Consider the following 115,343-nt stretch of genomic DNA (forward strand, 5'->3'; position numbering starts at 1 on the left):
AATCTTCCTTCCATATCATGCAGTAATGCGTTCATTAAAGATAAACGATGTGTATCTTTAACAAGCTCCATCCCTGTAAAGGCTTGCTTTTTCTGGAACTCTGCTTCATCTGGGGAAAGGTCAAAGTAATTATCTGTTTTTTCTTTTAAATAACGGTCAGCCGCAATCATAAAGCCAAATGTCCCTGCAGCTGGGTCATTACAACGCTCGCCTACTTTAGGGTCAAGCAGTTGAACCATTGCATCAATTAGTACACGTGGAGTAAAGTATTGTCCTGCTCCTGATTTTTTTTCACTTGCATTTTTCTCGAGCAATCCTTCATACAGATTGCCTAACCCTTCTTCTTTCGCACTGTACCAATCCAAACCATCAATTGATTTTATAATTTTTTCGAGATTTTTCGGCTCATCGATACTTGTAGTTGCACCATTATATATCATACGCAGGCTCTCATTTTCAATATCCTCACTACCCAAATCAAGTAGCAATTGTCTATAGAATCGATTTAATTCGAGACCCTCTTTACTCACTAGATCAGCCCAACGCTTCCCCTCTGGAATAATAGACTCTGTATCTTGTTCTTGCATCATTTTCAAGAAAAGCAGATATGTTAATTCGGTTACATATTCATGATAAGTTATACCGTCATCTCTTAATACTGACGCTAAGCTCCAAAGCTTTGAAACAATTTCTGTGTTATTCATTATGTTCCTCCTAATTTCTGTTCATCTAAATCATTATACTTGAGTTTCATCATATTCTCGATAGTAAAAGGGAATCTACCGAAGTAAACTCCCTTTTTGTTTACTCATAGTCGTTAATCTGTCATATTCGCGTAAATATATGAAGCACTCGTAAATGTTAAATGGATACCGTATTACTGAGTGGCATGAAAGATAACGCTTTTTCAAATTCTGATTTTGCAACAAGTTGGTTTGTAGTCATCAATTCAATCGACGTTCCAACAACACTATAAGTAAACTGTTTCCCACGAATTTGTGTGAATACATTTACTTCATTTTCAACAATACGCTGCCATACTCGTTCAATCAACTGCTCACCCCATCAACTTATATACAAATTATCATTAATCGCATATACGATCTTATCAATCTCATCACCAAATTCACGTTTCAGTACGTTATAACCCCCACTACTTTTAAATGGCTCTTCTGAAAATGCTTCTTCTGGTGTTGGTGCTAAAACAGGAACTTGAAACAACTGCTTTTCAATACGGTCAAGCCATTTACGTTGCCTAGGCGTCCAATCGTGTAATGCATATACTTTTTGCATCGCGTTTTTCACACGTGTTTCATGGTCTACCAAAGCTTCCCCTATTGCAGCTTGACGAATAAAACTAATAATATCCGCAGCAATATCTACATTCTTCGCTTGCTTCCAAGCTGATTGTAAATGTGATTGTTTGAATCCTTTAGTATCTAGAAGGGTTACAAGTTCTCGCAAATCTTTACGTGTTAAGTCTTTTGGTCTATTGCATATTAATAGAAGTGCTGGGATTTCATTCATGTTTTCTCGAATGTATTGGACAAAACCGTTTATATAGTCTGCTGGCTTTTCGTTTCCTTCCCCATATCCACGGGTTACATTCTTTATTTCATCTTCATGTTTTGAAATAACTTGAAGCTCTTTAGGCGTCTGATACGTTGCGACATATTCAAACAAAATACTATTAGCTTGGGCTTGTTCTGGTCGGTAGTGTTGAATTTCCTGCGCCCATTCATCAAGTGATACACCGTTTGCTAATTCTTCAAAGCGACGTTTCCCTCTATCATCAATCTTTTGTTTTTTACGCTGAATTTTCGCAACGAGCTGATTACGGAAATGATCTACTTCATCTTCTGTCTCAGCTTGCGTAAATGAATCATGTATATCAGTTATCGTGAAATTTTGCTGCTTCACAACAGGCTTCATATCTGTATATTTTTGCAGTTGATTGTAAATACCAACCGCATCATAAACTCGGAAATGGGTTTTCCCGATGTCAGGGCATAAACGTGTTGCACGACCTAGCATTTGGTCATATAATATACGCGACTTTATACGACGTAAAAAAACTAAGTTTGTAATGGTTGGCACATCTATTCCTGTAGTAAGTAAATCAACTGTTACAACGACATTTGGTAAACGCTCATTTTTAAAGCGTTTAATCATTTCATTTGGGTTGTAAATAGAACCTGTAATTTTTACAATCGCATCATCTGATACTACATCTCCGCGATTTGCATATGCTTCTTTTAGTAAACGGACAACCAAATCCGCATGTTGATTTGTTGCAGCAAAGATAAGCGTTTTTTCTCGACTCTCTGGATCAATATAGTCTGTTAATTTATTTAAGACTGCACGATTAAATGATTCAGTAATGACTTGTTTATTGAAGTGTTCTACATCAAACTTTAATTCGTCTTTTAAGCGTTCGAGGATAACTTCACCTTGCTCAGGGTCGTATAATTCAACTTCCTCGCCTTTTTCGAATGAAATCCCGCTTTTTGCTAACTCTGATTCAAATAAGTATGGCGGCTCATGGTCTACTAAGTAGCCATCTAATACCGCTTCTGTATACGAGTATTTGTAAATGGGTAATCCAAAAATATCTGTTGTATGGAGCGCTGGTGTTGCGGTTAAACCAAGCACTGCTGCATCGAAATAATCGATTACACGACGATATTGACTTACATAGTCATTTTGATTTTGAAATAACAGCTCATCATCCGACATTTCGCGGTCACTTGTATAGCCCCTATGTGCTTCATCGACAATAATAAAATCATATTGCCCAACTGAAGGCGACTTTTCTCCATCATTATAAAATAAGCGTCTGACCATTCCCTGTACTGTCGTAATCTGAACTTTGGTTTCAACATCTGGAGTCAGATCGTCAAGTTCCTTTACATCATAAATACTAGCAAATGACAAGCCTTCAATTTTGGTATCCTTTAATGCGTCAATTGCTTGCTGTCCCAGTGAATTACGATCAACTAAAAATAAGATACGGCGACACTTTTTCGCTTTTATCAGTCGATACATAAGTGAAATCGCTGTACGTGTTTTTCCTGTACCTGTCGCCATTGCAAGCAGCATTTTACGCTGTCCTTCGATTAATGCTTTTTCGACAGCTAAAACTGCAGTTTGTTGATAAGAACGTAGACCAAACTTTGTAATATCTTCTGCTGCGAGTTTTGCATTTGCTTCTGTATCATCTACATCTAAGAGTAAACGTAGATCCTCTGGAGAGTGCCATCCTTCCAATGCATGTGCATGTTTATGAGGTGTACGTGAATCCCAGAACCAGATACCTGATTGATCTTGTAATTGTTTTAAGTATGGTCGTCCATTTGACGCGTATAAGAATGGTGCTTTATATTCACCATTTACAGGAAGCAATTTGATACCTTCCTTTTCGTCTATTAAACGTGCATACGTTTTCGTTTGGCTTTCAAGGGCTGCTGGAATATCTCGGTGCTTCGCTTTTGCTTCAACAATGCCCACCAATTCTAAGCCAATGAATAACGCGTAGTCGGCATACTTGCTACCAACTTTCCATTCAGCAATTGCCATATTTTTATTCTTCACTGGCATTGTTTTATTCTTTTTGAAGCTGAGTTTTTCTGTATCAACAATCCAGCCAACAGAGCGTAACTTCTCGTCAATAATAGTGCGTGTCTGCGCTTCCGAAAGACGATGTTTCTTTACATGAAGCTGTGATTTTTCCTTACGCTTTACACGTACATCTTTCGAAATCGTATCATCTGTTATTACATGTAATTGTTCAACAAGTTGTTTCTCTTTAACTACAATTTCTTTTTCAAGTTGTTCAATTTTTTGTTGAAGTTCTTTAGTTGTATCAACTTGTTTCAACAATTCTATATATTTAGGAGCGGAAAATTTCCAATCAACATAGACTTCCACAAACCAAATGGATAGTTGATATGCAAGTTCTAATAAGCTTTTCGCTTCTTCCGTTGTGCCATAGTTTGCTTCATGTGAAGCGGTGTTGCCTTTACGACGCAATATATCAAAAATATCCAATAGTTCAGGCTCTGCTAGCCCTTCTTTTCTCATTGTATTTATGCGGTCTACTTGTGATGTATTGTAAGCCATACGAATATTATCAGAAGCTAATACCGCCTTCGCAATTGTTTCACTAAATAATCGAAGTTTCATAATCGATGTATGGGGGTCTTGATATACATTACGTTCAGCACTTTCCCCTAACTTTCCCAGCACTTCCCATTGACCTTCAAAAAAAGAAAAGTTACTCTTCAATGATTTCACCGCTCTTCAATGTAGTATGTTTCTTCAATTGTACTATATTGGAAATATTAAACACACTATGTAGAGCTTATTTTCGATATTTCACTGTAATATATATTGCTATATCTCCACTTTTCTGTCTACTCAAGCTAGTTTCTTTGTTTCTATTTCATCGTCAGTTGGAGTGGTAAATAGTTTAGCTATAACCTTGAGTCGCCTTCACACACCTACACCCTTTCCACTCAAACCCATCATGCACAAATATACGAAACCATCTTCCTTGGAGATCTGCAAATAACAAATACTACATTTATCTCTACTTCTATCGGCGGGGGAGGATAGGTGGGGGGGTGATTACCAGATTTCACTAACCCTTTCCTAGCAAAAAGGGTTAGTGGGTGTATCTACACAACTATCGATATCTGTAGAACTTAAAAAAAGATGACTCCTATTCAATATAGGAATCATCTTCTAGTTGCTTAATCTCTTTTTTCATTGTGTCCTTGACTTAGGTGCCAATTTAATTAATACTCCCTTTTCGACATTTTACATATAGCCCTTTTCCTTAAGTGATATAAACTGATGGTCACCGATAATTACATGATCCAATAGCTCCACTCCCATCACACTGCCAGCTTCAGCCAGTCTCTTCGTAACTTCGATGTCCTCTGGTGAAGGATTACACGTGCCGCTCGGGTGGTTGTGAAGACAAATTATCGACGCTGCACTTTGTTTCATAGCTTCCTTGTACACCTCTCTCGGATGTACTATCGAGGAATTTAGCGAACCGATGAAAATGGTCTTTTTATGAAGCACCTCATTTTTCACATTTAGGTACAAAACCACGAAATGTTCTTGCGTTAGTGACGTCATCTCCGCCATAAGATAAGACGCTGCATCCTCTGGAGATCTGATTGTATAACGTTTTTCATTCATTCCAGCATTCCGTACTTTTTTAGCAAGAAGCATTCCCGAATGAACTTTCAAAGCTTCATTATGCGTCATGCCTTCCTTCTCCAATTCAGACACAGTCATCTCGACTAAAGATCTTATCCCCCGACCCGCTAAACGACCTGTAAATTCTGGCGTTGAAGAAGGTCCGATTAAGACGGCAAGAATATCCTGTAATTCTATGACAGCTTCAGAACCGATTGCATTGTATGTTGCGACTGCTTCACGAGCAGATGTAATATATTTTGTTGTCATTTTTATAATCCTCTCTCACACAAAGCTAGCACCGAGTGGCACTAGCGTTCATGTGCCACTCATTCCCTGCCCGGTGGAAGGCTTTTTATGGTATAATGAATCTACAATATTTTAAGGAATCACTTTTTACGAGATGCGAATCGACGCGTCTCCTTTTTTTCGCCCATTTTTGCGATTACTGCATCATCCCAGCCCATCTTTTTCAGATTGGAAGCTGTGATGTTCAGCATTTTCCATGGATTGACACCTTCGAGCACCATGTTTTGCGCTACTTCCTTCATTCCCTTTTCATCAAATTGCCACGATGCAGAAACAGTGTAATCCCAAATGACTTCTCCTGTATCAACTGGACCATTGTTGTCGACGAAGGCCTTTAGTTCAGCCTTCATAGCTTTTAATGCTGATTCAACACGTTCAATTTCTTTTCCTAATTTAATTGCATTATCCATACTTTCAATAACCTCTGTTTTTGCAAGTACCATTTTAAAACTCCTCCTTTAGATTCCTATATTTCCGCTGCCAATTACCTTCACATCACCGTTTTCAATAGACAAGAAAATATCTTGAATATCGGTAAGCAAATTTAGCTTTTTAACTTCTCCTTTACCATCCAGTTGGTAGATACCCCCAAACTTAAAGACAAGGAATTTCCTCTCACTCATTTCGTCCACATAGCAGATGTATGACTTGTTCGCACTTCCCTTTTTGTTGTTAGAAACTAGACGTTCTAATTGTTTACCAACCATTTGAATCGCTCCTCTTCCTTTTATTTTTGAAAACAAAAAAGCCGATCGTATCCCGAAGGATTCAATCGACTTTTAATATATATCACGCAAAAATGCGTAAATACCCTGTGTGATTATGCCCGAAAGCAATTTTGTGACGTGCAATTACATCTGCCTAGCTTTTCCCGAAACGAGAATTCATAGGCTACTACCTTCATGTCGTATCTCCTTTTGTATAATGAAAAGGTATAACGACTTTCATCAAAATACGATGACTTGGAAACTAATAGAATATAGATTAAGTTTATCAAATCAATGTAACAGTCGCAACACTTTGGGAATTGTGTATCTAGTAATAAGACTTCATGATAAGTACCTGTGCGAGAAAACTTCTCGCACAGGTACTTTTTTGTTGGTCATATAGTTCACTTAAGATTGCATGTTCTGTTAATCGGAATATATAAGTCAGTGAGACAATAGCAAAAGTTAGGTATACTCAATAGATATACAACCAAACACTATACATGTAAAGATAGGTGATCATGATGAGTGAAGGTAAAAGCATTTTAATTATTGAAGACGATCAAGAAATCAGTAAGCTGCTAAGCGTCATGTTAACAACAACAGGTAGAGATATTGTGTTAGCTTATTCGGGAACAGAAGGTCTGCTTCAGTTGAAAAATACTAGTTTCGACTTAATTGTATTGGACTTAATGCTGCCGGGAAAAAGTGGCGAAGAATTGATAGAAGAGATTCGAAAAGAAAGCTCAATTCCGATCATTGTCATTTCAGCCAAAGTGGATATCGAGAATAAAGTCAACGTATTGAAGTTGGGCGCGGATGATTATATAACCAAGCCGTTTAATCAACAAGAGGTCGTAGCGAGAGTGGAAGTCCAATTACGAAAGTCGAGTCTTCATCCGTTGCAGACAACGAAGATGGTGTGGCGAAAGCTGACTCTTAATACAGAAAAACTGTCTGTGTCTTTAAATCAACAAGAACTGATGTTGACCAATGCAGAATTTGATATTCTGTCTTTATTCATGCGTAATCCGGAGCGAGCGTTTTCTAAAAAGGAAATTTATGAAAGCATTTGGAAAGGAACGTACTTTGGGGATGACAACACTATAAGTGTTCATATTTCGAATCTCCGCAAGAAGATTGCCGAACTTACTTCTGACGAATATATCAAGACTATTTGGGGGATCGGATTCATGCTTGTTTAATTCCTTATGATTTCTTTATGGTTAGCTTACAGTATGTTAAAGAGATCTACGCTAAAGTATAGATATCAAGAAGTTTAGCAAAGGAGTCACTAACATGGAGACTATTATTCAAACGTATCAACTAACGAAAACGTTTAAAAATGCGACCATCATCGAACCTCTTAATTTCTCATTACGTAAAGGAGAAATTTGTGCTCTCATCGGTCAGAATGGATCAGGGAAATCGACGCTCTTTAAAATGCTTGCAGGCCAATTACATTCAACTGCAGGAGACATTCACTTGTTCGGAAAAACTGGAAGAGACGTAGCACAAGCAAGGAGAAGGATGGGCTTCTTGGTAGAAACGCCTGTCTTCTTTCCGGATTTTACTGCCTCTCAAAATCTGGAGTATTTCCGAATTCAGCGCGGCGTCGTTGAAAAGAAGCGTGTAGATGAAGTCTTGAAGATTGTTAGCCTCGCAAAAGAAAAGAGGAAACGGTTTAAAGACTATTCTATGGGAATGAAACAGCGATTAGGTATAGCTCTTTGCCTGTTGAGCAGTCCTGATTGTTTAGTTCTGGATGAGCCGATCAATGGGTTGGATGCAGAAGGGATTCGGGAAATTCGTAATTTATTGGTAAAACTGAATCAAGAAAAACAGATAACAATCTTTATTTCTAGTCATATTTTAACCGAGTTACATTTGCTGGCGACACGTTTTGTTTTTATTAAGAATGGTGTCATTGTTGAAGATGTCAGTAAAGAATCACTGCAAGAAAAAAGCCGGAAACAACTTCAACTTACGGTCGATGATCCAGCCAAAACAGCGCAACTATTGGAACAGGCATATGCAGATATCGAATTCAAAGTGCTTCCCAATCAAGTGATCATCATCCACAATTATGTCGAGAGCAGCGGAGACATCAATCGTTTATTACTGCAAAATGGTGTATCCGTGGGAGAGTTCCGAATAGAAGCCCGAAATTTAGAAGAATACTTCTTGGAACTCGTTGGGGGGAATGTTCATGATTAATTATTTGAAGAGTGAGCAATACCGCTTATTGCGTAAAAAATCACTGCATATTTCCAGTCTCGTTTGCTTATTGCTGATCGCAGCCGCAGCAGCTGTGTTGTACTATTCTCAAAAAGCGGATCCGAATTTCCCATATGCTACGAATCGATTTTTCTATTCAAATGTAGTCGGAAGCGGTGGGCTTATTATCATTGTAAGTTTTCTCTTTAATTTCAGTCTCACAGGCAAGGATACGGGTGTGCTGAAAAACGGAGTTTCATTTGGGATATCCAAGAACACCATCTTCTGGTCCAAACTGATCCTGACTTTAAGTTATTTCCTGCTAATTAGTGTCATCGGCATTTGTTTAATGATTGGGCTGGGCGAGTGGCTGATGTCTGGTGATCGTGAGTCGGTCAAAGACTTTTTGACAGCACTCGGCAATATGGTCCCGATTTTACTCAGTGCATTCTTCATAATCCATTCGCTGAAAATGTTGAAGGTCGGTGAAGTCTATATCTTTATTCTCATGCTGTTCATCTTTGTATTTTCGGGTGACTTGCTGCGTATCTTATTTCGGCCGTTTACAAGTTTACAAGACGTATATAAGTATGCACCAGATGCCTTATTACATGATAACTTACTAAATTTCATGAATCATACTGTACAATTCGGTTACCAATACTGGAGTATAGGTGTGCTACTTTCTGTGATAGCTTTACTGATGGGTGTCACAAAGTTTGCGAAACAAACGATTGATTGAGAAAGGATGAATGAACGTGAGCAGCTGGTTGATGATGATCCTACTGATTTCACTGCTGGTCGTTATGACTGGAATATCTCTTTTACTTCATTGGGATATTAAAAAGATGACGAAGCAATTAGAGGGAATCATTGAGAACTTCGGAACAAATGAAGTCGTTCGCACCCATACCCATAATAAGAACCTGGCCCGATTTGCTGCAAAAATCAACCAGCTCATTCATTTATTTAAGCAGGATCAACAGCGCAAGCACGCTAAAGAAATGAATCTGAAACGGGAAATCACGAATATCTCACATGATTTACGAACACCTTTAACGTCTATCAAAGGGTTTTCGGAATTGTTATCTAATCCATCGTTAACTGTAGCGGAAAAGAACGAGTATCTGGCTGTTGTTCAAAAGAAAATCGATAATCTGACCAATGTTGTGGATTTGTTCTATGAACTCTCGCAACTGGATTCCTTGGACAAAAAAATGGTCATGGAGAAGAATTTCCTGGATCAAATAGTGGTAGAAGCGATGCTGACGTTTTATGGTGAGTTTGAGAAGAATCAATTGCAAGTGCAGATAGATGAACATGCAGTTTCTCCTATTCTGGCAGATAAGAAAGCTACAGATCGGATTGTAACCAATATCATTCAAAATGCGCTAGTCTACAGTAAAAGTACTGTAAAGATGGATCTGATAGAAGACATTGAGTATATTCGATTACGTGTTACAAATGACGTGGAGACGTTTAATGTTACAGAACTTCAACGAATTTTTGATAGGACATTTAGGATGGACTCTAGTCGCACCGGCAAGCAACTTGGTTTAGGCTTGCATATTGTTCAGCGGCTTATCGAGAAACAAGGAGGTAACGCCGTCGCTAATGTTACTGGAGATAAATTTATACTAGAAGTTTCGTTTAAGAAGTGGGAGTAGGTTCGGTTATTCAAGTTGGATTAGAGCGCGGTATAGATTTCACACTATCGGGCACGATTCCACTACAAAGTATTGTGCTTGATCTACATAGGGGCAGATTGTTTTACTTTAGGTGGGAATTCAAATTAAATAGTTTTATGTAGAAACAAGCTTTAAGAACATAGATTAAGTTCGCCATGTAAATATACGCTTAGTAGATAAGGGATTTATTCAAGCATATGATTGAAAAAACGAACGAACTTCAACGATTGTGTTGTCACCCTAAAGATTGATATATAGGCAAAAATGAAGAGTCCAATTCATATGCGAATTTGGACTCTATTTCTTCTTATTTTGTATTTTGCACCAGTGAACTGAACGGGTTGGAATATTCCAATTCGGTGCTGAACTTATTATATTTTCTTCTTTTAATAACTACTGAACTTTCGATAGCATTCAATGACAAACGGGCAATGCCTACAATGGCTAGAAGGCGTTGATGAGAATAAATTTTCTGCTTCTTCTGGCAGCATGTCTAAGATCTCCCGTTTAGAATTGATTTCGTTTGCTACACCCAAAGCCCACTGTCTGGAACTTTCCATATCAGCCTGATTGAAAACATGTTTACTCGCTCTTCTGAATCGAAGAAAATACAAGTTACCTTCAACCTTTGTTCTGTTCTTTAATTGTCCTACAGCCCACGCATACAATCCTACTTGATGATTGTCTCGAACATCATATCTGACGCGATTCGTTTTCCAATCAACTATTTTATCTCCATCTGGTGATATAAGATCTATATAGCCTTGTAACACCGGGGCTGAATCTGCATCAGAAAGAGATAGTTGAAAATGAATCTCCGTTTCACCCATGTTTTCTTTAATCGGTGCATGACTAACCAACTTTGACATTTCATCCATTGTCACTTCTGGATGAAACTCAGCTTCAATCATCCCGTTTAAAACGGCCTCTGAATGAGAAACCCCATTAATTTTATCCTCGACTGCTTTATGAACTCCCTTGCCTAAAGCTAGAGGATATGTGGTGGGTTCTTCGTATCCCTCGATGTATTTCTTGAAGAATCTATACGGACAGGTTTTGTAAAGGTTTAAACGTGAAAAAGAGTAAATCAATTTGATTTCTCCTTTCTTTTTTCTATTTTTAAAAATAGAAAAAAGAGACTGGATAACCAATCTCCTTCTATTAAATACCCATCAGAACGGCAGGTCATTATCGCCAATAGGACCTCCGCCCGTTTCGAATTGATTCCCATTTTGACTTTGAGCTTTACTGTTACCAGCGTAAGGATTAGCCTGTTTCTGATAGTTCTCCTGTCCTTGCTGTTGTTGGTTGCCTTGACCTTGTGGTTTCGGATCAAGAAACTGTACAAAGTCAGCTACAACCTCAGTAACGTATACACGGTCTCCTTTGTCGTTCTCGTAGTTACGAGTATTAATACGACCATTCACCGCAGCTTGACTGCCTTTTTTAAGGAAGTTAGCTGCATTTTCGGCAGGTTTCCTCCAAACTTGAACCATGATGAAATCAGCTTCGTTTTCACCATTGGCATTTTTAAACGGACGATTCACTGCCAGCGTAAAGTTGCAAACAGCTGCACCGTTTTGTGTGTATTTTAGTTCCGGCTCTTTAGTTAAGCGACCGACTAGACTTACGTTATTCATATGTTCTCCTTTTCTCATGACTAATTTTCAGCCATGTCCCTGATTTCTCTCCGTATAGGGTAACGGATATTTTAATTAGCCAATGACACTTTATTGTTTGTTTTTAAATTTTGTTTGCGCATGTCAATCCTTCGTTTTTGATTTTTTGACATCTTCCACATGTGATATATAAAGGCCACGTTCAGTACGACTTTATTCATTTCAAAGTCATAGGTTGACAGTGAGACTTTCCATGCAGCCCTTCCAATCTCTGCACCTTCTATCGCCCATCCGGCTCGTTCATCTTCATCTTTCACGTATTCAGCCAGCAGTCGATTGAACATCAAATGAATTTGCGTATTGTGACAGGATTGCATGATAAAGTAAAGAAGCTCATTCTGACGTTCTTCTTGATTTTCTATATGAGCTACCACTATGAACATGGCAAAGTGCTTTGCAAGCTCTTCGTATTCATAGTTCTCCCAGTCATTTAAGACTATTTCTCTATTCTCCTTGAATGCAGCTCGGTTCTCCCGTTTGTATTCAGCCCAACCAATGGATCGAAGTTGACGAACATTCAAACATTCAGCCGGATGTACGGGTTTCTTCCTTTTCCCGAAATACTTTTCACGTATTTCAGAGTAAGGAAGTCCCGATAACTTGGTCTCAAAGTCTAATACGCCACCGGAAACACCACAAAACCAACATTTAAAGATTTGATCATGCGTGTTAAGCGACAAATAATATTTATGTCCTTTTCCCGGTTTGGAATCCTCTTCGCAAAAGATACATTTGCAAAGAGTCTCCTTTTTACCGTGTGTACGGGGATTGAACGCAATACCATATTCCTCTGCAACTTTCAGGATTTCAGGAAGCATAATTAAGCTACCCCCATATCCGCATCTCCCAACTTCTCAAAGAACGTAAATCCGTTTTCTGTGCGGGTCTGCATCGTAAACTTTTCACCTTCAATAAGGTGTTGTGTTTTTTGAACCGCAACTTCCCCTTGTGCAAACACCATTGATTGAGTATTACTGGCAACACTCTTCACATACATTTTTGCGAAAGAAACGCCGCCTGGAGTTGTTCCCTGTTCATACTTTTCCATGATGAACGCATCTAGGGGTTCAGAAGCCGTTTCCTTTTCCTGTTGAACAGGCTCTTGAATGGATTCATTTTGAATCGATTCAGATTGTACTGGCTGCTCATTCACTTGAAGATAACTGAACTCTTCAAGGAAATTGAAGCCACTCTCTTTCTTAATGACCAAAGCCAACTCCTGACCCATTTGAATGTGGCTAAGAGAATCGATTACGTCCTGTTTTCCTTTTACTAGAACAAGACTCACTTCATCGGTTGCCTTATCCATAACATTCAGTTTTGCGAATGGAACTTTTTGTGGACTTACCCCTTTTTCAAAACTTTGTAGGATGTATACCCCTTCAATAATGTTGTTGCTTGATTGCTGAACGGGTGTCTCAGAAGATTGTTGATTTCCTGAAACCTCGTTTTGTTTGTTGGGGGCTGGATTAGACTGCTTCGGTGCATCCGCATTTCCACTGTTACTATTAAAGTCTTCATCAATCGACATTTCCTCACGAGTGTATAAGCCACCTAGAGGGAACTGACGACGAAGTACAAAAACCTCGGCTATTTTTTGGATCATAGCGGAAGGCATCTTATCCCAAGTGTTTTTATTTCCATACTTCGAATTAAGTTCACCTGAATTTGCCTGAAAGTATTCCTGGAAATCTACGAATACAGCAACCGGTCTAAAGCGTTTATGGTGCATGACAGCATAAGCACCAAGTATTGGACCACGCTTCTGACCGAACTCATGACGAACACTTCCCTCCGAAGGGATGAACTCAAATGTGTCACCTTCTCTAACCACGTTAGCGTTTGGAGGTCCTACGTAGCCGTCTTGCGTAGTAGCTACACGAAGCAACCCATCGCGAGTAGTAATGAAAGATGTATTCGGTCCGTTCTTCGTTTCATAACGTTGGAAAACGATATCACCGAGCAATGGATTCAATCCGAAGGTCTCACAGACTTCTATGAAATGATTCGCCTCTTCTTGAGTCCCTTTTGCTGGCTGAACAAACCTATTCCAAATTAACGACTTTTGTTCGTTTGTGAACGTTAGTACTTTTTCCACTTAAACCATCTCCTTTTGTATTTTTAATAAATAAAAAAGCTGACTTCACCCATAGTTGGATTAATCGGCTTTTAGGTAACCCACTGCAACCGAAAACGAAAGTTGTTTTCATATCATTTCATTGCAGCACTCCTTTCAGTTTTTTAAAACAAAAAAGCCGATGTCACCCTTAGTGGGATCAATCAGCTTTTAAAATATATATCACGCAAATAATGCGTAAGTATCTAGTGTGCGAAGAGCAGTTTTGTGCCGTAATTCGTCTGCCTAACTTTTCCCAAAGAGAATGAAAATACAAAGGCTGAACATTTGTGTCGAATCTCCTTTAGAAATAAATCAAAGGTTTTACGACTTTCACCTGTAGGAATGGTGACTTGGAAAATGATGAAATATGTATATATTATATCTAATGAAAAAGTGGATAGCAACCAGATGTGAAATAGAGTTTCCTATAATTAACTAAAGTGAAATCTTATCAAATATATGTAGAACTCTACTTCTCTAATCTTTTAGAAACAAAAGAAGTAGAATTCCAAAACACTTTGTAGGAAAGAATACGTTTCATCAACTTAAATATAAACAAAGCAATTTTAAAGTATCAACATTATTTAAGTCACTCATACTTACATTCAACACTTTAATAATTAACAGAATTAAAGAGGTTTTTATTCTCCATTTCCTTAATCAGGAGTTTTAAAAGAGTCAGGAGGCTTTATTTCATTATTGAAAAAGTAAGCTTCCGCGGATTTACCTATACCCCAGGTACTTGCAGCAGCAATTGATCCTGAAACTGCAAAACCTCCTACCGGAATTAGCTTGGCTGCTTGTCGTGCAACTTCTCTTAAACCAAAACCTGCACCGACATTAATACCGGCAGCAGCTAGATATTCCACTGCTGTTTCTTTAGTTGCTGTTCTTCCGGATAATGCTCCGATAACACTAATCATTAACATTTGAATCGGCACTAACAGCGCTATATCAGCAATTGGAATCGGGGTAGAACCCACACCCCCAGCTATAGTAGAGAACCGTTTAATTAGATTTGAGGATAATTTCTTTAAAGGTATTGCTCTTTTTTGCGCTTGAAAAAAATCTAATTGGGCCGATTCAGGTAAATTTTTCCCTATAAAGTCTAATAAAGTGGCAATATTCCAAAGATCATCTTTTATTGATGCTACGGGAATAATTCCTAAGTAATCACTTCCACTAAGTTCATAACCGTAATATGGAATATTAGCATTAAGTGGCGATTTATTTGCATGCAGCATATTGCTTATCACATATTCCATTTGCTCATCTAAATCAGCCGCCTTAATTGCATTTTCTTCTGGTGGCCACTGTCTTGGATTCTTAAAGGTATCTGCTTTATTTAGTATCATGACCAAAGGAATATCATACTTTAGATTCTCTTTAATAAATTTCTTTAGCTCAGCTCTAAATTCCATATCTTTTTCAGCTGCACTTACTTGTGGCATTGACATAACATGTAATATTACATCTGGCTTATGCTTCAAGATACTATTCTTCAGTGCGGATATTGCATCGTCCTCAACTGATTCATCAGGTTTTGAGGATTCAAAGATTCCTCTAGTATCAACAACCTTCCATGTAGAATACTCTTCAGCAAATGTAATCAAATACGGTTCATCCTGAGGCTCTTGCGCTTGGAAGTCATTAGTTTCCGCTACATCTTTTCCAGCCAATGCATTAATCAGTGATGATTTACCGTGGCCACGTTGTCCCATTAACATTAATACTGGGGGTCTACTTTCATCAATCAACTTTCTAATATCATCAAGAGCTGGCCCCAAAACCATTTTTTTAATTTGAGATTTTATAGCTTCGTTTTTAACAGGTATTGCATCGAATAGTTCATCAATTGTCTCTAATAACTCTTTAGTTTTTACTTTATCGATAGCCATATGATCTTCTCCTTCAAAATATATTTCTTGTCAAGATTCTTATAACATAAACAGCTTTGTTACATGTTTTTATGTATTCAATAAACTCGTCCTGTGCCGTACACCCTAAAATTATCCCATAGACTTCTAGAAGAATCAATCTTCTGAACACTTCATACACAGTTTAATACGTTGCATTTACCTGTCACTAAACCGCAAGACTTTACTAGTTCCATATAATTAATATTAAAAGTCATGCCTGTAGATTTGCTACCCATAATCAACAGGCAATATTAATTATACAGTTTTTCAAAAAGCACTACCTTTTACAAAATGCCAGCAGCTTTCAACCTAGTTCTGATTCAAATCTTATCATGGTCTAGATTATAGGTTATTCTAGCTAGTTAACTATTTTACGACTTCTGCGTCTTTTTCAAATTCCCCTTTGCTATTAAGGTAATAAAATTGGCCCTGAATATCGTCTATGCCTCCACGCATATCCATGTCAATTATCACCCGAACTTTCATCTTTACTATATTCACTATGATTGACTGTAAATGTTGAAGTGATTCTGCAACTATAATGAGACGCTCGTTAAAATGTTGGCCCCTCCACTTCAAATACATAAGTAAATCACTCACATGACCGCGCACAACGTACACATAAATAGGCTTGCCCTGAAACTGAATTGTCCCACTAAAAGGCTCTTGCGTCGGCAATACTTTTGATTCAGCAAAGTGTTGAAACAATTGAAAGAAAAGAAGGCGTTTCAAAACATCTTCTGTTTTGTATTCAACCCAATAATTACTTTCGTAACACTCATTCAGCCCAACAACGGCTGCTCCGTTTATTCCAAGTGTGAAAATAGGTATGGTCTGCTTGTTTCGATGGATCTCATGGCGAACGATTTTCTTCTCTGATACCATACGTTTTAATCGTTTCTTATCCAAATAAAAAAAACGGGAAAGTTGTGCTCCCCCGATTAACCCCACTGCTGCTAGTGCCTCTAATGCTTTTCGTTCTTTCGGTGATTCTCCGTTGACAAAATCTGAACGTTTTATGTTTGATGGTATTCGTGTCCAGTGCAAACTCCATTCATGTGATAAAGAAAATGGGCTAAGTGACATTGCTGCTGCCTCCTATAATTAGAATTAGTAAAGGGTCACGTCGATTTGGCGCGACCCATGAATATATTCAAAGCACCCGAGTAATACGAGTTCGAATCTGTTCTTTCTGTGTATCTGTTTCCAATACACGGACAAGCACACGATCACCTCTTTTAACGTTTTGGAACTTCAAATGACGGGCCAGCGAATCGACACCAGCTTCCAGATTAATGAACACCCCGTATTCACGGACACCTGAGACTGTACCGACATATTCGTTACCAGAAGTATAGCGACCGATAGAACGGAGCCACGGGTTCTCTTGAGTTGCCTTCGCGCTGACCGTCACCTTCTTCTCTCCCTTATCAATTTCCAAGACTTTAACTTTCAGGTGATCGCCTTGGTTGACCTCTTCCGTTAAGTCATCAATCCAACCATATCTGATTTCTTCAAGTGGAATCTTCACTTCAATGCCCCCAATATCAGCACGGACAAGTGACGGGCTGACACTTCGAACAACAGCAATGATTTCGTCGTCCACATCAATTTTCTTTAGTGTAATGGCTGCCATGTGATCCAGAGCCGCAAGACGTGAGCCAGTGAACACATCCGCTTCCCTGTCATAATTCAATACCTTGAACGCAACGGATTGTCCTGTCATAGCACGAAGCTGCCGAAGGTTAGCTGCTCCCGTAAACTCCAAAGGGATGAATCCCCGAATGTTGCCGATACCTACGACTGCACATGGCTTATCAAGTAACTTTTCAATTCCTATGATTGGAGCCTGGATGATTGAGTTATTTTGATGCGCACCGTAGACCTGTTTCCAATCCTTATCAAAGTTATTTACCACTTCCACTTTCGATGGGTCAAAACCTTCGATTAGAACTTGCATATTGTTTTCAGCCATTTTAAAATCTCTCCATTTCATTAGTTTATTTTTTGTGAGACATTGAAACACGTTTCATTTTGCTAATCCCAAAATCCGTCATTAGACTTCACTACATTGTTCGTTTCCTGTTGTTTTGTTTTCGTAACCGGTGACTGTGCATCCTTTGCTTTTGAATCTTGCACGATGGACTTCCTCGGCTCCTTCAATTCCTTTTTTTGTTCAGGAACACGTTTCACTTCGGTTTCCTGTTTTGTTTCATTTGAATGAGAAGCATTTGATTGTTTATTATCAGAAGTTACTTCAAAAGAATGTAGCGCTTCAAGTTCGGGCTGGATCATTGTTTCAGTTACTGATTCAGCCCCCTCATTATTCGTCTGTTCAAGCTCAGCCATCTGTTCTTTTTTCATCTTCATTCGACGGTGAAAATGTTTAAGTAGCCTGTTCCCCTTTAACTTTTTAAAAGACGATCCATCTTCCCATTCCCTCAGCTCCTTCCAATTACGTGGAACAAATTGACCTTTAGCTAACGCTGGCTTTTGCGGTGTACCGTCCTGTAGGAGTTTATGGACGTAGTTAAATTTCGGGATGCCGTCCATTAAATCAGTTGGATCAAAACGGTATTCTTCATCTTCTGTATCTCGATACGAGTCAGGAAACAGCCGTGGCAACAATATTCGATTCTTATATGTGCTTTGCCGCATGATGACTTTATCTTTGCCAAATTCGTCCGCAAAGTCTTGAGCATCCTGTGCGGATATACCGCCAAAACAGATTTTGTTTCGGCATGAAGTGAGAATGGCCTGTTTCATTGCCTTTGGGCCAAGATTTCCCGATTCTATTTCGAGTTGACCAAGAGATTGGGTAGCAAAAATACCCGCTACCTTATATTCGGCAGCGAGTGATAAGAAAATCTCTACATCTGGATTAATATAGCGACTATATTCATCTACAATCAAAAAGTGGGGAATGCGTGTATCCTCTGTTCCCGGTCTCCTAAACGTTCCATTTTGCAAGTGCATAATCATGAATTGGCCGAAGGCATCACCCGCTTTACGTAACTTACCAAGTGCTGTATTGACCGCAAGGACACCGCCCGTCTCCAAATGTTCATCGATATTCACATCACTTTTACCCGTCATGATTGTTCGGAGCGCTTCGTTACTGACGATATTTTCAAGTTGGGCTCTTAATCCAATTACGAATTGCTGATACTTCTCACGCATGCTCCCGAGTAATTCTGATTCAAAGAAATGCACCAAGTCCGTCATGCCGTCACGATGCTTCAGTTCCGATACCTTTTGCTGCAAAACATTCTGATCGCGTAACGTGTTCATTACATCGACGATATCCATGTCGTTGCCATGCAGTTCTTTAAGCAGTTTCGTAACATTACGTGCCGATAGTTCCTGAACGGTTGCGAAGAACGCATCCTGTTTTCCGAACAAACCTTTTAATACAACGACTGTTGCTTCCGCTACTGTATCCGTGTCACCTTCCATTGGATTAAAGCTCGCAGAATTGGGTTTGTCAGGGTCAACATGAATACATGGAATATCCATTTCTAAACACATTTCATTTACCATTGCCGCCACATCACCTTTTGGCTCTACTACAGATATACCTAAGGGGATACCTCGTTTCTTCTGTAACAGTAATTGATAAATCATCGGTTTTAATATCGTTGCTGTCTTGCCGCAACGGGTAGGGCCTACGGCAAGCATATGGGTAAAACAATCACTTCCCTGCCATACGATGGGCATTCCCATCTGCTTCACCTCCTTTCAATGTCATTTTTTTATCCAATCCCACTTGCCGAAGTACTCATGTATCTGGTCCAATTTGATAGGAACACGGCTATTTTCTACAAAACTGAACAACGTCTGAATGATTCTTGATATTTTATATTTGAGTAATTCCAGATGCTCTTTGTTCTGTTTTCTTATCATTAGTTGATTTGACTGTTCACCTTCCTCCCATAATAATTTGGGAAGCGAATTAGCATTGTGGGATATACGTTTCACCCAAAACCGCATATCCTTTTTGAAGTTTGGGGTATTCATCATCCTCAACAACTGGAGGGATGTTTCAAGGACGACAAAACCCAACTCGATTAATTCGGTTGGGCTTTGTTTTGATACATGGGCTTCGACTTCAGGATAGCTGTACAGCTTATTTCTACAGATTTTAGTCTTAAAAAACACTTTGCGGTTTCCCCCTTCCTTATTTTCTCCCTTTCCACAAACTGCATTTTTGCTTTTACTTGAATGTGTGTTCGGGGATATATAATAGTTGTAAAATAAACTAGTTGCGAGTTATATACTTATATATGCACTAGCGAGGTTTATTGTAATTCTAGTATATACATCGTTTGCAGTTGTAATTAAAATTAAAAAAATCGGCATTTGGTTACAATGATCATGAAATTATCCGCTCACTTGCGGTACAAGGCTGATCAGAATGTTTTTTCTTTATCCAGAAATAATCATGTATCTGATCCAATTTGAATGGAACACGACTATCTTCTTCAAAACTGAACAACGCCTGAATGGTTCTAGAAATTTTGTATCTGGGTAATTATAGGTGTTCTTTGTTCTTAACATCAGTTGATTTGACTGTTCACCTTCCTCCCATAATAGTTCAGGTAACGCATTTGCATTGTGAGATATGCGTTTCATCCAAAATCGCATATCCTTTTTTGTAGTTTTGAGTATCAAAAATCCTTAACAATAGAAGAGACGTGTCAAGGACGGCAAAACCCAACTCGTATAATTCGGTTGGGCTTTATTTTGCTACATGGACTTCGACTTCAGGGTAGATGTGCAGCTTATTTCTACAGATTTTAGTTTTGAAAAACACGTTGCGACTTCCTCCTTCCGTAAAAATGGAAATAAAAATAACACGTTCCATTCAATGGCTGAATGGAACGTGTTTTGTGTGGTTTAACAACATTATTTGATATAACATCTAAAAGCCAATTGAGTTAGTTATTATTTTTTAAGTCTCGCAAGAAATTTATCACTTACTTTCATATTCACAATAATCGGATCGACATTTGTATCGTCATCCGTATCTTGACTGATTTCCAAACCATTCAAAAAATCCATAAAGGTGTGAGAGACAAGAGATATATTATCCCAATACAAGTCAATGTCCTCTGTGGGTGTATCTATACCCACCATCAATTTTGCCATAAGCTCATTTTCGTGGTCCCAAAAACGTTTTCCCCCACACCTATGCAAATTAAATCTCCACCTAGACCGTCACCGATAGGGATTAATGAATTCGGTATTCGACCCGCATAATCTTCGGTTGCTTCAATCACACCATTCAAATCGAGAAAGCCATCAAAAACATCAAAATACGCCGTACCGTCATTCATTGTTAGTGCCGAATTATTAACTCGTTTAATATCTAGAATATTATCAAAAAACACCCCATTACAAATCAATAAAAATTCCCTATACGCCGCCGGGAATGATAGTTCATACTCACTCTCAAAATCGGCAATATCTTTATCGCTTATCTTACCCGAAACACCATTAAATTGATTGACCTCTAATTTTGTTAAAACTTCTTTTATGGTTTCTCTGTGATTATCCCCCAAATTAATATCCCCCGTCTGTATTCGTTTATTAGATTTTGCTATCTCTTTCTTCTATGAATCCTAAAAACCAATCTTGCATTTCACTCTCCGTATCAACAGAATCCAGCAATAATTTTGGTTCGAACGAACAATCATTGAGGGTTGAACTCCCATCAATTATTCCTAGCGTATGTGAAACAGAATCAATCATGGTTTGTTTGATTATCGACATTAAAACGCCTTTGTTTTCATCAGATAAACCATCGTACAAACTAATAGCGCCTTTCCAATAACTATTTGTTTTAGGAGTAATCTTCGTTGTTTCATACAAATTTTTGTATAGTTCAAGATTCTCTTTAACTATAGATTCATAAAGTGCTTTAGCAAAAATCTCATTCATGTTCGTATCCTCATTTCTGTATTGAAGGAACCTGCTGCGTTAGTTTAAGTGTAACATTTCACAATGGTTCGCCGAAATCTACTTGATGTTTTGGACGTAAAAATAGACCATCGGAAATGACGGTCTTGTTTAACTAAAGCAACCCGTTAGCTTAATAAGAGGTTATCTATTTTTATTCCATTCATCTGCTAACAATCCATAAACGATGTGGTCAACAAAATGGTCATATAACCATTCTGCTTGCCTGATACTTCCTTCATTTACAAAACCTAATCTTTCGGGAATGCTTCTACTTTTTATATTCTCTAAAGCAGCCCTAATTTCTATCTTATTTAAGTTTAGCTGGCTAAACGCATAATCAGTTAATGCCTTAGAAACTTTGGTCATAATTCCTTTTCCTTGATATTCTTCACTAAGCCAATAGCCTATATATGCTGTTTTGTTTGACCAGTTAATACTGTTGAAGCCTGCCACACCAACGATTTCCCCTTTGAATAAAATAACGGTATTTATACTTTTATTCTCAGCATAACTTTTTAAACTATTTTGGATAAAGACTTTTGAATCCTCGACTTTTGTAGTGAAGTCAAGCCAAGGTAGCCACTCTCTTAAATAGTCTCTTGATTTATCGGTAAGCTCAAAAATCCTTTCAGCATCATTCAATTCAATTAATTTTAAAGATACATCTTCATCAATTTTATGTATAAACATTATTTTTCCCCCTTTATGTTTAGTATGTATTTTAACACACCTTATTTTATTTGAATTATTACTTTCCCTCTTCAACTAACCTCCCTCTATAAACATTGATGTATCAACGGCTTACCCTGCCCCTTTAGTTCAATAAGAAAAAAGGCTTTACTCCTTCTTGAAGTAAAGCACCCGTTAGTTTAACAATCACTATCGTAGATCTATTCAGTCTATCTTCCTTAAAGGAACTATTAAAAGGTTTGCAATTTTTTTGATTGTTAACAAATGGTCTTCTTGTAGTAAGAGTTGCTTCGGGTCAACAATCTCGTACAATAATATGTTAGATTTTTTCTGTACCTTTAGTTCAACCCGACCTTCTTCTTTTCTGCCAGAAATTCAATTACATCTTCTAGATTTGTAGTATACAGGAGTGTATTTGTAAAATCATACATCGTATTATGTTCCACTACAAGGTATTCATCAGGATGAATGGTACCGAATAATTTTTTCCATTTGAATTTCTTTTCCATCTTTTTTGTCTCTTCATTGACTCTATCCGTATCTATTTTTAAAACAGCAAAACTTGGAGCTTTAATTCTAGTATTTGAAAACTTACTCTCTAAGGAAACAATGGATTCTGAAGTTAGTTCCATCTCTGTTGTGACCGCAACGTTTCCTGATTCGTCCATTCTATCAGCCAAATGTACAGATTCATCTTCATCCAGGTCTTCTTCAACAAAAATTGCAATACAATATAAATCCTTTTCTACTTTCTTCTTAAAAAACATATAGCTTCACCTTCCTTTAGGTCCATGGGAACAGCCACCGCGTTTCGAACTATTTCAGAAATCTCAAGTATCTGACTACTACGCTATGAAATGTATCATCTTTGTATAGCTTTTACCACTTTGTACCATGCTTCAAAGCCTGTTGATGCTACGGTGATTTCTATCTTTGCATCTGGAAGTGTTTTTGGTGTTTTATAAATCCACTTTTTCAATATTTTGGCCCGATTGTTGAACACAAATTAAACATCGTTTTTCAACTAAACTGCCCGTTAGTAAAAATGCGCCTCTACTTGTTGTAGAAACGCACCTCTTAGATAAAAACTTAGATTTGAATCGCTTATTCAAAAAACACACTTGGATATTCAACAACCCCTGAAACATTATTGAGTGCATTTTCACTTAGATCTATTGCCATAAATGCTTCGTCTGGTACTTCAAATGGTGCTTTTATCCCCCAAAAGGATGCTTTTTTGAAGCCAAACCTCGGATAATATTCGGGATGCCCCAATACAACAACTGACTTGTATCCAAGCTCTTTCGCTTCTTTCAATGCTTCGGTAATTAAAAGCCCCCCTACCCCCTTATTTTGATACCCTGGCAAGACAGAAACAGGTGCAAGGGCAAGTGATTCTTCAAATTGATTGTCATTAATAATTTTTATTTTAGATAAGAGAATATGACCAACAATTTCTTTATTAACAGCCACTAAAGATAACTTTGGTATAAATGCATCGGATTTTCTGATACGTGACACCAATGCATGTTCTTTTTTATCACTAAAATCCATATTAGCAAATGCACTTTCTACAACTATTTCAGTAATTTTATAATCCTCGGATAATTCCTGCCTAATTGTTATGTCCATTTTAATATCTCCTAACTCATATAACTAATATTTTTTTAGTTATCCGTTTTTTATCATATTTTTTCATTAACAATCCTACCAGTTAGCTGAAGTTGTTGTTATTACTTTATTGTATCATTATCAGTGGACGCACCTAGCACGATTCTGACGTCTCCTCGTTTTATTCTCTCCCTTTCCTCTTTCCGTTTTTCAAAATAGCTTTTGTTCGGTTGTTCCTCGATTCGTTGGTTACCACGCTTTTTCTTGTAGGAGATTTCTGCTCGGACGATGACAACGTTCAAATAAACAGCAACTATGACGAGCAACACCAAAGTCATCTTCATCATCGTTAACCGAGAAAGGAACTTTTCCATATCCCACACTGAATGAATAAGGCTTGATAGAAACATCGAAGCGGATAGCGACATTGTAAATGACATTATCCTGTCCAGCTTCTTATATTTCCGTTGTTGAATTCGCTTGATGATGAAATAGATGACCGTGATTGTAAGCCCCAAAACGAGGATCAACTTTGCTGATGGGATATAGACAGCATTGTACATGGCTGTGACGCCCAATGCTGCCGATAGAAAACTAATCGACACTATGAAAACTTGCAATGGAATCAAACCTTTCTGCTGCGGGCACTGGACACTTCCAAATTCAACACGAAGACAAGTTCATCGGCCAAGAGTTCACGCATAGTCCGATGCATTCTACGTTGCTCCTTTTCACCAAGATGTGCGGCGATTTCTTTATTTAGCCCCTTTGCATGCGCTGTTAGCTTTGTCATCTCCAGTAGTTCAGGAATTACTTGATTATTGGATCGCATGTTATTTTTCCCCTTTCATATTTTAGATAATGTGGATTCAAAATGTCTTTTAAAGGACAGTTCCTTCTATTAAATAGTATTTTGAATTCCGGTCAGATAATTCACGAGATCCCCCGAGTCAATTTCAAGGTAATCTACATGATGTATCTCATCCAATAGCTGCTCATGCATACTCCTCGTATTTGGAGTAGTTACCACTAGCACTTTCCGTCCGTCTAATTCGTACATTTCTTTGCGGTATTGCTTGATGTTATAAACCTTGACCAAATCCGTGTCGAGCAGATTCACTAGATACTTTTCTTCCCCATTGTGTCTGACCATACGCTCCAAACCATCGTATTTTTTCTTGCTTCCATTTACAGAAGACGTTTTAAAGGACAAGTCATAGATTTCGTAGTCTTCGAGAAACTTCATGACGTTATTTTCATTTTCAAATAAGCGTAAGTAGTATTTTGCAAATGTATAAGGGAAGATTTTTAGACTTTGACATTTTACGATTACGGAATTATCAGTTGACAGTTGCTGAATGATTGTATTGTAGCTCGAAGCACTTTTAGCAAATAGTATATAGTTGGGATTCCCGAAATCTCGTATTTCCTTTGATATCTTCATCAGATTCTTCATTCCCACACCATGCATGAACATGTAGAACAAATATTCCACGCCGCCTGAACTTGTCAACATGCCTTGTACGTTGGCACCGCGGTTTAACTCGAATTTCTCCTTTACTTCCCTGCTGTCCTTCATATTCCAACCGTACTGTTCTAAATCAATCATCACATCATTGGTGGACAGTAGGAACGGAAGACGACGAATATTGACTCGTAATTCATCGGCCCTTCGTTCAACAGATACCCCCTGCTCTCTCAAGCAGGAGATACCTATTTCACTAATTCGGTGATAGGAACCTTGTCTATTTTGATTCGCAAGATATCCACTTATCGGATGCGTGCTGATTAGTCTTGAATTACGCAAGACTCTTAATTTCTTGTATGTGTACCAACGTGACATTTCGTAGCGGCGCATGATCTGCTCCGTACTCAACACACGATGTTCGTACAGTCCCCGAAGTATCTCAATATCACGAGCTTGCAGAACCTTTACCACCTGTTTATTGTCCGTCTTCGACATGCGTTCTCCTCCTTTTTGATTGTTCGCGCCGGCTGTTTATTTTCGGTCACTTCTACACTGCGCTACGAATTGATTCAACTAAACCTCCCCGTTTTGTCCAATTCGCCTAAAATCCCATAAAACCATGAGCCACTTACGTTTAACCTTTATATACCGGGTACAATTTTGGGTCCATGTTAGGTACAATATAGGGGTTCCGAAAATCCCTTTATATTGCACCTGAAATACGGGTATTTTACTTGGATACAATATTCCAATACTTTTTTAATAATTAACCCCAAAAGTCTTCTGGTTTAGTTTTTGCCGAACGCTTCAACCGCTCATTGTTCTCGCTCACTTTTGCTTTCTTTTTCCTTTTCATTTCTTCTCTATATTCTTCAATTATTTCTTCTTGCAACGATGATTCAGGGATTTTTGCTAAATGAAAATACTCTTCTTTCAGATAGGTTATAAAATCCTCGAAATTTTCCTGAGATACTATAAAGACTTGCACATGATTTCCTCTAGGATCAATAAATCCTACATCAAAGTTCCACACCCTCCACCAGCTGTCATCTCCGATTAGTCCTGTATGCCGTATTGCATCCTGAATCAGCTTCCTATTGCGATTGTCCAAGTCACGAATCATTTTATTTTCGTAATGCTGTGCGATGATGATTACAGACTTATCGAACTGAAAATCGATTTTCGTGAAGTCATAAGCATCAAGGGTCGCTCTGAAATAGTAGTGCCTAATCATTGCAAGATAGTCCCGGTCTGCTTCTTTATATAGCGGTAACGCCCCATCATACGAGAATTGAAAGACGGGATAATTATCTATGACCATCGGCTTTATCTTTGCCATTGGATAAACTGTAGTCCGGTTTATTGTTTCGTCATTTCCCCCTAAGCTATTGATGCGGGACATCAGATAAACTTTCATTTCCTCAATATTTTTTAACTGCTCAAACAGCATCTTCTTTTCAGATTCCACCAAATCATTCCTTTCTTGTTTGGAGACGTTATTTCCCCAGCCAAACCCCTGATACATCCACATTCTTTAACCCAAACGTCGGACGTTAATGAAACTATTCCAACACGAATAGCCCAACGTCAGACGTTAGGTAAAACAAACCTTATAACACCAACAATTAAATGGTGCTTTAACGTCGGACGTTCATTTTGCACAACGTCCGACGTTGGCAAATATAAACACTGTTCTATCAACGTTTACACGCAACATTAACGTCGGACAAATCTTTTTCGTTTACTTACTTATCTTCAACAGCCGTATATTCCGTTAAATATGGCATCGGATCTTCTTTTCCGCCCGCACGAATTATCTCAAAGTGTAGGTGGTTTCCGGTTGATGTTCCCGTAGAACCACATGTACCGAGTATGTCCCCTTGAGAAATCACGTCATTTATTTTTACATTCGTGGAATTTAGATGGGCGTACAATGTGGTGATTTCGCCATGATTGACAATTACATGTAACCCATATCCATTTGACCAACCAGATCCAGAGGCAAAAATAACATTCCCGCTTTGGGATGAAAGAATAGGGTCACCGTTTGCACAAGCAAGGTCTACTCCCGTATGAAGTCTTACATCTCCGTAAACGGGATGTGTCCGATATCCAAATGGACTTGTAATCCGTAAGCCATTTAAAACAGGAAGCATCCAGTCACCAACTACATGAACTTCGCAGTTCATCGTTAGGCCACCAAATTGAGCTACCAACGCGGTAACATTTGGAGCCCAATGATTGTTTAATCCGGTTGGGTCATTGTCAGCTCCTATTGGGGCATAGACACTTCCTAAATCAGATATCGTAATCAAGCCATCTTTGATGATGCGATTGTGTAGCGTCTTCCCCATGGCCTTTATCCCTTCTTCAATTGTTGCAAATGAAAATAAATATTTACTTCCAGTTGAAGGGTCCATCAACCCACCCGGATTGTTTTTCAACATAACGGCAGCAGATGATCCAAATCCTGTTTCATGAAAAGCAATACTGGCCATCAGGATTGGATCAATTCCGTACTCTTCGGCAACTTCTATAAACACTTGCCCTTTGCCAGTAAATTTACCTGCGTCATTAAATTGAGAAAAGTACACTGTTTCACTTATTTCCCCATCAGGACGGCAGACCGCGCCACCAGCAAAGTTCATTCTTTCATCATCCTCTTCAGTAAAGACTACGAATATAGCGAAGAAGAGAAAAAGAGCGAGAATAGAAAGCAGAAGAAGTAAACCTGGGCTGGTTATAACAGGAACAATCCATAGCAACTTTTTCATAATAGCTCAACGAACGATTCACTCTTAAAAGAGGTTTTGTTCGCCATTCCCCCCCTATCTTTTTTGGTTATAATTCAAATAGTAATCAGTGATTTGAAAATGACCTTGACCGTCTTTTTCAAACATCATGCTGTAAATATCTGTGTCTTTTCTAATCGCTCCTTTGCCATCTACTACTTCACTTATAACAACTGCATCCCATGAGATAGCTATCAACGTAGGGGCTATAGGATCTTTAATTTCGACCGATAGCACTTTTCTCGTATCGATGCCTATTACGTTTTTTAACCCTTCAATTTCTTCCTCTTTGCTACCTTTCAGTAAGTTGATATTTCCTTGTACCAACAATCCCTCGACAGAATCCAAATGACTAATTGGAGTTCCCTTATCAAATGCATGTATCTTCTGGGCAAACTCTTTAGCCATAGCTTTTGTTTGTTCCAAATCTTTTTCTGGAAACATGTCGCTTTGAGTAGGGTTTTTCGAAACTTCATCAGGCACTTTCAAATAACTTTCTTCAGGGTTTTCATCGTAATCTGCATTGGTCTCTACTTTATTTGCCTTTTCAACTATAGCTTTTTCTGTTTCTGATTCACCTTTGGGGGTATACTGCCAAATGCCATTATTTTCATTACCGATTGGCTTTTCAATCATTTGGTCTAACGCCTTCTTCTTTTTCTCTTTATCAACAAATCCAACAATAAAACCCAATAATAAAAGCGTGATGGAAAGCCCCATCACGCAGATCATCATTATTTTTTTTGATCGTTCATTCACCGCATTAGTCAGCTCCTCTTTATAACAATCCTAATTACGCTTTTTAAAAAGAAAGTGTCAGTCGGATGTCTCATCAAAAGATCTTAGACTTTCTCCTTCAATAGGGGTACTCCTATCTTGTTCTAATTCAGTAGTTCTCCTTTCATTTTCAATGCTGCTAGTAAACGTATCAGCAAAACTATTCTTCCATTCTCCATGTTTTGCTCCATCAACAACCAAATCAAAATGCCTGTTCATTTCGCTTTGACTAATATTGTCAATACCTTGAGTTTTCATAGTGTCCAACGTCTGGTTAATCATTTCAGTTGGCAAACCTTTATTCGCGAGTGCATTCGTAATCATCGATTTATTCAGATGGAGTTCATATTCAACTTCTCCATAAACATCTTTCCTTTCCTTCTGCAATTGCTGAGACTTCTCGCCGCCTGAAGTAGCTTTTGCGAATGTGTCCACGTTACCTTCAGCTGGATTGCCTTGATCAATCAATTTGTGATATCGAGTTTTCAATTCTCTATTACTCACATCATGTAGTCCTTGCTTATTCAATGCTTGCATCGTTGTATCCACCGTGTCCGTCGGCATTCCTGTGTCAGACAGAACAGCTTTTGTCTGTTCTTGTTTCTTCTCTCTACCAGGGAACAATACGTCTTTTTCCATTTCGGTGGCATTGCTTTTTCTTTTATCTGAGATACCATTTACAGATGAGTTAGAGAAATTATCATCTAAATCTCCTGAGCTCCTAATTTCATTGAATTGCTCATCAAGTTCATCGTCCGTTAGATTATTAATTCCAGCCTCTTCAGAAGCCTCCATGGTATTCGTTTTCATTTCTGGAGTCAGATTATTCTTGTCAAAGAAATTATCTAGTTTGCTCTTATCTAAACCTGTTAGTTTCGTTGTGTCTTGTGATTGCGCCATTTTATTCAAATGTGCTAAATGTTGGGCTTTCATTGCAGAGCCAGCAACATCGCTTACGCGACCTTCCCCAGTAACTACCTTACCGACAGAACCACCAATTGCAGCACCTGTCATTGCGCCTGCCGGACCGCCACCTACGACTGCACCAGCAACAGCACCACCAACGGTAGCGACATTCTGTACACCTTTTTTGAATGGTGCGGCGAACGTACCTGAGCTTTCTCGAAGCTCGCGAATTGTATTCGAACCAGATGAGAAAATATCTTTGATTCTGTTCCGTAAAATAAATACTGTTCCAAACAACAATAAATTGAAAGTCCCTGCTCCTACATAACTATAAAAAGGATTGGAAGCTCCGGTTATCGATTTGAAATCTCCAGCGTAAATAATATCTGAAATCACAAATACAATTAACGCTATGAATGATACAAATATCTTTAAAGCTAGTGGAATACCAAGTTCAATGAAGTATCGTTTTAAGACACTAAATTGTCCTGGTATTGCACCGATAAGCAATGCGAATGGCGCAAGTGCTGCAATTACCATAAACCAGAACTGAAATAGAATTAAACAAAGAGATAATAGATAGATAGGCAGAGACACGAGCCCATTAATCATCATGTAGAAATACGAGAATGCTAGACGGCTATTTACCGCTGAGTATTTCATCATGTTATTGCCATAACCATCTTTTGAAGCTTCTTGTTGCACCACTTTAGTCTGCCTTTCTTCACCAACCGGTTCTTTTAATATATTTTTCACCCGAGTAAGTCCAGCATCTCTATTCCCTTCACCAAGTACTTCTACATCATGTGTCCCGTATTGCATATACAGGTAGGGTCTATCAACAAACATACCCCATATGCTGTCCTTCATTTTCGTTCTGGGATCAACCATATTAGATTCTGAATCCCCTGATTGACTAGGTAAGCTGACAACAAAGCCGCTTAAATCTGTCGTTATTTTATTTGCTCCAGTAAGTAATGTCGTATAGTTCGCAAACATCAGGACTGCGATTGTTAAGGCAATAATTGTTTGAAAGATTGAAGAAAATGATTCAAAAAAAGCACGTTTAATAATGAACACATACAACGCATACATACCAGTCAATACAGCAATAAGCTTTACAAGATTTCCAAACAGACCATTTCCAATACTAAAAGTTACACCGGAAATACCGGTCATATTCGACATTAATAACTCCAATTCCACAATGATTTTCTCGGTAAAATCAGCTGTATAGGCTAAGTCATACATGACTAACATCGTATAGGTCAAAAACATATTTATATCAAAGACAATATTGTTGATCAGGTTGACCATTTCACTTAACTTATTGCCTACGTTTTCTTTAACATCAGCCCAACCGAAAAGTTTATCATAAGTATCAGCCCAAAATTTACTCCCTTCCTCAAACGATTCTACATCTTTGTCGGAGACTGCATCGAGATGATAATAAGACTTTCCATCATCTTTGAATTCACCATATTGATCTGTGATAATATCCATAATGTCAGTTTTTTCATTCGCTGTTTCCCCATCAACTGCGAGCCCTGAATGGGTTACACCCGTACCAAAGAACAGAAAAACCATCAATAATAAAAATAATATTCTCTTATAGTTAGGTCGCATATAATTTAAGCCATAAAAAATAACCCTATGCATTTAGCAAGGGTTATCAATAGCCTGTTACCTCCTTTCGTATTCAGTTTATTCATTTTCTGGTAATTCATGAAGTAAGGTACCTGTTTCAGCGTTATTGTCATCTATCATTTCTGGTCTGGAATCAAAATACGACCGAACTTTCCACGCTTTATCTTCATCCTTTATCAATACAATCCAGCTGTTAACTAATGAACCTTTATTATCAGGAGTGCGATATCTGTAATAAACCTCTCCACTTTCTTCTTCATAAAAATTATCGTACCTTCTTAACTCATACATTCCATCAAGTTTTTCAAATTCTTCTGGTAATCTATGTTTCTTTAATAAATATTCTCTGTCCTCCTTCAATTCCTCAATTCCATTTAACGACAAATAGTTCAATATCTCAGGATAGTTCTGTTCTATCTTCACGACCATAAAATCATGGGCAATTGCATCTGTTTCTTCGAATACCTCAGCATATTTCTTCGTCTTATCATCAGCTTTTACAGATGTTTCTCCATCAGATTCAGAGCTACACGCTGCCATTAAAACAGTCATGGCTAACAGCATAAAGAATCCCCAAATGCCTTTTTTAAACAATTCACCACTCCCTTTCAATGGCTTTTATGTTATCACACTACTCTAACTTTTTCACGTTCACGTTCTGCCTCAGATGAGGTAGAAGAGTCGAACGCATCCAATAATTCTACGAACACTGGATTGATTTTAACGACTGCAGATCGACCATAAATATCTTGGAACAGGGCTTCTCCTCGATCCAATGACTTCAAAATCTCAATATTTGCGCTCGTCTTAGGAAGGTTCAAATAATCTAACATTTCTTCGGCTTCACTTGTTTTGCGCAATCCGAAACTGAATTTCATCCCCATATTCGCAACATCATTTCCATGGTCAGAGGCATTTTGTGATCCCTTCATGAGTGTCGTGTTATAGAAACGACCCATACGGACAATGAAATCCATCAGTTCAGAACCGATTGCACTTCTCTCAATGGCACTCGCTTCATCTTGCAGGATGAATTTGTGAGTTCCCCTATCTCCTTTGAACATGTATTGCTTTGTCCATGCGGTGATTGAAATCATAATCGCCTCAGAAATCTTATGGATTGTTCGAGCATTCTTCTTTTCGCTGGATGAAGGCAAATTCAAGTTTTGAATCATCAAGACCTGAATTGGTTTATCGTGCTCCAACACTTTGAAATTCTGACCGACCTCACCAAATAGCAACATGGACAGCTGGTTACGTTTCAAGGTTTCCAACGTACCTCTTAACCTTTCTAATGACTCATAGCGGTTATTCGACATACTCTCGGGACGATTCTCGTACAAGTCATGGAGAAAGGTCAGGACGCGGCCAATGCAAGGGTCTTCCTCATTTGACACTTCTTCCACAGCTTCACTCAAAATGTTATAGGCATCTTCGTTCAGGTTGATATTCGCGAGATACGAGAGGATATCCATCGTAATGTCTTTGGCTTCCTCAATGCTCGTACTAGTTCTAAATGGATCCAATGAACCTGCATCGTCAGGGTCAGAGCCAAGTGTCCATACTTCAATAAACTCTTTAGGAATGAACGGTAGCCCCTTATCCCACCCTGTTCGGTCACCTTTTGGATCGATAATCAATCCCTTTGAACCGGTTAGGGTCGCTAGATAAATGAACAAATTCATGAAGAAGGATTTGCCCCTTCCAGTCATTCCGGCTACAAGGACAGAAATTGAATCAACAACGTTACCTAGTCCATCAAACGCTTTAGCTGCTAAATCGGGCTGGATAAAAACGGGCTTTGAAAACTGCGAAGTATGTCCGATATAAAACCCACGATTATCCCCAATATTCGTTGTAGCACCAAACATCATACCTGCTAGTACCCCTGGGGCGACTTCCATCTTGTAATCATCATGGTACTTCTTCGAACCTGGAATCGACTCCAATAAGAAGTGAAGCTGTTCACCGTAAGGGGCAACAATCTTCAAGCCGAACTTTGATAATTCATTTCGCAATAAACCGACTCGTGACTTTAATTGTTCTTCTGATTCAGCTGTTACCTTGAAAATAAATGAACAAGCAAACCCAGGGAATCCTGTTTGTTTGAAGTAGTTTTCCATCTGGATTGTTCCGCTTTGTGAAGCATCGACACTCATATCGACATCTTGACCACCCTTCTCGGCCTCTTTCCGCTGGTCCCTGAATTCCAATTTGGCGTTGCTCAATTTCTTTTTGATGATTTCATTCGGCTGATTTTCTGCTCGAATGGAAACAGTTAATGGGAACGGCATACGAAGTTGAATCCGATAGAGCCATTCACTTCCTGGATGATATTGAACGTCATCCATATATTCAATGGTCAAATATTGACAGTAAAGATTTTCTATTTCATTAGCATTGGTGATACGACTTAACAGTAATGTCTTCGGTCCTATTTCTTTGATGTTCGTATTCTGTAAATCGAAGAATTCTTTTTTACTATTACGTACCGCTTTATGTTTATTGCCCTGCTTATCAATTCCTTCAACATTGGTCCCAATTTCATAGGAAGTGCGGGGCTGAACATCTGTATTGTTGTTTCGCGTACTGAAACTTTTTTCAATGATAAATACTAACTCTTCCGTTGTCACTTTATGAATACGCGAACCAAAAGAATTAGCTATTGTAGATTCGATGGAAACAGCTTGGCTTTGGAAAGCTTTAATCTGACTTTCCAGTATGTCGTCAGGATACAATCCAACTGCTTGATATAATGGAGAGCTGAAACCCTCAAAGAACTTCTTGAGAGAAGTTAAAGCATTAATTCCAGCGTTACCATATAGGTATCTATTCTTCTCGGGGTCTAATTGAATGCCGATGTAATGATGATATTCACTGGACTCATTCAATTCTCTTTCATTCTCCAAAGCCTTTTTGACTTGCTCAATAAATTTAACCCCATTTTCTTTTAGGGGATATTCCTTCAATTCCATTTCTTCAATTGTTGAATTTAAAATACCTTTTATATTCGTGGGGTTAGGAATCACTAGATAATGCAGATCAAGACCAACGTTCGTTAAAAAAGACATCTGTTGTTGAAAAGGCATTATCTTTTCATCATCTTCTAAGAAATCATAATTGAATCCGTCTATTTTGTAATAAGCCCATACGGTACCGTCATGTGAAAAAACTAAATTGTTTTCAATATGCTTGACTGGAAATTCGATTTTCACGTTTACCACTTCCTTTCTATTTAATGAAAAATAGAAGCCGTGCATATTACACGAGCTCCTATTCGGGTTAATTCATTGATCTTCTTCAACTGTAATAGTATCCGCAGGATTAATATTCTCTTCAGGCCTTGTAGTCTCTGTTGGCTCTTCCGTACTTGGCAATTCAGGTTCAATCTGTACTTCAGGCTCCCCAGGTTCGGCAGGTGTTGCAGGACCAGATGGAACTTCGGGTTCAAGCGGTTCGGTCGGAACTTCTTGAACTTCTGGAATTGTAGGCTCTTCCAGTTCTGTTGGGATCACCGGAACAGTTGGATTCTCTGGTTCCACGGGTTCATCCGGAATTTCTGGAAGAGTAGGTTCGACAGGTGCGGTTGGATCAAATGATTCAATTGGTTCTTCTGGATTTGTTGGTTCAACTGGTTCTACTGGTTCTACTGGTTCTTCCGGAATTGTTGGGTCAGTTAAATTCTCGGGATCTATGGGTTCATCTGGTGTTTTCGGATCTTCAGAATCTGTAGGTTCTACAGGTTCTAATATATCGGCCGGCTCCTCTGGTATGATAGGTTCTTCCGTCTCGTAAGGCTTTTCAGGCTTAAGTGGTTCTTCGGGTTCCGCAGGATTTTCTGTAATATCCGGTTCGTCTGGTTCTACTATTTCTGTGGCTCCGGGTTCATCTGGAATCATAGGCTCAATAGGAACAGTCGGCTCTTTCGGAATTTCGGGCTCAACAAGTTCAACTATTACTGGTGGAATCGTAGGTTCAGGCTCAATTAACTCTGGAATAACTGGTTTAGATTGTTGTTCAGGTTGAGATGGTTTACTAGGTAACACCGGCTCACTTGCCGTTACCTTGTCCACTGGCTTTTCAGCAAGTATGGGTTCAGTCGGTTCATCAAATTGTTCAGGCTCATCTACTCCCCCGACTAATTCAACTGGTTCAACAATGACTGGTTCTAAGATTGCTACGTCATTCTCCGTTTCCTCATTTCGTTCTTCAACTGCGACTGCAACAAGAGTGTCGTTCAAGTCTTGAAACTCATCTTCATCATCTTCAAAAAACGCCAGGTCTTTCACATGATGTTTATCAGCATTTGCGATTGAGTTGTCTAAATCCGAATAGTCATCTTGGTCATCAAATAGGGACAAATCTGGTTCTTCATTCTTGATGGCCGTTGCGACAATATCATCAATGTCTTCCTCTTCTTTCATCGTAATTACTTCAAGTTTATTGGCGATGACTTTGTCGTTTTCATCTTTTTGTTTTACAACTTCCTCACCGTTTTCTTCGACATTGTTTTTATCATTCAATAAATTGTAGCTAGTGTATCCCACACCACTTGCTAAAACGGCAGACAGGGCAATTGCCCCGACCACCGTAACTTTCTTTTTCATGTCTTTGTCTTTATTTTCGTTAGACAAGTTAATTCCTCCCCTTCCATATTTTTATGACTATCCGACGGATTTACCATTTTCTTTCTCTTTCTTTTATTTTCGGGATCTCTCACTTCCACTTTCTTCTGGATATAGGAATGTAAAGCTGCATCATCGATTCGTTCGGCAAAATCATAAGCTTCATCAATTTGATTCAAAGATAAATAAGCATCAGCAATGATATGTGTTCGCCTTTCATCCATTTCCATTCTAGGAGCACTTTGATATTCAATTACTTTTTCATGGTCTCCGTCTAATGATGCAACTTCAAAGGCAATCAGTTTGGAATCTGTTTGTAACTTTCTCAATTGGTTGATTTCCTTCTTCGCAATAAAAAAATTGACGATTGATTTATCGAATTCAGGAACATGATCTAACGCCTTTTGTGCATTGCTCGACATTAAATATGTGAACAACACGGCGTTCCGGTCATCCTTTTCAAGTGTGTCAAAATCTAGTTTGTCGAAATGTTCAACAGCCTCGGAATACTTTTGAATGGAGGCAGACCGCAACCCAGCAATAAGATTTTCTTCAAGGGAAACAACAGAAACCTTGTTTTGATCTATTTTTTCTTCCTGGGAAGAAACAGCGTCATTCGTATCGACATTTGCTTTGCCAAAATCAAAGTCCGTGACGATATGAAGAAATCCCAAAACCAGAATGATACTAAGAAAACTGGTAAAGAGAACAATCAGTCCAATTGCGGCGACCGGCTTTTGCTTCAATCGTTCATCAGACTTTTTCATTGAACGTTTTTGCAAAGATATTTCTTTATCCTCAGTTTCTGTCACTGGAACATTTTCATCATCCATTTCTATGACCACCTCACTTTCATTTCTTTTATGGTCGTACAATCTTCCACTAGCCATCTTTTCTTCACCTGAAATCCTAGCCAGATAATCCAAAACTTTGTCATGCTCTTCATTAAGTTTTGCTACCACAAGGGATCCATCATCTTTTTGTTGGAACGATTTTTTGTAGGTATAGTAATTATGAAACTGATAGTCTTTTTCTTTGTCCACCTCACGTCCTCTGTAAAGTGTGCTAGCTTTCATCTTCTTTGCTTGATATAAGATAAAAGAACGGAAGAAGTGAACAGGTGATCTCCCTTCCGTCCCGACATCCGCAAGCAACCAAGCAAGCCCGATTGGGATAATAATCAATATTCCAACGGGTATCCAATTGATTAGCCTTCCGATTCCAGGAGTGAAATATATGGTTGCCTCTACAATTGCAATCACAAAGAAATACATGACCGCTTTCAATCGCAAGGGTCTACCCAGTTCCAAACCGAAAACCTGATATAGCTTCCGTTCAAAACGAATGAAACTATTAAGCACATACAGCGGTATCCTATTTATAATTTCCACCTCCAAGCCCTATATTTCATAGGAATGGCAAGGAGAAGAATGTATCCCCCCTTGCTTGCAATAAAATCTGTATTTAATTACCTAGATTCAACTTCTCAGCAAAGAACTCAGAAATATTAATCAAGACCTCTGGATTTACGATGAAAATCCCAATGAACGAAAGCCCGATTAAGACACCTATCAACGCAATCCACGCTCTTTTAAAAGCCGTTACAATCAAAGCTATAAACAGAACGATGAATAATGCCCATTTTATTTCCTCTGAAATCCATGTAAACAATCCTTCCAAACTCATTCGATTCACCCCCTTTCGCAATAAAAAAACACAGACATAATTGTCTGCATCTAACTCCTTGCCTTATTCAATTGTTTCATCAGTTTCAACGTTCTTTTCCATTTGAGGCTGGACTTCATTTGATTCAGATTTCCCCTGTGATTCATCATCTACTTTCTTTTTCTGTTTCAAGTCGTCAATGTACTTCTTGTCATTGACTAATAAAACGGTATAACGCATCTCCTTCTCTTCCACTACCAAAAGATAAGTGGAATTGAATTCAATTCCCGTTTCTGGTTCAGCCAATACTACTTCCGTTCTGATGACTTTCTCGTTTGCTCTCTTTCCTTCAAAGATTTCTGTGCTTTTCAGTCTAACAAAGTCCATCGTCTGGTTCAGTCCATTCTGATGTTGTGGGTCCTCGACGATATAGGTCAGTTTGTCTTTTGAATCGTTCGCATACGCTTCAAAGAATGTTTCTAGAAAAGCCTTGATATTTTGGGTACTTCCATCTGCCACGGACTTTAGCCCATCTGTTTCAGGATCAAGACTCTTATCTACATTCTTCTCATCCACGTATGAAAAACTAGGTAATTCATAAACGATGTAACGGTTTTCGTCTTCATCATAGTAAACTGGTACTGAGATATACTTCACCGTCTTGACCTTTTCAAGTTCAGCAGCTGGTTTTTCTGCCGACTTATCATCGTTCTTCTTTTCTTGAATGGACGGTTTTTCAAATACTACTTTCACTTGAAAAGTAATACGTGCTCTAGAATCCTCCAAATCCTCGACTTCCTTCAGCACAATGTTTTCACGAGAAATTGCTGAGTTCCATTTCTTATCACTTGCAATGGCTTGTTCACTTAGCTTTTCAGGTAAATAATAGGCAAGCCGTTCTATCCGATCACTTCGTTTCTCATTTGAAGCATTCCATGTGAAATAGGCAGAGACGAAACTTTTTGAGAACTCGATTCCTTCTGCAGAAATAGCTTTATTCAAAAATGCGTCGTCCGAATCATTCGCTGCATTTGATTCCCCCTCCATTGAAAACACATTCACGAATACAATCAGCAACATAAATAAAAAAAGCATCCAGAAAGTGATTGCGCCAAGCCTTTTAGCGCGGTACCCTTTCGGTTTGCTTTTCTTTTCATGTTTCCGTATTTCTTTTTTCCGTTTTTCATTTTCAATGGATTTCTTAAATATATCAATGGACTTTTTAATCAGACTGTCATTTGTATTTGTTGTCTTGTTCAATCGCCTCTTCAAAATCCGATACCTCCCTCTTCCGTATTTCATCCCGTGACGTGTCATCAAAATTTCTTTGAGCTGCCCACCATGATGAAAATGGCGACAATCAAAACGAGTGTTGTAATCGTCCCATATTTAACGAGTGAAGATTCATAAAGACTGACTACGTGCATTTTTAGCTCCTCCCACAACGGGACCAACGTTGGAAACTGTTCTAGCAATAGACTCCCGATGACTACGATTAAGAAAATCATCAAGATTGTCCCGATTACGAGTTTAAACATCCTTTCACCTCCTCTCGCAAGTAGGCTACCTTCATCATCTGCGAAGACATGTCCTGTTTAGGCTTTTGGCCACCATGGATGCAAAGATTAACATGCCCATGAAACGACCAAAACGGTTCAACTTAGTAGCGATTGTCGATAACTTCATAAAGCGTTTATCCCTTCTAGCAGTATTTGGCTGACTGAATATACGACTTTCATTCTCAATAATTCGAATTGATTCTTCATCAGTTCTTGCTTTCCCCTGAGTTTTATACGCAATCATTTTTTCCAAAATCTCTTTTGTTCGATACTTTGGATGTAATGAAGAATTGTTGTTCAGTGCGCTATCAACTAAATCAATATTCTTTTGAAGTGCTTCTATGTTCTGTTCATAAAAAACCATTCCTTCACTAAATACCTTCCTAGATTTATTGGATTTATTTACGATTACATTGTAAACGTAAATGAAAGAAACAATTACCGCAGTGTAAATCGCTGTATAGAACAAAAATACAGGTGTATAGATGAATATGAAAAGATCAATCCCATTGCGAATGTAATTCACAAGAATCATGAAGATGGGCATCCAGATGAATAGTCTTTTCACAATTTTACGGATTGTCGCTTTACTGATTATATTTCTTCTGACCATATTTTCATGTGTATTTTCGAGTTCATCTAATTCGTCCTTTAGCATCCCTTTCAAGACCACGGCTTTATAGGTATCCTCCAGATTCATACACATTCCAATTTCCTCCTTTCTAATTATAAAAACTTCAAGACAATGCCCTGTATCGAGCCTTTAGCCCCTCTAGCTTTATATACGGCATTGCTATGCAATAATAATCATCACCCCGATGTTCAATTCGGGATTGGACATAATAGCCGCCTTCCTTCATTTCCGAATCATCCCTCCAAACATCAACCGAGGAGCCGCTGGTCAGTTCTCTGCCACATAATTCATACCGGTCACATTCGTTCTTTTGTAGATACCCTTCCAGTTGGACCTCCTTAATTAAATCAACAATTGATTTGTGAGCTTCTTCTAGTCCTAACTTGGCTTTATACAACGTAAAATACTGTTGTACATCCTCCGAATTTAAACTAAAAATATTGACGTTATTAAACAGTTCATCCATTTCCCTTAAAAGTCGTTTAACTGTACTTTCCGCCTCGCAATAACTAGCAACGCTATATCCCACTAATTTCATTATGATATTCCTCCCTACTTTTTTAATTACAATACTTTTGAATCGTAATATAATTTAAAAATTTATCAGTATCCTGTTTATACTATTGATATATTACAATTGCGTTAAAATTCAGTAATATTCCAGAAATCGACAGTTTTTGCCATTTTGTTATTGTACGATGGACAAGCTGGTTCAAATTCATCAAGATGATTTCAATATACTTTGAAGACTAATAGTTCATTTGAAGGGAGTTTTATTAAAATCGAATTAAATAAAAGAGAATTGTCTGCATTCATCAAAGCTAAACAGAAAGTCATGTATAAGATAGCTAAACAATATGGATTTACTCATCCTCACGTCGTTGCATACAGCCAAATTTTGGACGTGCTAATTAATATTTATCAAAAAAAAGACCGTCCCTAACTACTGAAGCTTTAATGTGCAGTTTATTAGGATTACCGGTCTAGATTTGCTGCTTGGCGACTTGGAATATTCCATTTTTTTCGGAATCGGCTTCTTGAATGACTATTTAAGAGGCTTTCCCCTACTTCTTATTGGCAATCACTGATATAAATTCCCTGAATTCGATAACTGAGTGCATTCCTATAGCTTCTCTAATTTTCTTTTTTGACACGCCTTCTTTGAGCAATTCCACAATTTCATGCGTGGTGATTTCTTGTTTCCTTTCGAGTATTGCTTCAATATTCGTATCTGTTCTCCATAGCTCGTCACCCACTAATCGCATTTCTCTAAAATTAGGGCAGCCACCACAGATTAATTCAACTGTCTCCCTATCATTCGAGCGGTCACCCATCATCACCATTTCTTTAAATAAGCAGGAATCACAAACCCTCAGGGTTTCACATACTTTCAAGAACTTCTTCTTTTTGCGATTACGCAGCTCTACCTTTGTCTTCACCATTTCCTCACCTCCAAAGTTGGTTAAAATTCAACACCAAAAGACGATAGCATCGCACTGGCACTATCGTCGATTGCTTGTTCAGTTATCGTTGATTCACTATCTGTCCTACTCACTTCTCCTTCCCTCATAGCGAGACTTCTATCAATTCTTCCTAACAGCTCCTTGTGCTGTTTCTCTAAGTTTTCTTTTAACAATTTCACTTCGGCCAACAAGAGTTGATTACCCTCATTTACTTTCTGTTCACCTGACATCGTTCGATAAGCGAACCGTAGCATCTGTCGAATCGTATCACTTCGCCTATTGTCTGGCACTTGTGATAGCAGGTTATAGATTTTCTCATCCTCTTCTTGCAAACGAAAGCTGTACCGCTTTTCCCAGTTCACATTCATCTCACATCACAGATTTCCGTCGCTCTAGTTGATCGAATACGGCTTTACCTAATCTCAAGTAGCCAATCGTGTTTGCAAACTGGCTCTCCGTAATCTTCAATAAACGTTCATCAAAATGGGGCTGGATAAAAGGCTCGAAAAGCTCGCCACCTCCACCAGCTAAGAAAATCGCATCAAATAAATCGGATTCCTCAGCCCATACGTTTTTCAATCGATCAACAATATTTGTAGCAATCGATTTCTTACTGGATTGGATAATTTGGCTGAAATCTATTTTATTTCCTTTATACATCAACCGTTCATCTTTTAAGATCCGAGAGATATAATGCTCACTCAAATCCGCGCCACCCGTTTGTGTTTTATAAGCTTGACGAATATCTCGATATAGATTGTTCACCCCATCGTCCACCGTTCCGGATAACTTCGCCTTCGGAACGAATGAACCATTTTCCTGGATTTCAACAACCACAAAATCCGTTGTTCTGAATCCAATATCAATCAACCCAATTAGCGACCCCTGGTGCATGAAGTGAGGGTACGTAAATTTACCATCATGATTAATCAATGCGGAAAAGATGGCTGAAGCACCTTGTGGAAATACCAAGGCTCGTTCGATGTTCACCTGTTTCGCAACCTCAACTAAGGGACCCGATTTCCAATCTATATGGGATTGGATCCCTATAATAGACGATTGGAAATCCTTTGCTTGTGCTTGGTAGAAATCTAGCGGGAGTCCTGTTGACAGATTCACAGAACCACCTCTTCCATCCGTTACAAGCTGAATGGCTGTGTTAAGTAGAATATGTGTGTATAAATGATTGAACCGCTCACGTTCAAATATGCGAGATAATGAGCGGGATTCATTTGCCAGTTCTCCGACAAAATAATCCTCGCCCATAATATTTACATGCATATTAAATAAATCGTTCGGTGTATCCCCAAGGATATTTGTGATTCCCCTGTCATACCCTTTCCCGACAAGTGAAGGGAATATGACACGCTTTCCTGATGAAGATATTGCTTTGACAAATCCATAGCCTAAATCGACTGCAACGTTTTCCAAAAGTATGACCTCCTATAAATCCAATTTTATTTTTGTAACTAGAACCCAACCGATCAAACTGATGAGTACCAGTCTTGTGATTCTATCTATCAATGTAAAACTGAATGACGGTATTGCAACCCCAATTGATTTAGTAGACGGATAGAAGAGCTTCACTTTTCCGGTTAGCATGTCTCCAGCAATATGTGCAAGTATCCCTGCACTTACTGACAAAGCCACCCAGCATTCTGTAAACAGGTATATAAAAATCCCTGCTATTAATGAAAATAGCAAGGAGTGTGTAAATGTCCGATGACCAAATATAGAATGAAGTGGTATAGCTATGAAGAAGAACAACTTCCCAAACTTAGACTTTGGTTCATCAAGATTTGGTAGCACACCTGCAATTCCTCCAACGACCGCTCCTTTCCAATCACCTCCTGTAACTACGTATCCGGCAACCATTCCTGATAGAGCGTGTGTGGACCACTCCATTAGCCAACAGTCGATTCTAAATCATCGTATACTTCATTGATTTCTACATTCCTCAATTTATATCTCCTTCTTTCCATAACTTTATTTTGTCCCTCTAAAAAACAACCAAAAGAATTTCGATTGCTTTTGACAAGCACAAAGAGTGGATACGGTTATTTGAGCAATTGACTACGCTTAATATTGCAAATCGCGTTCAACATGTTAAAACATGGGCTGAATAATTGAAGAGCTGAAAGAGCAAACATCGCCACACTCCCCTTTTTTCAGCCAAGGTTTTAATTTTTTTCGTTTTCTATTTCAAAATCTATTACGAACAATTTCGAATTTCACTCTCACGAAAACTTAACGATTTATCATCCACTTTAGAATTCACTATTTTTAATGGTGATTTTCCACATTATATATGGGTGAAAAATTCAGTATTGCAGTCGTATATTAGAGAGTGAGAAAGGGCGACATGCTGAAAATCTCGAATAACCCTTTCATAACAACGTTTATACACGTTTATAGGTGTAGAGATTTATCTACACACGTGTCGATATTTTTCGACACCCCCTTTTCATACTAATCCCTTCAATACATAAATTTAGGGTATAGAAATTTTTCGACACCCTCTATAAGAAGTGTTGTAAACCTATATAACTCAACAATAAAGAGTGTGGTATTTTTTCAACACCCTGCTAATTCATTTCGATTTTTTTAATTCCAAATAACTTTTTCTGCTGTACAATCTTCCGTACTCTTCGCCACTTTTTATCCATAACTTCCAAGAAAGCAATACCTTTTTTCTTTCCAGTTTGTCAAATTCGATAACTAACTTTGATAATGTAGCATTTATTCTGTTCCGATTTCCTGCATAAATGATTTCAGGATTCATAAATAATGGTCTACGAGTAACACTTCTTTTATGTTCTTTAATCTCTTGTGAATCCACCAGTTCAAACAGTATTCCTTTTACAAGCAAACTTTGAATTGTTGCACTGATTCCAGTTCGATCACGATTTAGATATTTTGCAATTTCTGATACTGTCATAAATTGTCCGCTTCCTCTATCGGTAATCCCATTTGAATGTAGCTGAACCAATGGCATCAAAGAAAAAAGAAAACCTAACTCTGCATTCGTCAGGAACTCTTTCCTGATAAGCACATCGAGGTTTTCTTGAATTGCTTGAACAAACAATGCCTTGTTTTTGTCTTTTAGCTTGTATAGGGCATAACCTTGCTCATTTGCCTTCTGTTCTTCTATAGCAACAGCAGCCACATCCACTAGCTTTTCACCATCCCGAAGTCTGGCGTGCTTTTCTGCTGTTTCTAACGCGTCATGCATATCCATTTCTGTATCACCCCCTCCCACCGCTTGCATCGTCACCACTGAATCGGTTGTTATATTCTGTATACGAGGTGATACGATTTGATAAACCACTGTTTCTGTCAGTTAGTTTATTATTTCCAATGGCAATCTCCATCGCCTTTTGTGTACCAATCAAGACGATTCTTTCTTTTGCCCTAGTCATGCCTGTGTACATTAAATTACGAGCCAGCATAACGTAATGGCTTGTCGTAGCAGGAATGATGACTATAGGTGCTTCACCACCTTGTGACTTGTGAATAGTGATCGCATAGCCTAGTTCCAACTCGTTGGTTTCACTTTTTTCGTATGATACTTTTATTCCCATGAAATAACATGTCATTTTCTCAACGGTCTCATTATTTTCATTTACTTCTTTTGAAATTTTGGTAATCACACCGATATCGCCATTAAAAACTCCTTTAGATTGATTATTTTTATTCTGAATGACTTTATCACCAAGTCGGAATAGCCTTTTCCCTATCTCCCATTCCTTTTTGGTCGAATTAGATGGGTTTAAGGCATCTCTTAACTGGTCATTTAATGCAAGTGTTCCAGCAGGTCCTTTTTTCATTGGACTTAATATCAAAATGTCCGATAATGAATAACCTAACTCTTGAAATCGTAAAGCACTTCTAACAATCAAAGCTGCAATTCGTTTTGGGTCTTCCTGATTAATAAAATAAAAATCACCTTTATCGCTGTCGATAAGAAGTGATTTACCTTGATTAACCCTATGGGCATTACTAATGATTTGGCTTTCCTTTGCTTGTCTAAATACTTCCGTAAGAGCCACAGTTGGTAATCCTGACTGAATCATGTCACTTAGAACGTTCCCAGGGCTAACCGATGGCAATTGATCCGTGTCTCCTACAAAGAGAATTTTCGTATCAACTTCAAGGGCATCCATCAGTAAACTAGCTAGTTGAACATCTACCATCGACATTTCGTCAATGACTAACAAATCGCAAGCAAGTTTTTCTTGCCAATTGAAGGTAGGAATTTCTCCTTGTTGGTACCCGATTAGCCTATGGATTGTAGATGCATCATGTCCAGCCACCTCTGACAATTGCCTACTCGCTTTACCAGTTGGGGCAGCTAAGCATATAATATTTTCTGGATATATTTCTTTGTATATGTCGAGCATGGCACGAATAACGGTAGTTTTTCCTGTACCTGGACCACCGGTGAGTATTAACATCTGTTCTTCAAATAATCGCCTAATTGCTTCACGTTGCTTCTTCGCTAGGATGATTCCCTGCTTCTTTTGATACTTAATTATCTGTTTATCAGACGAAGGCAATGCTACGCCATCCCGAGAATCTCTCATTTCTGAAAGTTTCCGAGCTAATCTGTCTTCATATGTGAATAAAAACTTTGGGTAAACGCGATTATTTTCAATAACGATATGTTTCTCTTCTAAACGGTAAATGCTTTGCGCTAATTCATCTATCGATACTTTGTTTTCATCATGCGTATTATGATTTAAAGCATGGGCAGCTTCCGCCAATAGATTTTCTTCCATAACATAGCAATGGCCAGAACTGAAGCACGTTTCTTTTAAAACATAGTTCACACAAGCATCAATGCGATACCCTGATAAGGGCGATATGCCCATCTTTTGTGCAATTTCATCAGCCTTTAAGAATCCAATCAGGTTTAATTCCGTTAACTTGTATGGATTTTTTGTAACAATTGCTACCGTATTAGACTCATATTCTTTATACAGCCGCATCGCCATACTAGCAGATATTCCGAATACCAGTAATTCCGAAATGATTTTCTGTACCTCAAACGTAGACCTGACGCTTTCTACAATGTTACTAGCTCGTTTCTTACCAATTCCTTTAATTCCTTGTAAGCTCGACTCGCCATGTTGAGTGATTATCGTCAAAGCATCTTCACCCAATTTTTCGGCAATCATGATTGATTGCTTTGACCCACAACCTTTTACAAGGGATGATGCAAGGAAGGCAGTAACTTGTTCTATCGTTTGCGGCATTGGTCTTTCCCATGACACCACCACAAGCTGTTTTCCGAACTTCGGATGATTTCCCCATACTCCTTGAACCCAAACTTCTTCCCCTTTATCGACTCCGTATATGCTACCTTTTATTATTAGTTCCTCTCTATCCGTTTGCAGTTTTGCGATTAGATAGTCCTCGTTTCTATAAAGAACCCTTGAGACTTTACCAATAAAGGTATTCATTCCAATATGACCACCTTGTCACGTGGACATAAGACTATGTTTAACCGTTTCAGAAAATCACTAGTTGTGGGAATAGTAAAAGGGCATTGTAAATCAAAATCATGAAAAAGGTTCAAGAAAAGAGCGCTTGGCACAACTACTGTTTGACGCTTTCGCCGAACAAACGCCTTACATCTTTCAAGTATTCTCTTAAAAGGATTAGAAGAATCAACTCTGTTTTTCATCTCTTCTACAGAATCAACAAGTTGGGTATCAAGGGAATCAAGCAGTTCGAGCAATTCTTTTTCTTTAAGAGTTCCGACTACATCATTTGCTGCATGAAGGAGTTCGTTCTTTTCCTCAACCACATTTTCATTTGACAGAAGTTCCTCAAATTGTATTTCAACTTCGGGTGTAGTATCTACTTGATGGAAAAATGTATCGACCTCTTCCTTCGGAATATTATATTTGCTTGGAAAACAGATCACATTAGGTACTGACATCACAAGGTGCCATAAGTTTCCTGGGAAATAATGAAAGTCAACATTTAATTCGATTAAAATATATCCACTTAACACACTACTGATTTTCTTCGAAGCTTTTCGCGCTCCCTTTAACTCTTTCGAAAGATTGCGAATACTCTCCTTGTAGCTATCGAGCAAGGCAAGAGAATTGGCGTCTTTGTATACTTTCAGATTGTCACAGGCCGTGCGTAGGTTGTTCAAACCGGTCAGTATTCTTTTCACGTATAAGTGATCTGTAATGTCTTCCCTGTTCAAAGTAGAAAAATCGACAGATGTATTATCCTCACGAATGATTTCTGTAAATGTTTCCATTGCATATATTGCTTTGACCATTGAATCACCTGATCTATCCAAAACGATTTTCAACATTTCTTTCGCTTCAATTTCCGCACCTGTACGAACCTGAATCACAAAGTAAGCCATTCCCCTTCATCCCCTCTCTATTAATCCACTAAGCAAACGATTTTCTTCTAATCAGGCGATTATCACATTCCGCATTCACGCAGTTTTCATACATCCACTTAACTACTTCGTCTCGAGGATAACCTAGCGGCCTCTCTCCAAAGGGGTCGTTTTGACATTTTCAAGAAGAATTCCCACATAGCTTTCATAGTTTCAGGTTAGACGGATAGCGGTATTAATTCTTTGTTATCAATAATTAGACCTCCATCGCTGATTTTTTGTATAAAAGCTTGTGAATAAAGAACATTAAATCTTTAAAGACATTCAACAGTTATTAACTTAAAGTTAATTGGTAATCAAAAAACTAAACTGCAATAAACAATATTATCAATTTCCACCTTATATAATTTCGCTAATGCATAGATGACAACGCCCTTTGGTTCAACTTTATCACTCTCCCATTTGATGACAGTAGCACGGGAAACACCCATAATATCAGCAACATCTTGTTGTGTCATATTTGCGTTAACTCGTAGCGCATCTAGTGATAGTTTCATATTTTTATCGCCTCCAGTCTGTAAACTCTATATTCATACTAATTCACTTAAAGTTAATAGTCAATACTTAAAGTTAATAATTTTCTCAAAAAGTCTTCCTTAAAATTAACCTTAAGTGTATAATCGATGAAGGAAGGTAGTGAAACAATGAAAACACAGAGAGAAATACTTGGGGAAAACATAGATAGATTGATAGCTAGGAATGGTATTGATCAAAAAATTTTAGCGGAGAAAATAGGAGTTAGCGGTGCTACTATATCTAACTGGGTTAAGGGTTTGAAGTATCCGAGAATAGATAAAATACAAGATTTAGCAGATTACTTTAATGTTAAACATTCCGATTTAGTTGAAGACCAAACAACAAACTTAATAAAAGTATCCCAACGAACTGTTAGCATCCCGATACTCGGATATATCGCTTGTGGAGACCCGATATTAGTGGAAGAAAACTACGAAGATTACCGCACAGTATTAGAAGAAGGCTTGCCGGCAGGTAACCTTTTCTATCTCCGAGCGAAAGGTGATTCAATGCATCCCACGATACCGAATGGATCGATGGTGATGGTTAGGGCGCAAGAAGATGTAGAAAACGGTCAGATAGCCGCTGTGACATTTAACGGTAATTCGGAAGCTACATTGAAAAGAGTCAAAAAACAAGGCGATATGATCATATTGATGCCAGACAATCCTGCACATGAACCAATCTTCGTCACTAAAGAAAATCCAGTAAATATAATCGGAAAAGCGGTTAAATCAGAACAAGACCTTTAATTACTAGCTCTAATAATAAAAAGACTAAGGTTAGCCCATCCGCTACCTTTTTCTTCTATGATAAGGATAGTTACAATGAATGCTGATTTTAAAGGTACTGTAGGCATTTACGTGCGGGTTTTTACCGTCAAACAAGTCCAAGAAGGTATATTCGAAAGAACGCTTAAAAACATACTGTACGGCTCAGGATTTGGGGTGAAAATACTCAATTGTTGATTAAATTTCCTTAGAGATTCTAAAACCTGAAGAATTAAAGGATATTCTAGATTCAAGAAGAATAGATACCCACAACCCTGATGCTGTTAGCATCTATAATTCTTCAGGTATTGTTAGTCATTCATTACCAACCCAAGCTTTTCTTGATGCTTCTAACAAATTTTCCTCTAGCGAACAATCTTGCGCCTTCTGTTTAAATCACCGTCATACTTTCTCACTCCCAACTTGCTACAAGTCCAACTGACAACCGTGGTAGTTGCGACGATTACTAAAAAGAGACTAAACATTCCCCAGTCTGTCATTGGAGTTGAATTTCCAATTCCGAAGTCAAAACTTCGTGTAATGTCGTAATGGGCATCCTCTTTTCTCCCCAAATACGTAGATATTCAACTGCCTTCGTTTCGTCCTTATAGGATAGTTTGGCAATCAATCCTGGAATTGCTCCGCGCTTCTTTAAGATAATTGGATCAATTGGTAATGAATTCATTCGATTACCTCCCACTCACTTTTTCTTCCATGTATTTCTAGTCCATTACCCAGCCGACTGTTGAAAGTGGTATTTTAAATTTAACACTACGCTTAAAGTGCAGTACGAGACACAGAAACACTTTTGATTGAGAACTCTTACGGAGTCCATTCGGAATACATAAGCCAGTGAATAAATAACGTAAGGTTTAATTTCCACCTCCCTATTTCTCCAACGAACTATAGTTCTCTTTGATACACCTAACTTTTCGACTAATGTATCTTATGTGAAACCTCTTTCGACTCCTGCCTTCAAACTTAAATCCATGTGTTGTTGTATCATGTAAATCCCTTTCTTAGTCGATATATAAACAATACTACACTTTAAGTGCACGGTCAACACATAAAGTGCAGTATATTCATAATTAACTTTGCATTTTCTGCACTATTTGTGTAAAATAAAAATTGATAGGAGGGTTATTTAATGAAGGAAGACATAACAGTTACCCGTCAAAGAGAAATATTGTCCGAAAATATTCAGGGTTTATTAGACCGAAAAAGGATTAAACAAACCGATATGGCAAGAGATTTGGGGATAGCGGAAACAACTGTGTCTAGTTGGATTAATGGAAAAAGGTATCCTGGATTAAAAAACTTGCAACTCATGGCCGAATACTTCAATGTTGGTCGTTCCGCTCTAACAGAAATGAAACCTACAAATCTAATAGATGTATCGCAACGTGCTGTCAGAATCCCTATACTCGGATATATTGCTTGCGGAGATCCAATTCTAGTAGAAGAAAACTACGAAAATTACCGCACTGTATTAGAGGAAGGTTTGCCAGCCGGTAATCTTATTTACCTAGAAGCGAAAGGTGACTCTATGCACCCGACGATACCAAACGGCTCAATGGTAATGATACGTGAGCAATCAAATGTGGAGAACGGGGAAATAGCAGCTGTAACCTTTAACGGTAACACGGAGGCGACATTGAAAAGAGTGAAAAAACAAGGCGACATGATTATACTGATGCCTGACAATCCTACACACGAACCAATCTTTGTTACAAAGGATAATCCGGTTAAAATAATCGGAAAAGCGATACGATCGGAACAAACACTTTAATCGCTAGCCTTAGCAATTAAAAAGGAGCAGCAAAGTCTCATCCAACTCAGCTGCTCCTATTCTATAGAAAGGAGTTTTTAACATGAGAGTAATTATCTACATCCGGGTTTCTACTAGAATGCAAGAAAAAAAGTTTAGCCTAGAAGGTCAAAGAACTGAATTAACGAGATACGCGGAATCTATGGACTGGACTATCGTAGCTACTTATCAAGATAATGAATCGGGTAATAAACTCGACAAGGATGGTCTTAACACCCTGTTAGATGACGTGGAGGACGGGAAAACAGACGTTGTTCTAGTATTTGACCAAGACCGACTTTCGCGCTTGGACACGCTTGAATGGGAGTTCCTAAAAGATGTACTCCGTAAAAACAAAGTGAAAATTGCTGAACCTGGAAGAATTACAGACTTAACCAATGATGACGATGTGTTTTTCTCGGATTTGAAAAACCTAATTGCTCAGCGCGAAAGAAAATCAGTGGTTCGTCGTATGATGAATGGAAAAAAGCAACGTATGCGTGAGGGTAAAGGTTATGGAAAGGCACCGTTCGGGTATGTATTTGATAAAGTAACCCAAAAATACGAAATAGATGATGAATGGGCTTGGACTATAGGTTTTATCGATAACCTGTATTTGAATGAACAGATAGGCTTATCCACAATCGCTAGTAGATTAGACGAGATATGCAGAACACCGTCAGGAAAGCACTGGAATGATACATTGATTATGCGACGCCTTAGATCAAAAGCATTTCATGGGGTGATGGAGAAGACATTTAAAGATGGAGAAACTATCAGCATTGAAAACATGTATCCCCCGCTGCGCACGAAAGAGACTTACGATGAAATCCAACGACAACAGGCGAAAAGAACAATGACTTTTAAACCTACTGCAGTTAAAAATAATGAATTACACTTATTTCGTCGGACGTACTTTAGTTGCGCCGAATGTGGAAGGAAATTAGCGGTTGCTCAATACGGTTATGGAAAGAATAAAAACTTTTATCTTAGACATGGTCGTCGAATGCGATTGAAGGACCGTACAACATGCGACATGGGGGTAAATACCCTTCGATTAGAGGATAACGTACGTAAAGCTCTAAAAGATATAATCAGCAGTGAAACGCTCGCTAACAAGTATATAGAGTTTGATAGAAAACAAAAAGATGCTGCGAATGTAAAATCACAACTTAAATCTATAGAAGCTACTTTGAATAAAACCAAACTGCAATCCGACCGGTTGCTAGAATTATATCTAGACGGGAACATTAAAAAAGACAAATACCTTGAGAGAAATGCCGAATCGGAAGAACTTATTGTGTCACTAGAAAAACAACTGAAAGAAATTAATGCGAAGAATGAACTTCTTTTATCTAACGAATGGGGTTATGAAATGATTGCTGATTTATTTCAAGTCGCTCAAAGTTTTGACACTGAATTATCACCTTTTGAGCAATCTAATACTTTCGGAAATCTATTTCCCACAGGTGTTCTGCATCGTGACAAATTAATTTTAATTTCCGAAATTGCAGGTGCCCCTATCGAAATAACAGTTCCCATAGCTTACGATCCATTTCCCGACCACCCAACAAAACGTGACAAAGCCTTGCCCACATTGAATTAGGGGTGTGTGTCGCCAGTAGACGTTCATCCCCCCCTTCATTTCGATTAATGTGAACCCTTTTTCATTACGAATTAATTTCATATAACCCCTCCTATAATTTATCCATCATTCCGTAAACGGGTAATAATAACGCGAGATACGCTGCTAAAATACAAATTGCGATGATACTGAATAAAGCTGGTTGAAGAACCGCTAAAGCCTTTGTCAGATTTTCGTCGATTGTTTCACTGAGTTGCTCGCTGTACAGTTGCAACTCTTTCGGTAGAAAACCGCTATCCGCACCATGTTTGGCAAATGCAGATAACTGCTCCTTTAATCCCTTTGTTCTGCTGACAGCAGTATGAAATGATTCTCCGAAAATGACTTGTTCTTTTACATTTCCAGCAATTTCACTTAACACTGAATCCACTTTTTGATGAATTAATATATCTAGCGCGTCTTGCATAGATAATCCCGATTGAAGTAAGCTTCCAACTTCACTTGAAAAGTCTCGGGTCTTTACTGTTGAAAAAAAACTTCCTGCGATAGGAATAGTCATCATTACTTGTATTTTAGTTTCGGGTAGCAGTTTACTATAAGCAAAGATGCCAATAACCGTGAGCAGTGCCGTTATTAACGCAATACTTATAATGACATCAGGAATTTTCGTAACAAGTGAGGGCAACATAGAAACGAACCCATCCCCTTCATTTCCCCTTGAAATTGCAAGATTTTCCATATTGGGCAGAAAAAACTTACGAAACGCTATTAGCAGTGCTGAAATAATAAGAAAAAGGAAAATCGGATAAATTAATAGGTTTTTTAATTTTTTCTTTTTTTCTTCAGCTCTTTCGAGACGTACAGACACCCCCTCCAAAGCTTGTGCAACGCGCCCATCTATTTCCGCAATCGCAACAGGAAGAAGTACCCCCGATGAAAATCCTAACCGCGCCAACACGTGGGTCACCCCAAAACCTTCTTTAAAATCGGCATCCATCATTTCCAACATTGGATGAAAATCCTTCATATGATGCGGCAATAGTAAAGTAACGCCATCATAGAATGTATAGCCTTCTGTTAGTAAAACAGCTAGTCTTTTCAGAAATACCGGTCGATTTTGAAGAGTTCTCTTTTTACGCAACATTGATTTACTTAAACGTCTATCCATCCCGTATCACACTTGAGTGGCTATATTTCCGGATGAGCGACTCCACTTTTAAATCATCCGGTACGATTACTCTTTCCCCGCTCATAATTGAGTCAGTAATTTGGGCAAGCCTATCTCCTTGAATAATTTCAAATACAGCCCCTCTTTCACCGGAACTATTTCGAATTAGGCGTTGGGCTGAAATGCATACGATTGTTTGCCTTAATTCTTCTGCGGAAACACCAAAATCCATCATCCTATAAAAACAACCGACAGGATCCTTGGAGTGAACTGTAGTTAATACCAAATGACCGGTCAATGCTGCTTGAACTGCGATTTTAGCGGTTTCACTGTCTCGAATTTCACCTATCATGATCACATCAGGTGAATGGCGCAATATCGCTTTAAGGCCAGCGGAGTATGTCATGCCGGAACGCTCATTTACTTGAATTTGTAGAAGATGTGAATGATTATTTTCAACAGGATCTTCCAATGTAATCACATGTCGCTCAAGATTATTTACACAATGGGCCGTTAAAGAATAGATAGTGGTCGTCTTCCCGCTTCCAGTCGGACCGGTCAATAGAAGCAGTCCCTGCGGCTCAGACATCGCCTGACGCAATTTATCTGCCCATTCTTTCTCCATACAGAGCTCGTCGATGGAAACAATTCGGTCATGCCTTTGCAGCCGGATGACAACACTTTCTTTCATTTGAATTGAAGGGATTGTTGATACGCGAAAAGAAAAATTCTCTCCTTGGAATTGTTTGTGAAATGAACCACTTTGGGGTTTACGTTTATCGCTGATGTCGAGTGAGGACAAAAATTTGTAAAATGAAATCATACGGCCCGCTAACTGTGGGGGAATTGTTCCAGACCGATCCAGTTTCAAATCTTTTTTGAAGGATATATCATATCCTTCCTTCGTGGGGATAAGGTGGATATCTGAAGCTTCATATTTAATCGCTTTTTCTAAGAGTTGAAAACTTTTCTGTTCTACTACGTTGTCATTTCTAATCATTAAACACCCCTCTTTCTTTTTTAAATGTAACGGTATTTAACTGTTTAATAGGTTGAATAATCTGCATTCAACCTATGTCATATTATACGATTTTGAATTGCAGATTGGAATACTTTCCTTCAAAGTCGAATTGTGTATCGCGGAAAAGAAGGGATATTTCATATTTGGCCTTTTTTTACCTAGTAAATCTCATTTTTCATAAAAATACAGCTTATACACGTCTTTGTCACAATGAAAGAACGATTGGAGTTTACATCTGCAGTTGTTATCCTTTATAATGAATGGGAGCTTATTGTAATGTTTTATTAAGGAGGGACGCACATGGATAACATGTTTAAGTTGATGGGCTTCTGGACTGGTATTTTCGCAGTAATGTTTTATATTGGAGACATGCTGCCAGCCGCACTTCTTTTTGTTGCGAACACAGGGTTCTTCCTACTACTTGGATATTTGAACCTGACAGAGCGTATGTACATGTACCTATTCGGAGCTTATCTGATGGTGTTTATGGTTGGTTTCAGCTACTACTCAACGTTTATTCACGTACCTGGCGCTGGCCACTAATAGTACATACAAAAAAACAGCCTATTTCTGGCTGTTTTTTTGTTTTAAATGAATCATTCGCTTAAAATCCGTTCAAAAAAGGGTTTGAGTCTTTTTCATCCCCGGGATTTGTTGGCGCTCCATGTCCAGGGTAAATAACAAAATCATCATCTAAAGATAATAACTTGTCATGAATAGATGTAAGTAAAACTCCCGTATTTCCACCAGGTAAATCCGTCCTACCAACACCTTGCTTGAATAATGTATCTCCTACAATCGCGAAGCGGGATGATGTAAAGACATACGAAACACTTCCTGGAGAATGGCCAGGTGTATGCCTTGCCTCAAAAGTAAATGGTCCAATAGACATTATTCCTTCATTGATAATAATTTCATCTGCTTTTTTGCAATATATATCCGGTAGTTGTGGATATTTAGCAGATCCATTCAGTTTTGGATCCAGTAGCCAATCCTGCTCCTCTTCATGAATATAGACTGGAATGTTATAACGATCTCTAATACTCTCAACTGCTCCGATATGATCGAAGTGCCCATGAGTCAGAAGAACCGCAATCGGTGTTAGTTCCTTGCTTTTTATCTTATTAATAAGCCGTCCACTTTCTTCACCCGGATCTATGATTAGGCAATTACCTGCTTCATCACTTATGATGTAACAATTTGTCTGTATCGGTCCAAGCGAGTATGTATTGATTTTAAGCATGGCCTCCACCTCCTTCAAAACATATTACGCAAGATGAAATACAATTTCAAATAATCGTCACTTATATACCTCGACAAAAATGATTGGAAACAGTACAATAGAAGAGGAATATCGCTAAATCGGCATTCATTTTTTATTGTTGAAAGGAGTGTCATCCCTATGAACTTATTGATGGTCATTTTTGGACTCATCGCAATCTTAGCGGTTGTTGGTACAGTCCAAGCATTCAAGCAACGAAACGCTTTAAGTATTTTATTTAATCTTGGAGCTGCAGTTATTTTCGGCGGCTTCACAATTGCTACACTTGTTTTTCAAGGGTTCCCACCTACTGCATAATAAGAGCAAAAAATCTCTCCTGCATTAATTCGCAGGAGAGATTTTTTTTGAATAGAACTATTAACTTCTCAAAATATAGTCAATTCACAAAACCATCCGGGTCGTGCTTTAGCAGACGCCCAGTCTAAGTGTTCTATCATTCAGTGAAATTTAGCCACAAATTCTCAACCGCAGAAACTACATCAATCAAATTTTCCGAGGAATTGCCTGTTAAACATTTTTCTCCCGAAGGTGAACAACGAAGAAGGCCAGATGCGATTTCATCAGCTACAACATCTTGACGTCCTTCAGTTACTCGTATTAGTCGATAGGGTGATAGGAGTTCATCAAGTTGCCCTCCCTCTACAGGAGAAGGAAGCAATACGGTATCCTTTGAAATCCATTCAACTTTAGGGATAACCCATTCTGAATAATTACTAATAACAGGCATCATCCATTCAGAACGAATCTTTCCGTCCTTGTCCATAATGGAGTAATGCGCATCTGTCTCCTCATTCACTGTAACAACAAGCAGTGACTCTTCATATGTATCAAAATAAACGACTTCATCCATCTCTAATTGGTCCCATTTTTCAGTGGCGGGCTCAAAAATATGTATTTCCCCTCCATCAAGTATGTGCCCCTCAATTTGACTGACTACAACCTTGTCTTTGCCAAGCCATTTCGGAAAAGGATCTTCAATCGCTAAAAGTTCTAGAGATTTCTTTTCCCCATTATATAATAGCAAATCGAATGTCCAATCTTCATGAAAAGCTGTGAAAAGGATGAGTGATGGATCGATATCGTTCCATTCAATTTCCAACTCTGTGGATGCAACTGTAATTTCATCATGTATCGCGCCATCCATACTTACTATCTTAATTATTGCAGAAGTGGAATTATCGCTAGTATGTAGTAAAAAAAAATTCTTAGAAGGGTGGATTAGAACATCAATAATTATTGAACTTTCTTCATAAACAATATCTGATTGACCTGATTCCAAATCAAATGTTTTCAATAGATAAAGCCCATTTTCCTTTTCGACATAGACAATCTTTGTCTCTGTTAACCAATCCACTACAAAATGGAACTTTGCGGAGTCAGCAGTTAATGACTTACTAATTTCTTTTTCTTTCACTTCTTTAATTGCATTTTCTTCAAGGTCTTTTGAGTTTTCAATGATTTCATCAGTCTCTTCTGTACATCCTGTTACCAACAGGAGTGCTACACAAAAGATGAATAACCTTTTTCTCACCGCGTCTCCCCCTTTTCCGTATTTAGGTTAAAAAAAGGCTGCACGGAAAGTTCCGTGCAGATCCAATTCACTTTTATTCTTTACTATTTACTGCAGGTAAATTTGTCTGTTCATCTTTAAATCTAAGTAAGTCTCCGTTAATAATCATATCCGAATAATTAAGCTCAGTCATAGCACGTTCAATAAACGGCTCACACTCGCTTATATCAGTTTCCTCTTCGGTTTCACTATCATAACAAACCTCTTGCGTATAGACATTTTTATCAGTTACAAAACGTCCATCACGGAAAATTGTAAATGGTTCATGACTTGGAGAGAAGATGTCAGCACCAAGTTGCATATCATCCTTGGTATCTATACCCATTAAGTGAAGAATTGTAGGTTTCAAGTCTACTTGTGATGAAACTTGGTCAACTGTTTTTCCTTTTCCATGACCCGGAATATGGATATACAGTGGAACCCTTTGCAGTTTCGCATTATCAAAAGGTGTAATCTCTTTATCTAAGTACATTCCCATTGCCTTATTATGATTTTCGGAAATGCCGTAATGATCGCCATACATGACGATAATTGAATTATCATACAAACCGTTTGCTTTCAAGTCATCGAAGAGAACTTTGATAGCCTCATCCATATATCGCACGGCTTGGAAATATCTATTCAATGTAGCTGAATTGGATGTATACTCTGGAATAAGTTTATCTTCTTCATCCAATGTGAATGGATGGTGGTTAGTTAATGTAAGCAATCTCGAATAGAAAGGCTGCGGCATATCTTTCATAATGTCCACTGACTGTTCTAAGAATGGTATGTCTTTCATACCCCAGTTGACTGCTTGCCCCTCACCCACACTGTAACTTTCTAAATCATAGAATTTATCGATTCCTAGAGAGTTATACATGATATCTCTATTCCAGAAACTCCGATTATTTGCATGCATTACATTTGTGAAGTAATCTTCTTCGCCAAGTCTTTCGGCCATTGAATTGTACGTATTTCCGCTATTCGTGAAGAATACTGCGCTACCATTTCTAGGGTAAAGTGAATTTTCAAGAATGAACTCTGAATCCGACGTCTTCCCTAAACCGGTGTTATGATAAAACTCAGGAAAATAGAATGTATCAGGATCCTTCGATAATTCGTTTAAAAATGGTGTAATGACATGTCCATCCATCTCTTCATTAATGACAAACGACTGTAAGGACTCTAGAGAGATGGCAATTACATTACGACCTTCCGCAGCACCAAACATCTCTGGATCGGGAGCAGCGTAGTTCGCATTAATATAGTTACTTACTTCGACAAGTTCACTGCCATCTGCAAGCGCACGTTGAGCGTGGGTCTTGGACTGAATGAACAAATCATAAATATGGTAGTTATACGTTCCGATATTTTTCACGAGAAGTTCTCTATCAAAACTACGTGTTAATAATTGTGGTCTTTCCATTTCGGCTAGGCCCAAATTCACCATCATAATTGCAGCTGACATGACAAAGTAAAGTTTGCGTGCAATTTTACTTCGTTGTTCAACGCTATTATTTTTCGGAATAAAGCGGATTGCCAACAAGATGATTAGCACGTCCGTGAAAAAAAATATATCCGTTGCATGAATATTGGCAGTAACCGATGATGTAAGATCACTGAAGTTACTCGTTTGAAATAGAACAGGTACAGTAATGAAGTCATTAAAGAATCTATAAAAAACTGCATTACTAAACATAATAATTGAAGTTAACATACTTACTGTAAGTAAATAGAAGTTACGTCTTTTCGTACTCTTGATGAATAGTGCAATGCCATATACGAATAGAAGAAAACTAAGAGGATTCAAAAACAGAATGAATTCCTGCATCATATTATCGATTTTCATATTAAAACTTGTAATATAACCGAAATATGTTGTTAACCATGTTGCGACAATTGCGACGATGAGTACGGAATGTTTAGGCCATACTATTTTTTTCATTCCTTCTCTTCCTTTCAAAAAAGTTGATATAAAAACAAGTCGTTCTTAATCTTACTACATTTTAGACGTTGTAACTGAACAATAGTTTCACAATGCGTTGAAAAAAGTTCATGAGAATGATATTCCCAGTCCCTATTTCATAATTTAGCTGCTTCTTGACGTAATATGAGGATAGCTTTCAAGTAGTCTTCCTTCATCAGGAGTCCACTTTCGTATAAGTCCTTTACTTCGGATTGTACAAAATCAATATCATCAATTTTATTTCCTGTATAGACATATATGCCAAATCGCTTTAGTAATTGGAGGACCCCATAAAAGTCTTTCACTCACAGTCTCCTCCATTTTGGCTGATGATAACCTTTTCTTCGGTAAAAATTTTACTGACAGGAACATCGTGGGATTCAATAGGGACCTCTTGACCTGTCTGGCATAAAAATGCCAATGATAATGTAGCACCTTTAAAATCGCTCATGTAACGGTCATAATAACCCCCACCAAAACCAATTCTGTAACCCTCATCGGAAAAAATTACGCCGGGTACAATTTGCAAATCAATTTCATGTTTTGCAACAGGAACCGTTTCTTCGATAATTGGTTCCAAAAGATTGACATAGACCGTTTCTAAACTGTTGAACGTAGTAATAGAACGAAAATCCATTTCACGGGTTGCATGCAAACATTTAGGTACAGCAATTCGTTTCCCAGTTTTCCAAGCCGCTTCGATAAGCGCACGTGTGTCCACTTCGGGATAACGAGAAATCGTTATCCCGATTGTGCTCGCACTTTGAAATTCATCCGATTCAAGTACTTTTTGAGTAATTTCCAACGACTTCTTTTTGTGATCTGCGTTGCTCATATTATTCAATGTAACTATCATTTGTCTCCTCAAAAAATCTTTACTCAATTTTCTTACCCCCAGTTCTGAAATGAAAAGACCAAAACCGATGAAGGTTTTGGTCTGAGCGATTATTTCGTTTCACGATGCAAAGTTTGTTTCTTTTCACGTGAGCAGTATTTTTTCATTTCAATCCGTTCTGGATTGTTACGCTTGTTTTTCTTTGAAATATAATTGCGCTCACCGCATTCTGTGCAAGCAAGTGTAATATTTACGCGCATTGTTGGTCCCTCCCACTCATCAGGAATGTAAAATTTTATATGAGCATGATTTATACGACTAATTAAGTGTACCACATCAGAAGTATATGTCCACTAGAAAGATTGAAATTACCATAACGAAATGCATATGGTAAAATGGTAGCAAAAGAAGCAAGCAAAGGAAGTGATGAAATGGACATTCCGATAATTCTTCTTGTTATTGGACTTATAAGTATACTGGCATCATTTTTTATCGGTAATTCCGCGTCCCACTATGCGGACGAATTGGAGAAAGTTTCAATTAGTCTCCACCAAGAAACGAATAGCCTAAAAAAAAGAGTTAAAACTATCGAAGAAGAGTTAATGATTGGTGCCGGTTCTCTCCCTTCAAGCAATACAGCTAAAAAGCAAACAAAACCAGTACATGAAATCATCGTTAACCAAATCTTGTCTTTACATTCCCAAGGATATTCCGTTAATGATATTGCTAATCGCTCTTCCTTAACAAACGGAGAGGTAATGACAGTATTGCAATCTAGAGGTGTGGTTTCATGATAAAGGATATGTTACGCATACTCGGGACCGCGTGTATTCTCGCCGGAGGGATTCTCTATTTCATCAACGAAAGCGAACGCATAACTCCTTCCAAAGCACAGCAATCGCAAAGTGAAGTCGTAGAACTTCGAGAGGAACTCGCCAAAACAAAAGAACTATTAGCTATCGCTCAAACCATATCAACCGTTAAGGAGCCTGACCTAGCGAAGAATGAGGAGAAAGTGAATGACAAGCAAGATTTTGTAACTGAAAGTAACTCCACAACCACAGACACTGCTATCAGGACAATCTTAATGATTGAATCGGGTTCGAATTCTGCAATCGTCTCAGCTGATTTGGAAAGAATGGGTATTATAGAAGATGCATCCATATTTGATGCCTTTCTTGCTGGTAATGGGCTAACGGGTAAAATTCAGATTGGTGAACATAAAGTAGATTCGTCAATGGATTTCCATGCTATTGCTAAAGAAATAACGACTGTAAAATAGAAAGTAGGGAAACCATTTTTCTGGCTTCCCTACTTTCTTTCTATTTACCAGTTTCCACTTCAGGTGCCTGGATGATTGGTTGAGTTACGCTTGGTGTGATTCCTTCTGAAGCCCTTGTTGCCTTCAGAGTGAAATATTTGTCCACAGCTTGCTGAATAATTTCATTCTGCGCATATGGATAGCTTCTCTGATTTGTCGATATGTTAGGAATTATGATTGCATATGCAATTTCAGGGTTTTCAAAAGGGGCAAAGCCGACATGTGATAAATTGATTGTCGGTTTTCCTGAACTGAATGCTTGTGCGGTTCCCGTCTTCCCACCGGCATCATAATCTTTTCCAGCAAAGAGATTCCTGGCTGTCCCGTTTTGACCGTAATAGACATAGTGCATACCGCGCTTCACTTGGTTGATCTCCGCTTCGGTATTTTTTATTCTATTTAAAACCTTAATGTCCGTCTCCTGAATAAGAGGGCCTAGAGTTTTTCCATCTTCAGAAGGTTCGCGAATCTCCTTAAGTACCTTAGGAGCTATCCGATAGCCGCCATTTGCGATCGTAGAGACAAACTGGGCGAGCTGAAGTGTTGAATAAGTATCGAACTGCCCAATGGATAAATCCATTAAAATACCTATTGAATTACTATCGCCAATCAGGCCGCCTGACTCACCCGGTAAGTCAATACCGGTTTTTGTCCCAAGTCCGAAAGATGCGAATGATTGTCGAAACGTATCAAATGCATTTGCTCTAATACGTGCCGAATCTTCAGAACTATAGTTAGAATTCGCCAAGGCCAATGCAATACGGAACATATATACGTTTGAAGACCTACCGATTGCTTCAATATCATTTACAGCAACCCTACCGTTTTGATTAAACAGTGATCTTTTTGTAAAACCACCGATTCTAATTGGTTCATCTATCTTCGTTTCGCCGATACGTGCCACATTTTCCTGATACCCCGTTAGAAGCGTCGCCATCTTGATTGTTGAACCCGCTTCATGGAGTGCAGTGAACGTACCAAATGCATAATCCCAAATTTCGAGCTTACCTGTTTCTTTATTAGTAACGACTTGCTTTCCAACAAGTGAAAGAACCTCGCCATTATTAGGATTCATCATAACTAAGAAAGCCTTTTCCAGTTCCCCCGAATTTGGTCCCCTTTTCAATTCCAAAAGTTTATCAGACACAACTTTCTCGAGTTCCTGTTGCAGTTCACTATCAATCGTTAATATTAAATCCTTACCGGGTTCGCCTTCGTTTATTGTCTTTGTTTCGACGACACGGCCGCTGCGGTCTTTAATATTCTTTACAATTGTTTTCTGTCCTTTTAGCAGTTCTTCATAATATTGTTCGATGTAACTTCTTCCAACCCTGTCATTCCTGGAGTAATCTCTTGCCAAAAAGTAATCTTCCCTTGATTTCGGAATACCTTCAATCGGACTTGTAGTTGATCCGAGGATCGTATTATCCGATTTCTTAACTCTTTCCCAGTCCGTCGTTGTATCGACACCTGGCAATTCTCCAAGGCGCTCGGACACTACTGCGAATTCCTCTTCCGAGACATCTCCACTTTTAACGATTTGCGGAGAATAAGCATAACCTGACATCATTTCCCTGTAAATCGCCAACACCTCAAGATCTTTTTCAGAGAAAGAATCTATTTCCTTTTTCGTAACTCGTTCTCGTGTAAGTCCATTTATCTTCCGCTGAACTTCCATTCGTGAAAGTGAACTATCCTTCTGAAGCGTCATCAATTCTTTTTCAGAAACTTTTTTAACTGCTTCTTCGGGATGATTTAATATCCAAAAGTCCCTTTTATCGCCCATTGTTATCCTTTTTGTATCTTGTTCAATCAAGTCGGATAGTTTTTTAGCGATATTCAGCATTTCTAGCGAACTGGTAGATGTCGTCTTCGTATATGTAATGGCATTTTTCGGATCATTATCAACTAGGACATGCCCCATTCTATCAAATAACCTGCCCCGAGGTACGCTTGTATTAACGGCGATTTCTTCCGTTCTTTCCAGCGCACGGGAATAATCTTCACCTTTGACGATTTGTAAATAGCCAAGACGGAAAATTAACATTGAAAACAGGATAAAAATAGAAAAGAATAGGAAGTTCATCCGAAAAGCGATATGTTTCCGTTGGCGTATTTTAGCTTGATCCGCCTTACCTATCTTCTTTTTCATATTGTCCTCCTTTCTCCGTTTATCCATGTTGAATTATAACATTCAAAAATGGAAAAGCACACATCTTGACGAACAAGATGTGTGCTTGGTTCCTTTTCATCGAAGAATTAAGTAGAATAAAAATTAATTACTGAAACGTTTTGCTACCGCATCCCAATTAACAACATTCCAGAATGCTGAAATGTAGTCAGGACGACGATTTTGATAGTTCAAGTAATATGCATGCTCCCAAACGTCAAGACCAAGAAGAGGCGTTTTACCTTCCATGATTGGTGAATCTTGGTTTGGAGTTGACATGATTTCAAGCTCTCCGCCGTTTAGTACAAGCCATGCCCATCCAGATCCGAAACGAGTTGCCCCTGCTTTAGCAAACTCTTCCTTGAATGCATCAAAACTACCGAATTTCTTATCTATCGCTTCCGCTAGTGCACCTGAAGGATTACCGCCGCCTTCTGGTGAAAGTAGTTCCCAGAATAGTGAGTGGTTCGCATGACCTCCGCCATTGTTGCGGACAGCAGTACGTTTGTCTTCTGGAACTGCATCAAGATTCGCAATTAGATCTTCGATTGATTTGTTTAAAAGTTCTTCATTTCCTTCTAGAGCGTTATTCAAGTTCGTCACATATGCATTATGGTGTTTCGTGTGGTGAATGTTCATCGTTTCTTTGTCAATGTGTGGTTCTAGTGCATTTTCTGCATAAGGTAGTTCTGGTAGTTTGTAAGCCATTTGTACATTCCTCCTCGAGAGATTCATAAATACGTTACGCAATCAACATTAGCAAAATTATTGAAAACGTTCAAACAAAATGGACTATTTCATCATTTTTTATCTAACATAGAATACAAATACAGCAATCATAATAACCATAACTAGCCCTTTTGTCACCACTGAAGTTAAAAATCCGACTAGCGAACCGATACCCGTTTTTACCGCCCGCTTCACTCCCGAGCGCGATACGGCGAGTTCTGCAATGACTGCTCCTAGAAATGGGCCAATTAAAATACCCGCAACCGGAATAACAAAAGGACCGATTAAAAGTCCGATTGTACTTCCCCACATACCAGCCTTAGAACCACCGAATTTTTTCACACCGACGAGATTCGACAATGTATCTGCACCGAACAACAAGATAACGAACAACACTTGAATAATCCAAAACCAAATAGTCATTCCGGCAAATGTATCGATAATTCCATATAGAAGGAACCCCCCAACTATGAAGAGGGCTGACGGAATGATTGGATATACGAGTCCGGCAAAAGCAATAATAAACATAGCAATCGCAATAATCCAACCTACAAACTCCATAAATTCATCCCCCTAAAAAACGATTATGCTCTATTTCCAAGAATTGCTTCCGCGATATTCACAGCATGGTCACCGACTCGCTCTAAATTAGATACAATATCGACAAACACCATTCCCGATTGCGCTGTACAACGACCCTCATTTAGCCTTAAAATGTGATTCTTTCTGAATTTCCGTTCCATCCTATCAATGAGAACCTCTTTTTCAGCCACCATTCTCGCCAATTCAACATCATTCGAGTTAAGTGATTCAACGGCTTTTTGAACTGTTTCAATCGTTAATGTGAACATTTCAGTTAAGTCACTCATTGCGTCAGCTGTCAGTTTAACTCGGTTTACATCGCGGAAATCAATAAGTTCCACAATGTTTTCGAAGTGATCACCTATCCGCTCAATATCCCGTACTGTATCCATAAGCATAAAGTGACGTGCAGATTCTACCGGCGAAATACTTACTGATGTAATCTCAACTAAATAATCCGTAATTTTACGATCAAGGTTATTGATGGCATCTTCTATCTGATATGCCGTCTCCGCATGTTTTTTATTGCCTGTTTTCAAATACTCAAAAGACTCTTGCAAACCACGCACACTAAATTCACCCATTCGAATGATTTCTTCTTTCGCTTGACCAATTGCAACAGCTGGTGATTGTTCTATAAAATGCCTGTCCAGATGTTTCGGTTTGTACTCGATCGTAACATCTTCGCCGGGAATCAATTTTGTAACCAACCAAGCCCAAGCTCCAATTAGAGGAAACTGAATAATTGTATTCGCAATGTTGAACGAACCGTGCGCAAATGCGATTTGCATTTTATTTTCAAGGTTGAGTACATCTGATATCCACACTACATATGCCGTAAATGGTACCAGTAACAACATAAAAATAATTGTTCCAACAATATTGAACAATACATGTGTAGCAGCTGCACGCTTCGCCGCTACTGATGCGCCGATTGACGCAAGAACTGCTGTTATTGTCGTTCCAATATTATCACCAAATAAAATTGGTAGTGCTCCGTGGATGTCTACGAGATTTTCAGCATAAAGCCCCTGTAAAATCCCAACAGTAGCACTCGAGCTTTGAACAATTAGTGTAAATACCGTTCCGACAACTACACCTAACATTGGTTGGTCACTCATAGAAACCATAAGATCCGTGAATGTTTCCAATTCCCTGAGGGGCTTCATACCTCCACTCATTAGTTCAAGTCCCAGGAATAGACCTCCAAAACCAAAGATGACTTCACCCATGTTTCTAATTGAGCTCTTTCTAATGAAAAAGATTAGAAATGCACCAACAGCCATAATTGGAAGTGCATAGGCCCCTACATCTAATCCGATGATAAAAGCTGTAATCGTTGTCCCGATATTTGCGCCCATTATCACGCCGATCGCTTGACGAAGTGTCATGAAACCGGCACTGACGAGTCCCACCGTAATGACAGTCGTACCTGAACTCGACTGAATCAAGACTGTGACAATAATTCCGACCAGCACGCCCATGAACGGATTCGTCGTGAAACGATCAAGAATTGCACGCAATCTATCTCCGGCTGCTTTTTGAAGTCCGTCTCCCATATACTTAATTGCGAACAAGAAAATACCGAGTCCGCCAAGAAACTGGAACAACATCTCCTGCCAGTTAACTTCCATTATGAGCCGACCTCCATTTTACTTTATATAGTGCATCTTATTATGAGAATAGCTGTACCGAATTGTAAATAGAAGTGATGCAATCTTTACATTCCCTTTACAATCGATTTACAAAGTGTCATCATTCTGTCAGGTATTGTTTAGGCTAAAATGATAGAATTATAATAGATGAGGGAGGTTGAAAATGAAGTTCCATCAGCTATTTAAAGCATCCTTACATGAACCAAAGAAACTTGCTGCATTCCGCTTACTTCCGATTGGCAAGGTGTTCGGCTATATATTCATTTTTGTTGCTATTTTTACAACCTTCTCATTCATACGTTACCTGGGAGGGAACGAGGTTCTCTTCGAGGCCTCACCCGAACAATTGGAACACGGTGAAACAATTGGCGGACTGGTGTATCCAATGGCTTTCCTGCTCCAACTCGTCATCAGCACTTCCTATATATTCCTCAGGGTTAGTCTTTTTGGATTAATAGGAATAATTGTGTTGAAACTGATGAAAAGACGTGGTGAGTATCGTCATATGTGGAGAACTTCTGCTATTGCGATTACCTTACCAATTCTTATGACGATAGGACTCGATTTCTTGCCTGCACTAAAAACCTTCAGTACAGTAATCACATTTTCTATTCATCTAGCATATATCGCAGCGGCGGCTAAGTATTATCCAAAAATAACTAGATGAATATTCCCCTCTTACGTGCATATAGTGGCGGAAGGGGGAATTTCCATGAGAATACTACTACTCGCAGTTTTACTTTTCGTAACGTTCCATTTCATCCGAATTGATTTAGTGGAAGGCACTATCCCACTCGCTTCTTTTAAGAATGAACAAAAACAATGTGAAGAAGAAAAAAGTACATCCATAACTGTTACGACAGTTGCTGGGGACACTATTGAAACGCTATTTGCACTTTACCCGGATACTGAATCCAGTTTCATCGATAGGTTGTCTTCCTTCTATTCCTTTAATCCTCATCTTCAAAACCAGCAGATTATTGGCGGAGAAAAAGTTGTTCTACCACTATCCAGCTTGCTAACGGAGAAGTGTGCAGGTTCTAATTGATAAGGGTTGTCCCTTGTCTTTTTGGCATGAAGATTGCTAAAATAGTTATAGTTATAAGGCTAATTGCCAACTAAGGAGAGAAACAAATGAGTGCAATGATAAATAGAAAGAACACACGTCCCGTAAAAGTCGGTAATTTGACTATCGGGGGGAGCGATGAGCTATTCATTCAAAGTATGACGACTACCAAAACGCATGACATTGAAGCTACAGTAGCAGAAATTTTGCGCTTGGAAGAAGCAGGGTGTCAAATCGTACGAGTTGCCTGTCCGGACGAACGTGCAGCTTATTCAATCGGTGAAATAAAAAAACGGATTAACATTCCTCTCGTTGTCGATATCCATTTCGATTACAAGTTGGCGTTAATCGCTATTGAACAAGGTGCCGATAAGATTCGCATCAATCCTGGAAATATCGGTAGACAAGCCAAAGTCGAAGCAGTCGTCAACGCTGCAAAGGCAAAAGGCATTCCTATTCGAATCGGTGTTAATGCCGGTTCACTTGAAAAGAAAATTCTTGAAAAGTACGGGTATCCAACTGCTGATGGTATGGTAGAAAGCGCTTTGCACCATATCAAAATTCTTGAAGACCTCGATTTCCACGACATCATTGTGTCATTGAAAGCTTCAGATGTAAATTTAGCGGTCGAGGCCTATCAAAAAGCGGCGGCAGCATTCGACTATCCATTACACCTGGGCATCACGGAGTCTGGAACACTATTTTCAGGGTCTATTAAAAGCTCTGCCGGTTTAGGTACACTTCTATCCGCAGGCATTGGCAACACGATGCGAGTCTCATTAAGTGCTGATCCTGTTCAAGAAATCAAAGTAGCTCGCGAATTACTAAAAATATTCGGTCTTTCTTCCAATGCAGCAACACTTATTTCATGTCCAACCTGCGGAAGAATTGAAATCGACCTCATTACCATAGCAAATGAAGTAGAGGAATATATTTCACATATTAAAGCCCCACTAAAAGTTGCAGTTCTCGGCTGTGCAGTAAACGGTCCCGGCGAAGCACGTGAAGCCGATATTGGAATTGCAGGAGCACGTGGTGAAGGTCTCCTCTTCATGAAAGGGAAAACGGTTCGAAAAGTTCCAGAAGCAACTATGGTGGAAGAATTGAAAATTGAAATAGACAAACTCGCAGAAGAATATTTCGAAAAGAAAAGACAAGAAGAACTTCTCATACAAGCTGAGAAAGTCGAATGAGAAACCTTCGCTTCGGCATTGATATCGACGGTACAGTAACTTGCCCTACTTCTTTACTGCCACATATCAATGAGCAATTCGGATGCAATCTTGTTCTAGATGATATAAAAGAATATGATCTGACAAAAGCATTTCCGGTTGATGAAAAAATCTTCTTCGAGTGGTATAAAGGAGCCGAAACGAGCATTTACGAAACTTCTCCTGCGCAAAAATACGCTAAACAAGTTTTGACCGATTGGAAAGCAATGTTCGAACTTTATTACATTTCAGCAAGGGGTCATCAAGTATATGATTCCACACTTGATTGGTTCAAATTGCAGGATATTCCTTACGATCATATCGAACTCATCGGTAGTCACAATAAAATTGCAACAGCGAAAAAGTTTGATGTTCATGCATTTTTTGAAGACAAGCATGACAATGCAGTTGAAATTCATGAAGAGCTTGATATTCCAGTCATATTATTCGATACACCGTATAATCGGAATCCCACTCCCGATGGTGTCATCCGAGTTTATGACTGGCAAGAAGCAAATAATGTTATCAAACAGCTATTCCCAGTTTTGATAGCTTAAATCGAATATAAAAACGGTGTGAATCTCTATTAAAAGAGATTCACACCGTTTTCTAGTTTATGACACATAATGGACATTTGCCGTATATCTCAAATTTATGCCCTTCCACTTCATAGTCAGGTAAATTGACAGTAATCATCTCCATGGGGCAATGTGTTATGCTTCGTGTCTTTCCACATGTTGTACATATAAAGTGATGATGATGAACGCCCGGATCACACTGCATTCGGAAGTGCCGGTCTCCATTTAAATCGGTTTCTTCTAGTATACCTAGTTCTGAAAAGGTTGATAAATTACGATAAATTGTATCGAAGCTAATTCCAGGATTATCGTCTTCCATAAAGTTTTTAACTTCCAGAGCTGTTAAATAACGATCATTTTCAGAGAATAACTGTAATATGGTATCTCTATTTTTTGTTCGTTTAAACTGTTTTTCCTGGAGAAGACGCCAAGCCTCATCAAGTGTCATACCAATTCCTCCTTAACCGCATGGGCATTGCGCCCTCCCTGTATTTTCTTCCAAACAAGAACGACTAATAGAACCAGTACTGACGTAACGACAATTGTTCCCCCCGGGGCGATATCAAGATGATACGCGGAAATAAGTCCAATAATAACAGCCAATTCGCCAAATATAATTGAATAGATCATCGCACCCTTAAAGCTTTTTGCGAGTTGAATTGCCGATGCCACTGGAATCGTCATGAGCGATGAGACTAACAAGATACCAACAATCCGCATCGAAGCCCCAATGACAAGAGCCGTTATAATCATGAGGATCATTTGGATATACCGTGAATTAATACCTGAAACCTTTGCATACTCCGCATCGAATGATAAGACAAATAATTCCTTATACAGAAAACGGATATATAATACCACGATGATTCCAATAACGACAACAACAAGTAGGTCCTGTCTGCTAACCGCCGAAACGGAACCGAATAAATAGCCGATTAAATCGGAGCCGAACCCTTGCGATAATGAAATGAAAATTGCTCCGACCCCTATCCCCGCAGACATGATAACCGGAATAGCTAGTTCCTCATAATGACGATATGCACCTCTTAGTTTTTCAATTAGCAACGATCCGCCCACAGCGGATGCAATCCCAAAGTATACAGGGTTCAATGCACTGAAAAACAGCACCTGCTGGCTCAAGTAAAGGCTTCCGGCGATTCCAGCAAGAGCAACATGGCTAAGTGCGTCGGCGATGAGTGAAAGCCTTTTGACGACGATAAACAAGCCAAGTAAAGGAGCAATAACTCCGATGATTAATCCGGATAAGAATGCATTCTGTAAAAACTCATAGGATAAAATATCATTAATCATCGTTTTACCTCATTCGTTTGCTGGTGAACGCGTCGAACAGGGTGGCCATACCATCTTGAAACGTCTTCGTCTTCCATTTTTTTATAGTCTGATTGTCTGCCATGAAAATGAATCGACCGATTTAAACAGGCTACATGCGTTGCGAGATCCGTCACGAGGTCAATTTCATGTGTTACAAGCAAGATTGCTATTCCATGCTCACGGTTTAGTTTATTAAGCATAGAATAAAACGATGCCACATTCTGTTGGTCAATTCCAACAGTGGGTTCATCCATAATTAGAAGATCCGGCTCCCCTGCAAGCGCTCTTGCTATAAAAACACGCTGCTGTTGGCCACCAGATAATTCACCCATATTCCGACCGACAAAACGATCCATTCCAACGATGCGAAGTGCTTCCAATGTTCGGTGCTCATCTTTTTTCGAAAAACTCTTGAACAATCCTACTTTTCGAGTCAAACCACTGCGCACGACTTCACGGACTGTCGCCGGAAAACCAGAATTGAATGAATTAGATTTCTGTGAAACATAACCAATTCGTTCCCGGTGTCTAAATGAATTTATATCTGCACCAAACAATTTTATCGAACCACTGGATGGCTGTAATAGACCAAGAATAATATTGATTAGAGTTGATTTACCGGACCCATTTGGTCCTATCAAGGCCCAAAATTCCCCTTCTCCTACTTCGAGAGAGATTTGATCAAGAGCGATTGCCTGCTCATAACTGAAACTGACATCGTCCAATTGAATAATGTTATTTGTCATTTTACTATTCCTTTCTCGAAACAGGAATCATTACGATTCACTCGTCAAATTATAAACTATTGCACGAGGGGATACAACTATTTAAGAAAGAAGGAATCAATAATGGATTATGTTCAACTATTAAATGAAGTGAAGACACGTAGCGATGCTGAAGTCAAAGTCATTGCAGGACAATATGGTATCGATCTTTCAAAATCAGAAATTAGGGCGCTTCGCCCTTTACTGGATGAAATTTCATTTCATTGGCTATTCACAGGTGTCCCTGAAACGTTCATTAATAAAGTTAGAATCGTTATAGGTGATAAAAAAACAGAAATACTATTCAAGAAATATTTAGACTCCACCCAGTGAAAAAACGTAAACACCCTTATACACTAAAATCCCGCCTGCACTTTGTAACTTTGCAGGCGGGATTTTCTTATTAGACTCTTAATAAGTCAATTACATCAGGCTGAAATGATTTCGCTTTAAACATTTCTATTTCATATTTATAAGGCGCAGTTTTCTTTTTAGGATCAACACCTACAAATGGAGTTTCAAGAATTTTAGGCACCGTCTGGAATCCCTCGTGGTGCACGATATAAGAAAGAGGTTCGAAACCGATATGACCGAATCCGATATTTTCATGCCGGTCTTTCATTGCCCCTCGCTCATTCTTACTATCATTTACGTGAATGACTGAAATTCTATCCATTCCAACTATCTTATCGAACTCCATTAGCACACCTTCGAAATCATTTACGATATCATACCCAGCGTCATGGACGTGACAGGTATCGAAACAAACAGATAAACGTTCGTTATGTGTCACACCGTCGATTATTGCAGCTATCTCATCAAAACTACGGCCACACTCAGTCCCCTTACCCGCCATCGTTTCGAGGGCTATGCGAACTGGGTAGTCTTGTGAAAGCACTTCATTTAATCCTTCAATAATTTTTGCAATTCCTAGATCTACACCTGCTCCGACATGCGCGCCTGGATGTAGAACAATTTGGTCAACGCCAAGTGCAGCTGTCCGTTCAATTTCACTTTGTAAAAAATCAACACCGAGTCTGAAAGTTTCAGGCTTAAACGTATTCGCTATGTTGATGATATACGGAGCATGGACGACGATATTAGACTGTCCATTTTCCTCCATATTTAGATGACCTGCTGCAATATTCAGATCCTCAATCGGTTTTCTCCGCGTATTTTGCGGTGCACCGGTATAAATCATAAATGTAGTTGCTCCGTAACTTGCAGCTTCCTCACTCGAGCCCAGTAGCATTTTACTACCACTCATCGAAACATGGGAGCCAAGCAATAATGGTTTATCATTTATCATTTTTTACGTTTCAATCTCCTTTCCCTCTTTTTAAAACTTTCAACTTGCTGAGCCATTTTCTTCTTATAGCCAGGTTTTACTTTCGATGGCTTTGGTACGAACGAAATTGCTTTGCGGTCAATATCGTCTGTTTCCTTAACTCTATTTCTTCTTGAATGGCGTTCTTTTACTTCAACCCATTCACCATTTTTCACTTCTTCATGGACAAATGGAATACCCATCTTTTCAATTCTAACTACTTTGTCGTCCTCAGAAGGTTCATATAATGTAATTGCTGTCCCCTTAAGCCCTGCTCGTGCAGTACGACCCACGCGGTGAATGAAAAACTCAAGGTCATCAGGAAGTTCAAAGTTGATTACATGGCTGACACCCGGAATATCAATTCCGCGCGCTGCAAGATCTGTCGCTACTATATATTGGAATTCAAGATCACGAACCTGTTTCATCATCCGTGTCCGTTCGCGCGGTGTTAAATCTCCATGAATTCTTCCGACTTTAATGCCGCTTTCTGCAAGGAAAGTTGCAAGTCCTTCAGCATTTTGTCTTGTATTCATAAAGATAATTGCCAAATAGGGATTAATCCCCTCCATTACTTGCAACAATTTCTTTCTTTTGTTCATACCGCGAACAGGAACGAGAGAATAGCGCATCCCTTCCGTCAATGGTTTACGTTCACCAATTTTCACATGAACAGGTGACTCCATATATTTCGTAAGGAACGGTTTTAATTTCTCTGGAATCGTAGCAGAGAAAACATACATTTCCAATTTAGCGGGCATTTTCGATGCAAACTTATCGATATCCTCGATAAAGCCCATATCAAATGCAAGATCCGCTTCATCGATAACTAAAATTTTTGCAGTATGGATAGCAAGAGCTCCATTTTCAGACATATCACTGATTCGCCCTGGTGTTCCAACGATAATATGGGGATTTGATTTTAGTTTCCCAATTGATCGTTGCTTGTCTGTACCACCTATGAGTAGTGAAGTACGTACTTCAGTACCTTCAGTCATCTTAGCAAGCTCATTGAACAGTTGAGTTGCAAGCTCTCTTGTTGGTGCGGTGATGACTGCTTGCAATTCATCAACAGATACATCTGTCCGTTCCAATATTGGAATGAGGAAACTATGTGATTTACCTGTCCCTGTATGTGCTTGTCCAATCGCATTTGTCCCTTTCAGGATAAGCGGTATAATTTCCTTTTGAATCGGTGTCGGATTCTCAAAGCCGAGCCTCCCGATTGCTTCCCGTATAAACGGTTTAAATTGATAATCTGTAAATTTAGACATTCGTAACCCTCCTAATGTACACCTATTGTAACATGATTTCGTTCCGCCGTATGCGATTTTCGCATAGTATACTATGTGAAAGTTCATTCTGATTTATTGAAAGGAGATAATTATGAGGTATGAGTCCTTTTATCCATTTGCGCGACAACAACCGCCACCCCATCCAATGGGACAATCGGGCTTCGGACAGCCCCCTCGAGTGGCACCGCCACAAGCACACAGACAACCATTCATGAATGGTCCGTCGAACAATCCATTTGGCGGTCCGATGCCTGGCCCAGGGACGCAACAAGGGCCATCAAAAATGGAGGCATACATGCAAACGGCTAATCGTTTCCTAAACACTGCTCAGCAATTCGCACCTGTCGTCCAGCAGTTTGCGCCGATGGTTCAAAACTTGCCCGCGATGTGGAGATTATACAAAGGCTTTCAATCGCTCCCACCCGCAGGCGGAACGGCATCTACACCAACAAGGGCAACAGTTGCGAATGTCGCACCCGGCCCATCTGTCCCCCGAATATTTCAGCCGCCCATTCGATAATTTTGAAACAGCAGCCCAACTCCGCTATAATGGTGGTAGATCCTATTAGAGGAGTGAGTCTGTATGAAAGTATTAAAGATTACCCCTAGAGGCTACTGTTACGGGGTTGTCGATGCAATGATCATAGCAAGAAATGCGGCACTCGACAAAACATTGCCGAGACCCATTTATATACTCGGAATGATTGTTCATAACAAACATGTTACGGATGCCTTTGAAGCAGATGGCATCATAACACTCGACGGAGAAAATCGTTTGGAGATTCTCGAGAAAGTCGAAACAGGGACAGTAATCTTCACAGCACACGGTGTTTCACCTGAAGTGCGTGAACTAGCGAAAAGAAAAGGCCTTGTTTCGATTGATGCGACTTGTCCGGATGTAACTGTAACGCATGATTTAATCGGAGAAAAGACTGCGGAAGGATACGATATCGTTTATATCGGTAAGAAGTATCATCCCGAGCCGGAAGGTGCAATTGGCGTGGCCCCCCATGCTGTGCATTTAATTGAATCGATTGAAGATGTGAATAACCTGGAGCTCGAGACTACTAAATTGCTCGTTACAAACCAGACAACCATGAGCCAATGGGACGTCGTTCACATTATGGACGCACTTAAGGAAAAATATCCACATATCGAAGTTCATAAAGAAATTTGCCTAGCTACACAAGTTAGACAAGAGGCTGTTGCACAACAAGCAGGGGAATCTGAGCTTCTCATCGTCGTTGGGGATCCTAAAAGTAATAATTCGAACCGTCTAACACAAGTTTCCGTTGAAATTGCCAACACACCTTCATATCGGATTTCCGATGTTTCCGAACTTGATGTAAAATGGTTGGAAGGTATCAAGACTGTTGGTGTCACAGCTGGTGCCTCGACGCCAACATTGGTCGTCCGTGAAGTGATTGCATTTTTAGAAAACTTCAATCCTGAAGATCCATCTACACAAATTCCAGAACGCAAATTTCCACTGGAGAAAATTTTACCGAAAATCAAACATCCTACACCTGTCATACGAATTGAACCATATGCAACAACCTAAAGAAACCGGCCTCCGTAGTAAGAGGCCGGTTTTTATTGTTCTTTACATGAAAATGAATGGCTCCGTGATGATTTCTGATTGAAGATATGTAACATCGTATCCAGCTTCTTTACTCGCATTTTGCATGTGAACTGCAACCCCTTCAATCATGATCTTCTCAATATTATGACCTGGGTCTATAACCGCTAAATTCATCGCTTGTGCATCATGAGCTATATGGTAATTCAAGTCTCCGGTTACAAGGACATCTGCTCCACTGTACTTAGCAGCAGTTATATATTTGTTACCGTCCCCGCCAAGAACTGCTACCTTTTGAATTTCTTTTTTTGGATCACCAACGAATCGAAGTGCAGGCACAGCAAAAATACTTTTCACTTGTTCCGCAAAATCTGTAAGCGTCAATTTTGTTGGTAGTTTTCCGATTCTCCCTAGACCATATTCGGTCCCTGGCTGATCAAGTTCAAAGAAATCATACGCTGGCTCTTCGTAAGGATGGGAATTAAGCATCGCCTTTAGCACCTTACTTTTGAGTGGTCCTGGCACAACAACCTCGATCTTAACTTCCTCAACTTCTTCCCCTTGGCCGATTACGCCAATAAATGGATCCGCCCCTTTTGTTGGTCTGAAGCGGCCAATTCCGGGTGAACTGAAACTGCATCCGGCATAATTCCCAATTGCACCCGCACCAACCTTTGCCAACGCATTCCTAATCGCGTCCGCATGGCTCTCTGGACTGAAGACGACTAGTTTGTATAATGACTCAACAGATGTTGGTTCAACGATTTTCGTGTCAACTAAACCTAGTTTTTTCGCTAACATATCGTTCACTCCGCCAGGTGCGATGTCGAGATTAGTATGTGCCGCATAAACGGAAATATCATTCTTAATACACTTTTCGAACATTCTACCTTGGGGTGTGTCCGTTAAAAGTCTCTTTAATGGCCTGTAAATCGGTGGGTGGTGCGCAATGATAAGATTTGCGCCTTTTTGGATTGCTTCGTCTACAACTTCCTCATTTACATCCAGTGTGATGAGGACTTTTTCTACCAACCGGTCTAACTGTCCGATGTGCAGGCCAACCGGGTCCCCTTCCACCGCAAAGCGTTTCGGAGACCATTTTTCAAAAAGCTCTATAATTTCATTACCGTTCACTTTTTTCATTTAGTTAACACCTTCCCAACTAATTCGATATGGCTTCTCAATTGTTCTTTTTTCAACCTAACCGCATCTGTTTCCGTTGCATTTTCGAGCGAATCAAGCACACGATTCCATTCTGATAACTCGATTTTCCATTTTTCAATGAATACATCCGTTTTAGATATGAGCAGGATGGGTCCCGCCATCATTTCCAATTCACTATACGTAGTTCTACCTTTTTCCAACACGAGAATTTCGTATATTTTTCCATCTTCTTTTAAAATATGTTCATCAACAACTTTCCAATCATTGGATACTGCCCATTCACGGACTGCCCTCGCATATATGTTGGGCTGTGCGATGATTCGATTTACATCAAAAAGGCGATCTTTGCCGTTTTCTAAAATAGTGGCTATTAGTGGGCCTCCCATTCCAGCTATCGTCACCGTATCAACCCCATCATTTTCCTCTATGGCAAATAAACCATCTGCCAAACGAATAGAAATAACATCCAATAGATTTTCTCTCCGTACATTGCTAACGGCGGATTCATATGGCCCTTTAGCTACTTCACCTGCAATTGCCTTTTTTGCCATCTTTGAATGGATTAGAAAACAAGGCAAATAAGCATGATCACTGCCGATATCCGCAACAACTGCTCCTTCCTTAACGAAAGAAGCAACCGACATCAATCTGTTCGATAATCGTTCGGAATTCATTACATCCACATCCTTCCTTAAAATAGTGTCTACAATATTAACCATTTTACACGATACACAAATAGAAAGAGCCATCAGTCAACAAAAACTTCTGCTGACTGACAGCTCCTTGCAAATTCAAGAATTATTTAAGTGATAAAATGTAATCCGCCATTGCATCTAGCTCGGCATCGTCTTTAACTAGTCCTCCCGGCATTCCGCCGTCAGTACCATGTAATATCACGTCTTTAAGTTCATCTTTAGATAGACTAGTTCCAGCCAACGCTGGTGCCATTCCACCTGTTAGATCTCCACCGTGACAACCGATACATTTCCCTTGAGCAACTGCTTCAGCATCAAAATCGGCTGTGTCTGCTGGTGCGACTTCTTCAGTTGCCCCATCTTCACCTTGTTCAGCAATTTCTTTTTTCTGATCAAGTCCGTAAAGAGACATGAAGAAAATTAGACCAATTCCAAGTGCGAAAATTAAGATATAAGGTACTATTGGATTTCTACTCATTAAATTACCCTCCTTTATCAGGATCTATTCTGTAATGAATACAGTTCACAACTATTATTGTACTGTATCTAATAGAAAACTGAAAGAGTTATTGCTGATCTTTTCGCCCTTTGTGACAAATTCGACAAATATTTCAGTTTAAATCAGCAAACTTCTCGGAATCCGATAAGTTCTTAACAGCCGATTAGTCTTGCAATGACCATTCGTTGGACTTCTGAAGTTCCTTCTCCAATTTCAAGAAGCTTTGCATCTCGCAAATAACGTTCGACCTCGTACTCTTTCATATAGCCGTATCCACCATGAATCTGTATTGCTTCACTTGCTACTTCCATAGCGATTTCTGAGGCATATAATTTACACATCGACGCCTCTTTTGAAAAAGCTCGTCCCTGGTCTTTCAACCAAGCTGCTTTATAGACCATATTACGCGCCAGTTCTATTTTCATTGCCATATCAGCCAACTTGAATTGCGTTATTTGAAATTCGGAAAGCGCTTTCCCGAATTGTTTACGTTCTTTCGAGTAGCGTAGTGCCCTATCAAACGCCGCCTGAGCGATTCCTAACGCCATAGCGCCAATCCCGATACGTCCGCCATCTAGAGTGACCAAGAACTGCCTGAAGCCGTTACCTTGGATGCCTAGAAGGTTCTCTTTCGGGACACGTACGTTTTCCAATACCAACTCCGTCGTATTAGAAGCATTAAGGCCCATTTTTTCATAATTATCGATAACCGTGAAACCTTCTGCATCGGTTGGCACAATAATCGCACTAATTTCTTTCTCCCCGCCTTTATTTCCTGTAATGGCAGTGATTGCGATGTGCTTAGCGTAGCTTGCATTTGTGATGAACACTTTTGAACCGTTGATGACAAAATCATCCCCGTCCAATTTTGCAGTCGTTTGCGTCCCCCCCGCATCGGATCCTGCATTAGATTCTGTCAAACCAAATGCACCAAAAGATTCCCCAGTACAAATTGGCGTCAAGTACTTATGTTTCTGCTCTTCCGTTCCGAACAGGTTGAGCGGTGCTCCTCCCAGAGATATGTGCGCGGAGTATGTAATACCCGTCGATGCACATGCGCGGCTTAGCTCCTCCGTGACAATGGCAAAACTTACCGTATCAGAACCTCCGCCTCCATATTCTTCCGAAAACGGCAAGCCCATCATTCCCATATCAGAAAGTTGCTTAAAAATTTCCACTGGAAACTCTTTAGTCCGATCGCGATCAATTGCACCGGGTGCAACAACTTCATCCGCAAACTCCCGAATCATTTTTCTAATCATCTGTTGTTCTTCAGTCAAATCGAAATTCAACATCTTCATCCCCTTTTTTGTGAACGCTTACAATTCCAATTATAACGAATTGTTTTCTGTTTTCACAGCAAATCTTGAAAGTTAGTTGGATTGTTAGAACGAAACGATTAGAAATCCGATGATTAAAAGCAAACCTACAATTCCAGAAATCGTCAAATACGCTAATTTGTGAAGACGACCGGCAATTAGCCAAAGTGAGCAGTTCAAAATGAGCAACCCAATGAGAAGCATTCTATTTCCTTCGAAAAAGACCATCCATAACTTGAGGGACATAAACAACAATAAGAAAGAAGCCAATATGTATAGTAAAGGAGTAATCCGCATTTGGACAGTTGATTTACGTAGTGTAGACAGTAGAAATAGAAAGATTACAAATGCTGCTAAAGATAGCGTCAGTATAGGATGATGGATAAAAACGAACATGCAAACGCTGATAAGAGTCGTTAACATGGTAAGCATAATAATTGTTCGGTTTAATTTCTTTTTTTCCTTAAGTAGTACTCCTTCGACAATTTTTATTTCATTTTCATCTTCACCTTGGGCGTACAGAGTGATAAGGAAATCACAGTAATGCTCAGGCAACAGCTTATTTTCTTTCCAATACTTAATTTCAGAAATAATCATCCTTTTTCGCTGTGGATTCATGGTCATAATCGCTCCTTGATGAATGTAGGGAGAAGCCAATGCAAAAGATCAGCTACTTGTTATCTGTGTAGACACAAAAGCACTAGAAGTTGCTAGCACTGATAAAGATAAAACCTTCAGGGTTGTATAACCTCCTAGTAAGATTTCTACAACTTCTTCGTAAGTAGTAAAAAAAACACCGGCAATAGTTATGCCGATGCCCGTTTATTATTCTAAGAAATCTTTTAAACGTTTACTTCTTGAAGGATGACGCAGTTTACGAAGTGCTTTAGCTTCAATCTGGCGAATTCGCTCACGTGTAACACCGAACACTTTACCAACCTCTTCAAGTGTTCTTGTACGACCATCGTCGAGACCGAATCGTAGACGAAGGACATTCTCTTCCCTGTCCGTCAATGTATCAAGTACATCTTCCAATTGTTCTTTCAATAGTTCATATGCAGCATGATCAGATGGAGATTGAGCCTCTGAGTCTTCGATGAAGTCACCAAGATGAGAATCATCTTCTTCCCCGATTGGCGTTTCCAAAGATACAGGCTCTTGTGCGATTTTTAGAATTTCACGTACTTTTTCAGCAGTCAAATCCATTTCTTCCCCAATTTCTTCTGGAGACGGTTCACGACCGAGATCTTGAAGCAATTGACGTTGAACCCGAATCAATTTATTGATCGTTTCAACCATGTGTACAGGAATTCGGATTGTTCGGGCTTGGTCTGCGATTGCGCGGGTAATTGCCTGACGTATCCACCATGTTGCATACGTACTAAATTTGAAACCTTTCGTATGATCAAACTTCTCTACTGCTTTTATAAGACCCATATTACCTTCTTGTATTAAGTCTAGGAACAACATCCCGCGTCCCACATATCTTTTTGCAATACTGACGACAAGACGAAGATTGGCTTCAGCAAGTCGCTTCTTAGCTTCTTCATCACCATCGAGAATTCGAATTGCGAGTTCAACTTCCTCTGCACCCGTCAATAAATCAACACGGCCGATTTCTTTCAAGTACATTCTCACTGGGTCGTTGATTTTAACACCTGGCGGTACACTAAGGTCATTCAGATCGAATTTCTCTTCCGGCACTGCTTTGCCATCTCCAGCTTCTTCGTCGCCCTTACGATCCATTTCAATGCCCTGCACTTCAATCAAATCGAGGAACTCTTCAAACTGTTCAGGTTCCATTTCAAAAACAGATAACTTTTCTGTAACCTCATCAAGAGTGAGTTCACCTGTTTTCTTTCCGGCTTCCAACAGGTTTGCTTTCACTTCTTCAACAGTCAATTCAATTTCCATATCTTCGGATTTCTCTTTTTTACTCATCTAACCCGTTCCTCCTTAGTACACCGGAATACGACTACAATGCCGTCAATGATTTCCGGAGCTGTATAATTTCCCTGGCCAGCTCCAGCGCCCGGGTATGATTCTTCATCTTTTCTGCTTCTTTTGACTCGTGCATTTTTGACTGAATTGATAAACTAATCCGATACTTCTCTAAATGAGTGATGCAATCAGAAATTTCTTCTTCGGCATGTTCAGGATCTCTTTCCACCATCGCGGAATCTAGTACAATTTTCCTGAGTTCACGGTCTTCCAATGATTCAGCAAATCTGTGAAAGTCAGGTGTTCCATGTTGTTCGTAAAATCCGGCTAGCCGGATGAAGATGGCGATATACCCTTCTCGAATGAACAAATTTTCCTTTTCCTCACGTAAACGGTCGAATAAGTCAACGTCACTTAAGAGATGGTACAACAATAAACGCTCAGCACGTTCTGTACCTGTCTTTTTCCGAACTGGAATCGTATTCTGTGGTTGGACTATCTCTTTGCCTTGCGGTTCTGTCTTAGCTCTTTTCGCCTGATTACCTGCCATTTTTATAAACTGCTGATTAATTGCCTCGACAGAAACACCTGTCACAGTTGACAGTTGTCGGATATAAAGATCCCGTTCTACTGGTGATGAACGCTTCGCCAATTCTTCCAGCACTTCATGGATATATTGCAATACATCGTTTTCATATGATAAGTTCTTGGATCGCTTAGCATATGCCATTATAAATGACATAAATGAATGTGGATTGCCAATAATCTTTTCGCGGAAAGATTCACCGCCATGCTCTGTGATATAGTCGTCAGGGTCCATTGTCCCCGGCAATAAAGCGATTTGAACGTCCATTCCTTTTTGCGTAACCATGCCAGCAAATCGTTTGGCTGCTTCCCATCCGGCATCGTCCCCGTCACAGCAGATGATAATATCTTTGGCAATTCTTTTTAATTTAAGAAGATGCGTGTCTGACAAAGATGTGCCCATTACTGCAACACTATTCATCACGCCAACTCGATCTGCGGATATCGTATCCATAAATCCTTCAAACAGTATTACTTTACCCGATTTCCGGACGTTAAGACGTGCATTGTGAAAATTGTATAAGATATGACTTTTTTCGAATATTGGTGTTTCAGGACTATTCAGGTATTTAGCGTCCTGTTTCATACCCGATATAGTCCGTCCGGAAAATGCCACAACGTTTCCAAAGTCATCACGGAGAGGAAACATAATACGTGCTCGGAATCTGTCGAAGTAGCCTGTCCCATCATCTTTCATGATACATAGTCCCGCTCGTTCCATTTCCATCATGTTGAAACTTTTACGTTTCAGAAGGCTTGATAAAGCTTCGTTATCATTAAGCGACCATCCGATTCCATATTTTTCGATATTCTCTCGCGTAAACCCTCTTTTTTCAAGATATTCTAATGCCGCCTCTCCTTCGACAGTGTTTAGTAAAAGGTGACTATAGAAATTTGTTGCAAGAGCGTGAGCTTCAATCATAGATTTAAATTCATTATTCGGTTTGACCCCGAATCCTTCGCTCACTACTGCATCAATTTCAATACCTGTACGCTCAGCGAGTTTAACGACAGCTTCAGTGAAGGGACTGTTCTCCATATCCATAACGAATGTAATTGCATTACCGCTGGCTCCACATCCGAAACAATGAAATAGTTGTTTATCTTCTGACACGGAAAAAGAAGGTGTACTTTCACCATGGAACGGACACAGTCCAAACCAATTCTTTCCCCTTTTTGTCAATTGAACATATTCCCCTATTAAATCCACAATATCAGTCTTCGATCGAACGGTTTCTATAGTCTCTTCTGGTATTCTAGTCAACTTATCACCAACCACTCTATCTAAGTATAAATTCTAGATAGTATTCAAAAATCCTTCATATTCGACAAATTATTTTCGATTATACTCGGAATCTTTCATATTACACTAATTGCATGACTTTATCCTATTACAAAGCTCATATTTGATAAAAAAACTTTAAATCATCCGCAAAAGAAGAACCGCCCTATTTAAACAGGTGGTCCTTCTGCAGATTTTATCGGTTGCGGTTCGTAATTTCGTTTAGTATAACATTTGCTGTTTCTTCAACAGCCCGATTTGTTACATCAATAACTGTACAGCCGATTTTCGAAACGACATTATTAAAATGATTGATTTCTGCTTCAATTCGATCAACTCGCGCATAATTCGCATCATCTTTTAAACCAAGTGCGATGAGTCTTTCCTTACGTATAAAGTTCAGCTTTTCAGGCGATATGACAAGTCCGAAGCATTTGTTTGGGTCAATGGAATACAACTCTTCCGGCGGATCTACTTCAGGTACTAAGGGTATATTGGCAACTTTATATCTTTTATGTGCAAGATACTGTGACAAAGGTGTTTTCGAAGTTCTGGAAACACCAATGAGAACAATATCGGCTCTTAAAATACCCCGTGGATCTCTACCATCATCATATTTCACGGCAAATTCAATCGCTTCAATTTGTTTGAAATAGTCTTCATCAAGTTGCCGGACAAGTCCCGGTTCCTCTAAAGGTTTCTCACCGAGTTCTATACCAATCCGTTTAATAATTGGACCAAGTAAATCTAGGCAATGAATACCTTTAAGATGACATTCTTCTTTCAGTTTCTGACACATCGTACTTTTTACTAGTGTATAAACAATAATCGCATTTTGTTGTTTCGCTAAATAAACGATTTCATTAAGTTGAGATTCATCATCAATATGTGAAAATCTTTTTATCGAAATAGTTTCAAGTCCTTGTTTGAATTGACTTGCCGCAGCTTTTGCAACAAGGTCGGCCGTTTCCCCGACTGAGTCGGAAACGATGAATAAAGTTAATCTTCTCATAGTATCCCCCTCATAATTCATGGTCATCCGCAAGTGAAAGGAAGGCTGCGGTAATATTCGTTTTGGTGATTCGGCCAACAACCTCAAGTCCGTCGCCGCTCTTATTAACAACTGGGAGTGAGTCTATTTGCTTATCTATCATTTTCTTTGCCACCTGAAGAAGCATATCCTGTTTTTCGCAGTACGTAATGTTTGGCATCCGGGTCATAATAACATGCACCGGTATTTTTTCTAATTCATTATTGCCGAGGCTTGTCCGTAACAAGTCCTTCCTTGAAAGAACCCCTGTAAGATGCGAAAATCCGTCGACAACGAATAAAGTTCCTACATCTTCAAGGAACATCTGGCAAATTGCGTCATAGACGGATATATTCTCTTCAACAACGACTGGAATAGATTGGAAATCACGTACCTTCATACCAATCATACTATCGGCCACCGATTGAGTGGGTCTCTTTCCTGAATAGAAATAACCTACACGGGGCCTAGCATCTAAAAAACCAGCCATTGTTAAGATAGCTAAGTCAGGACGGATTGTTGCTCTCGCAAGCTTAAGCCTTTCTGCAATCTGCTCGCCAGTAATCGGGCCATCAGCTTTAACGATTTCAAAAATCTCCGTCTGGCGCTTATTCAGTTCCATAAAAGTCACCGCCCTAAGCGTTCAATTGTTTATCCTTGATTATTATATACGAAGATGCCCGCTATTGCGAAGAAAGAGGAACCATGTTAATATGAAAGAGAACTAAATAGGCGAAGATGGGTTTATAAGTAATGTCAAATTAGAGCGAACGGGGACAGTGGAAGCCCGTAACGACGTGAAACGGCAACCTGGAGCTAATGCACTATTAAAGTGGGCTGTTTACGCAGTCAATTAGGGTGGAACCGCGGGTTATCATGCACTCGTCCCTGGACATATTGTCCAGGGATGGGTGCTTATTTTAATTGGAGGGATTAATTATGTCAATGGAACAAGTAGTTAACTTAGCGAAGCAAAGAGGTTTTGTTTTCCCAGGATCAGATATTTACGGTGGTCTCGCAAACACTTGGGATTACGGTCCACTTGGTATCGAATTGAAGAACAACATCAAGAAAGCATGGTGGCAAAAGTTCATTCAAGAATCGCCGTATAACGTCGGTCTTGACTCAGCTATTCTTATGAATCCTAAAGTTTGGGAAGCATCTGGTCATATCGGCAACTTCAATGATCCGATGATCGACTGCAAAAAATGCAACACACGTCACCGTGCAGACAAACTAATCGAAGATGCACTCGATGCGAAAGGTATTGAAATGATTGTCGACGGTCTGTCGTTCGACAAAATGGCCGAGCTAATCAATGAACACAAAGTTGCCTGTCCTACTTGCGGCGCTTTGGACTACACAGAAATCCGTCAATTCAACTTGATGTTCAAAACTTCACAAGGCGTTACTGATTCATCTGCAAACGAAATTTTTCTACGTCCTGAAACAGCACAAGGTATTTTCGTGAACTTTAAAAACGTTCAGCGTTCGATGAGAAAGAAATTACCTTTCGGTATTGCACAAATCGGAAAAAGCTTCCGTAACGAAATTACACCAGGGAATTTCACATTCCGCACGCGCGAGTTTGAACAGATGGAACTTGAGTTCTTCTGTAAACCCGGAGAAGACATGGAATGGTACGCGTTCTGGCGCGATTTTTCAAAACAGTGGTTATTGAACCTTGGTTTAACAGAAGACAATATGCGTCTGCGTGAACATGATGAAGATGAACTCTCCCACTACTCGAATGGGACTGTTGACATCGAATACAAATTCCCTTTCGGCTGGGGTGAACTATGGGGCATTGCGAACCGTACTGACTTCGACCTAAAACGGCATATGGAACATTCCGGTGAAGATTTCCACTACCTCGACCCTATAACGAACGAGAAGGTCGTTCCTTATTGTATTGAACCTTCTCTAGGTGCAGACCGTGTAACACTTGCGTTCCTTTGCGATGCGTTCGCTGAAGAGGAACTGGAAGGCGACGACAAACGGACAGTTCTCCGTTTCCACCCAGCATTAGCACCTGTTAAAGCTGCAGTTTTGCCTTTGTCAAAAAAACTCGCGGATGGTGCGGATGAAGTTTACGCCGAACTACGCAAGCATTTCAACGTCCAATACGATGATTCACAATCTATCGGTAAACGCTATCGCCGTCAAGATGAAATCGGTACACCGTTTTGCGTTACGTACGATTTTGATTCCGAAGAAGATCGTCAAGTAACTGTTCGTCACCGCGACTCTATGGAACAAACACGTATGCCCATTACTGAAGTAAAAGATTACATTGCAAAACAGCTTGAATTTTAATGTTAGCTAGTACAAAATGACACACATAAAACAATAGAAACTACCTGGCCGCCAAATCTCATTGGTGTCAGGTAGTTTTTCTTTAAAGATAGCTGATTATGTTCTTCAGTTTCAATGGAACGCATGATTAGACGCTCTGTATCGATAAACAGCTTTCCCCCTCATCATTTCTACTATATTAATGCAATGAGATATTTTTGTATCAATGTTCGTAACGAGGCGAAATACTACCATCAGCTGCCGATTTCCCTTTCTAACTGATTCAAAAAACCCACCATATAGTCATGTCGCTGTTGTGCGAGTCTTTCCCCTCCTATTGTCACCATCAAATCTTTTAACAGTAATAACTTTTCGTAAAAATGTGTAACTGATGCTGTTTCCTTGCTACGATATTCTGCTTCGGACATATTTTTACGTATGATCTCATCTGTGTCATACAACTTTCTTCCCCTTGCTCCGCCGAACGCAAATGTTCGTGCAATCCCGATAGCTCCGATTGCGTCAAGCCGATCTGCGTCACGCACGATAGCCCCTTCGATGGATGTGATATCTATCGCATTCCCCCCACTGAATGATACAGTAGCAATACAATCCTCCACTTTTTGAGATAGTTCACCATTAGCACCAATAGACTGTAAAATTTCCAAAACGGAAGGATTTTCATTCGTTTTGTATTTAGCATCTTCTATATCGTGTAACAATACAGCAAAACGGACAACGTCCTGATTAACAGACGGTTCATGAATCATAATTTCTTCCGCATTTCTCATTACACGTTCAATATGTGCAAAGTCATGACTTGCATCAAAACTGTCATATATACCCTTAACAATATTCCTGCATTTCACAATTAGTTGTTCCATTCAACCACTCCTGTAATATATTTAATATTTAAATAAAATTATGTCTGAATAATTAGGCATCTCATTGACGCACAATGTCGATTCATGTATAGTAAATACATCCATGCGTTTGATGGATAGGACATCGAATCGCCGAGGAGGAATGTACATGTACCAGGGAAAAGTGAAATGGTTCAGCAATGATAAAGGTTATGGTTTCATCGAAGCGGATGACGGAGAAGATGTGTTCGTCCACTTTACCGGTATTCTATCTGAAGGCTTTAAAACGCTTGATGAAGGACAGTCCGTATCTTTCGAAATCATCGAAGGGAACCGTGGTCCTCAGGCAGCGAATGTCTTAAAACTTGGTGATGAATGATTGAATGCAAAATCCCGCTGATGTAATTTCCAGCGGGATATTATTTTGTTATTTTATTCATTTCCTGACCTAGAAACTTAAGCTGTTCACCGATTGTACACGTGGTAATACAAAACTTGTGCGATCCTGGCTTCCCTTTTTCTTTTGACAGTTGCGTTTTAAGGAAACAGCCTTCACAATAGGTATCCAAAATTCCATCTATGTCATTCATGATGATTGTCTTATCCATTATAGAACCTCCCAAAAACACGATTCATTAATTCTAATACGCTTTGTAAATTGGTGCAACCATCTTAGATGATCGAGGTGTTACTAAATGATTGAATTATACGTTGATGGTGCAAGTGCGGGAAACCCTGGGAAAAGCGGAATCGGCATTTTCATAAAAGGTGAAGGTCATTTAATTAAGTTATCTGAACGCATTAATCCAACAGATAATCACACCGCAGAGTTCCTAGCACTATTACGCGGTGTGGAAGAGACAGCTAAATTGACATCTGGCGTAGTATCAGTGCGTTCGGATTCACAAGTAGTCGTCATGGCCGTTGAAAGAGAATTTGTCAAAAACGAAATCCATAAAGAGTACTTGAAGAAAATACTAGAAATTGCTAATAAGTTTGACTTCTTTTTCATCAAATGGATTCCCGATTCCGAAAACCGTGCCGCAGATGCACTTGCGCGAGAAGCTATTCACAAAAAAGACTAAACAGATTCTGTTCAGTCTTTTTTTTATTATGCTTTCAAAAAGGTAACTGTACTATTCAACAAATCATACAGGACCCATTCGCGTTCATCTTTTACAGCTCCTACATTTACAAGATTATTTTCCCCGCTAACATCATAAGGGACGTCAAATTTAATTTGTTGGTGAATCCCATTATGCATTATTCCGGATGTGTGGCTATGTCCATAAAATACTAGGGATTTATCCGCTTCCTTGAAGATAGGCAAACGCGGCTCCCCACTCCACTTCCATTGATGCCCATGGATGATTTTGGCGCGATGAATATCAAGTGTCTCTGGCATTGTTGCTAATTTTTCTCTGAGGGGATTTTCTGTTTCAGTGATTAAAACAATTCTTTCTTCTTGATTTCCTCTGACTGAGAGGAATGGTAGCAGCTCAGTAAAACCCTCCGGAATAATCATTACGTCTTGAAGCTTCGTAAATTTCTTTTCCGTGATATCTCTTTTACTAATTATGCACTCATACAAATCTCCTGTGCCAACAATAGTTGCTTCAGGTGATTTTACTACAATATCAGCGAGTACTTTTTCTAAATCTTCTTTTGATGAATGGATATCTCCAAGTAATGCATAATACAAATTTGTTTCCTCCATATCTTACTAATACACCTTAATTAAAAACCTTCTGTGTCAGCCCACTCGCCAATCCATTTATAAGCATTCTTCAATGTGTAGAATGGTCGGTTCTACTTCATTTACTCATTTAAAATACTTTTGTCACAGGGATAACTTATCCTCGTTCAACTTCCGTCCCCACGCGTGAAATCCAATCACTGTAGCTACCAATATACAAACGGACAAATTCATAACCTTGCTGTTTAAGCATGGCATATAGTGGTGCTGCCGTTACGCCGCTTCCACAATAAACAGTTACCTGGTCGTTCGAACCAACAACCTTGTTCAATTCCATTTTAACTGCTTCATCTATTTTGAAAATACCCGATTCTTTTAGTTGTTCCCAGTCAAAGTTCAATGCCCCCGGAATCCGGCCGGCAATTGGGTCAAGAGGTTCCGTTTCGCCACGGAACCTCTCCGCTGATCGAGCATCTAGAAGGATATTAGCCGTTTTACCAGCGACCGTTTCTTCAACAAAATTTCTGGGAGCATAGATTGCTTCGTCCCATTCAGGTATTACGGAACTCGGTTGTGGCTGTGGTCTATTATTATCTACCGGAATGCCTGCCTCTTTTATCGCATCGAAACCTTCAAGCACAATAAATGACTTTTTGAATCCTGCATATTGTAATAACCACCATGCTCGTGCTGCAAATGGACTTCCCCCATCATCGTAAACGACGATTTGGTCATCGATGGATAATCCACTAACTCTGAAAAGCCTAGTGAGTGCTTCCTTCTCAGGTAATGGATGCCTTCCTGCCATTTTCGTCATATCAGACAAATCATGTTCAAGATTCCAGTAAATTGCACCTACTACATGATTTTCATCGAATTTCCGCTGTCCTTCGGTTGCATCTTTCAATGAAAAGCGGGTGTCTACCCATTTCGTCAATTCATAATTAATGTCTTCTACTGAAACAAAAACGTTTGGCACTCATACCAGCTCCTCTACTTGTATTTCCTCGTAAATAGTACGCCATACGCCCAGTTGCTCTGTGCTTTGAAGTAGTGTCCGTTCGGAAGTGATTTGATTCAGACTTTCTTTCAGCAAGTGTTGTCTAAGTCCTTCCGCCTCACTGTCAATCCATTGATCAGTCCACTTTTCAAGGAGTTCTTTTTCTTTCTCCAAGTACGTAGATGCATCTGTTTTCAGCAACTCTTCAAGCCTGTTTTTCAATATATCTCTTTCTCCACGCTCAAAGAAGGATTTTGGATTTTTAAATAATCTGTTCACACTGTTATAAACGTTCGGGTCCTCGAATGGTGTTTCAAATGATAACATATCAGCATCTTGCGATTCATACGGTGATGGCGCAATCGATCTGTCCATATCGTTTAATTTGATAAATTCCATCCGTTGGCGTTCATTTAACTGCTTTTTCATAAAATTGAGCATCCGTAAATTAGTCACTCTCAGTTCCTGTGTCAGATCAAATCCAATCATTTGAACAGTTTCAGCAAGCGCTCCCTTCAATGCCCGATCTGCCGAATTATTGACGAAGACGGATGGATTGTATGCCTCTTTAAAGAAATCACCGAAACGTAAAAATACACGTTGTAAAATATAGTAGACGAGTTCACTCAGCTCATTATGTGCAGATTTCGTAAGTACTGTTGTAAACTTTAATGCACAATGTTGACGTATTTCTCCTTCAAGCTTGTTCAATTCTGCTAACCTTTCCGCTTTTCTTGTCATGTTCGTCTCAGTTCTCGTTATCAGCGAAGAAAGGCGTTCGATTGTTTTCATCGTTTCTTCTTTGAGCGCTTGGACCGCGAGCCCCTTCAATTCATGTTCAAGAAAATGATGGAATTCAACTTCAAATGGCGCCATGAACTCATCCATTTGATTTTCCAATTTCGCTTCAAGTGCCTGCAAGCTAGAAATACCATGGACCCTCGGATTTCGAATACCGAATTTCCTAAGTTCATCACCAACGAAATTCTTGACCTCATTTGCCTCTACCTTATTGGAAGCTAAATCAATCGCATTCACAATGAAAAACATCTTGTCGAGTTCGAATGCATCTTTCACTCGTCCGAGTTGAACGAGGAATTCCCTGTCTGCCCTTGCAAATGCATGGTTATAGTATGTGACGAAAAGAATCGCATCTGCGTTTCGAATGTACTCAAATGCAACATCCGTATGGCGAGCATTGATAGAATCAGCTCCTGGTGTGTCAACCAGTGTAATTCCTTTTCGAGTCAATTCACAGTCATAGAAAAAGTCAATTGATTCGACAAAACAGCTTCGGTCTTCTTCTGCTACAAATTTGACGAATTCCTCTCGATCAACATTAATTACTGTACCGAGCATCTCTTTGTAAATGGAGTATCCTTTTTTGAAGGCGGTAATAAAAGCTTTATGAATGTGATAGCTTTCATCAGTCAATTCCGAATTTAGTGCACCGTCCGCATTTTGAAATGCATCTTCCAGAGACACCGCGACGATACCAAGCGCTTCGAAGGAACGTAAAACGTCTTCCATCATCCGTTCTTGTGTTTTCAGTAGAATATCAGCCGTTCTATCTTTTTTCCCTGGAGAAATTGGGCGAATCCTGTTTATGGCTGCTGTAGTTGGATTTGGAGAAACCGGTAATATATTTTCTCCCAGTAATGCATTGGAAAAAGATGACTTTCCAGCGCTGAATGCACCAAAAAGTGCAACCGTAAACTCTTGCCCATCTAGTCTGTCTGCTTTTTTACGTAAATAATTAGCAGTTTCTAGAAAACCCGGAATCGATTCAACAGCATTTCCAATGTGATTGGCTTGACTGACAACAGATGCCGAATTATCCATTACTTCATAAATTTGTTCGTCTTTTTCAAACGGGGTTTCTACTTCATCACTTATTATTATTTCTTCTGCTTCGTTAAATTCAATAAGTTGTAGTTTTTCTTTTGTTTTCCACTGCTTGAGCAGTACTTCAACCTCTTCGGCCGGTGCGTCCTTTGCATAATCCAGTTTTGCCAATTGGTTTGCAACCTCATTGACTTGTTTGATTGCATATAATTTCTCATTCAAACGATAAACTTTCTGCTCTAGACTACCCGATTGCTCATCTCCATTCTTCAATGCAATTTGAGCCATAACATGTTTCCATTCATCGGTTATTCTGCGAAAAGCGGTATGAATAGTTGTTTTCATCCGTTCCGCATAATTTAGCACTGTATCTCCTGTAATTGTATCCGAAACATTGAATTCATTCTCAATATCAGCGAATGGTATCTCCATGTCGATTCTATCAATCTCAAGCGATCTGTCATCCGTTAAAATACCTGCGTCTTTTAATGACTTTTTCATAAGTGTTTTTAGATGAACTTCAATCTGAGCGTGTACGAGTTTACCCATATTATCAGCAAGTGCAATTTTTCGGCGTTCTCTTTCTTCCGCGGTTTTTTTTGCGCCAAACAGGATACCGACTTTAAAGCGAGACGACAATGACTCCAAATATGCTTTCAACAGTTCTCGTGTTTCGTATGGAGTAATTGCCGCAACCTGCAGCAAGGCATTCCTCTCTGTTTCAAACGAGCTAGAAAATGCATCTCCCGAAAGTAGGTTTAGCATTTTCTTCGCCTCTGAAGTTTCTTTCTCTAATTCCTCTTGCATAGCCCATTCATCTTCAGTAACGATCTCAGCAAAGTTATTTTTCCGCTCTATAATTTCATCAGATAAAAATTGTTTGTGCTCATCCTTTAATTTCAATAGGATCTGCCTAGCATTTTTCACGAGTTTCTCTTGCGAGTTTTCCATTGAACTGTCAACAATGGATAACACATCACTAAAATCATTGAATGGATGCTTTAAGTCTTTCAATGAAGTATAAAAAATTCCTTTGGGTATGACACCCCACATGCTAAATGAATCCTCGACTGACTTTTTAAAATCTACAAATGGCAATTCACTATCTCGATGTTTATCAATTTGGTTAATGATTAAGTAGACGTTCTCGTTGTACCGCATTAACTCTTTAGTGAAACGGAAATTCAATTCCGATTGCACATGATTATAATCCATTGTGTAAAATACCAAATCGGCTAGATGAAGAGCGGACTCTGTGGATAGACGGTGCGCGTCATCAGTCGAATCAACGCCTGGTGTATCCATAACAGTGATTCCTTCTGGTAAATTGGAATCCGTGTGACCGATTTCAACAAGTGAAACCGCCACTCCATCCTTACTGAACGATTTTATGGCTGCAGGAAAACCGTGACCGCCATATTTTACGGCTGTGCCATCTGTCATATGAATAACAGCATAATCGGAGGCTGTTTTACTTATTTTGACGATATTGGCGCTCGTAGGTATTGGGCTCGACGGTAATAAATCTTCTCCTGTCAAAGCATTGATCATTGAAGACTTACCAGCAGAAAAATGTCCTGCAAATCCAATCGTGTATTCTTTATCAATTAGTTTTTTAGCGAATAACACGGTCTTTTTATACCGGTCTTCGTCGTCATTCTTTTTAAATAAAAGTCCATATTCAGCTGATTCTTGTATAAGTTTATCCAATTCTGGCATTTAAGTCTCGATCCCTTCGTCAATTTCTCTTCTTATCATACCATTTTCGACGTCGATATTATGTACAAATTTTTCTGCCAATACTTTTACTATTCTTGCATGAGTTTTATATTTTACAGATGACCTTGGCATAAGGTCTATTAGAATAAAAGCAATCCCATTTGGCGCTGTTTGCCAACATTCGAGATTGCTTTTACTGTTATAGTTTATAAAGTCTTGTATATTTCTCTTCCAGGTAATCTGCCAGGTATTTAGCATTTAATCCTTCACCCGTCGTGTCTCTGATAATGTCAAGTGGCTTTTTCATCTTACCGAATTTATGGACATGCTCCGTCAGCCATTCAAGAATCGGTCCGAATTCACCTGTAGCGCATAACCCATCGAAATTAGGAAGATCTTTTAACATAGCGACTTTCAACTGTGCTGCATACATATAACCAAGCGCATATGAAGGGAAATAACCGAACGATCCACCGGCCCAATGGACATCTTGCAAAACACCTTCACCGTTATTTTCGGGACGGATTCCAAGGTACTCTTCGTATTTATCATTCCAAATTCCTGGTAGATCCTTCACTTCGTAATCGCCGTTGAATAATCCTTTTTCGATTTCATAACGAATCATGATATGAAGCGGATAGGTCAATTCGTCTGCTTCAATCCGAATGAGGGACGGTTTTGAAACATTGATTGCACGGAGAAAGTCTTCGAGCGCAACATCTTCAAACTGTTCAGGTGATTCCCTTTTCAATAAATTGAAATTATACTTCCAAAAGTTTTCATTATGACCAACAAATTGTTCATAAAACAGCGATTGTGATTCATGGATTCCCATTGAAGTTCCATCTGCAACTGGTAAACCTTCTAATTCCATACTAATATTTTGCTCATATAGTGCATGCCCACATTCATGAATCGTCCCGAACACAGCCGAACGAAAATCATTTTCATCGTACTTTGTTGTAATACGGACGTCGCCGATATTTATGCCTGTTGCAAATGGATGAACGGTTTCATCCAAACGACCCGCTTCAAAATCGTAGCCAAGTTGTTTCAATACCTCACGACTGAACGATTTCTGATTTTCTTTCGAGAAATGTTTGAATAGAAAAGACGTATCGGGTTGATTATCCAGCTCTGAAATTTTCTTTACCAACGGCACAATTGTTTCCTTCAGTTGGTTAAAAACCTCATCGATAATATCCGTTGTCATCCCCGGCTCGTATTGATCGAGAAGTATATTGTAAGCATTATCACCTTCATTGCCCCAATAGCCGATAAACTTTTTCGTAGTTGCCACAATTTCTTCAAGATATGGGAGGAACATATCAAAATCGGATTTATCTTTTGCCTCTTCCCAAGCCGATTCTGATTGAGAAGTCAGGACAACAAATTCACGATATTCTTCTGCAGGGATTTTTTCACTCAAGTCGTAGACTTTTTTCACTTCTTCAACCGTTTTTAATAATATCGGGTTAAGCGTTTCTTTTCTATTGCCAAGTTCCTTTAGATAACCCTTCATTTCTGCAGATACACTCAATTTGAATAGCTCCGTAGACAAGGTGCCAACAGCTTCCGATCTCGCTGAAATCCCTTTTTTCGGCGCTCCTGTACGCATATCCCAATACATGATTGAAATCGCTTCCGAATATGCACTCATTTTTTTTAACAACGCCACAAAATTCTCTTCAGTAGACAAATTCATTCCCCCTCTTTTACTATATTGGACTCAATACTATCATAATTTGGTTAAATATAGTTTTCCAAATGAATATCGTTGCTAGTATATCTTCAGATTCACTAAGTAATATTCTAAACCCTCTATATTTATTACCCTCAATCTAGACAATTCATTGTATCAACCTACTTATTTCAATCAACTAAAAAGGACGCCCAACTGGACGTCCTCGTTTGTTAATTGAAAAACCTTATATGATATACATTGAAAACCCTGGCTATAATCTTAGTTCGTCATCTTCATTTTCACTGGGAAAATACCTTCAATTTCCGCTTTCATTTCTTGTTCTTTTCCTTCAAGCAGAAGGTGAACTGTCCCTGAATCATCCGATGTACGTATAAGACGTCCCGCCCCCTGGCGTAATCTAAGCAACATGAAGGGTACATCTACTTCACGGAATGGATCAGCAGCATACTGGCGTCTCGCGTCGAACAATGGATCTGATGGCGGTAATGGTAAGTCATAAATAATGACTCGCGTTAAAGCATCTTGAGGAATATCAAGTCCTTCCCATAAATGGTAAGAGCATAAAACAGGAACTATTTTTTGTTGAAAATCACGTACGATTGAAGATAATTCCCTCTCTCCCTCGAATGCGATGTTTTTTTTCCACTCTACAGGTACTTTTTCCTTGAATTGATTCATTGCCCGCTCTGATTTAAAGAGAATTAGTGTTTGTTTACCATCTTTTAAGAGCTCAAGTGCTTGTTTTGCTTTCCCACCCGCTTCAACATCTGTTGCCAGCACTTCCATTACTTCATCATAATCAAATGGAGAATCCACAGAAAATGATAGGTAGTCATGAATGCCCAGCCCGTCAGCTAAATAGTTAAACGTTTCACCAACCGATAAAGTTGCTGATGAAAAAACAATCGGGGTATTCGATGAAAACAGTTTTTCCCTCAATATATCTGTTACAAGACGCGGCATAATAACGAGCGTCGATTCGTCTTGACGGTTCTCAAGCCAGTCTACTGCGTCATTATTAGAAGTAAAGAGTTCCATCGAGTAGATATATTGATCTAGGTATTCTTCGACCATTCTCAAATCGTATTCCGGAATAATATACAATTCACCTTCGAAAACGAATTCTTCAAGAAGTGCATTTGAAATCTTCACTACCTCTTTACCGATTTCAATAAGAGCCGGTGCTTTTTCGATTGCTCTACGTTCATTACCGGTTTCATCCGCGTGAACATTCAGCAATGCAAAAAATGCTTCATGAGAATCAATTAAACGTTCCATGAGTAGAAGAGTTGTTTCTCTTATACGATCAACCATTATTCGCTCTAGCAAATTTAATAGGGTACTGTTTTGAACCTCATATGTCAATGCCCGCTGTGCTGAATATTCAAGAAGATGGCCTTCGTCGAATACAATCATAGATACTTCAGGCAATAACGGTAACTGTCCCTGACGTTTCCGAGAATCTTTCGTCCAAATATGTTCCATATATGAATCGTGTGAGCAGATAATTAGTTCAACTGCTTCACGATAATGATTTCGGTGAATAGTTTGACCGCATCGGTTTCGGATATCACATGCAGCACATTGCTGGATGGGGTGAAAATTCACTGTCTTCCATTCTTCATCACTCATGTCCGGATAATCTGAACGCACACCATAAGGACCTATTGATTGTAAAGATGCATTACCATAAACGAAATCTGGTAGTCCATCAGCTAAGACATCAATATAATCCTCATCAATCGTATTACCTGCTTCTTCTAAACGTTTTAGACAGAGATACTGATCTCGTGATTTGGCTAAGCGTACATCTATATCAAGACCAAGTGCTTCACTAATTTTACGAATATCACCGTCTTCTTTTACAAGCTGATCGATGAGAGTTTCATCCGCACATGATATGAGGGCTGGTTTACCTGTATAACGAGCATAGGCAATTGCGGGGAGCAGATAAGCGATTGTTTTCCCTGTACCTACACCTGCTTCAGCGAACAATACCTTCTTTTCCTTCAATGCCTGCTCAATTTGGAAAGCCATATAAATTTGTTCATCCCTGCATTCAAAACCTTTTTCAGTTAGATCATCGTACAATGTATCCCCTATCCAATCATTCAAGGATTCATAGAACGATTTTTCTTTTGATAACGGGAATGGCATCTTACTTTTCATCGTATACCCCTTCCTATTTACATGCAAAAGGAAGAGGAGTTTCCCTCTTCCGCATATTATCAGTTATTGACGTTGTCCCCAGAATTGATACAAGTCAGTTCTAATAAAACCATTGAATAATTTTCTCTTTTTCGTTGCTCGATGACCGTATAGTTTTTCATAGTTTTCTAATGAAGACAACATATAAACTGACCACGAAGGATAATTTTTCATTACTCGGCCAAGTTCGTGCGTAATTTCTTCGGCTTCTTCAACTTCACCAAGTCGTTCACCATATGGTGGATTTCCGACCATTACGCCATTTAAGCCGTCCACAGTCAAATCCCGTACATCACACGTCTGCCATTTGATCAAATCTGCAAACCCAGCACCCGCTGCATTTTCCCGTGCGACGTTAATCATTCTCGGATCATAATCTGACCCTGTAATATCAAGTGGCTGATCATATTTCGCGACATCTTCCGCTTCTTCCCGAACCTGATCCCAAATATTTTTGTTGATCCACGGCCACTCTTCACTTAGGAACTCGCGGTTGTATCCCGGTGCAATGTTTTGCCCTATCATCGCGGCTTCTATCGCAATTGTTCCTGAACCGCAGAACGGATCAACGAAAGGCCGATCAGGATTCCAGCGTGAAATTTTCACCAGTGCCGCTGCTAATGTTTCTTTTAATGGTGCATCACCTTGCGCGAGTCTGTAACCGCGTTTATGCAATCCTGTTCCACTTGAATCAATTGTCAATGTCACTTTATCTTTTAAAATTGATACTTCTAATTTGAATAAAGGACCCGATTCATCAAAAAAACCGATTCTTTTATAAGCAATTTTTAATCGTTCTACAATCGCTTTTTTCACAATTGCTTGGCAATCAGGAACACTGTACAATGTAGATTTTACTGATTTACCTGCAACTGGGAATTCAGCGTCGACCGGCAGAAAACGTTCCCATGGAATTGCCTTCGTCTGCTCGAAAAGTTCATCGAATGTTGTAGCTTGGAACTCGCCCGCAACTATTCGAACACGGTCCGCTACGCGAAGCCACAAATTTGTTTTCGCAATCGCCAATTCATCGCCTTGGAAATAAATTTTACCGTTTTCTGAAGTTGTTTTAAACCCAAGTGCTTTTACTTCATCCGCAACAAGTGATTCAAGTCCCATTGCAGAGGTTGCTACTAATTTAAATTCAGTCATGCGTTTCCAACTCCAATCCTATACCTTCAATCATACCCATAAATTCATACCTTTTTTAATAAAAAAACAAATTAATTGCATTTCCTTGAAAATATAACTAGATTCTGAAATAGGCTTGCTCATTAAACATCCTAACAAATCCAACTGTATTTACCGAAGCCTTAAAACGTAAATACATATCAAAATTAGATGTATTCTCCGCATTCAAACCACCACTTAAAGGCGATAAGACTTTCTCTAGATAAATTCCAACATAACTTTTTCACTCATTAATTTTCCAAAAGAAAAGCTCCCCATGTTTCAGGAGAGCAATCATTGTAATAATAATACCATAGGAAATTCGATAAGCCATGTTTTGTTCCCGTGTACTCAAACGGCTTGCGCCTCGTACTAAGGGTGGTAATCATCTATCTACAAGCAAAAAATTGCTTGTCTCTTCCTCAGTTCATTTCCTTCGGAAGAGTGCCCCTACCATAGTTTGGGTTTCTCACTCGTGGGGTTTACCGCGTTCCATCTGACCCGTTTCCGAATCAGCTACGTCACTGTGGCACTGTTCAGGGAACCTCATCCATATCCGAAGACTTAGGATTTATTCCCGCCGTCAACGCGCGATGCGCGATGCCACGGCTTATTCTTTCGCCGAGCACGAACACTACGGTCATCTCAGATCCGTGTGAGCATGGACTTTCCTCTACAACATAGGATGTTGCAGCGATTACCTAAATTTGCACTATGATATCTACAGTATACCTTACTTTTAAGTCTTTTACAATAATGAATTAGGCTAATATATTATTCTTGATCGAAAAGTTTACTTCCGAATACATGTTTCTCCAAATTTGAGATCCTCTTTAGCAAATCAAAGTTAGTTGTACCAGCGCTTCCAGCCGCAGGTCGTTTTTGAGCAGACTCTAATTCTTTTTGCATCCTAGACTTTTCTTGTTGCAAATCCATAATTGTTTTTTTAAAAGCCTCATAATCATGAATAACATCATCTAGGAAGAGATCGACTTCTTCCTGGTTGTAGCCTCGAAGGCCCGTTTTAAATTCTTTCTCAAGAATTGTTTTTGAATCCAATTTAGTATCCATGAAAATCGCCCTTCCGTCTCTGTTTATATAAGGTCAATTATACCATATAGTGACTGACCTTGTCTTTTTAAATAGGATGATTAATAGTTCCCTGTCGATTTGTGCGCTTGCCCGGGAAATAATTTTCTGTTTATTCTAATTTCCCTCTTCGAAAAATCATCTCCTGAACGAATCCGAAATTTTTCTGTTAAGATGGTGGCCTCTTTCAAATACCTGATGGCTTCCTGTGTCGAGTCCAATGCATTATTTAACTCTTTCAGCTTATGCTCATATAGCTTCGCTAATTCCTCCAATGCGATAATTCGTTCACGACCAGTAAGTTTAGCAGCCGCTATCGTAAATGAAGAAACTGCCTCTTTATAAGCCTGTTCCTTTTTCAAAATAAAGCCAAAGTAAAAATGTGTCATGGGATGATGTACCCCATATTCTGTTATCACACGCTCAAAAATTTGTTTACTTCGATCGTGAGACTTCAAATCACCAAACCATTTTCCAATATTCGTATGCGTTATAGCTGATTCAGGAATATCCATTTTCAACAGCAAATCAGTAGAGCGTATATAAAGTGCAACAAGTGAAAGTATATCCCACTCATTATGGACGAGAATTTTCATAAGAAGATCCGCACGACCATTTTTCACTGCATCCTGATAGATGATTGGTGCCATATGTCCGGGCATATCTCCTTCGCGAAAAAAACCGAGCTGTTCTTCCTCTATGTCCGGTAGTCTGAATGTAGCCATTTCACCCTTCCAAATCCGTCTAGAACCGTGCAATAAATCAATTTGTTTATGCTTTATAAGCGGGGGTAATTCTTTGCGGTTCATCGTCCACCTTGTTTCAACCATTGGAATATCAAAACTTTTTCCATTATACGTAACGAGGGTCAACGGTTTTTTCCATAATCCCGTTTCATAAAGAAATGCAGTTTCGTGATCTGGACCTGGAAGTACATACTGCGTCATTTTAAAAGATGATGCTGTCTGTTCCATAAAACCCATTAGAAAAATCAGTGTACCAGCACCTTTTAACCCAGTGGTTTCTGTATCGAAGAACAATAGAGGCTTAGAAAAATCAGGGGAAAGCGGATGTACTTCACCCGAATCACCCCATTTTTCAAGCATTGACTTTAAACCAGACAGAATAATATGTCCGTGCCGATAGTCGGTGTTGTATTCAATAACCCGCTTGTAGACAATGCCGTGTTTATTTACGACCTTTGTCAAACCCGCATCAAGCCATTGTTGTTCATAAGGCGGTGGTTGTGGAACATTCCTTACAACTTCAGAATCATTCTCAAGAATCTTACTCTGGTCTTTTTTCTTCAATAGTTTCTTCATTTGCATTAATTTTTGTTCATAAGACATTGGATTCTCCTCCCGCCAATGTGTGAAGAAGAGAACCAACGTCTTTTTTCATACCCATTCCCGCTTCTTGTGCACCGATACAAACTGGACAACCCGATTCACAACGACAGCTAGATACATGATTAGCCGCTTGGCGGAGCAGTAAATCCCACTGTTCAAAGATTTTTTCACTCAGACCAATCCCCCCTGGATAACTGTCATATATGAAGAACGTCGGCATTCCAGTATGAATGGCTTTTACTTGTGGTACTACATGTACATCTGTCTTATCGCATCTGACGAATAACGGGATAAAAGATTGGATGGCATAAGCCGCACCCGTCATTGCATCCGTTAATCCAGCACGCGTCCACCCTTTTGGAATATCGAAAGTGAACCAAGTTGACGATGTATGCAATTCCTCCGCAGGTAACGAAATCGGACCTGAACCAATATTATCATGCGTATCGAATCTGATTTTCTTAAAAATCGTTGGAATCGCAAGAACTGCAATGTCACCATAAGCTGCATGATTATCACCGAACTGTTCTACATTATCCTCATTCATCACTTTCAGTTCAACTGCAAGATTTGCATCCGTAAAGTAATCGACATCAACTTCACTAACATATGCCTTCTTTTCCGCCCAATCGAGTTCCTCAACTTGAAACTGTGTGCCCTGATGAATATAGATTGCTTCTTCGTGGAGCAAAGTCATCGCACTGAAACGATCCATCTCCCCAATTACCTTTGTTTCTTTTGGATAGGTTTTATCAATAATGATAACGTTTTCCTGCGATGCAGAACGAAGGCTGATTTCACTAGCTGGAAAACTGTCTGTCATCCAATGCCATTTGTCTGTGGTTTTTATCAATATACCTTCGCTTTCCAAGAATGCGAGCAATTCCTGTACTTCGAATTCACCATAGGTCTCTGTAGATGAAAAGGGTAGCTCGAATGAGGCACATTTGAGGTGGTCCATTAAAATAAACATATTATCCGGATGTATTCGTACTTCTTCGGGCGTTTGTCCCAGAAGATAGTCGGGATGTTCAATAATGTATTGATCAAGCGCTAAAGATTGAGCAACATAAATTACAAGCGCTTCATCTTGCCGCCTCCCAGCACGACCCGCTTGTTGAAATGCACTTGCAATATTTCCCGGGTAACCGGTCATAATACAGGCTTGCAATTGCCCGATGTCAATGCCTAGCTCAAGTGCATTCGTGCTAACTACGGTACGAATATCTCCATCGCGAAGCCCTTTTTCAATTTTACGACGTTCTGAAGGTAGATAGCCCCCTCTATACCCCATAACTGTTTCATCGAATAATTTCTTCTTCGTTAAAGCTTTCATATACGTGACAAGCATCTCCACCCGTACCCGGCTTTTTGCAAAAATGATTGTTTGGATGCCTTCATTGTATAAAAGCTTGGCGATATCCCGCACTTCAAGCACTGCACTTCTCCGGATACCGAATGTCGGATGGACGACCGGCGGGTTATAGAAGACGAAATGTTTCTTCCCAGCAGGTGCCCCGTTATTGACGATCACTTGCATCTCAGAGTTTATGAGCGACTCAGCTAGTTCCTGCGGGTTCGCGATTGTTGCAGATGTGCAGATAAATATCGGATCACTTCCATAATAGTTACAAATACGCTTCAGTCTTCGTAATACATGTGCTACGTGACTGCCAAAGACACCTTTGTAAGTATGCAACTCATCTATAATGACGTATTTTAAGTTTTCGAATAAGGAAACCCACTTTGTGTGATGAGGCAAGATGCCTGAGTGGAGCATATCTGGATTAGTCAGTACAATATGTCCGGACTTCCGGACTTTTGAACGTAATCCAGGAGCAGTATCGCCATCATACGTATAACTTAGGATTGTCTCCCCACTTGCTTCTATTAGATCATGGAGATCCGCAAGCTGATCTTGCGCTAACGCTTTTGTCGGAAACAGATAAATTGCCCTGGAAGTATCATCTTCAAGGATACAATCCATAACAGGCAAATGATAACATAAGGATTTTCCGGATGCAGTCGGAGTCACAGCTGTGAACGACTTTCCTGACGATGCCAGTTCGTAGGCTTCTCTTTGATGACTGTATAACTTATCAATGCCTTTAGATGAAAGTGCTTTAATGATTGACGGATGAAGTTTGTCTGGAAATTCTGCGTACTTCGCTTCTTTACTTGCAATCGTTTTATAATGAATGACATTATCCGAAAATGATGGATCAGAACGTAGTATTCTTAATACTTCGTGAACCGCAATTTTCTTTGTCATTTCCTATCTCCTTCTTGCTCTAGATGCAGAGCGTCCAGAATAGTCTTCAATGTATATTCTGCAGAATTGATAGAAAGGATAAATCGTTTTTTGCCGGTCTTTTGATAAAATGATTGCACGATGAATTGCTTCATTGAGTCGTTCAGTGTTTCAATTTGAATCGGATGAACATATTTAGGTTTTGCTGTCTTGATAAATTGAGATACTTCCTCAGTCCATTCATCGAGCAGTGTGTGGTATTTATCCGCATAAGGTTTCACTTCTATAAAAAAGTCAGGTTCCCGGTCGAGTTCCCTCATATATGTTAGTCTTTCAAAACATTCTTTACAGACAGAAAGTAGTTTTTCTGTTTTCTCTATTAAATCTATCAAATTCTTTCATCCTTCCCTTGCAGTCCTTCTATTTTATCAGATATGAAGCCGATTCACCAAATAACAACGAACATATATTCCTGAAGGTCTCTCAAGTCCTTTTTTAAAACAATTTCCATTAAACATGATAAGACATCAATTGCATTACTCCTATTACATCATCTCATTCAATTCTCTCAGAGAATCATCTAAATATCTACTTTTCTCAAATTGCAGTACAATGAATCTTTCTTGACGGAAAAGAAATTGTTGTTGAACCATATTATTGGTTGCAACTTTCCCTTTTCTATTCCGTCTAATCCATGTGGTATAATGGTCAGATGTGAGGTGGTATCTATGACAATACGCTATCCGAACGGCAGGAAATATATACCCGTTCAAAGAAACGTAGCTCAAAAAAAAATCGATCTTTCTTTCAGTAATCGTGGTAAGTCGTTAGAGGATGAACTGAATGAAACCAATGAATACTATTTGAGTCGCGGTATTGCTGTCATTCATAAAAAACCTGTGCCCATACAAGTCGTAAACGTGAATTACCCTGCAAGAAGCGCCGCTGTCATCACAGAAGCTTACTTTCGGACACCGTCTACAACAGACTTTAACGGAGTGTGGCAAGGGAAGTATATCGATTTTGAAGCGAAGGAGACAAAAAGTCTAACCTCCTTCCCTTTACAAAATATCCATGACCACCAAGTGGTTCATATGAAATCTGTTGCGAAACAAAATGGAGTTGTATTTTTCATTATAAAGTTCACTTCGCTTGACCGATATTTTATCGTCCCCTATCATAATTTTGAAATGTATTGGGAGAGAATGCAGACAGGCGGTAGAAAATCAATCACACTTACAGAGTTTGAAACTATGGCGATAGAAGTTTTCCCTAGTTTCAACCCTAGAATCGAATATTTACAAGCGGTGTCGGATATATTATCGTCACCTAACGAAGCTACTGAAAGGCAGGAAGAGATATGAGCGAAAATATAAATTCAAGAACTGCTAGACGAAAGAGCATGGAGGCAGAACGTACAAAAAAGAAAGATAAAAAGCCGAAACAAAAGAAGGGCATCTTTAAAAAGTTAATTCTTGCAGTTATTGCAGTCGCATTTGTCATACTCATCGGTGGTGCTGGCCTGTTCACTTTTTATGCAAGTTCGGCACCCGATTTAGATGAAAATCTTTTGAAGGACCCTCTATCATCTGAGATTTTAGATAAAAATGATAATGTTATTTATAAGTCCGGAACAGAAAAAAGAGAATTTGTTCCTTATAGCGAAATTCCAAAAATTATGGAAGACGCCATTCTGGCTACGGAAGACGTTCGATTCTATTCCCACCAAGGAATGGACTTTTGGCGACTTGGTGGAGCAGTCATTGCAAACTTCCGAGATGGATTCGGTTCACAAGGTGCAAGTACCCTGACACAACAGGTCATTAAGAACTCATTCCTTTCCACAGAAAAAACCCTTAAAAGGAAAGCACAAGAAGCATGGCTTGCCAATAAACTTGAACGCAAATATGAAAAAGAAGAAATCTTTGAAATGTATTTCAATAAAATCTTGATGTCCGGAAATAATTATGGTTTTGGAACAGCTGCCAACTATTTTTATGGTAAAAAATTGAATGAACTTGAATTACACGAAGTCGCTATGTTAGCAGGGTTACCGCAAAGTCCAAACGGATACAATCCATACAAAAATCCAGATCGTGCCAAAAAACGCCGTGACATTGTACTTGGGCTAATGCACCAGCATGAAAAAATTTCTAAAGAAGAAATGGAAGCGGCAATAGCAATTCCTGTAACAGGCACACTTCTTGCTGAAGAGAAAAGGAAAGCTAATGACAATACAAAATATGCTGCATTTGTCGATATTGTATTAACCGAACTGGAAGATGCAGGAATGCAAGACATACTTTCAGACGGCGTCACAATTCATACAACATTAGATGTGGAGGCTCAACAGGCTGTCGAAAATGCTCTCAAATCAGACATCTTCGCTAATGACAAAATGCAAGGTGCGTTAACTGTCCTAGATACGAAAACTGGTGGAATCGTGGCAATTGGTGGAGGTCGAAATTTCTCAACAGGACTTTTAAACTTTGCCGCTGCAGAAAAACGTCAACCAGGTTCAGCTATAAAACCGATTATTAATTATGGTCCTGCAGTTGAATATTTGAATTGGTCTACTGGTCAGACTATGCATGATGAAGCATACAATTATAAAGACTCCAAACCTGCACAACCCGTTCGTAATGTGGATAGAAAATATAAGGGTACAATTACAATGCGTGAAGCGCTAGCTACTTCACGCAACGTCCCCGCAGTGAAAACCTATGAGGAAGTCGGTCGAAAGAAAGCTGTAGATTTTGCGGCTAAACTCGGTTTAGATTTCAAAAATGAATACCCTTCGAATGCGCTAGGAGGAACGGATGAATTTTCTACAATTGAAATAGCGGGTGCTTATACCCCATTCGGTAATGGTGGTATTTACACAAAGCCACATTCCATTAAAAAAATTGTTTATCGTGATGGGGTAACTGATCTTAACATGACTCCCAATCCTGTTGAAGTTATGAAAGATTCAACAGCTTATATGATTACAGATATCCTTCGAGACGTTTTCACTGGCAATGGTACTGGAAAACGAGCAGCCATTCAAGGGCTAGATGTAGCCGGTAAAACAGGTACAACTAACTTCTCAGACAAAGAAGGAGCACAGGATTCTTGGTTTGCGGGTTATACTACCGACTACACAATTGCAGTTTGGGGCGGTTATCAAGATCGTTCTGCAATGGAGAGTTTTGAAGGGGAACGATACGTCCCACAAGATTTGTTTAAACAAGTCATGTCATCCATATCTTCTGGGAAAAATACAGCACAATTTAAAAAACCCTCCTCCGTTGAAGAGGCTACAATTCAATATGGTTCAGATCCACTTATTCTAGCAAGTTCCTCCACACCATGGAACTTAAAACGGACGGAGTTATTCGTACGCGGGACTGTCCCTGTAGAAGTTGCTAGAGAAAAAATCATCGAATTGGAAGCGCCAAACAGTCTAACAGCTGAATATGACAGTGCCTCCAGTTCTATTAAATTGAACTGGGCCCATAGTGCTTCTGACTTTGGCGATGTAGAAGATAACGTCGAGTTTACCGTATTAGTAGGAGCAGATGGTGGGGATATGCAGGTAATGACAACAACCGGAGATACTTCTGTCACGTTCTCTGGCGCAGAGTCAGGCAGGAAATATACATTCTCTGTAATTGCCAAACTCGGTGACTTGCAAAGTGGCGCAGCATCTACTACAGTGCAAATCGAAGATGTTGTTGAAGACATACCTGAAGTGGATGAGGATGAAGTAGAAACTGAAAATCCTGACGGTGAAGAATGGAACAATGAGAATAACGGCAACAATAATGAGAATAACAAGAATAACGAGAATAACGGAAATAACAATAATAACAATGGCAATAACGGGAATAACGGCAACAATAATGGAAATAACGGGAACAACGGCAACAATAATGGAAATAACGGGAACAACAATAATGTAGATGGCACAGGCGATGGTTCTGTTATTGATGATGGAACGATCCCTGATCCAAATGTTGGTACAGAGGGCACAGAGGGCACAGAAGGCACAGAAGGCACAGAAGGCACATCTAACGATAGTAACCCATAATCAAAAATGTAACACACTTCTTTAAATGTGTTATTAGTCAATTGTGGAAATGCCATGAAATCCAGACAAAAAAACAGAACCTCAGATGCAAAACACATCTGAGGTTCTGTTTTTTATTTCTTTTGTATTGAAAGTCTTGCAGTTTTCTTTTTTGTTTCCGTAAAGAGCGCATCCAATTGAATATAAGCATAATGACTGGCTATTTTATCTTTTACAAACTCAAAACGTTCCTCACCATTCAAAGGTAAAAGTGTATAAACAACCTTTCCTTTACGGTCATCAAACTTACTTCCACCTTGCTCAAGCAAGACATTGTAATTCTCAATTGCCGACTCCATTAACTCTACGGCTTGATGATCTTTTTGTTGATAAAAAGTCTCTATTTCTTCACGAACTGTCTCCCATTTATCAAAATAGGGAGTTAGCAGCTCTTTGTCGATAGGGTTTACTTCACTCAGCATTCTCTTTCATCCTTTTCTTTCCTTCTCTGCATAACGGCAATAGCGGACAAACATTGCATCCAGGGTTTTGCGCCTTGCAGTGGTATCTACCAAAAAAAATTATTTGGTGATGCGTATCTGTCCATTTATTAATCGGAGTCCACCGCATAATTTTTTCTTCAACTGCAATGGGCGAGTCTTTCCACCTATTCATTCCTAGTCGTTTCGCTACACGTTCAACATGTGTATCGACAGCAAGAGCAGGTATACCAAAAGCATTTGACACGACCACATTTGCTGTTTTACGACCCACTCCTGGAAGCGTCATCATGACATCCCTATTCGGGGGTACCTCCCCACCATAATTATCAATCAATAATTGGCTAAGTGCTTGAATATTTTTTGCCTTATTCCGGAATAATCCGATTGACCTGATATCCCCTTGCAGTTCCTCGACATCAACCGCAAGATAGTCCTCAGGTGTTTTATATTTTTTAAATAGTTCCGCCGTTACTCGATTCACTAAAACGTCCGTACATTGAGCAGATAGAAGCGTCGCTATTGTTAATTCAAAAGGATTGTCATGCACCAATTCACAGTGCGCGTCTGGAAACATTTCACCGAATTGCTCCAGACAAAATCCCCATTGTTTTTTCGTCAGCATGGTATCCCACCTAATCCCGTTCTTCCAGCCAATTATAGAATGGAACACGTTTTACCGAAACAGTTTTTTCATTTTGCTGAGATGGTCGCGGTCCTACCGTTCGGAAAGACTTTGTTTGACGTTCAACATCAGACATTGTTTTAACATTTTTCTTCTTCCACTCGAAAAGAATCCGATCGATATACCGCAGACTAAGTTTTTGAGCAATAACAGCTTCTTTTAATGCTGCACGGATAATTTCAACAGTATGGCCATCATCATCAAGCCACATCGTTATTGATTCGCATTCCATTGGTGACAAAAACCGTCCAAATTCTTGTTCAAATAGCGAAAAAATTTCTCCTTCTGCATTCTTATGGGTCTCTTCCTCAACCTCATTTGTCGCAAGCTCAATATGATCAACTAAACGATTCCAGAGTGGTAGCAAAGAGAATGTCTCATACAATACACCTTTTTGATCCTCATTTTGACCAATTTGGAGAAAACCGCGTTGCATCAGGCGTTGTAATACCATGGATACTTCGTTTTCAGACAAATCCATTCGACTAGTAAAATCAGTAGGTGTTGGGAAATGATTCCCTTCTGATTTATAAGCCGTCATATGCATGATTAGCATCGCGTCCAAATCTTTTATTCCAAGACTCTTATAATGGTGAAAAAAAAGCTGGGAAATGTTAACATTTCCCTGCTCAATCCAAATCCGGAGTCGTTCTTCGTGTTGCATGACCGAACCCCTCTCTTCTATTAAAATCAAAAAGTTTTAAGGGTACAATCTATTCAATAGACGTGGGAATGGAATCGTTTCGCGAACATGTTCCACACCTGAAATCCATGCGACTGTACGCTCAAGTCCAAGTCCAAATCCTGAATGTGGAACCGCTCCGTATTTACTAAGATCCAAATACCATTCATAAGCAGATTCATCAAGGTTGTGTTCTTTAATTCGTTGTTTCATCAGCTCATAGTCATGAATACGTTCAGATCCGCCAATAATTTCTCCATAACCTTCGGGAGCGATTAAATCAGCACACAAAACAACATCATCCCTTGTAGGATGCGGTTGCATATAGAAGGGTTTAATGCCTATTGGGTAATGTGTGATGAATACAGGTGAATCATAACTTTCTGCAATTGCTGTTTCGTGTGGCGCTCCAAAGTCTTCTCCCCATTTAATATCATCAAATCCGTTTTCATTCAAAAATTTGATAGCATCATCGTATGAAATACGAGGGAATGGTGCTTGGATTTTTTCAAGTTTAGACAAATCGCGGCCTAGTCTTTCTAATTCAATTGCACAGTTTTGCAAAACTGATTGAATAACATGCGTCACATACTGTTCCTGTACTATCAAGCTTTCATCAAACTCGACAAAAGCCATTTCAGGTTCAATCATCCAAAACTCGATTAAGTGACGACGTGTTTTCGATTTTTCTGCACGGAATGTCGGACCGAATGAGAATACTTTTCCAAGTGCCATCGCTGCAGCTTCCATATACAATTGACCTGATTGCGAAAGGTATGCATCTTCATCAAAATATTTTGTTTGGAACAATTCGGATGTTCCTTCTGGAGAAGAACCTGTCAATATCGGTGGATCTACTTTGACAAATCCGTTCATATGGAAAAACTCATATGTTGCACGAATGACTTCGTCACGAATTTTCATTACTGCATGCTGTTTACGTGAACGGAGCCATAAATGGCGGTGATCCATTAAAAATTCTGTACCATGCTCTTTCGGCGTGATTGGATAATCTACCGCTTCATGAATGACTTTAATATCTTTCACTTGTAGCTCATAGCCGAAAGTTGAACGCTCGTCCACAGTTACTTCTGCTGTAATATAAAGTGAACTTTCTTGTGTAATTGACTTTGCTTTAGCAAATAGATCCTCGCCAACCGCTTCTTTAACGACTACTCCCTGTACGAATCCAGAACCGTCACGAAGTTGTAGAAATGCAATCTTCCCGCTAGAACGTTTGTTGGCTAGCCATCCACCAATACGAACTGTTTCGCCTGCATGGTTTGGCATTTCATGTATCATGATTGTTTTCATAATAACCTCCAAGAATTTAATCTCTATTTTTAATCTTTCCAGTTTGCTTCTACAAATACACGAATTCGTCGAATCGCTTCTTCCAACAGTTCGATTGATGTTGCATAAGACAAGCGAATTGTATCAGGTGATCCAAAACCAGATCCCGGGATAACAGCGACATTTGCTTTCGTCAATAATGCCTCTGCAAATTCATCAACGTTAGCAAACCCTGTTTTATTAACTGCTTTAGATACTTCAGGAAGTAGATAGAAAGCGCCTTGAGGTTTAATCACGTTAAATCCAGGAATTGCCGCTAATTGCGGGTAGACCCGTTCCATACGCGATTCAAAATCTGCACGCATTGTTTCTACTGTATCTTGGGGACCATTATAAGCCTCGATTGCAGCATATTGAGAAGTCGTCGTAGGATTCGATGTCGAGTGACTCGCTAAACTCGTCATGGCACTTACTACTACCTCATCCCCTGCGACGTAACCTATACGCCACCCTGTCATTGAGTGTGATTTCGAAACACCATTAATGAGAAGTGTACGACTTTTAGCATCATCAGAAAGTTGTGCTATTGAAATATGCTTTTCATCACCATAAATGAGTTTCTCATATATTTCATCCGAAATGATCCAGATATCTTTCTCTTTACATACTTCCGCAATTTGCAGCAATTCTTCTTTAGAATAAATCATACCTGTTGGATTCCCAGGTGAATTGATGATTACTGCCTTCGTTTTAGAAGAAATTGATTCTCGAATTTGTTCTGCGGTTACTTTAAACTGTGCCGCAGCTGTCCCTTCAATATGTACCGGAACTCCGCCTGCCAACTTTACCTGCTCGGGATAACTGACCCAATAAGGAGTTGGTATGATGACTTCATCACCTGGATCGAGTAAAACTTGGAACAGCGTATACAATACGTGTTTAGCGCCAATCCCAATCATGATTTCTTTCCCAGTATAGTTTAGCTGTTGGTCTTGCTTTAACTTCTGGATGATTGCATCTTTGAGCGCTGGTAACCCACCCGAGGGTGTGTACTTTGTTTTTCCATCTTTCATGGAAGTGTAAGCTGCCTCAATAATATTAGCTGGCGTATTGTAGTCCGGTTCTCCCGCACCAAGACCAATGACATCGATGCCTGAATCTTTCATTTCTTTCGCTTTCGCCGTAATGGCAAGCGTTGTTGATGGTGTAAGCGTATTTACCCTCGCTGCTAATGATTTCGTCAATTAAATCGCTCCTTTAGAGATTCAAAATGCGTTTCCACCATTGTCCGTCCTCGAAAAAGACATAGACATAATTCAGTTTATCGTTTTCACTTTTGAAAACTACTTCCCAAACTGCATTGTCTCCTTCAATTCCAAGCGTGACATGAAGAATCTTTTTTACATCCAATTCTTCTTTTACGTTTGCGATTGCTTTTTCTGCTGTGATTCCTTCAGACAACTTGACTTCCTTATAGCGGTCTTTCAATTTCCCGTCGATGAAAACAGCTTTTTCTACCCCGTCTTTGTCTACACCAAACACAGTTACACTCGGAACAGTACCATTAAAGACAGTAGCTGAACTTGCAGAAACGAGTTGTCCCGATTGAACCGCGGATTCGATGGCTTTCTTTTCTGCTGATGAAAAAGGCTTATCAGCATTATAAAAAACAGTGACAGTTATGACGATTGTTAACATTAATAGGAAGACAATGATGAATTTTATCCAGTTCAACATATTACTTCACGTCCCGAACCTTTAAGAAATATTTTCTACTAATTACCTACCTAATCATTATAGCAATTTTCGAGTTCATTAACCATATGATCTAACGACACTTTTTTCACAGGCACGTCTGGAAAAGCTTCAAGGAATCGCTTACCATACTTTTTCGTTTCAATCCTTCTGTCCAATATAATGAAAAAACCTCTATCTGAAGATGATCGAATCAATCTCCCAAAGCCTTGACGGAGTCTCATAACCGCTTCCGGTAGTGCATGTTCCGTGAACGGGTTTAATCCAGCTTCAGTCATTCTGGCCGCTCGAGCTTTGTAGACAGGTTCTTCCGGTGATGAAAATGGAAGCCTTACAACAATCACCGCTGTTAGAGCATCCCCAGGTACGTCGACACCCTCCCAGAAACTATTGGTCCCGAAAAGGACAGAATTGTTGAACTGTCTGAAAGACTTCAAAAGCCTAATTCGACTCCCCGAACTTATCCCTTGTGCAAATAGCGCATAGCCTTCTAACTGTTCACTTTCTGTAATAAGTTCATATGTTTTTCTTAACATATCTTGGGATGTAAACAGAACAAATAGCCTTCCACCCGTTGCCATTACTGTCTGAATCACCGCATCTGTAACGGCTTCAACATAATCAGATTGACTGACATGCTGGATATCAGGCATGTCCTCAACAATGAATATTTCTGCACCTTCATAGAAATGGGCAGGCGCATCAAATGTTACAAGCGGAATCGAATCATCTATGCCAAGTTGCCTAGATATGAAACGGTCATTTCCGGGAACTCTAAGTGTACCTGAAGTCCATACAATTCCAGTCTGTTCGTTTTTCATCCTATTGGTAAACTTTTGAATCAGCTGAGACCCATCCAATGAGCGTTTAATAACAGTTAGGCTTCCTGGAACACTTCGTAAATCTTTTTCCATCCAGACAGTGAAATCTTCCATGTTGTAATCAAGAAAAACTTCTACCCATTCACCGGCTTTGATAGTCAGTTCTTGTACCCAGAAATTCCATTCCGCTAGAATGGCCTGTTCATCACGCGTCAAATTATCTAAATGGTTCGATAAACCATGCGTGAAAGATTCAGCTTTTCTAATGTAATCAGACAATGCTATAGCAACTTTCGAAAAATGCGATTGATTATATTCCAATTCAGAGAGTGAATAAACGACTCTGTTTCCTTGATGTCTTTTACGTCTTGGAGGATTGAAACCAGTCAAAGTGGAAATCGCATGATCGAACAAAGTTAGGAATTTGATAAATGCGGAATCCAGCAACTCTTTATTGTGAAAGCCATCGGTTCCAAATTTGTTATTCAGCTTGTCAATTTGCTGCAACAATTGTCCGGATGTTTCTGAAGCAAGCTGTCCAAGAACATATTTCCAATTCGTGTACGAAAACACTGTTTCATTCATAAAGGTTGCAGCTTGTACAAATTGATGTGCTTCATCAACAACTACTCCGGCTAGTGAAATGAATATACTTTGTTCGCGATTCAAATCCGACAGCAACATTGCATGGTTTGTAATGATTAAATTTGAATGTTCGGACCCTTGGAGTAGTTTATAGTGATAATCAGCAATTTGTTCATCCCACGCAAGCTTATTCGTTCGCTTTCTAATTCGATCGACAAATAACTGTCCACCGCCAGAAACATTAATCTCTTGCAAATCACCTGTTACGGTTTCTGTAAGCCAGACAAGGATTTGCATTATTGTAAATGTCTCATCGTACGATTCGTCGGCAATTCTAAGAAGTTCCTCGAATTTACCAAGTGAGATGTACTGCTCTCTTCCTTTAAGCAATGTCGCCGTCACATTGCAATCAAGAATTAATTGTACTTTCCTGAGTTCCTCTTCCATGATTTTATCAGCCAGATGATTCGTGTATGTGCTAATAACAACTGGCTTCCCTGTCCGTATTGAATGTATGGCTGCTGGTACTAGATAACCAATCGTCTTTCCAATCCCAGTCGGAACTTCTGCAATAATTTCAGTTTGTGTAGACAAGGTATCCCACACTTCATCCATAAATCCAATTTGAGAATCTCTATGTTCAAACTCTGGGTAAGCTTTTTTTAATTGCTCTATTTTTTTTTCATTGTCACTGGGATATACCGGATTTACAAAGTTCTCAGGTTGTTGCATCACCACATTGCGATAGGGTATACCACGGAAAAATGAAAACTCATTACCTGTACTTTTCGTCCGTGCAATTTTGAGCGCTTCATGAAAAAGTGTCGATAGATCAGATTTTAAACGAAATGATCTGCGATGTAAGAGATTTAGTGTATCCTCCGGCAATGCGTATAACTTTTTCATGCAGATTAGAAATAACTTCGCAGTTGCTTCTGCATCCTCATCAGCGCGATGTGCAGACGCCAATGGTATGCCTAGTTCTTCGGTAATATCCTGCAGTCTGTAACTCGGAGCGGATGGTATTAAGACTTTGGACAATTCTACTGTATCGATTTTCTTCCCTGTCCACATCGCGATTCCG

115 protein-coding genes and 1 other RNA gene (2 of these 116 only partly in view) are annotated in these 115,343 nt (G+C 39.3%); 24 read left to right on the forward strand and 92 right to left on the reverse strand.

From position 1 onward, the window contains the following. The 6 genes from AC25Y5_RS07255 to AC25Y5_RS07280 form a co-directional block, all read right to left on the reverse strand. On the reverse strand, positions 1 to 704 hold the start of the coding sequence (locus AC25Y5_RS07255) for a class I SAM-dependent DNA methyltransferase (protein WP_488139727.1). The gene continues 727 nt to the left of window position 1, outside the view; 704 of the gene's 1,431 nt are visible here — the first part of the coding sequence; it begins with the start codon at positions 702 to 704; the stop codon falls past the left edge of the window. A 157-nt stretch (positions 705 to 861) separates the two neighbouring features. Beyond that, the gene (locus tag AC25Y5_RS07260) at positions 862 to 1,053 is read right to left on the reverse strand and encodes a hypothetical protein (RefSeq protein WP_488139728.1); all 192 of its coding nucleotides are present in this window, start codon (positions 1,051 to 1,053) and stop codon (positions 862 to 864) included. Between the two features lie 12 nt (positions 1,054 to 1,065). Next, a complete protein-coding gene (gene hsdR, locus AC25Y5_RS07265) occupies positions 1,066 to 4,284 on the reverse strand; it encodes a type I restriction-modification system endonuclease (RefSeq protein WP_488139729.1) in 3,219 nt (1,072 codons plus the stop codon). Positions 4,285 to 4,818: 534 nt separating this feature from the next. Then, positions 4,819 to 5,478, reverse strand: a complete 660-nt coding sequence (gene radC, locus AC25Y5_RS07270; protein ID WP_488139730.1) for a RadC family protein — start codon at positions 5,476 to 5,478, stop codon at positions 4,819 to 4,821. A gap of 119 nt (positions 5,479 to 5,597) precedes the next feature. Further along, positions 5,598 to 5,960 (reverse strand): hypothetical protein, encoded by a 363-nt coding sequence (locus AC25Y5_RS07275; RefSeq protein ID WP_488139731.1) that lies wholly within the window; start codon positions 5,958 to 5,960, stop codon positions 5,598 to 5,600. A gap of 15 nt (positions 5,961 to 5,975) precedes the next feature. After that, positions 5,976 to 6,224 (reverse strand): hypothetical protein, encoded by a 249-nt coding sequence (locus tag AC25Y5_RS07280; protein ID WP_488139732.1) that lies wholly within the window; start codon positions 6,222 to 6,224, stop codon positions 5,976 to 5,978. A 524-nt stretch (positions 6,225 to 6,748) separates the two neighbouring features. Between AC25Y5_RS07280 and AC25Y5_RS07285 the strand changes: the two genes are divergently transcribed. From AC25Y5_RS07285 to AC25Y5_RS07300, 4 genes are all read left to right on the forward strand, one after another. Then, entirely contained in the window at positions 6,749 to 7,429 is a 681-nt protein-coding gene (locus AC25Y5_RS07285) for a response regulator transcription factor (protein WP_488139733.1), read from the forward strand. Positions 7,430 to 7,523: 94 nt separating this feature from the next. Next, on the forward strand, positions 7,524 to 8,441 hold the full coding sequence (locus tag AC25Y5_RS07290; RefSeq protein ID WP_488139734.1) for an ATP-binding cassette domain-containing protein: 918 nt from the start codon (positions 7,524 to 7,526) through the stop codon (positions 8,439 to 8,441). Then, the gene (locus AC25Y5_RS07295) at positions 8,434 to 9,183 is read left to right on the forward strand and encodes an ABC transporter permease (RefSeq protein WP_488139735.1); all 750 of its coding nucleotides are present in this window, start codon (positions 8,434 to 8,436) and stop codon (positions 9,181 to 9,183) included. Before AC25Y5_RS07290 ends, AC25Y5_RS07295 begins: the two co-directional genes overlap by 8 nt. 10 nt (positions 9,184 to 9,193) lie before the next feature. Then, the gene (locus AC25Y5_RS07300) at positions 9,194 to 10,108 is read left to right on the forward strand and encodes a sensor histidine kinase (RefSeq protein WP_488139736.1); all 915 of its coding nucleotides are present in this window, start codon (positions 9,194 to 9,196) and stop codon (positions 10,106 to 10,108) included. 407 nt (positions 10,109 to 10,515) lie between these two features. Here AC25Y5_RS07300 and AC25Y5_RS07305 read toward each other — a convergent pair whose 3' ends face one another. The 31 genes from AC25Y5_RS07305 to AC25Y5_RS07455 all read right to left on the reverse strand — a co-directional run bounded on the left by AC25Y5_RS07305 (position 10,516) and on the right by AC25Y5_RS07455 (position 40,719). After that, positions 10,516 to 11,280, reverse strand: coding sequence for a PD-(D/E)XK nuclease family protein (locus AC25Y5_RS07305; protein ID WP_488139737.1), 765 nt, complete (start codon positions 11,278 to 11,280; stop codon positions 10,516 to 10,518). A 21-nt stretch (positions 11,281 to 11,301) separates the two neighbouring features. Beyond that, positions 11,302 to 11,769 carry a single-stranded DNA-binding protein gene (locus tag AC25Y5_RS07310; protein ID WP_488139738.1) on the reverse strand — a complete coding sequence of 156 codons (468 nt, stop codon included), beginning with the start codon at positions 11,767 to 11,769 and terminating at the stop codon, positions 11,302 to 11,304. Positions 11,770 to 11,840: 71 nt separating this feature from the next. Next, positions 11,841 to 12,626 (reverse strand): hypothetical protein, encoded by a 786-nt coding sequence (locus AC25Y5_RS07315; RefSeq protein WP_488139739.1) that lies wholly within the window; start codon positions 12,624 to 12,626, stop codon positions 11,841 to 11,843. A 2-nt stretch (positions 12,627 to 12,628) separates the two neighbouring features. Continuing rightward, positions 12,629 to 13,906, reverse strand: coding sequence for a RecT family recombinase (locus AC25Y5_RS07320; protein ID WP_488139740.1), 1,278 nt, complete (start codon positions 13,904 to 13,906; stop codon positions 12,629 to 12,631). A gap of 677 nt (positions 13,907 to 14,583) precedes the next feature. After that, positions 14,584 to 15,825 carry a GTPase family protein gene (locus AC25Y5_RS07325; RefSeq protein WP_488139741.1) on the reverse strand — a complete coding sequence of 414 codons (1,242 nt, stop codon included), beginning with the start codon at positions 15,823 to 15,825 and terminating at the stop codon, positions 14,584 to 14,586. A 387-nt stretch (positions 15,826 to 16,212) separates the two neighbouring features. Further along, positions 16,213 to 16,932, reverse strand: a complete 720-nt coding sequence (locus AC25Y5_RS07330; protein ID WP_488139742.1) for a hypothetical protein — start codon at positions 16,930 to 16,932, stop codon at positions 16,213 to 16,215. A gap of 67 nt (positions 16,933 to 16,999) precedes the next feature. Then, positions 17,000 to 17,821, reverse strand: a complete 822-nt coding sequence (locus AC25Y5_RS07335) for a S1 RNA-binding domain-containing protein (protein WP_488139743.1) — start codon at positions 17,819 to 17,821, stop codon at positions 17,000 to 17,002. A 62-nt stretch (positions 17,822 to 17,883) separates the two neighbouring features. Continuing rightward, positions 17,884 to 19,569 (reverse strand): type IV secretory system conjugative DNA transfer family protein, encoded by a 1,686-nt coding sequence (locus AC25Y5_RS07340; RefSeq protein WP_488139744.1) that lies wholly within the window; start codon positions 19,567 to 19,569, stop codon positions 17,884 to 17,886. Positions 19,570 to 19,590: 21 nt separating this feature from the next. Next, positions 19,591 to 20,004, reverse strand: coding sequence for a hypothetical protein (locus AC25Y5_RS07345; RefSeq protein WP_488139745.1), 414 nt, complete (start codon positions 20,002 to 20,004; stop codon positions 19,591 to 19,593). A gap of 786 nt (positions 20,005 to 20,790) precedes the next feature. Then, complete coding sequence (locus AC25Y5_RS07350; protein WP_488139746.1) at positions 20,791 to 20,994, reverse strand: hypothetical protein; 204 nt, start codon at positions 20,992 to 20,994, stop codon at positions 20,791 to 20,793. Next, positions 20,982 to 21,407, reverse strand: a complete 426-nt coding sequence (locus tag AC25Y5_RS07355) for an SMI1/KNR4 family protein (RefSeq protein WP_488139747.1) — start codon at positions 21,405 to 21,407, stop codon at positions 20,982 to 20,984. The genes AC25Y5_RS07350 and AC25Y5_RS07355 overlap by 13 nt, the downstream gene beginning before the upstream one ends. Before the next feature lie 28 nt (positions 21,408 to 21,435). Continuing rightward, positions 21,436 to 21,786 carry a transposase gene (locus tag AC25Y5_RS07360; RefSeq protein WP_488139748.1) on the reverse strand — a complete coding sequence of 117 codons (351 nt, stop codon included), beginning with the start codon at positions 21,784 to 21,786 and terminating at the stop codon, positions 21,436 to 21,438. Positions 21,787 to 21,948: 162 nt separating this feature from the next. Continuing rightward, the gene (locus AC25Y5_RS07365) at positions 21,949 to 22,497 is read right to left on the reverse strand and encodes a GNAT family N-acetyltransferase (RefSeq protein ID WP_488139749.1); all 549 of its coding nucleotides are present in this window, start codon (positions 22,495 to 22,497) and stop codon (positions 21,949 to 21,951) included. A 338-nt stretch (positions 22,498 to 22,835) separates the two neighbouring features. After that, a complete protein-coding gene (locus AC25Y5_RS07370) occupies positions 22,836 to 23,264 on the reverse strand; it encodes a hypothetical protein (RefSeq protein WP_482106672.1) in 429 nt (142 codons plus the stop codon). A gap of 337 nt (positions 23,265 to 23,601) precedes the next feature. Further along, positions 23,602 to 24,129, reverse strand: coding sequence for a GNAT family N-acetyltransferase (locus AC25Y5_RS07375; RefSeq protein ID WP_488139750.1), 528 nt, complete (start codon positions 24,127 to 24,129; stop codon positions 23,602 to 23,604). 101 nt (positions 24,130 to 24,230) lie between these two features. Further along, positions 24,231 to 24,728, reverse strand: a complete 498-nt coding sequence (locus AC25Y5_RS07380) for a hypothetical protein (RefSeq protein ID WP_488139751.1) — start codon at positions 24,726 to 24,728, stop codon at positions 24,231 to 24,233. 5 nt (positions 24,729 to 24,733) lie between these two features. Beyond that, positions 24,734 to 24,940 carry a hypothetical protein gene (locus AC25Y5_RS07385; protein WP_488139752.1) on the reverse strand — a complete coding sequence of 69 codons (207 nt, stop codon included), beginning with the start codon at positions 24,938 to 24,940 and terminating at the stop codon, positions 24,734 to 24,736. Between the two features lie 69 nt (positions 24,941 to 25,009). After that, positions 25,010 to 26,071: a replication-relaxation family protein gene (locus tag AC25Y5_RS07390; RefSeq protein WP_488139753.1), complete on the reverse strand. Its 1,062-nt coding sequence runs from the start codon at positions 26,069 to 26,071 to the stop codon at positions 25,010 to 25,012. A gap of 271 nt (positions 26,072 to 26,342) precedes the next feature. Further along, positions 26,343 to 27,107: a hypothetical protein gene (locus AC25Y5_RS07395; protein ID WP_488139754.1), complete on the reverse strand. Its 765-nt coding sequence runs from the start codon at positions 27,105 to 27,107 to the stop codon at positions 26,343 to 26,345. Between the two features lie 214 nt (positions 27,108 to 27,321). Beyond that, complete coding sequence (locus tag AC25Y5_RS07400; RefSeq protein ID WP_488139755.1) at positions 27,322 to 28,224, reverse strand: peptidoglycan DD-metalloendopeptidase family protein; 903 nt, start codon at positions 28,222 to 28,224, stop codon at positions 27,322 to 27,324. 180 nt (positions 28,225 to 28,404) lie between these two features. Continuing rightward, on the reverse strand, positions 28,405 to 29,127 hold the full coding sequence (locus AC25Y5_RS07405; RefSeq protein WP_488139756.1) for a hypothetical protein: 723 nt from the start codon (positions 29,125 to 29,127) through the stop codon (positions 28,405 to 28,407). A 57-nt stretch (positions 29,128 to 29,184) separates the two neighbouring features. Then, the gene (locus AC25Y5_RS07410) at positions 29,185 to 31,677 is read right to left on the reverse strand and encodes a CD3337/EF1877 family mobilome membrane protein (RefSeq protein WP_488139757.1); all 2,493 of its coding nucleotides are present in this window, start codon (positions 31,675 to 31,677) and stop codon (positions 29,185 to 29,187) included. A 78-nt stretch (positions 31,678 to 31,755) separates the two neighbouring features. Continuing rightward, entirely contained in the window at positions 31,756 to 32,292 is a 537-nt protein-coding gene (locus AC25Y5_RS07415) for a hypothetical protein (RefSeq protein ID WP_488139758.1), read from the reverse strand. Positions 32,293 to 32,324: 32 nt separating this feature from the next. Beyond that, positions 32,325 to 34,913 carry an ATP-binding protein gene (locus tag AC25Y5_RS07420; RefSeq protein WP_488139759.1) on the reverse strand — a complete coding sequence of 863 codons (2,589 nt, stop codon included), beginning with the start codon at positions 34,911 to 34,913 and terminating at the stop codon, positions 32,325 to 32,327. Between the two features lie 72 nt (positions 34,914 to 34,985). Further along, the gene (locus AC25Y5_RS07425; RefSeq protein WP_488139760.1) at positions 34,986 to 36,332 is read right to left on the reverse strand and encodes a hypothetical protein; all 1,347 of its coding nucleotides are present in this window, start codon (positions 36,330 to 36,332) and stop codon (positions 34,986 to 34,988) included. Then, the gene (locus tag AC25Y5_RS07430) at positions 36,302 to 37,714 is read right to left on the reverse strand and encodes a TcpE family conjugal transfer membrane protein (protein WP_488139761.1); all 1,413 of its coding nucleotides are present in this window, start codon (positions 37,712 to 37,714) and stop codon (positions 36,302 to 36,304) included. The genes AC25Y5_RS07425 and AC25Y5_RS07430 overlap by 31 nt, the downstream gene beginning before the upstream one ends. A 73-nt stretch (positions 37,715 to 37,787) precedes the next feature. After that, positions 37,788 to 38,009, reverse strand: coding sequence for a hypothetical protein (locus AC25Y5_RS07435; RefSeq protein ID WP_488139762.1), 222 nt, complete (start codon positions 38,007 to 38,009; stop codon positions 37,788 to 37,790). Between the two features lie 63 nt (positions 38,010 to 38,072). Next, the gene (locus AC25Y5_RS07440) at positions 38,073 to 39,260 is read right to left on the reverse strand and encodes a conjugal transfer protein (RefSeq protein WP_488139763.1); all 1,188 of its coding nucleotides are present in this window, start codon (positions 39,258 to 39,260) and stop codon (positions 38,073 to 38,075) included. A gap of 44 nt (positions 39,261 to 39,304) precedes the next feature. After that, positions 39,305 to 39,526, reverse strand: coding sequence for a hypothetical protein (locus tag AC25Y5_RS07445; protein WP_488139764.1), 222 nt, complete (start codon positions 39,524 to 39,526; stop codon positions 39,305 to 39,307). A gap of 34 nt (positions 39,527 to 39,560) precedes the next feature. Then, a complete protein-coding gene (locus tag AC25Y5_RS07450; RefSeq protein WP_488139765.1) occupies positions 39,561 to 40,253 on the reverse strand; it encodes a hypothetical protein in 693 nt (230 codons plus the stop codon). A gap of 31 nt (positions 40,254 to 40,284) precedes the next feature. Continuing rightward, positions 40,285 to 40,719, reverse strand: a complete 435-nt coding sequence (locus AC25Y5_RS07455) for a DUF5348 domain-containing protein (protein WP_488139766.1) — start codon at positions 40,717 to 40,719, stop codon at positions 40,285 to 40,287. Positions 40,720 to 40,983: 264 nt separating this feature from the next. Between AC25Y5_RS07455 and AC25Y5_RS07460 the strand changes: the two genes are divergently transcribed. Further along, on the forward strand, positions 40,984 to 41,124 hold the full coding sequence (locus AC25Y5_RS07460; RefSeq protein WP_482100099.1) for a Spo0E family sporulation regulatory protein-aspartic acid phosphatase: 141 nt from the start codon (positions 40,984 to 40,986) through the stop codon (positions 41,122 to 41,124). Positions 41,125 to 41,245: 121 nt separating this feature from the next. On the opposite strand, the gene AC25Y5_RS07465 is transcribed toward AC25Y5_RS07460, so the two are convergent. From AC25Y5_RS07465 to AC25Y5_RS07500, 8 genes are all read right to left on the reverse strand, one after another. Beyond that, positions 41,246 to 41,623 (reverse strand): hypothetical protein, encoded by a 378-nt coding sequence (locus AC25Y5_RS07465; RefSeq protein ID WP_482099658.1) that lies wholly within the window; start codon positions 41,621 to 41,623, stop codon positions 41,246 to 41,248. 20 nt (positions 41,624 to 41,643) lie between these two features. Beyond that, a complete protein-coding gene (locus AC25Y5_RS07470) occupies positions 41,644 to 42,006 on the reverse strand; it encodes a hypothetical protein (protein WP_488139767.1) in 363 nt (120 codons plus the stop codon). Positions 42,007 to 42,013: 7 nt separating this feature from the next. Then, complete coding sequence (locus AC25Y5_RS07475; protein ID WP_482099660.1) at positions 42,014 to 43,075, reverse strand: ParM/StbA family protein; 1,062 nt, start codon at positions 43,073 to 43,075, stop codon at positions 42,014 to 42,016. A gap of 12 nt (positions 43,076 to 43,087) precedes the next feature. Further along, complete coding sequence (locus AC25Y5_RS07480) at positions 43,088 to 43,549, reverse strand: metal-dependent hydrolase (protein ID WP_488139768.1); 462 nt, start codon at positions 43,547 to 43,549, stop codon at positions 43,088 to 43,090. A gap of 685 nt (positions 43,550 to 44,234) precedes the next feature. Beyond that, positions 44,235 to 44,882, reverse strand: a complete 648-nt coding sequence (locus AC25Y5_RS07485; RefSeq protein ID WP_488139769.1) for a MarR family transcriptional regulator — start codon at positions 44,880 to 44,882, stop codon at positions 44,235 to 44,237. 7 nt (positions 44,883 to 44,889) lie between these two features. Further along, positions 44,890 to 47,106: an SF1B family DNA helicase RecD2 gene (gene recD2 / locus AC25Y5_RS07490; RefSeq protein ID WP_488139770.1), complete on the reverse strand. Its 2,217-nt coding sequence runs from the start codon at positions 47,104 to 47,106 to the stop codon at positions 44,890 to 44,892. Next, positions 47,103 to 48,032: a hypothetical protein gene (locus AC25Y5_RS07495; RefSeq protein WP_488139771.1), complete on the reverse strand. Its 930-nt coding sequence runs from the start codon at positions 48,030 to 48,032 to the stop codon at positions 47,103 to 47,105. The genes recD2 and AC25Y5_RS07495 overlap by 4 nt, the downstream gene beginning before the upstream one ends. A 335-nt stretch (positions 48,033 to 48,367) precedes the next feature. Then, positions 48,368 to 48,568, reverse strand: a complete 201-nt coding sequence (locus AC25Y5_RS07500; protein ID WP_488139772.1) for a helix-turn-helix transcriptional regulator — start codon at positions 48,566 to 48,568, stop codon at positions 48,368 to 48,370. A 147-nt stretch (positions 48,569 to 48,715) separates the two neighbouring features. Between AC25Y5_RS07500 and AC25Y5_RS07505 the strand changes: the two genes are divergently transcribed. After that, positions 48,716 to 49,339, forward strand: a complete 624-nt coding sequence (locus AC25Y5_RS07505; RefSeq protein ID WP_488139773.1) for a LexA family protein — start codon at positions 48,716 to 48,718, stop codon at positions 49,337 to 49,339. A gap of 514 nt (positions 49,340 to 49,853) precedes the next feature. On the opposite strand, the gene AC25Y5_RS07510 is transcribed toward AC25Y5_RS07505, so the two are convergent. Next, entirely contained in the window at positions 49,854 to 50,042 is a 189-nt protein-coding gene (locus AC25Y5_RS07510; protein WP_488139774.1) for a hypothetical protein, read from the reverse strand. A gap of 462 nt (positions 50,043 to 50,504) precedes the next feature. Between AC25Y5_RS07510 and AC25Y5_RS07515 the strand changes: the two genes are divergently transcribed. Beyond that, on the forward strand, positions 50,505 to 51,146 hold the full coding sequence (locus AC25Y5_RS07515) for a LexA family protein (RefSeq protein WP_488139775.1): 642 nt from the start codon (positions 50,505 to 50,507) through the stop codon (positions 51,144 to 51,146). An 82-nt stretch (positions 51,147 to 51,228) separates the two neighbouring features. Then, positions 51,229 to 52,770: a recombinase family protein gene (locus tag AC25Y5_RS07520; protein WP_488139776.1), complete on the forward strand. Its 1,542-nt coding sequence runs from the start codon at positions 51,229 to 51,231 to the stop codon at positions 52,768 to 52,770. A 91-nt stretch (positions 52,771 to 52,861) separates the two neighbouring features. Here the strand turns inward: AC25Y5_RS07520 and comGB are convergent, their stop codons facing one another. Together comGB and comGA are read right to left on the reverse strand one after the other, a co-directional pair. Next, positions 52,862 to 53,917 carry a competence type IV pilus assembly protein ComGB gene (gene comGB, locus AC25Y5_RS07525; protein ID WP_488139777.1) on the reverse strand — a complete coding sequence of 352 codons (1,056 nt, stop codon included), beginning with the start codon at positions 53,915 to 53,917 and terminating at the stop codon, positions 52,862 to 52,864. Then, a complete protein-coding gene (comGA, locus tag AC25Y5_RS07530) occupies positions 53,910 to 54,917 on the reverse strand; it encodes a competence type IV pilus ATPase ComGA (RefSeq protein WP_488139778.1) in 1,008 nt (335 codons plus the stop codon). The genes comGB and comGA overlap by 8 nt, the downstream gene beginning before the upstream one ends. Before the next feature lie 321 nt (positions 54,918 to 55,238). Between comGA and AC25Y5_RS07535 the strand changes: the two genes are divergently transcribed. Further along, positions 55,239 to 55,481 (forward strand): DUF2626 domain-containing protein, encoded by a 243-nt coding sequence (locus AC25Y5_RS07535; protein WP_482101803.1) that lies wholly within the window; start codon positions 55,239 to 55,241, stop codon positions 55,479 to 55,481. Positions 55,482 to 55,542: 61 nt separating this feature from the next. Here the strand turns inward: AC25Y5_RS07535 and AC25Y5_RS07540 are convergent, their stop codons facing one another. Then, positions 55,543 to 56,181: an MBL fold metallo-hydrolase gene (locus tag AC25Y5_RS07540; RefSeq protein ID WP_488139779.1), complete on the reverse strand. Its 639-nt coding sequence runs from the start codon at positions 56,179 to 56,181 to the stop codon at positions 55,543 to 55,545. A gap of 159 nt (positions 56,182 to 56,340) precedes the next feature. On the opposite strand from AC25Y5_RS07540, the gene AC25Y5_RS07545 reads away from it, so the two are divergent. Beyond that, complete coding sequence (locus AC25Y5_RS07545; protein ID WP_482101805.1) at positions 56,341 to 56,517, forward strand: DUF2759 family protein; 177 nt, start codon at positions 56,341 to 56,343, stop codon at positions 56,515 to 56,517. Between the two features lie 136 nt (positions 56,518 to 56,653). Here the strand turns inward: AC25Y5_RS07545 and AC25Y5_RS07550 are convergent, their stop codons facing one another. The 5 genes from AC25Y5_RS07550 to rpmG all read right to left on the reverse strand — a co-directional run bounded on the left by AC25Y5_RS07550 (position 56,654) and on the right by rpmG (position 60,833). Further along, positions 56,654 to 57,751 (reverse strand): YqgU-like beta propeller domain-containing protein, encoded by a 1,098-nt coding sequence (locus AC25Y5_RS07550; protein WP_488139780.1) that lies wholly within the window; start codon positions 57,749 to 57,751, stop codon positions 56,654 to 56,656. Positions 57,752 to 57,824: 73 nt separating this feature from the next. Continuing rightward, the gene (locus AC25Y5_RS07555; protein ID WP_482101807.1) at positions 57,825 to 59,717 is read right to left on the reverse strand and encodes an LTA synthase family protein; all 1,893 of its coding nucleotides are present in this window, start codon (positions 59,715 to 59,717) and stop codon (positions 57,825 to 57,827) included. Between the two features lie 137 nt (positions 59,718 to 59,854). Further along, entirely contained in the window at positions 59,855 to 60,043 is a 189-nt protein-coding gene (locus AC25Y5_RS07560) for a YqgQ family protein (RefSeq protein WP_482101808.1), read from the reverse strand. After that, positions 60,040 to 60,621: a 5-formyltetrahydrofolate cyclo-ligase gene (locus tag AC25Y5_RS07565; protein WP_488139781.1), complete on the reverse strand. Its 582-nt coding sequence runs from the start codon at positions 60,619 to 60,621 to the stop codon at positions 60,040 to 60,042. The genes AC25Y5_RS07560 and AC25Y5_RS07565 overlap by 4 nt, the downstream gene beginning before the upstream one ends. A gap of 62 nt (positions 60,622 to 60,683) precedes the next feature. After that, positions 60,684 to 60,833 carry a 50S ribosomal protein L33 gene (rpmG, locus tag AC25Y5_RS07570; protein WP_179391711.1) on the reverse strand — a complete coding sequence of 50 codons (150 nt, stop codon included), beginning with the start codon at positions 60,831 to 60,833 and terminating at the stop codon, positions 60,684 to 60,686. 171 nt (positions 60,834 to 61,004) lie between these two features. Between rpmG and AC25Y5_RS07575 the strand changes: the two genes are divergently transcribed. Further along, positions 61,005 to 61,367, forward strand: a complete 363-nt coding sequence (locus AC25Y5_RS07575; RefSeq protein WP_488139782.1) for a hypothetical protein — start codon at positions 61,005 to 61,007, stop codon at positions 61,365 to 61,367. Then, complete coding sequence (locus AC25Y5_RS07580) at positions 61,364 to 61,855, forward strand: hypothetical protein (RefSeq protein WP_488139783.1); 492 nt, start codon at positions 61,364 to 61,366, stop codon at positions 61,853 to 61,855. Before AC25Y5_RS07575 ends, AC25Y5_RS07580 begins: the two co-directional genes overlap by 4 nt. A gap of 40 nt (positions 61,856 to 61,895) precedes the next feature. On the opposite strand, the gene AC25Y5_RS07585 is transcribed toward AC25Y5_RS07580, so the two are convergent. From AC25Y5_RS07585 to AC25Y5_RS07600, 4 genes are all read right to left on the reverse strand, one after another. Then, a complete protein-coding gene (locus tag AC25Y5_RS07585) occupies positions 61,896 to 64,046 on the reverse strand; it encodes a peptidoglycan D,D-transpeptidase FtsI family protein (RefSeq protein WP_488139784.1) in 2,151 nt (716 codons plus the stop codon). Between the two features lie 123 nt (positions 64,047 to 64,169). Continuing rightward, complete coding sequence (locus AC25Y5_RS07590) at positions 64,170 to 64,772, reverse strand: superoxide dismutase (protein WP_488139785.1); 603 nt, start codon at positions 64,770 to 64,772, stop codon at positions 64,170 to 64,172. A gap of 99 nt (positions 64,773 to 64,871) precedes the next feature. Beyond that, the gene (locus AC25Y5_RS07595; protein ID WP_488139786.1) at positions 64,872 to 65,354 is read right to left on the reverse strand and encodes a DUF456 domain-containing protein; all 483 of its coding nucleotides are present in this window, start codon (positions 65,352 to 65,354) and stop codon (positions 64,872 to 64,874) included. Between the two features lie 23 nt (positions 65,355 to 65,377). After that, positions 65,378 to 67,009, reverse strand: a complete 1,632-nt coding sequence (locus tag AC25Y5_RS07600; protein WP_488139787.1) for a Na/Pi cotransporter family protein — start codon at positions 67,007 to 67,009, stop codon at positions 65,378 to 65,380. Between the two features lie 184 nt (positions 67,010 to 67,193). Here AC25Y5_RS07600 and AC25Y5_RS07605 point away from each other — a divergent pair, with 184 nt between their 5' ends. The 4 genes from AC25Y5_RS07605 (at position 67,194) to AC25Y5_RS07620 (ending at position 69,864) form a co-directional block, all read left to right on the forward strand. After that, the gene (locus tag AC25Y5_RS07605; protein ID WP_488139788.1) at positions 67,194 to 67,697 is read left to right on the forward strand and encodes a DUF1189 family protein; all 504 of its coding nucleotides are present in this window, start codon (positions 67,194 to 67,196) and stop codon (positions 67,695 to 67,697) included. A 45-nt stretch (positions 67,698 to 67,742) separates the two neighbouring features. Further along, positions 67,743 to 68,078, forward strand: coding sequence for a hypothetical protein (locus AC25Y5_RS07610; protein ID WP_482101817.1), 336 nt, complete (start codon positions 67,743 to 67,745; stop codon positions 68,076 to 68,078). Positions 68,079 to 68,164: 86 nt separating this feature from the next. Beyond that, a complete protein-coding gene (ispG, locus tag AC25Y5_RS07615) occupies positions 68,165 to 69,289 on the forward strand; it encodes a flavodoxin-dependent (E)-4-hydroxy-3-methylbut-2-enyl-diphosphate synthase (RefSeq protein WP_482101818.1) in 1,125 nt (374 codons plus the stop codon). After that, positions 69,286 to 69,864, forward strand: a complete 579-nt coding sequence (locus tag AC25Y5_RS07620; RefSeq protein ID WP_488139789.1) for a 5' nucleotidase, NT5C type — start codon at positions 69,286 to 69,288, stop codon at positions 69,862 to 69,864. Before ispG ends, AC25Y5_RS07620 begins: the two co-directional genes overlap by 4 nt. A 52-nt stretch (positions 69,865 to 69,916) precedes the next feature. Here AC25Y5_RS07620 and AC25Y5_RS07625 read toward each other — a convergent pair whose 3' ends face one another. The 3 genes from AC25Y5_RS07625 to AC25Y5_RS07635 are packed head-to-tail and all read right to left on the reverse strand — an operon-like array spanning position 69,917 to position 71,963. After that, on the reverse strand, positions 69,917 to 70,333 hold the full coding sequence (locus AC25Y5_RS07625; protein WP_482101820.1) for a Fur family transcriptional regulator: 417 nt from the start codon (positions 70,331 to 70,333) through the stop codon (positions 69,917 to 69,919). Next, positions 70,330 to 71,196 carry a metal ABC transporter permease gene (locus AC25Y5_RS07630; protein WP_482101821.1) on the reverse strand — a complete coding sequence of 289 codons (867 nt, stop codon included), beginning with the start codon at positions 71,194 to 71,196 and terminating at the stop codon, positions 70,330 to 70,332. Before AC25Y5_RS07630 ends, AC25Y5_RS07625 begins: the two co-directional genes overlap by 4 nt. Beyond that, complete coding sequence (locus AC25Y5_RS07635; protein WP_488139790.1) at positions 71,193 to 71,963, reverse strand: metal ABC transporter ATP-binding protein; 771 nt, start codon at positions 71,961 to 71,963, stop codon at positions 71,193 to 71,195. Before AC25Y5_RS07635 ends, AC25Y5_RS07630 begins: the two co-directional genes overlap by 4 nt. A 102-nt stretch (positions 71,964 to 72,065) precedes the next feature. Here AC25Y5_RS07635 and AC25Y5_RS07640 point away from each other — a divergent pair, with 102 nt between their 5' ends. Beyond that, on the forward strand, positions 72,066 to 72,314 hold the full coding sequence (locus tag AC25Y5_RS07640) for a hypothetical protein (RefSeq protein WP_482101823.1): 249 nt from the start codon (positions 72,066 to 72,068) through the stop codon (positions 72,312 to 72,314). A 70-nt stretch (positions 72,315 to 72,384) separates the two neighbouring features. On the opposite strand, the gene AC25Y5_RS07645 is transcribed toward AC25Y5_RS07640, so the two are convergent. Both AC25Y5_RS07645 and AC25Y5_RS07650 read right to left on the reverse strand, forming a co-directional pair. Beyond that, positions 72,385 to 73,290 (reverse strand): deoxyribonuclease IV, encoded by a 906-nt coding sequence (locus AC25Y5_RS07645; RefSeq protein WP_482101824.1) that lies wholly within the window; start codon positions 73,288 to 73,290, stop codon positions 72,385 to 72,387. After that, positions 73,287 to 74,582: a DEAD/DEAH box helicase gene (locus AC25Y5_RS07650; RefSeq protein WP_482101825.1), complete on the reverse strand. Its 1,296-nt coding sequence runs from the start codon at positions 74,580 to 74,582 to the stop codon at positions 73,287 to 73,289. Before AC25Y5_RS07650 ends, AC25Y5_RS07645 begins: the two co-directional genes overlap by 4 nt. Positions 74,583 to 74,694: 112 nt before the next feature. On the opposite strand from AC25Y5_RS07650, the gene vrrA reads away from it, so the two are divergent. Next, positions 74,695 to 75,123, forward strand: coding sequence for a VrrA/YqfQ family protein (gene vrrA / locus AC25Y5_RS07655; RefSeq protein ID WP_488139791.1), 429 nt, complete (start codon positions 74,695 to 74,697; stop codon positions 75,121 to 75,123). Between the two features lie 63 nt (positions 75,124 to 75,186). Beyond that, positions 75,187 to 76,164, forward strand: a complete 978-nt coding sequence (locus tag AC25Y5_RS07660) for a 4-hydroxy-3-methylbut-2-enyl diphosphate reductase (protein WP_482101827.1) — start codon at positions 75,187 to 75,189, stop codon at positions 76,162 to 76,164. Positions 76,165 to 76,206: 42 nt separating this feature from the next. Here AC25Y5_RS07660 and AC25Y5_RS07665 read toward each other — a convergent pair whose 3' ends face one another. The 9 genes from AC25Y5_RS07665 to ccpN form a co-directional block, all read right to left on the reverse strand. After that, positions 76,207 to 77,325 (reverse strand): Nif3-like dinuclear metal center hexameric protein, encoded by a 1,119-nt coding sequence (locus tag AC25Y5_RS07665; protein ID WP_488139792.1) that lies wholly within the window; start codon positions 77,323 to 77,325, stop codon positions 76,207 to 76,209. Beyond that, on the reverse strand, positions 77,322 to 78,020 hold the full coding sequence (locus AC25Y5_RS07670) for a tRNA (adenine(22)-N(1))-methyltransferase (protein WP_488139793.1): 699 nt from the start codon (positions 78,018 to 78,020) through the stop codon (positions 77,322 to 77,324). Before AC25Y5_RS07670 ends, AC25Y5_RS07665 begins: the two co-directional genes overlap by 4 nt. A gap of 124 nt (positions 78,021 to 78,144) precedes the next feature. After that, complete coding sequence (gene cccA / locus AC25Y5_RS07675; RefSeq protein ID WP_482101830.1) at positions 78,145 to 78,519, reverse strand: cytochrome c550; 375 nt, start codon at positions 78,517 to 78,519, stop codon at positions 78,145 to 78,147. 173 nt (positions 78,520 to 78,692) lie between these two features. Next, on the reverse strand, positions 78,693 to 79,832 hold the full coding sequence (locus tag AC25Y5_RS07680) for an acyl-CoA dehydrogenase family protein (RefSeq protein ID WP_482104649.1): 1,140 nt from the start codon (positions 79,830 to 79,832) through the stop codon (positions 78,693 to 78,695). A gap of 93 nt (positions 79,833 to 79,925) precedes the next feature. Continuing rightward, positions 79,926 to 80,477 (reverse strand): hypothetical protein, encoded by a 552-nt coding sequence (locus AC25Y5_RS07685; protein ID WP_488139794.1) that lies wholly within the window; start codon positions 80,475 to 80,477, stop codon positions 79,926 to 79,928. A 207-nt stretch (positions 80,478 to 80,684) separates the two neighbouring features. Then, a complete protein-coding gene (gene rpoD / locus AC25Y5_RS07690) occupies positions 80,685 to 81,800 on the reverse strand; it encodes an RNA polymerase sigma factor RpoD (RefSeq protein ID WP_482101833.1) in 1,116 nt (371 codons plus the stop codon). A gap of 34 nt (positions 81,801 to 81,834) precedes the next feature. Further along, entirely contained in the window at positions 81,835 to 83,649 is a 1,815-nt protein-coding gene (gene dnaG, locus AC25Y5_RS07695; RefSeq protein ID WP_488139795.1) for a DNA primase, read from the reverse strand. A 214-nt stretch (positions 83,650 to 83,863) separates the two neighbouring features. Then, the gene (locus tag AC25Y5_RS07700) at positions 83,864 to 84,679 is read right to left on the reverse strand and encodes a pyruvate, water dikinase regulatory protein (protein ID WP_488139796.1); all 816 of its coding nucleotides are present in this window, start codon (positions 84,677 to 84,679) and stop codon (positions 83,864 to 83,866) included. A gap of 10 nt (positions 84,680 to 84,689) precedes the next feature. Then, positions 84,690 to 85,319 (reverse strand): transcriptional regulator CcpN, encoded by a 630-nt coding sequence (ccpN, locus tag AC25Y5_RS07705; RefSeq protein WP_482101836.1) that lies wholly within the window; start codon positions 85,317 to 85,319, stop codon positions 84,690 to 84,692. A 314-nt stretch (positions 85,320 to 85,633) separates the two neighbouring features. On the opposite strand from ccpN, the gene AC25Y5_RS07710 reads away from it, so the two are divergent. After that, the gene (locus AC25Y5_RS07710; protein ID WP_488139833.1) at positions 85,634 to 87,013 is read left to right on the forward strand and encodes a glycine--tRNA ligase; all 1,380 of its coding nucleotides are present in this window, start codon (positions 85,634 to 85,636) and stop codon (positions 87,011 to 87,013) included. A gap of 233 nt (positions 87,014 to 87,246) precedes the next feature. Here the strand turns inward: AC25Y5_RS07710 and AC25Y5_RS07715 are convergent, their stop codons facing one another. Beyond that, positions 87,247 to 87,876, reverse strand: coding sequence for an HD domain-containing protein (locus AC25Y5_RS07715; protein ID WP_488139797.1), 630 nt, complete (start codon positions 87,874 to 87,876; stop codon positions 87,247 to 87,249). Positions 87,877 to 88,024: 148 nt separating this feature from the next. Here AC25Y5_RS07715 and AC25Y5_RS07720 point away from each other — a divergent pair, with 148 nt between their 5' ends. After that, on the forward strand, positions 88,025 to 88,234 hold the full coding sequence (locus AC25Y5_RS07720) for a cold-shock protein (protein WP_067210265.1): 210 nt from the start codon (positions 88,025 to 88,027) through the stop codon (positions 88,232 to 88,234). A 40-nt stretch (positions 88,235 to 88,274) separates the two neighbouring features. Here the strand turns inward: AC25Y5_RS07720 and AC25Y5_RS07725 are convergent, their stop codons facing one another. Next, entirely contained in the window at positions 88,275 to 88,463 is a 189-nt protein-coding gene (locus AC25Y5_RS07725) for a zinc-finger domain-containing protein (protein WP_488139798.1), read from the reverse strand. 87 nt (positions 88,464 to 88,550) lie between these two features. On the opposite strand from AC25Y5_RS07725, the gene AC25Y5_RS07730 reads away from it, so the two are divergent. Continuing rightward, positions 88,551 to 88,940, forward strand: coding sequence for a ribonuclease HI family protein (locus tag AC25Y5_RS07730; RefSeq protein WP_488139799.1), 390 nt, complete (start codon positions 88,551 to 88,553; stop codon positions 88,938 to 88,940). Positions 88,941 to 88,966: 26 nt separating this feature from the next. On the opposite strand, the gene AC25Y5_RS07735 is transcribed toward AC25Y5_RS07730, so the two are convergent. The 11 genes from AC25Y5_RS07735 to AC25Y5_RS07785 form a co-directional block, all read right to left on the reverse strand. Next, positions 88,967 to 89,557 carry a metallophosphoesterase family protein gene (locus AC25Y5_RS07735; RefSeq protein WP_488139800.1) on the reverse strand — a complete coding sequence of 197 codons (591 nt, stop codon included), beginning with the start codon at positions 89,555 to 89,557 and terminating at the stop codon, positions 88,967 to 88,969. A gap of 151 nt (positions 89,558 to 89,708) precedes the next feature. Then, the gene (locus AC25Y5_RS07740) at positions 89,709 to 90,530 is read right to left on the reverse strand and encodes a sulfurtransferase (RefSeq protein ID WP_488139801.1); all 822 of its coding nucleotides are present in this window, start codon (positions 90,528 to 90,530) and stop codon (positions 89,709 to 89,711) included. Further along, positions 90,531 to 94,115: a dynamin family protein gene (locus tag AC25Y5_RS07745; protein ID WP_488139802.1), complete on the reverse strand. Its 3,585-nt coding sequence runs from the start codon at positions 94,113 to 94,115 to the stop codon at positions 90,531 to 90,533. It abuts the gene before it with no gap. Between the two features lie 199 nt (positions 94,116 to 94,314). Then, a complete protein-coding gene (locus AC25Y5_RS07750; RefSeq protein ID WP_488139803.1) occupies positions 94,315 to 95,820 on the reverse strand; it encodes a carboxypeptidase M32 in 1,506 nt (501 codons plus the stop codon). Between the two features lie 258 nt (positions 95,821 to 96,078). Continuing rightward, positions 96,079 to 97,989 carry an ATP-dependent DNA helicase gene (locus tag AC25Y5_RS07755; protein WP_488139804.1) on the reverse strand — a complete coding sequence of 637 codons (1,911 nt, stop codon included), beginning with the start codon at positions 97,987 to 97,989 and terminating at the stop codon, positions 96,079 to 96,081. A 63-nt stretch (positions 97,990 to 98,052) separates the two neighbouring features. Beyond that, positions 98,053 to 99,180 carry a THUMP domain-containing class I SAM-dependent RNA methyltransferase gene (locus AC25Y5_RS07760; RefSeq protein WP_488139805.1) on the reverse strand — a complete coding sequence of 376 codons (1,128 nt, stop codon included), beginning with the start codon at positions 99,178 to 99,180 and terminating at the stop codon, positions 98,053 to 98,055. 339 nt (positions 99,181 to 99,519) lie between these two features. After that, positions 99,520 to 99,907: RNase P RNA component class B (rnpB, locus tag AC25Y5_RS07765), an RNA gene on the reverse strand. Between the two features lie 65 nt (positions 99,908 to 99,972). Then, positions 99,973 to 100,269: a cell division regulator GpsB gene (gene gpsB, locus AC25Y5_RS07770; RefSeq protein WP_482101846.1), complete on the reverse strand. Its 297-nt coding sequence runs from the start codon at positions 100,267 to 100,269 to the stop codon at positions 99,973 to 99,975. Positions 100,270 to 100,349: 80 nt separating this feature from the next. Further along, positions 100,350 to 101,636 (reverse strand): ribonuclease H-like domain-containing protein, encoded by a 1,287-nt coding sequence (locus tag AC25Y5_RS07775; protein WP_488139806.1) that lies wholly within the window; start codon positions 101,634 to 101,636, stop codon positions 100,350 to 100,352. Next, the gene (locus AC25Y5_RS07780) at positions 101,626 to 103,908 is read right to left on the reverse strand and encodes a DEAD/DEAH box helicase (RefSeq protein ID WP_482104421.1); all 2,283 of its coding nucleotides are present in this window, start codon (positions 103,906 to 103,908) and stop codon (positions 101,626 to 101,628) included. Before AC25Y5_RS07780 ends, AC25Y5_RS07775 begins: the two co-directional genes overlap by 11 nt. Then, a complete protein-coding gene (locus AC25Y5_RS07785) occupies positions 103,905 to 104,279 on the reverse strand; it encodes a YppE family protein (protein WP_488139807.1) in 375 nt (124 codons plus the stop codon). The genes AC25Y5_RS07780 and AC25Y5_RS07785 overlap by 4 nt, the downstream gene beginning before the upstream one ends. A gap of 336 nt (positions 104,280 to 104,615) precedes the next feature. On the opposite strand from AC25Y5_RS07785, the gene recU reads away from it, so the two are divergent. Both recU and AC25Y5_RS07795 read left to right on the forward strand, forming a co-directional pair. Then, on the forward strand, positions 104,616 to 105,251 hold the full coding sequence (gene recU, locus AC25Y5_RS07790) for a Holliday junction resolvase RecU (RefSeq protein ID WP_482101850.1): 636 nt from the start codon (positions 104,616 to 104,618) through the stop codon (positions 105,249 to 105,251). Further along, a complete protein-coding gene (locus AC25Y5_RS07795) occupies positions 105,248 to 107,959 on the forward strand; it encodes a PBP1A family penicillin-binding protein (protein WP_488139808.1) in 2,712 nt (903 codons plus the stop codon). The genes recU and AC25Y5_RS07795 overlap by 4 nt, the downstream gene beginning before the upstream one ends. A gap of 113 nt (positions 107,960 to 108,072) precedes the next feature. Here the strand turns inward: AC25Y5_RS07795 and AC25Y5_RS07800 are convergent, their stop codons facing one another. The 7 genes in view from AC25Y5_RS07800 to dinG are tightly spaced (at most 50 nt apart) and all read right to left on the reverse strand, a layout consistent with a single transcriptional unit that may run on beyond the window. Then, positions 108,073 to 108,420: a YpoC family protein gene (locus tag AC25Y5_RS07800; RefSeq protein ID WP_488139809.1), complete on the reverse strand. Its 348-nt coding sequence runs from the start codon at positions 108,418 to 108,420 to the stop codon at positions 108,073 to 108,075. Continuing rightward, on the reverse strand, positions 108,410 to 109,063 hold the full coding sequence (gene nth / locus AC25Y5_RS07805; RefSeq protein WP_488139810.1) for an endonuclease III: 654 nt from the start codon (positions 109,061 to 109,063) through the stop codon (positions 108,410 to 108,412). Before nth ends, AC25Y5_RS07800 begins: the two co-directional genes overlap by 11 nt. 10 nt (positions 109,064 to 109,073) lie before the next feature. Next, entirely contained in the window at positions 109,074 to 109,787 is a 714-nt protein-coding gene (locus AC25Y5_RS07810; RefSeq protein WP_482101854.1) for a DnaD domain-containing protein, read from the reverse strand. 36 nt (positions 109,788 to 109,823) lie between these two features. Next, the gene (asnS, locus tag AC25Y5_RS07815; protein WP_488139811.1) at positions 109,824 to 111,119 is read right to left on the reverse strand and encodes an asparagine--tRNA ligase; all 1,296 of its coding nucleotides are present in this window, start codon (positions 111,117 to 111,119) and stop codon (positions 109,824 to 109,826) included. 29 nt (positions 111,120 to 111,148) lie between these two features. After that, positions 111,149 to 112,342 carry a pyridoxal phosphate-dependent aminotransferase gene (locus AC25Y5_RS07820; RefSeq protein ID WP_488139812.1) on the reverse strand — a complete coding sequence of 398 codons (1,194 nt, stop codon included), beginning with the start codon at positions 112,340 to 112,342 and terminating at the stop codon, positions 111,149 to 111,151. A 13-nt stretch (positions 112,343 to 112,355) separates the two neighbouring features. Further along, positions 112,356 to 112,835, reverse strand: coding sequence for a cell wall elongation regulator TseB-like domain-containing protein (locus AC25Y5_RS07825; protein WP_488139813.1), 480 nt, complete (start codon positions 112,833 to 112,835; stop codon positions 112,356 to 112,358). Between the two features lie 50 nt (positions 112,836 to 112,885). Next, on the reverse strand, positions 112,886 to 115,343 hold the 3' portion of the coding sequence (dinG, locus tag AC25Y5_RS07830; RefSeq protein WP_488139814.1) for an ATP-dependent DNA helicase DinG. 320 nt of this gene lie beyond the right edge of the window; the window shows 2,458 of its 2,778 coding nt (coding positions 321–2,778); its start codon lies off the right edge, out of view; it ends in the stop codon at positions 112,886 to 112,888.

Source organism: Sporosarcina sp. Y1011, assembly GCF_057669885.1.

What these genes read in the sequence shown, in the direction of transcription:
- AC25Y5_RS07375 (WP_488139750.1), bottom strand. Translation starts at nt 24,129, where the DNA reads ATGGACATAACAATTAGGCAGGAATTATCCGAGGATTATAAAATTACT.
- AC25Y5_RS07755 (WP_488139804.1), bottom strand. Translation starts at nt 97,989, where the DNA reads ATGAAAAGTAAGATGCCATTCCCGTTATCAAAAGAAAAATCGTTCTAT.
- asnS (WP_488139811.1), bottom strand. Translation starts at nt 111,119, where the DNA reads ATGAAAACAATCATGATACATGAAATGCCAAACCATGCAGGCGAAACA.
- AC25Y5_RS07360 (WP_488139748.1), bottom strand. Translation starts at nt 21,786, where the DNA reads ATGAATGAGATTTTTGCTAAAGCACTTTATGAATCTATAGTTAAAGAG.
- AC25Y5_RS07445 (WP_488139764.1), bottom strand. Translation starts at nt 39,526, where the DNA reads ATGTTTAAACTCGTAATCGGGACAATCTTGATGATTTTCTTAATCGTA.
- AC25Y5_RS07480 (WP_488139768.1), bottom strand. Translation starts at nt 43,549, where the DNA reads ATGGAGTGGTCCACACACGCTCTATCAGGAATGGTTGCCGGATACGTA.
- AC25Y5_RS07330 (WP_488139742.1), bottom strand. Translation starts at nt 16,932, where the DNA reads ATGTCACTTAGCCCATTTTCTTTATCACATGAATGGAGTTTGCACTGG.
- AC25Y5_RS07745 (WP_488139802.1), bottom strand. Translation starts at nt 94,115, where the DNA reads ATGCCAGAATTGGATAAACTTATACAAGAATCAGCTGAATATGGACTT.
- AC25Y5_RS07275 (WP_488139731.1), bottom strand. Translation starts at nt 5,960, where the DNA reads ATGGTACTTGCAAAAACAGAGGTTATTGAAAGTATGGATAATGCAATT.
- recU (WP_482101850.1), top strand. Translation starts at nt 104,616, where the DNA reads ATGACAATACGCTATCCGAACGGCAGGAAATATATACCCGTTCAAAGA.
- AC25Y5_RS07760 (WP_488139805.1), bottom strand. Translation starts at nt 99,180, where the DNA reads ATGACTGAATTTAAATTAGTAGCAACCTCTGCAATGGGACTTGAATCA.
- AC25Y5_RS07325 (WP_488139741.1), bottom strand. Translation starts at nt 15,825, where the DNA reads ATGGCTATCGATAAAGTAAAAACTAAAGAGTTATTAGAGACAATTGAT.
- AC25Y5_RS07455 (WP_488139766.1), bottom strand. Translation starts at nt 40,719, where the DNA reads ATGAAATTAGTGGGATATAGCGTTGCTAGTTATTGCGAGGCGGAAAGT.
- AC25Y5_RS07365 (WP_488139749.1), bottom strand. Translation starts at nt 22,497, where the DNA reads ATGTTTATACATAAAATTGATGAAGATGTATCTTTAAAATTAATTGAA.
- AC25Y5_RS07625 (WP_482101820.1), bottom strand. Translation starts at nt 70,333, where the DNA reads ATGACACTTGATGAGGCTTGGCGTCTTCTCCAGGAAAAACAGTTTAAA.
- AC25Y5_RS07750 (WP_488139803.1), bottom strand. Translation starts at nt 95,820, where the DNA reads ATGAATTTGTCTACTGAAGAGAATTTTGTGGCGTTGTTAAAAAAAATG.
- AC25Y5_RS07310 (WP_488139738.1), bottom strand. Translation starts at nt 11,769, where the DNA reads ATGAATAACGTAAGTCTAGTCGGTCGCTTAACTAAAGAGCCGGAACTA.
- AC25Y5_RS07300 (WP_488139736.1), top strand. Translation starts at nt 9,194, where the DNA reads ATGAACGTGAGCAGCTGGTTGATGATGATCCTACTGATTTCACTGCTG.
- gpsB (WP_482101846.1), bottom strand. Translation starts at nt 100,269, where the DNA reads ATGGATACTAAATTGGATTCAAAAACAATTCTTGAGAAAGAATTTAAA.
- vrrA (WP_488139791.1), top strand. Translation starts at nt 74,695, where the DNA reads ATGAGGTATGAGTCCTTTTATCCATTTGCGCGACAACAACCGCCACCC.
- AC25Y5_RS07610 (WP_482101817.1), top strand. Translation starts at nt 67,743, where the DNA reads ATGAGAATACTACTACTCGCAGTTTTACTTTTCGTAACGTTCCATTTC.
- AC25Y5_RS07520 (WP_488139776.1), top strand. Translation starts at nt 51,229, where the DNA reads ATGAGAGTAATTATCTACATCCGGGTTTCTACTAGAATGCAAGAAAAA.
- AC25Y5_RS07595 (WP_488139786.1), bottom strand. Translation starts at nt 65,354, where the DNA reads ATGGAGTTTGTAGGTTGGATTATTGCGATTGCTATGTTTATTATTGCT.
- AC25Y5_RS07685 (WP_488139794.1), bottom strand. Translation starts at nt 80,477, where the DNA reads ATGAATCCACAGCGAAAAAGGATGATTATTTCTGAAATTAAGTATTGG.
- AC25Y5_RS07535 (WP_482101803.1), top strand. Translation starts at nt 55,239, where the DNA reads ATGGATAACATGTTTAAGTTGATGGGCTTCTGGACTGGTATTTTCGCA.
- AC25Y5_RS07665 (WP_488139792.1), bottom strand. Translation starts at nt 77,325, where the DNA reads ATGAAAAAAGTGAACGGTAATGAAATTATAGAGCTTTTTGAAAAATGG.
- AC25Y5_RS07825 (WP_488139813.1), bottom strand. Translation starts at nt 112,835, where the DNA reads ATGTTGAACTGGATAAAATTCATCATTGTCTTCCTATTAATGTTAACA.
- AC25Y5_RS07640 (WP_482101823.1), top strand. Translation starts at nt 72,066, where the DNA reads ATGGATTATGTTCAACTATTAAATGAAGTGAAGACACGTAGCGATGCT.
- AC25Y5_RS07650 (WP_482101825.1), bottom strand. Translation starts at nt 74,582, where the DNA reads ATGTCTAAATTTACAGATTATCAATTTAAACCGTTTATACGGGAAGCA.
- AC25Y5_RS07545 (WP_482101805.1), top strand. Translation starts at nt 56,341, where the DNA reads ATGAACTTATTGATGGTCATTTTTGGACTCATCGCAATCTTAGCGGTT.
- AC25Y5_RS07285 (WP_488139733.1), top strand. Translation starts at nt 6,749, where the DNA reads ATGAGTGAAGGTAAAAGCATTTTAATTATTGAAGACGATCAAGAAATC.
- AC25Y5_RS07720 (WP_067210265.1), top strand. Translation starts at nt 88,025, where the DNA reads ATGTACCAGGGAAAAGTGAAATGGTTCAGCAATGATAAAGGTTATGGT.
- AC25Y5_RS07340 (WP_488139744.1), bottom strand. Translation starts at nt 19,569, where the DNA reads ATGGGAATGCCCATCGTATGGCAGGGAAGTGATTGTTTTACCCATATG.
- AC25Y5_RS07635 (WP_488139790.1), bottom strand. Translation starts at nt 71,963, where the DNA reads ATGACAAATAACATTATTCAATTGGACGATGTCAGTTTCAGTTATGAG.
- AC25Y5_RS07600 (WP_488139787.1), bottom strand. Translation starts at nt 67,009, where the DNA reads ATGGAAGTTAACTGGCAGGAGATGTTGTTCCAGTTTCTTGGCGGACTC.
- AC25Y5_RS07500 (WP_488139772.1), bottom strand. Translation starts at nt 48,568, where the DNA reads ATGAAACTATCACTAGATGCGCTACGAGTTAACGCAAATATGACACAA.
- AC25Y5_RS07510 (WP_488139774.1), bottom strand. Translation starts at nt 50,042, where the DNA reads ATGAATTCATTACCAATTGATCCAATTATCTTAAAGAAGCGCGGAGCA.
- AC25Y5_RS07630 (WP_482101821.1), bottom strand. Translation starts at nt 71,196, where the DNA reads ATGATTAATGATATTTTATCCTATGAGTTTTTACAGAATGCATTCTTA.
- AC25Y5_RS07585 (WP_488139784.1), bottom strand. Translation starts at nt 64,046, where the DNA reads ATGAAAAAGAAGATAGGTAAGGCGGATCAAGCTAAAATACGCCAACGG.
- nth (WP_488139810.1), bottom strand. Translation starts at nt 109,063, where the DNA reads ATGCTGACGAAAAAACAATGGGGATTTTGTCTGGAGCAATTCGGTGAA.
- ccpN (WP_482101836.1), bottom strand. Translation starts at nt 85,319, where the DNA reads ATGGAACTGAATAAGCGCCAGACGGAGATTTTTGAAATCGTTAAAGCT.
- AC25Y5_RS07370 (WP_482106672.1), bottom strand. Translation starts at nt 23,264, where the DNA reads ATGTTTTTTAAGAAGAAAGTAGAAAAGGATTTATATTGTATTGCAATT.
- AC25Y5_RS07505 (WP_488139773.1), top strand. Translation starts at nt 48,716, where the DNA reads ATGAAAACACAGAGAGAAATACTTGGGGAAAACATAGATAGATTGATA.
- AC25Y5_RS07335 (WP_488139743.1), bottom strand. Translation starts at nt 17,821, where the DNA reads ATGGCTGAAAACAATATGCAAGTTCTAATCGAAGGTTTTGACCCATCG.
- AC25Y5_RS07435 (WP_488139762.1), bottom strand. Translation starts at nt 38,009, where the DNA reads ATGAGTTTGGAAGGATTGTTTACATGGATTTCAGAGGAAATAAAATGG.
- AC25Y5_RS07725 (WP_488139798.1), bottom strand. Translation starts at nt 88,463, where the DNA reads ATGGATAAGACAATCATCATGAATGACATAGATGGAATTTTGGATACC.
- AC25Y5_RS07580 (WP_488139783.1), top strand. Translation starts at nt 61,364, where the DNA reads ATGATAAAGGATATGTTACGCATACTCGGGACCGCGTGTATTCTCGCC.
- comGA (WP_488139778.1), bottom strand. Translation starts at nt 54,917, where the DNA reads ATGATTAGAAATGACAACGTAGTAGAACAGAAAAGTTTTCAACTCTTA.
- rpoD (WP_482101833.1), bottom strand. Translation starts at nt 81,800, where the DNA reads ATGAGTAAAAAAGAGAAATCCGAAGATATGGAAATTGAATTGACTGTT.
- comGB (WP_488139777.1), bottom strand. Translation starts at nt 53,917, where the DNA reads ATGGATAGACGTTTAAGTAAATCAATGTTGCGTAAAAAGAGAACTCTT.
- AC25Y5_RS07660 (WP_482101827.1), top strand. Translation starts at nt 75,187, where the DNA reads ATGAAAGTATTAAAGATTACCCCTAGAGGCTACTGTTACGGGGTTGTC.
- AC25Y5_RS07775 (WP_488139806.1), bottom strand. Translation starts at nt 101,636, where the DNA reads ATGTCTTATGAACAAAAATTAATGCAAATGAAGAAACTATTGAAGAAA.
- AC25Y5_RS07385 (WP_488139752.1), bottom strand. Translation starts at nt 24,940, where the DNA reads ATGCGATCCAATAATCAAGTAATTCCTGAACTACTGGAGATGACAAAG.
- AC25Y5_RS07715 (WP_488139797.1), bottom strand. Translation starts at nt 87,876, where the DNA reads ATGGAACAACTAATTGTGAAATGCAGGAATATTGTTAAGGGTATATAT.
- AC25Y5_RS07590 (WP_488139785.1), bottom strand. Translation starts at nt 64,772, where the DNA reads ATGGCTTACAAACTACCAGAACTACCTTATGCAGAAAATGCACTAGAA.
- AC25Y5_RS07605 (WP_488139788.1), top strand. Translation starts at nt 67,194, where the DNA reads ATGAAGTTCCATCAGCTATTTAAAGCATCCTTACATGAACCAAAGAAA.
- AC25Y5_RS07290 (WP_488139734.1), top strand. Translation starts at nt 7,524, where the DNA reads ATGGAGACTATTATTCAAACGTATCAACTAACGAAAACGTTTAAAAAT.
- AC25Y5_RS07620 (WP_488139789.1), top strand. Translation starts at nt 69,286, where the DNA reads ATGAGAAACCTTCGCTTCGGCATTGATATCGACGGTACAGTAACTTGC.
- AC25Y5_RS07810 (WP_482101854.1), bottom strand. Translation starts at nt 109,787, where the DNA reads ATGCAACACGAAGAACGACTCCGGATTTGGATTGAGCAGGGAAATGTT.
- AC25Y5_RS07800 (WP_488139809.1), bottom strand. Translation starts at nt 108,420, where the DNA reads ATGCTGAGTGAAGTAAACCCTATCGACAAAGAGCTGCTAACTCCCTAT.
- recD2 (WP_488139770.1), bottom strand. Translation starts at nt 47,106, where the DNA reads ATGAATACCTTTATTGGTAAAGTCTCAAGGGTTCTTTATAGAAACGAG.
- AC25Y5_RS07645 (WP_482101824.1), bottom strand. Translation starts at nt 73,290, where the DNA reads ATGATAAATGATAAACCATTATTGCTTGGCTCCCATGTTTCGATGAGT.
- ispG (WP_482101818.1), top strand. Translation starts at nt 68,165, where the DNA reads ATGAGTGCAATGATAAATAGAAAGAACACACGTCCCGTAAAAGTCGGT.
- radC (WP_488139730.1), bottom strand. Translation starts at nt 5,478, where the DNA reads ATGACAACAAAATATATTACATCTGCTCGTGAAGCAGTCGCAACATAC.
- AC25Y5_RS07780 (WP_482104421.1), bottom strand. Translation starts at nt 103,908, where the DNA reads ATGACAAAGAAAATTGCGGTTCACGAAGTATTAAGAATACTACGTTCT.
- AC25Y5_RS07670 (WP_488139793.1), bottom strand. Translation starts at nt 78,020, where the DNA reads ATGAATTCCGAACGATTATCGAACAGATTGATGTCGGTTGCTTCTTTC.
- AC25Y5_RS07450 (WP_488139765.1), bottom strand. Translation starts at nt 40,253, where the DNA reads ATGTGTATGAATCTGGAGGATACCTATAAAGCCGTGGTCTTGAAAGGG.
- AC25Y5_RS07410 (WP_488139757.1), bottom strand. Translation starts at nt 31,677, where the DNA reads ATGCGACCTAACTATAAGAGAATATTATTTTTATTATTGATGGTTTTT.
- AC25Y5_RS07700 (WP_488139796.1), bottom strand. Translation starts at nt 84,679, where the DNA reads ATGAGAAGATTAACTTTATTCATCGTTTCCGACTCAGTCGGGGAAACG.
- AC25Y5_RS07540 (WP_488139779.1), bottom strand. Translation starts at nt 56,181, where the DNA reads ATGCTTAAAATCAATACATACTCGCTTGGACCGATACAGACAAATTGT.
- AC25Y5_RS07295 (WP_488139735.1), top strand. Translation starts at nt 8,434, where the DNA reads ATGATTAATTATTTGAAGAGTGAGCAATACCGCTTATTGCGTAAAAAA.
- AC25Y5_RS07795 (WP_488139808.1), top strand. Translation starts at nt 105,248, where the DNA reads ATGAGCGAAAATATAAATTCAAGAACTGCTAGACGAAAGAGCATGGAG.
- AC25Y5_RS07315 (WP_488139739.1), bottom strand. Translation starts at nt 12,626, where the DNA reads ATGCTTCCTGAAATCCTGAAAGTTGCAGAGGAATATGGTATTGCGTTC.
- AC25Y5_RS07485 (WP_488139769.1), bottom strand. Translation starts at nt 44,882, where the DNA reads ATGGATATGCATGACGCGTTAGAAACAGCAGAAAAGCACGCCAGACTT.
- AC25Y5_RS07575 (WP_488139782.1), top strand. Translation starts at nt 61,005, where the DNA reads ATGGACATTCCGATAATTCTTCTTGTTATTGGACTTATAAGTATACTG.
- AC25Y5_RS07495 (WP_488139771.1), bottom strand. Translation starts at nt 48,032, where the DNA reads ATGGCTTACTTTGTGATTCAGGTTCGTACAGGTGCGGAAATTGAAGCG.
- AC25Y5_RS07280 (WP_488139732.1), bottom strand. Translation starts at nt 6,224, where the DNA reads ATGGTTGGTAAACAATTAGAACGTCTAGTTTCTAACAACAAAAAGGGA.
- AC25Y5_RS07350 (WP_488139746.1), bottom strand. Translation starts at nt 20,994, where the DNA reads ATGGCAAAATTGATGGTGGGTATAGATACACCCACAGAGGACATTGAC.
- AC25Y5_RS07730 (WP_488139799.1), top strand. Translation starts at nt 88,551, where the DNA reads ATGATTGAATTATACGTTGATGGTGCAAGTGCGGGAAACCCTGGGAAA.
- AC25Y5_RS07390 (WP_488139753.1), bottom strand. Translation starts at nt 26,071, where the DNA reads ATGTCGAAGACGGACAATAAACAGGTGGTAAAGGTTCTGCAAGCTCGT.
- AC25Y5_RS07400 (WP_488139755.1), bottom strand. Translation starts at nt 28,224, where the DNA reads ATGAACTTTGCTGGTGGCGCGGTCTGCCGTCCTGATGGGGAAATAAGT.
- rpmG (WP_179391711.1), bottom strand. Translation starts at nt 60,833, where the DNA reads ATGCGCGTAAATATTACACTTGCTTGCACAGAATGCGGTGAGCGCAAT.
- AC25Y5_RS07515 (WP_488139775.1), top strand. Translation starts at nt 50,505, where the DNA reads ATGAAGGAAGACATAACAGTTACCCGTCAAAGAGAAATATTGTCCGAA.
- AC25Y5_RS07465 (WP_482099658.1), bottom strand. Translation starts at nt 41,623, where the DNA reads ATGGTGAAGACAAAGGTAGAGCTGCGTAATCGCAAAAAGAAGAAGTTC.
- AC25Y5_RS07395 (WP_488139754.1), bottom strand. Translation starts at nt 27,107, where the DNA reads ATGTGGATGTATCAGGGGTTTGGCTGGGGAAATAACGTCTCCAAACAA.
- AC25Y5_RS07555 (WP_482101807.1), bottom strand. Translation starts at nt 59,717, where the DNA reads ATGAAAAAAATAGTATGGCCTAAACATTCCGTACTCATCGTCGCAATT.
- cccA (WP_482101830.1), bottom strand. Translation starts at nt 78,519, where the DNA reads ATGAGTAGAAATCCAATAGTACCTTATATCTTAATTTTCGCACTTGGA.